The organism is Acidobacteriota bacterium, assembly GCA_039030395.1.
GTDB lineage: Bacteria > Acidobacteriota > Thermoanaerobaculia > Multivoradales > JBCCEF01 > JBCCEF01.
In genome coordinates this window covers 1-115,343 of the sequence record JBCCEF010000014.1, presented here as the reverse complement: position 1 = coordinate 115,343, position 115,343 = coordinate 1, and the positions used below count along the sequence as shown (strand labels likewise).

At 65.4% G+C, this 115,343-nt stretch carries 88 protein-coding genes and 1 pseudogene (1 of these 89 running past the window's edge); 34 read left to right on the top strand and 55 right to left on the bottom strand.

The genetic code is table 11. From position 1 onward, the window contains the following. The 16 genes from AAF481_13945 to AAF481_13870 form a co-directional block, all read right to left on the bottom strand. On the bottom strand, positions 1-929 hold the 5' portion of the coding sequence (locus tag AAF481_13945; GenBank protein MEM7482274.1) for a glycosyltransferase. It extends 277 nt beyond the left edge of the window; the window shows 929 of its 1,206 coding nt (coding positions 1-929); its start codon is at positions 927-929; its stop codon lies off the left edge, out of view. Beyond that, entirely contained in the window at positions 916-2,370 is a 1,455-nt protein-coding gene (locus AAF481_13940; GenBank protein ID MEM7482273.1) for a hypothetical protein, read from the bottom strand. Before AAF481_13940 ends, AAF481_13945 begins: the two co-directional genes overlap by 14 nt. Continuing rightward, entirely contained in the window at positions 2,363-3,586 is a 1,224-nt protein-coding gene (locus AAF481_13935) for a hypothetical protein (protein MEM7482272.1), read from the bottom strand. The genes AAF481_13940 and AAF481_13935 overlap by 8 nt, the downstream gene beginning before the upstream one ends. Continuing rightward, positions 3,573-4,640: a Gfo/Idh/MocA family oxidoreductase gene (locus AAF481_13930; GenBank protein ID MEM7482271.1), complete on the bottom strand. Its 1,068-nt coding sequence runs from the start codon at positions 4,638-4,640 to the stop codon at positions 3,573-3,575. The genes AAF481_13935 and AAF481_13930 overlap by 14 nt, the downstream gene beginning before the upstream one ends. A gap of 36 nt (positions 4,641-4,676) precedes the next feature. Next, complete coding sequence (locus AAF481_13925) at positions 4,677-5,768, bottom strand: glycosyltransferase (GenBank protein MEM7482270.1); 1,092 nt, start codon at positions 5,766-5,768, stop codon at positions 4,677-4,679. Between the two features lie 63 nt (positions 5,769-5,831). Then, positions 5,832-6,503, bottom strand: coding sequence for an HAD family hydrolase (locus AAF481_13920; GenBank protein ID MEM7482269.1), 672 nt, complete (start codon positions 6,501-6,503; stop codon positions 5,832-5,834). Beyond that, positions 6,500-7,216, bottom strand: coding sequence for an NTP transferase domain-containing protein (locus AAF481_13915; protein ID MEM7482268.1), 717 nt, complete (start codon positions 7,214-7,216; stop codon positions 6,500-6,502). Before AAF481_13915 ends, AAF481_13920 begins: the two co-directional genes overlap by 4 nt. Then, complete coding sequence (locus AAF481_13910) at positions 7,213-8,121, bottom strand: NAD(P)-dependent oxidoreductase (GenBank protein ID MEM7482267.1); 909 nt, start codon at positions 8,119-8,121, stop codon at positions 7,213-7,215. Before AAF481_13910 ends, AAF481_13915 begins: the two co-directional genes overlap by 4 nt. After that, complete coding sequence (locus tag AAF481_13905; GenBank protein ID MEM7482266.1) at positions 8,118-9,041, bottom strand: phosphoglycerate dehydrogenase; 924 nt, start codon at positions 9,039-9,041, stop codon at positions 8,118-8,120. Before AAF481_13905 ends, AAF481_13910 begins: the two co-directional genes overlap by 4 nt. 4 nt (positions 9,042-9,045) lie before the next feature. Then, complete coding sequence (locus AAF481_13900) at positions 9,046-10,389, bottom strand: nucleotide sugar dehydrogenase (GenBank protein MEM7482265.1); 1,344 nt, start codon at positions 10,387-10,389, stop codon at positions 9,046-9,048. 169 nt (positions 10,390-10,558) lie between these two features. Beyond that, entirely contained in the window at positions 10,559-11,449 is an 891-nt protein-coding gene (locus AAF481_13895) for a hypothetical protein (protein ID MEM7482264.1), read from the bottom strand. 187 nt (positions 11,450-11,636) lie between these two features. Continuing rightward, positions 11,637-13,007, bottom strand: coding sequence for a hypothetical protein (locus tag AAF481_13890; GenBank protein ID MEM7482263.1), 1,371 nt, complete (start codon positions 13,005-13,007; stop codon positions 11,637-11,639). Further along, positions 13,004-13,747: a CpsB/CapC family capsule biosynthesis tyrosine phosphatase gene (locus tag AAF481_13885; GenBank protein ID MEM7482262.1), complete on the bottom strand. Its 744-nt coding sequence runs from the start codon at positions 13,745-13,747 to the stop codon at positions 13,004-13,006. Before AAF481_13885 ends, AAF481_13890 begins: the two co-directional genes overlap by 4 nt. Next, complete coding sequence (locus tag AAF481_13880) at positions 13,744-16,140, bottom strand: polysaccharide biosynthesis tyrosine autokinase (GenBank protein ID MEM7482261.1); 2,397 nt, start codon at positions 16,138-16,140, stop codon at positions 13,744-13,746. Before AAF481_13880 ends, AAF481_13885 begins: the two co-directional genes overlap by 4 nt. Further along, the gene (locus AAF481_13875) at positions 16,137-16,973 is read right to left on the bottom strand and encodes a polysaccharide biosynthesis/export family protein (GenBank protein ID MEM7482260.1); all 837 of its coding nucleotides are present in this window, start codon (positions 16,971-16,973) and stop codon (positions 16,137-16,139) included. Before AAF481_13875 ends, AAF481_13880 begins: the two co-directional genes overlap by 4 nt. Positions 16,974-17,086: 113 nt before the next feature. Next, the gene (locus AAF481_13870; GenBank protein MEM7482259.1) at positions 17,087-18,415 is read right to left on the bottom strand and encodes a hypothetical protein; all 1,329 of its coding nucleotides are present in this window, start codon (positions 18,413-18,415) and stop codon (positions 17,087-17,089) included. A gap of 59 nt (positions 18,416-18,474) precedes the next feature. Between AAF481_13870 and AAF481_13865 the strand changes: the two genes are divergently transcribed. Both AAF481_13865 and AAF481_13860 read left to right on the top strand, forming a co-directional pair. After that, on the top strand, positions 18,475-19,980 hold the full coding sequence (locus AAF481_13865; GenBank protein ID MEM7482258.1) for an O-antigen ligase family protein: 1,506 nt from the start codon (positions 18,475-18,477) through the stop codon (positions 19,978-19,980). 28 nt (positions 19,981-20,008) lie between these two features. Next, positions 20,009-21,823 carry an ABC transporter ATP-binding protein gene (locus tag AAF481_13860; GenBank protein MEM7482257.1) on the top strand — a complete coding sequence of 605 codons (1,815 nt, stop codon included), beginning with the start codon at positions 20,009-20,011 and terminating at the stop codon, positions 21,821-21,823. 3 nt (positions 21,824-21,826) lie between these two features. Here AAF481_13860 and AAF481_13855 read toward each other — a convergent pair whose 3' ends face one another. From AAF481_13855 to AAF481_13845, 3 genes are read right to left on the bottom strand one after another with little or no spacing between them, the layout of a single operon-like run. Next, positions 21,827-22,519, bottom strand: a complete 693-nt coding sequence (locus AAF481_13855; GenBank protein ID MEM7482256.1) for an FkbM family methyltransferase — start codon at positions 22,517-22,519, stop codon at positions 21,827-21,829. A 17-nt stretch (positions 22,520-22,536) separates the two neighbouring features. Then, positions 22,537-24,471 (bottom strand): asparagine synthase (glutamine-hydrolyzing), encoded by a 1,935-nt coding sequence (gene asnB / locus AAF481_13850; protein MEM7482255.1) that lies wholly within the window; start codon positions 24,469-24,471, stop codon positions 22,537-22,539. Next, positions 24,472-25,800, bottom strand: a complete 1,329-nt coding sequence (locus tag AAF481_13845) for a glycosyltransferase (GenBank protein ID MEM7482254.1) — start codon at positions 25,798-25,800, stop codon at positions 24,472-24,474. A 184-nt stretch (positions 25,801-25,984) separates the two neighbouring features. Here AAF481_13845 and AAF481_13840 point away from each other — a divergent pair, with 184 nt between their 5' ends. The 3 genes from AAF481_13840 to AAF481_13830 are packed head-to-tail and all read left to right on the top strand — an operon-like array spanning position 25,985 to position 29,157. Further along, complete coding sequence (locus AAF481_13840; GenBank protein MEM7482253.1) at positions 25,985-27,148, top strand: SGNH/GDSL hydrolase family protein; 1,164 nt, start codon at positions 25,985-25,987, stop codon at positions 27,146-27,148. After that, entirely contained in the window at positions 27,135-27,506 is a 372-nt protein-coding gene (locus AAF481_13835; protein MEM7482252.1) for a metallopeptidase family protein, read from the top strand. The genes AAF481_13840 and AAF481_13835 overlap by 14 nt, the downstream gene beginning before the upstream one ends. 31 nt (positions 27,507-27,537) lie before the next feature. Continuing rightward, positions 27,538-29,157, top strand: coding sequence for an NAD-binding protein (locus AAF481_13830; GenBank protein ID MEM7482251.1), 1,620 nt, complete (start codon positions 27,538-27,540; stop codon positions 29,155-29,157). Here AAF481_13830 and AAF481_13825 read toward each other — a convergent pair. Further along, positions 29,154-29,489, bottom strand: coding sequence for a hypothetical protein (locus AAF481_13825; protein ID MEM7482250.1), 336 nt, complete (start codon positions 29,487-29,489; stop codon positions 29,154-29,156). The genes AAF481_13830 and AAF481_13825 overlap by 4 nt on opposite strands. A gap of 183 nt (positions 29,490-29,672) precedes the next feature. Between AAF481_13825 and AAF481_13820 the strand changes: the two genes are divergently transcribed. Genes AAF481_13820 through AAF481_13805 form a run of 4 tightly spaced genes read left to right on the top strand, consistent with a single transcriptional unit; the run spans position 29,673 to position 34,335 of the window. Continuing rightward, a complete protein-coding gene (locus AAF481_13820; GenBank protein ID MEM7482249.1) occupies positions 29,673-30,623 on the top strand; it encodes an ATP-binding cassette domain-containing protein in 951 nt (316 codons plus the stop codon). Beyond that, positions 30,620-31,360, top strand: a complete 741-nt coding sequence (locus AAF481_13815) for an ABC transporter permease (protein MEM7482248.1) — start codon at positions 30,620-30,622, stop codon at positions 31,358-31,360. Before AAF481_13820 ends, AAF481_13815 begins: the two co-directional genes overlap by 4 nt. A 4-nt stretch (positions 31,361-31,364) precedes the next feature. Then, complete coding sequence (locus tag AAF481_13810) at positions 31,365-32,864, top strand: GldG family protein (protein ID MEM7482247.1); 1,500 nt, start codon at positions 31,365-31,367, stop codon at positions 32,862-32,864. 4 nt (positions 32,865-32,868) lie between these two features. Continuing rightward, positions 32,869-34,335, top strand: a complete 1,467-nt coding sequence (locus tag AAF481_13805; GenBank protein ID MEM7482246.1) for a DUF4340 domain-containing protein — start codon at positions 32,869-32,871, stop codon at positions 34,333-34,335. A gap of 19 nt (positions 34,336-34,354) precedes the next feature. Here the strand turns inward: AAF481_13805 and AAF481_13800 are convergent, their stop codons facing one another. After that, a complete protein-coding gene (locus tag AAF481_13800; GenBank protein MEM7482245.1) occupies positions 34,355-35,995 on the bottom strand; it encodes a SpoIIE family protein phosphatase in 1,641 nt (546 codons plus the stop codon). 432 nt (positions 35,996-36,427) lie between these two features. Between AAF481_13800 and AAF481_13795 the strand changes: the two genes are divergently transcribed. From AAF481_13795 to AAF481_13775, 5 genes are all read left to right on the top strand, one after another. Beyond that, positions 36,428-37,435: an NAD-dependent epimerase/dehydratase family protein gene (locus AAF481_13795; protein ID MEM7482244.1), complete on the top strand. Its 1,008-nt coding sequence runs from the start codon at positions 36,428-36,430 to the stop codon at positions 37,433-37,435. Positions 37,436-37,496: 61 nt separating this feature from the next. Continuing rightward, positions 37,497-38,642, top strand: coding sequence for a glycosyltransferase family 4 protein (locus AAF481_13790; GenBank protein ID MEM7482243.1), 1,146 nt, complete (start codon positions 37,497-37,499; stop codon positions 38,640-38,642). Then, on the top strand, positions 38,632-39,810 hold the full coding sequence (wecB, locus tag AAF481_13785) for a UDP-N-acetylglucosamine 2-epimerase (non-hydrolyzing) (GenBank protein ID MEM7482242.1): 1,179 nt from the start codon (positions 38,632-38,634) through the stop codon (positions 39,808-39,810). The genes AAF481_13790 and wecB overlap by 11 nt, the downstream gene beginning before the upstream one ends. Next, a complete protein-coding gene (locus AAF481_13780) occupies positions 39,807-40,913 on the top strand; it encodes a glycosyltransferase family 4 protein (GenBank protein MEM7482241.1) in 1,107 nt (368 codons plus the stop codon). The genes wecB and AAF481_13780 overlap by 4 nt, the downstream gene beginning before the upstream one ends. Beyond that, positions 40,903-41,556 carry an SUMF1/EgtB/PvdO family nonheme iron enzyme gene (locus AAF481_13775; protein ID MEM7482240.1) on the top strand — a complete coding sequence of 218 codons (654 nt, stop codon included), beginning with the start codon at positions 40,903-40,905 and terminating at the stop codon, positions 41,554-41,556. Before AAF481_13780 ends, AAF481_13775 begins: the two co-directional genes overlap by 11 nt. A gap of 13 nt (positions 41,557-41,569) precedes the next feature. Here AAF481_13775 and AAF481_13770 read toward each other — a convergent pair whose 3' ends face one another. Together AAF481_13770 and AAF481_13765 are read right to left on the bottom strand one after the other, a co-directional pair. Next, complete coding sequence (locus AAF481_13770; protein ID MEM7482239.1) at positions 41,570-41,785, bottom strand: hypothetical protein; 216 nt, start codon at positions 41,783-41,785, stop codon at positions 41,570-41,572. After that, positions 41,782-43,005 carry an adenosine deaminase family protein gene (locus AAF481_13765; protein MEM7482238.1) on the bottom strand — a complete coding sequence of 408 codons (1,224 nt, stop codon included), beginning with the start codon at positions 43,003-43,005 and terminating at the stop codon, positions 41,782-41,784. Before AAF481_13765 ends, AAF481_13770 begins: the two co-directional genes overlap by 4 nt. Before the next feature lie 226 nt (positions 43,006-43,231). Here AAF481_13765 and AAF481_13760 point away from each other — a divergent pair, with 226 nt between their 5' ends. After that, positions 43,232-43,870 carry an outer membrane beta-barrel protein gene (locus AAF481_13760; GenBank protein MEM7482237.1) on the top strand — a complete coding sequence of 213 codons (639 nt, stop codon included), beginning with the start codon at positions 43,232-43,234 and terminating at the stop codon, positions 43,868-43,870. Positions 43,871-43,908: 38 nt separating this feature from the next. Here AAF481_13760 and AAF481_13755 read toward each other — a convergent pair whose 3' ends face one another. Then, positions 43,909-44,514, bottom strand: a complete 606-nt coding sequence (locus tag AAF481_13755) for a BON domain-containing protein (GenBank protein ID MEM7482236.1) — start codon at positions 44,512-44,514, stop codon at positions 43,909-43,911. A gap of 226 nt (positions 44,515-44,740) precedes the next feature. Between AAF481_13755 and AAF481_13750 the strand changes: the two genes are divergently transcribed. Then, positions 44,741-46,039 carry a carboxypeptidase regulatory-like domain-containing protein gene (locus AAF481_13750; protein MEM7482235.1) on the top strand — a complete coding sequence of 433 codons (1,299 nt, stop codon included), beginning with the start codon at positions 44,741-44,743 and terminating at the stop codon, positions 46,037-46,039. A gap of 82 nt (positions 46,040-46,121) precedes the next feature. On the opposite strand, the gene AAF481_13745 is transcribed toward AAF481_13750, so the two are convergent. The 13 genes from AAF481_13745 to hemG form a co-directional block, all read right to left on the bottom strand. Next, positions 46,122-47,321, bottom strand: a complete 1,200-nt coding sequence (locus tag AAF481_13745; protein ID MEM7482234.1) for a hypothetical protein — start codon at positions 47,319-47,321, stop codon at positions 46,122-46,124. Continuing rightward, on the bottom strand, positions 47,318-47,989 hold the full coding sequence (locus tag AAF481_13740) for a hypothetical protein (GenBank protein MEM7482233.1): 672 nt from the start codon (positions 47,987-47,989) through the stop codon (positions 47,318-47,320). The genes AAF481_13745 and AAF481_13740 overlap by 4 nt, the downstream gene beginning before the upstream one ends. Before the next feature lie 280 nt (positions 47,990-48,269). Continuing rightward, on the bottom strand, positions 48,270-49,082 hold the full coding sequence (locus AAF481_13735) for a hypothetical protein (GenBank protein MEM7482232.1): 813 nt from the start codon (positions 49,080-49,082) through the stop codon (positions 48,270-48,272). A gap of 15 nt (positions 49,083-49,097) precedes the next feature. Then, positions 49,098-49,370 carry a hypothetical protein gene (locus AAF481_13730; protein MEM7482231.1) on the bottom strand — a complete coding sequence of 91 codons (273 nt, stop codon included), beginning with the start codon at positions 49,368-49,370 and terminating at the stop codon, positions 49,098-49,100. Further along, positions 49,367-49,573 (bottom strand): hypothetical protein, encoded by a 207-nt coding sequence (locus AAF481_13725; GenBank protein MEM7482230.1) that lies wholly within the window; start codon positions 49,571-49,573, stop codon positions 49,367-49,369. The genes AAF481_13730 and AAF481_13725 overlap by 4 nt, the downstream gene beginning before the upstream one ends. Positions 49,574-49,594: 21 nt before the next feature. Then, positions 49,595-49,891 carry a cytochrome C oxidase subunit IV family protein gene (locus tag AAF481_13720; GenBank protein ID MEM7482229.1) on the bottom strand — a complete coding sequence of 99 codons (297 nt, stop codon included), beginning with the start codon at positions 49,889-49,891 and terminating at the stop codon, positions 49,595-49,597. A gap of 11 nt (positions 49,892-49,902) precedes the next feature. After that, on the bottom strand, positions 49,903-50,499 hold the full coding sequence (locus AAF481_13715; protein MEM7482228.1) for a cytochrome c oxidase subunit 3: 597 nt from the start codon (positions 50,497-50,499) through the stop codon (positions 49,903-49,905). Positions 50,500-50,508: 9 nt separating this feature from the next. Further along, positions 50,509-52,290: a cbb3-type cytochrome c oxidase subunit I gene (locus tag AAF481_13710; protein ID MEM7482227.1), complete on the bottom strand. Its 1,782-nt coding sequence runs from the start codon at positions 52,288-52,290 to the stop codon at positions 50,509-50,511. 75 nt (positions 52,291-52,365) lie between these two features. Then, a complete protein-coding gene (locus AAF481_13705; protein MEM7482226.1) occupies positions 52,366-53,070 on the bottom strand; it encodes a carboxypeptidase regulatory-like domain-containing protein in 705 nt (234 codons plus the stop codon). Between the two features lie 98 nt (positions 53,071-53,168). Then, a complete protein-coding gene (locus AAF481_13700) occupies positions 53,169-54,380 on the bottom strand; it encodes a hypothetical protein (GenBank protein MEM7482225.1) in 1,212 nt (403 codons plus the stop codon). Between the two features lie 49 nt (positions 54,381-54,429). Next, positions 54,430-55,020 carry a DUF3341 domain-containing protein gene (locus AAF481_13695; GenBank protein ID MEM7482224.1) on the bottom strand — a complete coding sequence of 197 codons (591 nt, stop codon included), beginning with the start codon at positions 55,018-55,020 and terminating at the stop codon, positions 54,430-54,432. Between the two features lie 5 nt (positions 55,021-55,025). Next, entirely contained in the window at positions 55,026-56,411 is a 1,386-nt protein-coding gene (gene nrfD / locus AAF481_13690; GenBank protein MEM7482223.1) for an NrfD/PsrC family molybdoenzyme membrane anchor subunit, read from the bottom strand. 135 nt (positions 56,412-56,546) lie between these two features. Beyond that, complete coding sequence (gene hemG / locus AAF481_13685) at positions 56,547-57,974, bottom strand: protoporphyrinogen oxidase (protein ID MEM7482222.1); 1,428 nt, start codon at positions 57,972-57,974, stop codon at positions 56,547-56,549. A 218-nt stretch (positions 57,975-58,192) separates the two neighbouring features. Here hemG and AAF481_13680 point away from each other — a divergent pair, with 218 nt between their 5' ends. Beyond that, positions 58,193-59,581, top strand: a complete 1,389-nt coding sequence (locus AAF481_13680; GenBank protein MEM7482221.1) for a hypothetical protein — start codon at positions 58,193-58,195, stop codon at positions 59,579-59,581. Between the two features lie 344 nt (positions 59,582-59,925). On the opposite strand, the gene AAF481_13675 is transcribed toward AAF481_13680, so the two are convergent. Beyond that, positions 59,926-60,177, bottom strand: coding sequence for a hypothetical protein (locus AAF481_13675; protein ID MEM7482220.1), 252 nt, complete (start codon positions 60,175-60,177; stop codon positions 59,926-59,928). Positions 60,178-60,437: 260 nt separating this feature from the next. Between AAF481_13675 and AAF481_13670 the strand changes: the two genes are divergently transcribed. Continuing rightward, positions 60,438-61,025, top strand: a complete 588-nt coding sequence (locus tag AAF481_13670; protein ID MEM7482219.1) for a hypothetical protein — start codon at positions 60,438-60,440, stop codon at positions 61,023-61,025. Positions 61,026-61,072: 47 nt separating this feature from the next. Here the strand turns inward: AAF481_13670 and AAF481_13665 are convergent, their stop codons facing one another. Then, positions 61,073-62,140 carry an HD domain-containing protein gene (locus AAF481_13665; GenBank protein MEM7482218.1) on the bottom strand — a complete coding sequence of 356 codons (1,068 nt, stop codon included), beginning with the start codon at positions 62,138-62,140 and terminating at the stop codon, positions 61,073-61,075. Positions 62,141-62,385: 245 nt separating this feature from the next. Here AAF481_13665 and AAF481_13660 point away from each other — a divergent pair, with 245 nt between their 5' ends. The 3 genes from AAF481_13660 to AAF481_13650 are packed head-to-tail and all read left to right on the top strand — an operon-like array spanning position 62,386 to position 66,232. Further along, positions 62,386-64,953: a VWA domain-containing protein gene (locus AAF481_13660; GenBank protein MEM7482217.1), complete on the top strand. Its 2,568-nt coding sequence runs from the start codon at positions 62,386-62,388 to the stop codon at positions 64,951-64,953. Then, the gene (locus tag AAF481_13655; protein MEM7482216.1) at positions 64,950-65,624 is read left to right on the top strand and encodes a hypothetical protein; all 675 of its coding nucleotides are present in this window, start codon (positions 64,950-64,952) and stop codon (positions 65,622-65,624) included. Before AAF481_13660 ends, AAF481_13655 begins: the two co-directional genes overlap by 4 nt. Continuing rightward, positions 65,624-66,232 (top strand): rhomboid family intramembrane serine protease, encoded by a 609-nt coding sequence (locus tag AAF481_13650; protein ID MEM7482215.1) that lies wholly within the window; start codon positions 65,624-65,626, stop codon positions 66,230-66,232. Before AAF481_13655 ends, AAF481_13650 begins: the two co-directional genes overlap by 1 nt. 1,362 nt (positions 66,233-67,594) lie before the next feature. Here AAF481_13650 and AAF481_13645 read toward each other — a convergent pair. The 3 genes from AAF481_13645 to AAF481_13635 are packed head-to-tail and all read right to left on the bottom strand — an operon-like array spanning position 67,595 to position 72,163. Then, positions 67,595-69,424 carry an EAL domain-containing protein gene (locus AAF481_13645; GenBank protein ID MEM7482214.1) on the bottom strand — a complete coding sequence of 610 codons (1,830 nt, stop codon included), beginning with the start codon at positions 69,422-69,424 and terminating at the stop codon, positions 67,595-67,597. Then, a complete protein-coding gene (locus tag AAF481_13640) occupies positions 69,421-70,521 on the bottom strand; it encodes an FIST N-terminal domain-containing protein (GenBank protein ID MEM7482213.1) in 1,101 nt (366 codons plus the stop codon). The genes AAF481_13645 and AAF481_13640 overlap by 4 nt, the downstream gene beginning before the upstream one ends. Positions 70,522-70,561: 40 nt before the next feature. Then, positions 70,562-72,163 carry a methylmalonyl-CoA mutase family protein gene (locus AAF481_13635; GenBank protein MEM7482212.1) on the bottom strand — a complete coding sequence of 534 codons (1,602 nt, stop codon included), beginning with the start codon at positions 72,161-72,163 and terminating at the stop codon, positions 70,562-70,564. A gap of 467 nt (positions 72,164-72,630) precedes the next feature. Here AAF481_13635 and AAF481_13630 point away from each other — a divergent pair, with 467 nt between their 5' ends. Both AAF481_13630 and AAF481_13625 read left to right on the top strand, forming a co-directional pair. After that, positions 72,631-75,423, top strand: coding sequence for a vitamin B12-dependent ribonucleotide reductase (locus AAF481_13630; protein MEM7482211.1), 2,793 nt, complete (start codon positions 72,631-72,633; stop codon positions 75,421-75,423). Positions 75,424-76,016: 593 nt separating this feature from the next. After that, the gene (locus tag AAF481_13625; GenBank protein ID MEM7482210.1) at positions 76,017-76,547 is read left to right on the top strand and encodes a TlpA disulfide reductase family protein; all 531 of its coding nucleotides are present in this window, start codon (positions 76,017-76,019) and stop codon (positions 76,545-76,547) included. Positions 76,548-76,634: 87 nt separating this feature from the next. On the opposite strand, the gene AAF481_13620 is transcribed toward AAF481_13625, so the two are convergent. Both AAF481_13620 and AAF481_13615 read right to left on the bottom strand, forming a co-directional pair. After that, complete coding sequence (locus tag AAF481_13620) at positions 76,635-77,264, bottom strand: OmpA family protein (protein ID MEM7482209.1); 630 nt, start codon at positions 77,262-77,264, stop codon at positions 76,635-76,637. Positions 77,265-77,357: 93 nt separating this feature from the next. Next, positions 77,358-78,320 (bottom strand): VWA domain-containing protein, encoded by a 963-nt coding sequence (locus tag AAF481_13615; protein MEM7482208.1) that lies wholly within the window; start codon positions 78,318-78,320, stop codon positions 77,358-77,360. Between the two features lie 80 nt (positions 78,321-78,400). Between AAF481_13615 and AAF481_13610 the strand changes: the two genes are divergently transcribed. From AAF481_13610 to AAF481_13570, 9 genes are all read left to right on the top strand, one after another. Continuing rightward, complete coding sequence (locus tag AAF481_13610) at positions 78,401-80,248, top strand: hypothetical protein (GenBank protein ID MEM7482207.1); 1,848 nt, start codon at positions 78,401-78,403, stop codon at positions 80,246-80,248. Positions 80,249-80,330: 82 nt separating this feature from the next. Next, positions 80,331-80,750 carry a hypothetical protein gene (locus AAF481_13605; GenBank protein MEM7482206.1) on the top strand — a complete coding sequence of 140 codons (420 nt, stop codon included), beginning with the start codon at positions 80,331-80,333 and terminating at the stop codon, positions 80,748-80,750. A gap of 96 nt (positions 80,751-80,846) precedes the next feature. Continuing rightward, a complete protein-coding gene (locus AAF481_13600) occupies positions 80,847-81,911 on the top strand; it encodes a hypothetical protein (protein MEM7482205.1) in 1,065 nt (354 codons plus the stop codon). A 225-nt stretch (positions 81,912-82,136) separates the two neighbouring features. Next, a complete protein-coding gene (locus AAF481_13595; protein MEM7482204.1) occupies positions 82,137-82,973 on the top strand; it encodes an MBL fold metallo-hydrolase in 837 nt (278 codons plus the stop codon). Continuing rightward, a complete protein-coding gene (locus tag AAF481_13590; protein MEM7482203.1) occupies positions 82,970-84,322 on the top strand; it encodes a TRAM domain-containing protein in 1,353 nt (450 codons plus the stop codon). The genes AAF481_13595 and AAF481_13590 overlap by 4 nt, the downstream gene beginning before the upstream one ends. 164 nt (positions 84,323-84,486) lie before the next feature. Then, entirely contained in the window at positions 84,487-85,029 is a 543-nt protein-coding gene (locus tag AAF481_13585) for a sigma-70 family RNA polymerase sigma factor (protein MEM7482202.1), read from the top strand. Then, complete coding sequence (locus tag AAF481_13580) at positions 85,026-87,371, top strand: von Willebrand factor type A domain-containing protein (GenBank protein MEM7482201.1); 2,346 nt, start codon at positions 85,026-85,028, stop codon at positions 87,369-87,371. The genes AAF481_13585 and AAF481_13580 overlap by 4 nt, the downstream gene beginning before the upstream one ends. A 78-nt stretch (positions 87,372-87,449) precedes the next feature. Further along, positions 87,450-89,714 (top strand): carboxypeptidase-like regulatory domain-containing protein, encoded by a 2,265-nt coding sequence (locus tag AAF481_13575; protein MEM7482200.1) that lies wholly within the window; start codon positions 87,450-87,452, stop codon positions 89,712-89,714. A 205-nt stretch (positions 89,715-89,919) separates the two neighbouring features. Next, complete coding sequence (locus tag AAF481_13570; GenBank protein MEM7482199.1) at positions 89,920-92,124, top strand: carboxypeptidase-like regulatory domain-containing protein; 2,205 nt, start codon at positions 89,920-89,922, stop codon at positions 92,122-92,124. A gap of 240 nt (positions 92,125-92,364) precedes the next feature. Here the strand turns inward: AAF481_13570 and AAF481_13565 are convergent, their stop codons facing one another. Continuing rightward, entirely contained in the window at positions 92,365-93,048 is a 684-nt protein-coding gene (locus tag AAF481_13565; GenBank protein ID MEM7482198.1) for a YafY family protein, read from the bottom strand. A gap of 29 nt (positions 93,049-93,077) precedes the next feature. Further along, complete coding sequence (locus tag AAF481_13560) at positions 93,078-93,434, bottom strand: VOC family protein (GenBank protein MEM7482197.1); 357 nt, start codon at positions 93,432-93,434, stop codon at positions 93,078-93,080. 215 nt (positions 93,435-93,649) lie between these two features. Between AAF481_13560 and AAF481_13555 the strand changes: the two genes are divergently transcribed. After that, positions 93,650-94,492 carry a hypothetical protein gene (locus AAF481_13555; protein ID MEM7482196.1) on the top strand — a complete coding sequence of 281 codons (843 nt, stop codon included), beginning with the start codon at positions 93,650-93,652 and terminating at the stop codon, positions 94,490-94,492. Between the two features lie 37 nt (positions 94,493-94,529). On the opposite strand, the gene AAF481_13550 is transcribed toward AAF481_13555, so the two are convergent. From AAF481_13550 to AAF481_13515, 8 genes are all read right to left on the bottom strand, one after another. Next, the gene (locus tag AAF481_13550) at positions 94,530-95,609 is read right to left on the bottom strand and encodes a hypothetical protein (protein MEM7482195.1); all 1,080 of its coding nucleotides are present in this window, start codon (positions 95,607-95,609) and stop codon (positions 94,530-94,532) included. After that, positions 95,606-99,283, bottom strand: coding sequence for a DEAD/DEAH box helicase family protein (locus AAF481_13545; protein MEM7482194.1), 3,678 nt, complete (start codon positions 99,281-99,283; stop codon positions 95,606-95,608). The genes AAF481_13550 and AAF481_13545 overlap by 4 nt, the downstream gene beginning before the upstream one ends. Positions 99,284-99,287: 4 nt before the next feature. Continuing rightward, complete coding sequence (locus AAF481_13540; GenBank protein ID MEM7482193.1) at positions 99,288-103,286, bottom strand: hypothetical protein; 3,999 nt, start codon at positions 103,284-103,286, stop codon at positions 99,288-99,290. Further along, positions 103,283-107,056, bottom strand: coding sequence for a tubulin-like doman-containing protein (locus AAF481_13535; GenBank protein MEM7482192.1), 3,774 nt, complete (start codon positions 107,054-107,056; stop codon positions 103,283-103,285). Before AAF481_13535 ends, AAF481_13540 begins: the two co-directional genes overlap by 4 nt. A gap of 53 nt (positions 107,057-107,109) precedes the next feature. After that, a complete protein-coding gene (locus AAF481_13530) occupies positions 107,110-109,872 on the bottom strand; it encodes a VWA domain-containing protein (GenBank protein MEM7482191.1) in 2,763 nt (920 codons plus the stop codon). 343 nt (positions 109,873-110,215) lie between these two features. Beyond that, on the bottom strand, positions 110,216-111,694 hold the full coding sequence (locus tag AAF481_13525) for an aminopeptidase P family protein (GenBank protein MEM7482190.1): 1,479 nt from the start codon (positions 111,692-111,694) through the stop codon (positions 110,216-110,218). 92 nt (positions 111,695-111,786) lie between these two features. Then, on the bottom strand, positions 111,787-112,035 hold the full coding sequence (locus AAF481_13520; GenBank protein MEM7482189.1) for a SelT/SelW/SelH family (seleno)protein: 249 nt from the start codon (positions 112,033-112,035) through the stop codon (positions 111,787-111,789). A gap of 25 nt (positions 112,036-112,060) precedes the next feature. Next, on the bottom strand, positions 112,061-112,309 hold the full coding sequence (locus AAF481_13515; GenBank protein MEM7482188.1) for a GlsB/YeaQ/YmgE family stress response membrane protein: 249 nt from the start codon (positions 112,307-112,309) through the stop codon (positions 112,061-112,063). Positions 112,310-112,456: 147 nt separating this feature from the next. On the opposite strand from AAF481_13515, the gene polA reads away from it, so the two are divergent. Further along, positions 112,457-115,126, top strand: a complete 2,670-nt coding sequence (polA, locus tag AAF481_13510) for a DNA polymerase I (GenBank protein MEM7482187.1) — start codon at positions 112,457-112,459, stop codon at positions 115,124-115,126. Positions 115,127-115,196: 70 nt separating this feature from the next. On the opposite strand, the pseudogene AAF481_13505 reads toward polA, so the two are convergent. Then, positions 115,197-115,343 (bottom strand): annotated as a pseudogene (locus AAF481_13505) (IS3 family transposase).

Genomic DNA, 115,343 nt, shown 5'->3' with positions numbered 1-115,343 from the left:
ACGTTCGGAAAGCCCTCCCGGTAGGAAGGGAAGGCGAGGGCGGTCATCAGCCGGTAGTAGGGAGCCGCGTCGCCGACGAAGCCCGGCCGCAGCACCCGCGGGTCGGACTCGATGCGGCGCCGCGCCCGCTCGCTCACCGGGTCCCCCGGCTCGAAATCGCCCACCAGCAGGAGGCGGGCTTCGCCCGCCGCCGGCAGCACGACTTCGAAAAACGCCGCCAACAGATCCTCGATGCCCTTGTCCTCGACGAAGCGGCCGACGAAACCGATGACCGGTGTGCCGGGCGGTACCCCCAACCGATCTCGCACCTTGGCCGTTGCCTCATCGGCTTCCTCTGTCGAGCCGCTGAAGCGGTCGAGATCGACCCCTCGCGACGAGCCTTCGCCGAGCACCACCGCCTTGTGCGGCGAGACCAGCCCCAGCTCAACGGCCTTGCGGCGCAGGCTGTGGCTGACGCAGATCACCCGCTGGGCCGAGTGCGCGGCGAGGCGCTCGCCGGCGGCCAGAATCCGGCCTTTGAGGCCGGAGGTGGTCTCCAGCCGCAGGCCGCGCAGGGTGTAGAGGCGATGCGGCACCGCCAGGCTGCGGGCGGCCAACATGCCGAGGAGGCCGGCCTTCGGGGTTCCGGCGTTGACCACCCGCGGAGCGACGGCTTTGAGCTCCCGGCGGAGAGCCGCCAGCGCCCGGAGGTCCGCCAGTGGGCGGATCTCGCGCTGGAGGGGCATCGTGGAGACCGGAATGCCGGCTTCCCGAACAACCTCCAGATCGGCCCCGGGGGCGGTCATCACCCGCACGTCGAAGCCTTCCCGCTGGAGGTAGAGGAGCTGATCCAGCAGCAGAAAACGCGCCGTCATGGGATGGGTGACGATGAAAACGATGGGCCCGGCGCCAAGGCTTTCGCCTTCCCGGATCCGCTCAGAGGTGTCCATCGGGTGGTCGGTACCGCGATCTCGGGAGCGTCTGCCGCATCGCCGGCTGGCTCCAGCCGGGCCGGCCCGGAGACCAGGACGGGCGGGCCGGAGCTGCTGCCGCTGCCGCTGCCGATGACCGGCGGGATGGCCGCTCCGCCGTCCGCTGGCGCGCCAGATCCCGCAGATGGGATCGGGCGAAGGTCTCGAACACCAAGAAGATCAGCAGCAGCAGCCAGAAGGTGCGCTCCGTGACGTGCCGGTTGTAGATGTAGCTGATCGAAAGGCTCCACAGGCCCATCATCAGCACCAGATAGACGCCGCCGTAGGCGGTGCGCCGCATCTGGAAAAACAGCTTGAGGGAGTGGATCAATAGGTAGGCCATCAGGGCGATGTAGAGCGAGAGTCCGACCAGCCCCATCTCGGCCAAAAAGCGCAGCGGGGTGCTGTGCACCTCGTGGCCGGTGGGGGAGTAGCGCGATTTGGCGAAACCGCCCCAGCCGATGCCGAAAACCGGTCGCTCGCGATAGGCCATCATCACACCCTGCCGTTGGAGGACGAAGAAACTGTCGTCTTCGGCCAGTTGCTCCTCCTTGGCGAAAGCCTGCTCCAGGCGCTGACCGATCATCCCCACCCGTTCCTGAAAGAAGGCCGCCTGCGGTACGTAGATGGCGCCGACGGTGTAGAAGGCGGCGAGGAATCCCAGGGCCACGGCGCCGGAGCGGATGAGGGTCAGGCGCTTGCCCCGGTGGGTGAGAAGGAAACCGACCGCCAGTCCGAACAGGCCGACGATGAGCGAAAGGTAAACGGAGCGCCGACCGGAGACGGCGACGCCGTAGAGGGCCAGGCACAGGGCGCCGTTCGACAGCAGGCGGTTGAGCTTTCCGATGTTGGGCTGAATGGTGTAGAGCAGGACCAGCCAGAAGCCGGAGAGCATGTAGCTGCCCATGTGGGCGCGGTTGCGGAACGGGCCGGCGGCCTGGAAATCCCCCCCCGCCTGCACGCCGGACCAGATCACCCACGGTCCGACGATCAGGAGCGACAGGGCGATCAGCCGCAGAACGTAGGCCGGGTGGACCTGATACTGCAGGATCAGGTTGTAGACCGCGACGAGAAACAGCAGCAAGAACACCAGGATGCCCGTCTGGACCAGCCCCATGCGGGCGTGACTCGGCGGCAGCCAGGTCTGGGAGACGGCGGCCAACAGAACCAGGGCGGCGACGATTTTGGTGATGGTGTGGAGGCGCAACGGAATCTCCGGCCGGCGGTAGACCGCCAGGAAGGAGACGATGATCAGGCCGCCGAGGATCTCGAAGGGTCCGATGTTGTTGCGCACTCCGGGAATGAACTTCACCTGGGTCAGGAAGGCCGAGAAAATGAACACTGGCAACAGCAGCGCCATCGCTTTCGGGAGCCGCGAAATGCGGTCGTCCGGCAGGGAATGGACCGCCGATTCAGCCACTCTGGGCTACCTTTCGGTCCTCGGCGCCGGTCGCCGACAGCAGTCCGGCGATGCACCGAACCACCTGCTCGGCGGCCGTGCCGCGGTGGGACAGCGCGCGGTCCAGGTAGGCGCGCACCTTGGCCTCGTCCGGATCGCCGGGAGCGATCAGCCGTTCGATCTGCTCGGTCAGCGGGGCGCTCGCCGTCGACGAACTCCAGGTCAACCCTCGGGCGGCACCGCTCGAAACATAGTCGAAGACGAAGCCGCGGCCGGGAATCTCCAGCACGCCGAGAGGGCAGCCGAGGAGCAGCGCTTCCAGTCCGACTGTGGAGGCGAGCACCACCGCCGCCCGGGCGCGGCCCAGAAGATCGTGGAGCGGTTCTTCCGAATGGACCTCGACCGACCGCAGTCGGCTCAGCCGGCGGCGCACCGCGGCGGCGTCTTCGCGCGGGTGCAGGCGGACGATCAGGGACAGGTCCCCTTCCGCCAACACCGGCTCCGCGGCTCGGGCGAAGCCTTCGAGCAGGTCGAGCTTTTCGTCGTGGTCGCAGAACCCCTGGTCGTCGATCGGATTGGACAGCAACACCAGCGGACCGCCGCCGCGCTCTGCCGCCGCCGGACGGTTCGCCAGGTTGTCAAAGCGTGGACTGCCGGTGAGGTGGATGCTCTCCGGCGGCGCGCCCCGCTCGGCGAAGTACTCGCCGCTCGATGGACCCCAGGCGGCGATGGCGTTCGCTCCGCCGCGGCCGTAAGCATCGACGTCGCGGGTGCCCGGCAGCGGGAAGCGGATCCCCTCCTGCAGCAGCAAGAAGGGCAGGCCCCGGCGCCGGAGCAGGGCGGCGATGAGGTCGTAGGGGTAGGCGGCGTCGTTGGGCAGTACCACCAGGTCTGGGCGCTCTCGCAGGGCGGCGCGCAGCGGGCCGGCGAGGAGTAGCCGCCAGGCCGCTTGCCGCAGCCGGCCGGAACTCCGCCCGGCTGGAGAGGACAGCCCACCTTCGCCGGCGGACCGGGCTCGTCGCGCCCCCGGTAGGGCGAGAGACGGGGAGCGGAAGCGAAAGGGGATCAGCCGGCGCAGGGTGACATCTTGGAGGCCTTGCGGCGAGCGCAGTCCTCGAAATTCGCACAGCGACAGGACCCGGCAGCGGTGCCCCTGTCGGGTCAACCGCTCGATCACCGGCCGGCTCATCGCCAGGTGGTGACCGGGGTTCGAGATCAGGAAATCAACGCGCCCCACCGAGCGCCTCCAACCGCTGGTCGATGGCCCGGCCCACCCGCTCACTGTTGCGCACCACGTACTCGATCTCGTCGAGAGGGGTGGGGGAGTCCTTCTCGCCGTGCAGCCAGCCGGCGTAATGCTGGATCAATTTGAAGTGCGGGGAAGCGCCGCGCAGGCGCTCCGTGAAGTAGGCCATGCGGTCCGGCACTGACTGGAGGAGGTCCGAGCCGGCGTCGAGCAGAGAATTGCCGGCGGCCCGCCGCCAGGAAGCATCGCCGTGGGCGTGGATCGAAGCCGAGTCGCCCAGAATGTCGAGGTAGATGATGCCCTCCTCGCCGTGCAGCGAAAGGGAACGGTGGTTGATGCGGCAGTTGGCCGAGTAGTGGACCGTCGCCATGGCGCCGTCGCCGGCGAAGGTGAGCTGGACTTCATCCGCCGGTGCCCCCGCCGGCGCTCCGTTCGAGGAGAGGGCTTCGACGTGGGTGAGATCCAGGGCGCCGATGAAACTGTGGATCAGGTACAGCTCGTGGGGCAGCGTTTCGAACCAGCGGCCGCCGGGCAGCCGGTGGGACCAGTGCCGGTCCCCCACCAGCATCCGGTCGCCCTGGGGGCTGGTGAGAAAGCGCCGGGTGAGGCGCAGGACGCGTCCGATGCGCCCTTTCGCCACCCACTTCTTGGCGAGCTGCACGCTTCGGGCGAACTGTAGGTTGTGGAGCACTCCGAGCTTGCCCGGCGAAGCCTCGAACAGGGGTTTCAGCTCATCCCATTCGGCGGCCCAGATCACCACCGGTTTCTCCACCAGGATGTGCAACCGGCGCTCGGCGGCCTGGCGGAGCAGACCCGCGTGGGTCGCCGGCGGGGTGCAGATGTCGACCACCTGCACGGCGTCGAGCATCGCGTCGAGGTCGTCGTAGACCCGATCGATGCCGAAGCGCTCGGCACGCCGCTGGGCGGACTCCCGGTCGAGATCGAAAATGCCGGTCACCCGGCAACCGCGGGCCCGTTGCCACGCTTTGAGATGGGTCTCGGAAATGTGGCCGGCGCCGATCAGGCCGACATCGAACTCAGACATGGTGGGTCATGGCGATTCGGTGGTCCCTGGCGGCACTCATCGGCCCGCCGCTTTCTCGATGGTTTGGGAGTAGCGCCGGAGCGCCGATTCCAGACTGAATTGTCGCACGTCCTCGCGCCCCTGAGCGGCCAGACGGCTGCGGAGGTCCGGATCGGCCAACAGTCGGCCCATGCGGTCCGCCAGGGCGTCGACGTCGCCCACCGTTACCAGGAAGCCACTTTCACCGTCGGTGATCACCTCCGAAGGACCGGTGGGGCAGTCGGTGGAGACCGCCGCGGCACCGCAGGCCATCGCCTGGATCAGTACTCCCGGCAACCCTTCGAAGCGCGAGCTGAGGACGAAGACCTGCGCCCGGGCCATCCAACGAAAGGGGTTCGAATCGAAGCCCGGCAGGGCCACCCGGCCGCTGAGATCGAGGCGATCGATCTCCCGCTCGAGGTCACCGCGCTCCGGGCCCTCGCCGAGGATCACCAGCCGCGCATCGGTGCCCTCGGATAGGCGCGCGAAGGCGCGGATCAGGGTGAGTTGATCCTTCGTCGGCACCAGGCGGCCGGCACTCAGGATCAAGGGCCGACGATCTTCGGCTTCGGGGCCGTCGAGGGGTACGGCGGCTTGCGCCGCGATCTCCGGCGTGATCACCGGGTTGTAGACCACGTCGACGCGCCCTCCCTCGACTCCGAGGAGGTGGACGAGATCCTCCGCTACCCCGCCGGAGACCGCCGCCAGGCGATCGGCCCGCCGGTAGAGGCGGCGTTTGAGGGCGACCAGACTGCGGTTCTTCCAACCGGGACGGTCATCGCGTCGCAGGGTGGAGCGCTCGGACAGCAGCAGCCGGCAGGGGCGGCGGCGCAGAGCGTGAGCCAGGGCGGCCACCAGATTGGTTCCGCTAGAGGTCGAGAAGAGAATTTCGGGAGGCCGTCTCAGCAGGCGGACGAGAGGTCCGACGGCGTTCACCAGCCGCTGGACGCCGAGGCTGTGGACCGGCACGTCATCCGGCAAGTCGTCGAGGAAGGGTCCTTCGGCCTTCATCAATACCAGCGTGGGCCGAAAGCGTTTGCGGTCGAGGTGCTGGAGGAGTGTTCGGGTCACCCGGTCGGCGCCGCCGTGACCCATGGTGGGACGCAGCACCCAGACCTCGATCGGCCGCTCCCGTGAGGTCGCTTCAGAGGCCATCGAGTAGGTAGGAGTCGCTCATCGCGCCGTCCGTTCCGGTTCGGCGGCGATCACGAAGGGCCGCAGGCCGGTCAGGTCGGACACCGTGGGGATGTCGCGGTCCTCGAAGACCGTCCCGATCTCGCGGCCGACGAAGGGAACTCCCGCCGCTTCGGCGGCGTCGAGGTCGCTCATTCCGTCGCCCACCATCAGCGTTTCCGCGGCAGCCCAGCCGTGGCGACCGAGCACGTCCAGGAGAATCTCGGTCTTGCCGCGGGGCGCGCCGTGGACTTCGCGGAAGAAGCGGCGGAGGCCGCGACGGTCGACGATCTGCTGCAGTTCCTCATCGGGCGTTCCGGAGGCGACGAAGAGCGGCGTGGTGGGCACCAGGTCCTCCAGCAGATCCTGGGCTCCGGGAACCAGTGGGCAGGCCAGCACCTGCTCGAAGACCATCGCCGAGTAGCGTTCTCCGAGGTGCCGGGAGGTGGCCTCGTCGAGGGGCTCCCGGAACAGCTTCCGGTAGATCCAGTCGAACTTTCGGTAGCGGGAGAAGCCGACGTTTTCCTGATGGTGGCGGAGGATCGCTTCCCGGTGCTCCGGCCGGTCGGCGAAGAGCGCCGCGAAGGCGCGGGTCTTGATCTCCGTCGATTCGAGGATCACCCCGTCGAAATCGAAGATCACCGCCCGCGGCCTGGCGCTCCCCTCGGTCACAGTTCGCGGATACCCGGCAGGTGAGTAAGCCACCACTCGGCGACGGACAGATCGAGGTGGGTGTGGACGTCGCGCCCGGTCACCCAGTTGCGCACGATCGGCTTCGAGCGCTCACCCATCCACCACCACGGGTTGGGGCCATCGCGGCGCTCGACGCACTCCTTGCGGAAGGCCCACACCCCCTGGTCGTAGTAGAAGGCGCGGGGATAGCTCTGGCGCTCGGTGGAGACTTCGCGCTCGCCGCCGTAGGGCTTCAACAGACCGTCCTCGATTTCCATCGCCCGCAGCGGATGGTCGTCCGCCGCCTCCCACACGGTCATCACCGAGTCGAGGGACGGATCGTCGTCGAGTTCCTCGAGGCAGCGGTCGATCAGCGCCCCGTCTACCATCACCGTGTTGCCCAGCAGTAGAACGACGTTTTCGAGCTCCGGGTGGCGCTCATCCACCCAGCGGACGGCGTGCTGGATGACATCGCCGTGGTTGACCGTATCGCCGCCCAGTTCGTCCGGGCGCCAGATCACCTCGCAGCCGAGGTCTTCGGTCGCCTTGGCGATGCTCTCGCCGTCCGTCGAGTTGAACACCCGATCGATGCGCTCGGCGTCGAGGGCCGCCTGGAGCGGAAAGGCCACCAGCGGCCTGCCGGCCAGCGGATGGACGTTCTTGTCGCGGATCGACTTGCTGCCGGCGCGGGCGGTGATGATGGCGGCGTTCACGGTGTCTCATCTCCTTCGTGGTCCGTTGTTTCGCGATCGAGGGACTCGAGGAGCTGCAGGATCCCCTGGCCCATGTCGACGGTGAGATTCGAGGTCAGTTTGCGACCCGGACGGGGGCCGTAGGCGTAAGGGGTCACCCGGTAGTGACCGTCGCCCTCGCCGCCTTGGTACTCGATGTCGAGGGGACGGCCGAGAATCTCCGAAAACATCGTGAAGAGATCCTCTAGCCGAGTCGAGGCGTTGCCGGTGAGCACCAGGTGTTGATTCTCGTGGGCGGCGTCGAGGGCGTCAACGGACAGCCGCGCGGCGTCTGCGACATGGATGTACTCGCGGCGATCGTCCGGCCGGCCGGCGTGCTGGATCTTGCTTTCGCGAGCCGCCTGCCGCAACAGCCGATAAAAGCCGTTGGTCTGATCCGCCCGCGGGCCGTAGAGGCTGCCGTAGCGCAGGATGGTGTAGGGCAGGCCGTGTTGCCGTTCGAACTCCTCGATGAACGATTCACAGGCCTGTTTCGAGCAGCGGTAGAAGCCGCCGGCGCGGCTGTAGACGTACACCGTGCTGGCGAAGACGAAACGCCGCGCTCCGACGGCGCGAGCCGCCTCCAGGGCGTGCAGGGTGCCCAAGACGTTGAGGCGCGCCGCATCGAGGGGACGCGACCGGGCGTCGTTCAGGTCCGCCATGGCCGCCAAATGGAAGACCGCGTCGGCACCGGCGAAGGCCGGCACCATGGCCTCGAGGTCGAGCAGATCGCCGACCACCATCCTCTGGTCCTCGCGCAGGTAGGGCGACTCGTGCCGGTCGAAGATCTTGACCCTGCAGCCGCGCTCGCTCAGGGTGTCGGCGATGTGGCTACCGAGGAAACCGGAGCCGCCGGTGACGACGACGTTCTCGAAGCGTTCGTTCATGCGCCATCCTCCCGGGCGAAATGGCGGATCACCGTTGCCGTGGCTTGCGCTTCCATCCGCACCCGGCTCTCGGCCGCATAGGAGCCGATGTGGGGGGTGAGGACGACGGAATCGAATTCCACCAGGGGACCTTCGTAGGGCTCGTTTTCGAACACGTCCAGATAGGCACCCCCCAGGCGGCCGGCGCGCAGCGCATCGGCCAGGGCTGCCTCGTCCACCACTCCACCGCGAGCGACGTTCACCAGCACCGCTCCTTCCTTCATTCGCGCGATGCGATCGCCGCCGAGCAGCGGTCCGCCGTCGTTCGAGGAAACGTGCAGGCTGACCACGTCTGACCGCGCCAGGAGGGAATCGAGATCCAGCCAGGAGACGTCGGTAAGGGACGGATCCGGACGGAGGTCGTAGGCCAGCACCGAAGCGCCGAAGGGCCGCAGCAGTTCGCGCAAGGCTCGGCCGACGCGGCCCATGCCCACGATGCCGACGGTCTTGCCGGCGAGCAGCCGTCCCATCGGTTTGTCCCAGCGGCCGTCGCGCACCTGGCGATCCGCCCAGGAGAGGCGCCGCAGGACGTCGAGCAGGCCGGCGAGGGTGAGTTCCGCCACCGCCGGCACGTGGGCGTCGGGAGTATTGTGAACGGCAATGCCACGGCGGCGGGCGGCGTCCAGGTCGACGTTGTCGAGGCCGGTGCCGACGCGCGAGATGACCCGCAGCTTGGGGGCGGCTTCGAGCACGCCGTCGTCGAGCCATTCGGTGCCGGCGATCAGCGCGTCGGCGTCGGCGAGGAAGGTGCGCGACTCGTCCGGCGTCAGCTTGCGGCCGTGGGGATTGCCCTTCACAGCAAAGCCCGCCGCCTTCAGGGCCGCCAGGGGCTCCGCGGAAATTTGGCCGAAGGACGAGGTGGAGATGGCGACGGTGGGCATCGGGTCAGGCCTTGACGACCTTGTCGTCCGGCGTCCGGTAGATGCCGCGGGTGTCGACGATCAGCGGCGCGTGGCGGTGCACCCGTTGCCAGTCGATGGCGTCGTGGTCCGTCACCACCAGCACCGCGTCCTGGGCCGCCAGGTTCTCGGCGGTGAGCGGCACAGAGTGCATCGGGGGCAATTCCGACCAGGTGCGCATCGCCGGCGCCTCGGCGATCAGCGGGTCGTGGTAGGACACCTCGGCACCGAGATCGAGCAGCCGGTCGATCAGCTCGAAGGCCGGGCTCTCGCGCGGGTCGGCGACGTTCTTCTTGTAGGCGATGCCCAGGACCAGGATCTTGCTGCCGCGCACCGCCCGGCTGCGGCCGTTCAGGGCTCGCTGGAGCTTCTCGATGACGTAGCCGGTCATGGTGACGTTGACCTCGCCGGCCAGCTCGATGAAGCGCGGCGGCGCGCCGGATTCCCGCGCTTTCCAGGACAGGTAGAACGGGTCGAGCGGGATGCAGTGGCCGCCCCAGCCGGGTCCCGGGTTGAAGCGCATGAAGCCGAAGGGCTTGGTCGAAGCGGCGTCGAGCACCTCCCAGATGTCGATGCCCATGCGGTCGTAGACGATCTTCAGTTCGTTGACCAGGGCGATGTTGACCGCCCGGAAGATGTTCTCCGTCAGCTTGGTCGCCTCCGCCGCGCGGGCGGAGGACACCCGCACCGTGCTCGGTACGATCTGGTCGTAGAGCGCCTGGGTGAGGTCCGCGGATCGCTCGTCCACGCCGCCGACCACCTTGGGGATGGTGGTGGTGGAGTGGGTGGTGTTGCCCGGATCCTCGCGCTCCGGTGAATAGCCGAGGAAGAAGTCCTCGCCGCAGGCGAGGCCACCGCCTTCGAGCATCGAACGCAGTAGCTCTTCGGTGGTGCCCGGATAGGTGGTCGATTCGAGCACCACCAGTTGCCCCGGCCTTAAGCGTTCGACAATGCGCTGGGCGGTGGCGACGATGTAGCTCATATCCGGCTCGCGCTGGGCGGTGAGCGGGGTGGGCACGCAGATCAGCAGCACGTCCGGTTCGCCGAGGCGCCCGAAATCCGCCGTCGCCGCCAGGGCGCCGCCCTCGACCAGCGGCCGGATGCGCGATGCCGGACACTGCTGGATGTAGGTCTCGCCGTTCTCCAGGGTCGTGACCTTGGACTGGTCGACATCGAACCCCAGGGTGCGAAAGCCGCGCTCGGCGAGGGAGAGGATGAGCGGCAACCCGACATAGCCGAGGCCGATCACCCCGACCAAGGCCTGCCGGTCGGTGATCTCCTGACGCAGATGGGCGACGCGATCCGCCGCCGAACTCGAGGTATTCGACATAGTTTTTCCCGAGGAACTGGAGTTGTTTCGCCGGGCGGATCGCCGACAAGAAAACGCCCGCGGGCCGGCCTTCCGGCGCGCGGGCGATCTTACCGCGCCGAGCGGCCGGATGGGGCCGCTGGCGGTCCTAACCAATCACCGTCGGTTCAACGTTACCGTCTGTTCAACTTTACAGTCCGTTCGGCAGCGTCGGCGAAGGATCCGGGTCGTCTTGAATGACGATGGTGGTGATGCCGCCGATGCCCGCCAGGGTCGCCGGCACCAAGAAGTCCTCCTTCAAGAGGAAAGCCACCACACAAGAACGGCAAACCTCGTCGGCGCGCGGAATCCACTGATCGTTGACCCGCGTGACGATACCGTCACAGAGCCAGTGGAAAACCTTCTTGCCCTCTTGCCAGGGGGCGGTCTCGCCGACCGTCAGGTTCAACGCCTCGCCGGCCTGGCGCGCCGTCAGGGTGACTTCGCAGTCTTCCTTGACCTCCGTCGAACGCATCGCCGACTGGGCGATCTCGTTGTTCTCGGCGTCGAAGACGGCGACGAAATACTCGACCGGCTCGTTCTCCAACCCTTCGAGCCAGGTCTGAAGCGTTTCGTTGTCCAGGTCATTCATCCAGGCGCGATCTTCCGGCTCACCGCCGACAGAGGCGCGCTCGCGAATGATCTCGTCGTCCAGATCGTCGTTGGGGTCGCGGTCTTGGGAGGCTTCCTTGGCCTTCCACCAGGCGGCCCAGAGCTCGTCGTCCTCGACGTCGTCCGGCGGATTTTCCAGCTCTTTGCGCTCCGGGTTGCGGTCTTCCGGCCGTGGCAGCACCGCCCAGTAGCCGTCCGGCCCCGGATGCATCTGCACCCAGTAGAAGTCCTCGACTTCTTGGTGCATGCGCCGGAAGTACAGCCGCACCGTCGTGCCGGGCTGGTCGCCGTCAACGGTGGCCTGAACCGGGGTGTTGCGTGCCACCGGTACACACTCCAGCTGCTCGACGCTGGCGGTCTGCGCCGCTGCTCCCAACGAGAGGGACACCAGCAAAATCCCGGTCAGAACCGAGAGTTGGATTTTTCTCATTATCGTAGTCTCCTGGCGTTCACCTCCGGTTATACCGGTCTCTAGCGGGCTCGTCAACATTATCGGGACTTTGGTATTCCTTCTGGTTCGAAGGGTGTAGGCACATATCTATTCCGTTTTCAGGCCTTCTTTCGGCGCTTCGAAGGATCTTTCGACTCGGCTGGGTTCTCTTTCCCCTCGTGCCCCATCAAGGAGCGTTGGCTCCTAGGATCCTCTCGATGTAGGACTCGACAAAGGGAGAGCGTTTCAACAGCGGGAGCGCCAGCCGCAGGGATTCCTCGGCCGCCTGATCGTCCCCGGTTTCGTGATACGCGACGGCCGCATAGAAGGCGATGCCGGGCCGATTCGCCGGAATGTCACCGCCACGCCGGAAGTAGCGCGCCGATTCCGACCAACGGGACGCTCGGTAGTAGATCTCCGCCGCCTGCAGCTGTAGGTCCCGGTGGTCCGGGTAGCGGTCCGCCAGGTCGGCCGCCAGGGCCGCCGGTCGGTCGAGGTCGCCGGAGGTACGGGCGCCGCTGAGCAGCGTCTGGATCCGTGCCTGAACGGATTCGTCTTCGGGGCTCAGTCGCGGCGGTGTTGGCTGCGGAGTCTCTTCCGCAATGGCCGGCGGTGGGGTGTCCTCCTGGACTGGGTTTTCCGCCGCCGCTTGATCCACGGCTGCGCCGGGCGCCGGTGCCGTTTCTTTCAGGTTGCGGTCGATGCGCCGCCGCAGCCGGCTGAAGGAGCGGTCGCCGCTCAACGAGGTGGGCAAGGCGCCCAGGGCGGCCGACGCCTCCTGCCAGCGTTCGAGGGAGGCCAGGCAATCCACCTGCGCAAAGGCGATCGGCAGATCGACCCGCGCCCGCTCGCAGCGCGCCAAGTCGGTCACCGCCGCCGGGCAGTTCTGGAGTCGCGAGTAGGCGATCCCCCGGGCGCACAGGGCTCCCTGGTCGGCGGGTTCTCGTTCGAGGATCGTGCCGGTCAGTTCAACCGTTCGCTGTGGACGCTTCTGTTCCAGTTCGAGGCGCGCCAACAACAGCGGCCAGCGGTTCGACTCGGGCTCCTCGGAGATCAATTGTTCGAGGCGTTCGCGGCGCGGGCGGGGCGGCAGGGAATCGAGGTCCGCCGCCAGCCGTTCGCGCACCAGGTCGGCGAAGCTCGGAAAGCGGCGCAGGGTGTCGATCGGTACCCGGTTCGCCACCAGGTCCTCGAAGGCCTGGCGGAGGTCTGGATCGTGCTCAGCCTGGCTGTACCAGCTCAGGCGCTGCTCGACGTCCGTGAGGCGCTCGAAGGTTGCGTCGAAGGCCGCGCTGTCGCCGAGGTCCGCCTGAGCCTGGGCGAGGCGCATCAGGCTCTCGACCAGCAGGTCCCGATCGGTCAGAAACCCGAAGGCTGCGAGGCGCAGGTGCCGCGCGGCTTCTTCCGGCTGGCCGCGCTCCAGGGCGCGGGTACCCTCGCGCAGCCGCTGTTCATAGAACGGGTCGGCGCCGAAGGCCGGCGAGACCAGTCCAATACCCAGAGAAAGACTCAGCAGTGCAGATGCGAGGAGGCCTGCCGAGAGGCGCCGAAGGTTCATTGGGAAAACCTCGCGGAAACCGGCAGCGGGCGATTCTCCACCACCGCCAGAGGATTGATCTCGGTCAAGTCCCGGGCGAGCGACTCGCCCCAGGTGCTGGCGATCGCCCGCCGCGCGCCGGAAAGCCCCGGCGGCCGCCACTCGATGCCGTGAGCGTCGCTCGCCACGAACTGCACCAAGCCCTGATCGATCATCCGCGTGCAGCGTTCGCGAGCCGAGCGACCGACTTGCCCGGTCAAGCACATGGCGGTGATCTGGAAGGAGGCACCCATTGCCTGTAGCCGGTGCATCAAGGGAAGATCGTCGCGTAAAGCGGGGATGAACTCCGGATGGGCAAAAATCGGCCGCCAGCCTTCCAGCACCAGCTCGTGGGTCAGCCCCTCGGCATCCTGCCGCGGGTCGTGGCGGTCGAGTTCCAGCAGCAGGTACCGGGAGCCGGCCAGGGGCAGCAGGTCGACGGCCCCGGGATCGGCCAACTCGTCGAGCAACTCATCGTTCACCCGGATTTCTCCGCCGGGCAGCAAGCGCGGGGTTCGGCCCACCTCTTCCTGCAGCTTCGCTCGCCGGCGATGGAGCCACTCCGCATCGTCGTTCGCCCAGTGCGGTGACCGCTGGTGCGGGGTGGTGACCATCACCTCAACGCCGTCGGCGGCCGCCAGGCGGCACATCTCGAGCGCTTCTCGGAGATCTTCGGCACCGTCGTCGACGCCGGGCAGTACGTGCGAATGGATGTCGATCATGCCGCGGAGGTGGCGTCTTCTTCACCGTAGGGTGCCACGTATCCTTCGTAGCGCCGGCCGTAGCGGGCGCCGCCGGCCCGGTGGCAGTTGAGCACCGCCCCGAGAATGCGAACTTCCGCCCGCAACAGGCGGTCGCGGCAGGCCCGGACCTCCTCGCGCGGCACCTTGCCGGCGCGGAAGCAGAGCACAGCGCCGTCGGCCAGCGAGGCGGCGACGGTGGCGTCCGTCACGGCGAGGGCCGGAGGGGTATCGATCAGGATGAAGTCGAACTGTTCACGGGCTTGCTGGATCAAGGTGCGCATCCTGTCCGAAGCCAGCAGTTCCGAGGGGTTGGGTGGCGTCGGACCGGCCGGTGCGACGAACAGGTTGGGTACCACCGTGCGGAAGACGATCTCCTCGATGGTGGAGCTGCCGGTCAGGTAACTGACCAGCCCTTCGCGGTTCGATAGGCCGAAGACCTGGTGCTGGCGCGGCTTGCGCAGGTCGCCGTCGAGCAGCAGCACCCGCCGCCCGAGCTGAGCGAGGACGATGGCGAGGTTGCCGATGGTGACGGTCTTGCCCTCGCCGGCCTCGGCGGAGGTGATGGCGAGCACCTGTAGCTTTTCGGCCGACGACAGGAGCACCGACGTCCGGAAAGAGCGATAGGCCTCGGAGATGAGCTGCTTGGGCTGCTGGTGCGGAGCGAGTTCCACCTGAATGGGCTGCGGCCGCTTCTTGCGGTCGGCCCAGCGAGCCCCCTGCTTGCCATCCTTGCCCCTGCTGTCTCGAGACGTGCCGTAGCCGTAGCCGTAGCCGTAGCCGTAGCTTCTGGCCGACTCCGAAACATCCGGAATGACCGCCAGCACCGGTAGCCCGAACACCGCTTCGAGTTCCCCCACGGTGTTGATGGAGCGGTCGAGATACTCGAGCAGGAAGGCGAAACCGATGCCGAGGAGAAAGCCGCCGAAGATACCCATGGCGAGGCTGCGCGACAGGCTGGGGCGGAATTTCCCGCTCGGTACCAATGCCTGTTCGATCAGATGGACATTGGTGCTGCCCTGCGGCACCTCGCCGTCGTCGAACACCGAGGCCGAGGGATCGGAGGTGATCGCCATGGCCGTTTCGGACTGCTTGCGGAGCAGATCGTCCAAGAGCTGACGGCGAGTTTCGATCTCGGTGCGTAGGTTGTTGGCGCCGACCGCCGCCAGGTTCTGGGCCTGAGCGGTACCGCGCGCCCGATTGATTTCGCTGGAAAGCTTGCTCTCCTGCCGGCGCAGGGTCTGCAACTCCGAGAGGGCCGCCTGGATCGCCGCGTCGGCTTCGCGCCGGATCACCCCGTCGAGGTACTGTCGGTCTTTCTCGATCTCGTCCCGGAGTTCCACTAGCGGTGGCCAGTCGGGCTTGAACTTCTGCCGCTGGGTATCGTACTCGCGTTCTTTGGCGGCAAGATCCTTGCGCAGGCTGCTGACCAGGCCGCTCGATTGTGTGTCCGCCACCGTCTCTTTGGGGGAGGAATTGAGCTCTTCGTAGCGAGACTGCTGTTCGATGCGGTCGCGCACCACCCCCATGTACTCCTCGTTGAGGGCGGTCAACCGCTGCTGCGTCACGCCGGATTGCGAGTCGCTGGCGATGATGCCCTGCTCCTCGTTGACCGTCTGCAGTTCCTTCTCCCGCTCGTTGATCTCTGCTTTCAGAGACTCGATTTGCTGATCCAGGAAACTCGTCGCCCGGGAGACGTTGCGCGATGCGTTCTGCAGGCTGCGGTCAATGAAGGTGAGGGCGAAGCCGTTGACCACCCGAGCTGCGAACACCGGGTCGTTTGCCACGTAGCTCATTTCGACGAGCTGGGTTCCCCGCTGGGGGGAGACCGTCAAGCCGCCGAGCAGGCGGTTGGCGTAGCGGCCGATCACCTCCCGGTCATGGTACGCGCTGGGGCGACCGGTAGCGGAATCCTCGACGGTAGTCGACACCTCGCCGACGAAGGCCGGGTCGTCCAGCAGGTCCAGCTTGTCGATCACCTCTTCCGCCAACCCGCGGCTCTGCAGCAGGGCGTACTGGGTCGGGTAGTACTCCATGTTCCACCAGTTCTCGAGCCAAGGAGTCTGACTGCTGGCGAAGGGGGTGAGGCTGCGGCGCTCGATCTGAATCACCGCTTCGGCACGGTAGGCCGGCGGCGTCAGCTTGTACTTGACGACGGCGACGGCGGTCACCGCCAGCAAGATGCCGAGAATCAGCTTCCAGCGCTGGAGCAACCGACGTAGGAGATCTTGCAGGTCGAAGCCGCCGACGGCCGCTCCGGCGATGGCGGGACCCTCTGCGCCGGGCGGGCCGCTGATGGCGGCCGGCTCGGCGGCCGGTGAAGCCGCGGGACCCTGGCCGGACGAGTCGAGATCGTAGATCTCGGGTGAACTCAAAAGAACGACTCCTTGACGTAGATGATGTCGCCGGGCAGCAGCTCGGGATCGGGCTCCTGGCCGCCGAGCACCCGCTTGTAATGTACTTCGATCTCCTGTTGTCCGCCACCGGCGGTACGCCGCCGGATCTGAATACGCGGCGACGCCCGGTCCGTCAGGCCGCCGACCTGGGCGATGGCCGACAACAGCGTCGGCCGCGCGGTACTCGGGATGTCCAGGGCGCCGGGATTGGCGACCTCGCCGAGAAAGTAGATCTGCGCCTCGACCTCGCGGTCAACGTTGATCAGGTCGCCGGCGTAGAGCGGCAAATTGACCGTCGGATCGGCTCGCCCCAGCAGGTCTCGCACCCGGATGGTGATCTGGTCCGTCAATCCGTTCTCGGCGCGTCGCAGAACGTTGATCGAATCGCCGTGCCCCTCCGCCAGGCCGCCCGCCGCGGCCACCGCTTCGAGCAGGGTCCACTGGCCAGAGAACTCCAGGTCCCCAGGCCGGCTGACGGCGCCGAGAATCGAGATCGGCCGGGATCGCGCTTCCAGCAGGTCCACGGTGACCGTCGCCTGCTCGACATAGTCTTTTTCGAGCAGCCGCTGGAGCTCGTCGATGAGCTGCCTCTGGGTGTAGCCGGCCACCGGCACCTCGCCGATGATCGGCAGGCTGACGGTGCCGTCCTCGGAGACCCGCTGCTCGGTGTCCAGGTCCGGCACCTGGAGAACCTTGATCTGCAATAGGTCCCGCGGTCCGATGCGGTAATCGGACGCCTGCTGTGCTTCCACTCCCAGGGAAGTGAGAAAGACAGTTGCGAATAGGGTTGAAAGGGCTACAAATCGCCGCATTTTCAGGATTTTAGCCTAATTCGTCGAGGGCTACCAAGAGTCGCCTTCCCGCCTTGTCTTTCGGCGTCGGCAGCGGTGTCGTACCAACACTCTGATTTGAGACCGCTTAGCCGCTACCTCCAGAGCAGGCGATTGGTGGATAGGGAGACATTGGTGCGCACCGCAAAGACGTCGCGGTCGGCGCCGGGGAGGGAGGATTCATAGGTGCTGTCCTCCACCCGCACGGTCATCGAGAGCGACTCGGTCAGGTCGAATTGGAGCTGAGCGCCGAGGGATTCGAAGTCATCGGTGCGTTCCGGTGTCGTCGGGAGGACGCGGTTGTAGCGGTTGTCGCCGCGGTCGGCAAAGACCTCGAAGAAGGTCCGCCGCCCCCACTCGCTGCCCAGACCCATGCCGTACCGCCGCTGTTCGAAGAACGAGTACTCGTCGAGGAGCGAGAGGATCGGCGTGGTAGTGGCGTAGGCGCGGAGTTCGAGGCGCCAGCCGATCTTCATCTGCCCGTGGAGGTGGCCGGCTACTTCGTCATAGGTGCCGAAGCGGGAGGATCCGGTGCCGGAAAGATCGCGCAGCACGACCTCGGCACCGAACCGGCTACGGCCGCCCTCGAAGTCGAGCTCCAGGAAGGGCGAGGTGCCGGCATTCGAGAGATCGCGGGCGCTGGCGGTGGAATCCACCGTCAGGTCTTCGACGCCGATGGCGATGGTGCTGCGCTCCGTCGGCCGATACCTCAAGCCGCCGCGCAGCATCTCTTCGTCGCGGTCGAGGGCGTCGAAGTTTGGCGTGCGGTCATCGGCGAACTCGTCGCTCTGGTCGCGCGTGCGCCGGCCCTCGCCCTCGGCGAAGGCTTCGATCTTCTGGCTCAGGCGCAGGCCGAGATGGGCCCGAACGTGATCCTCTTCGAGCACCGTCGGCTGCGGAAACTCCGGGCTGAAGGTCCGTTGGGTTTCTTCCCGCCCGGCGGTCGCTTCCAGCCGCAGGCGATTGAAATAGCCGAAGAACCCCGCCCCGAAACGGCCGGCGAACTGGCGCCGCTCGGTCAAGTCCTGCCACCAGATGTAGCGTGGGGTGACGTCGAAGACCCAGGTGACCTTCGGTCCGGTCGGCAAGTAGCCGGTGAGGCCGGCTCCGACCACGGCGGTGAAGTCCGAGACGGATTCGTCCTCGCTGGTGGAGCCGGCGAAGACGTCGTCGACGTAGCCGAGCTGCGAAAGCCCGAACCAGGGCACCAGCCGCAGGGGACCGAGGCGCCAGCGCGCTTCGGCCATCTGTTCCTCGAGAATGGCCTGCGGGTCGACCACCCGAAAATCCGGCCCACCGGGGGGCGTATACTGTTGCATCTGGGCCGCGGCGGGAGGGGCCGACATCGAACCGACGGCGCCGGCCAGCAGGAGGCAGAACACGAAGGACCGTGCGCCTGGAAACTTCTTTCTGTTCAATCCCATGGAGGCCCTCCGAGGAAACGGCTGGATCTTGCCCGCGGCTCGCTCTTCATTCTGCACCCATGTCCGTCGTCACTGAGTCCGTCGTCCAGGGGCGTTTTTTCGCCTTTGGGCTTGCTCGATCGGGAGAGCGGTCCGGTCGATCGGGAACTTCCCGCTCCGGCCGCCCGACGGCGGCCCTCGCCGCAATGGGCGCTATCTTACGGCATTCTCAGAAAGGTCCCAGCGCCGCGGCCGCCGCCCTGCTGACCCTGCTCGTTTTCTGGGCTCCCCTGCCCTTCGGCAGCGCCGGTCCGGTGACCGGCTGGGCGCTGCGCTTGGGGGTCTGCCTGGTGGTTGTGCTCTCCGCCATCGGAGTCCGCTCGCTGCGCGGCCTCCATCACCTTCGACTGGCTCTGTGGGGATCGATCGGCCTAGCGGCGTTGGCCTTTCTCCAGTCCGTACCGCTACCTTTCGCAGTCGTTGAGATGCTCTCTCCGGTCCATGGTCGCCTTTTCGCCCAGGCCGGGGAGCTGTTGGGTGAGCCGGTGCGGGCGGCCCTTTCGCTGGCGCCGTCGGCGTCCCGCGGGGCGGCTATCGGTTGGGCCTTCGTCGCCCTCTACGCGATGGCCGGTGCCCTGGTCGGCCGTCGGCGCGGCCCGCGGCGGTGGCTGGGAGGGGCGCTGCTCTTTGCCGCCCTCTTCCAAGTGTTCTACGGCGCCAGCGGCTGGCTGTCCGGCGAGACGACCATCTGGGGTGTCCAGGCGCCGGCGACGGACCAGCGTCTCCGCGGCACCTTTGTCAACTCCGATCACCTGGCGACCTATCTGCAACTGGCCCAGGCGGTGACTTTCGCCTGGGGCTGGTGGGGACTGCGGCGGAGCCGGTGGGAGGTTTCCGCCGAGCGCCGCCTGGCTCTGGTGGCGCCGCCGATCCTGGCCGGTCTGACCCTTTTCGGAGGGTTGGTCGCCACCGGGTCCCGGGCAGGTTTGGTCGGGGCCGTGCTCGGCCTTGCCGCCCAGGGTGTGCTCCTGGCCGTTGCCGGCCGGCGTTTGCGCTGGGCGCCGGTGGGCCTCGGCGTCGGTGCCCTGGCCCTCGGCGCCGTCATCCTGCTCGGCGTCGGCCAAGGCCTCGGTCGGTTCCAGGCGACGACGGCGTACGAGCTTCTGACCGGCGCCCGGGCGCAGGCCTACCAGGCGTGCTGGGAACTCTGGTTGCGGTTCCCGATCTTCGGCTCCGGTGCGGGTACCTTCCGCGAGGCCTTCACCCTGGCGCAACCTTCGACTCTGCCGGGCACCTGGCTGCACGCCCACAGCGATCCCCTGGAGCTGTTGGTCACCCAAGGATTGATCGGCGCCCTGCTGCTCGGCCTGGTGCTCTTCGGCCTCGTCCGGCGTTTGCTGCGGGTGCTCAACCTAGGAGAACGCTCCGAGGATCGCGCTGCCGCCCTCGCCGCCCTGGGGGCATTGGTATCGTCAGCCGTCCACGAACTGTTCGATTTCGGTTTGACGGTTTCCGCCAACACCCTCACCATCGCTCTGCTGCTGGCCGTCGCGGCCGCCGCCCGCACCCGTCCGGCCGACTCCTGACTCTCGCCGTCCTTCGAAAGATCTCCCGATGTCTCTGCCGCGCCGCGCCTTCGGCCTCCTCAAGACCCTCTGGCACTTCGTCCGACCCTTTTGGAAGCTGGCGTTGGCAGCGGTGATTTTCAGTATGGTCGCCGCCCTGGTGGAGGGACTGGCGATGGTGGTGTTCGCCCTCGTCGCGCAGCTCTTGACGGGCAAGACCGTGGAGCAGGCGGCCGGCGATTTCGGGCGCCTGGGGGAGTGGGCGACGGAGCTTCTCGGCCATCTGCCGACGCAGCGCCTGGCGGTCACCCTGCTGCTGACGCTGGTCGGCCTGCAGCTCCTGCGCTCCGGCCTGCAGCTAGCCGGCAAATTCGCCTCGATCCGCATGCAGACCTGCATCGACGGCGGCACCCGCAAGGCGATCTTCAATCAGTTCATGCGCTTGAGCTTTTCTCAGCTTCGCGGCTATCGCACCGGCGAGATGACCAGCCTGATCGAGCACGTGATGTACCTCGGCATGGTGTTCTCCCGCACCAGCACCATCTTCAGCCAACTGGTGCTGAGCGCCGTCTATCTCGGGGTGCTGGCCTGGTTGTCCCTCAAGATGACCCTATGGGTGTTCCTGGCCGGCCTGGTGATCACCGGCTCGCTGCTCCACCTGGTGCGCCTGATCCGCCGCCAAGGGGCGCGATTCACCCGCGCCAGCGTCGCTCTGAGCGAAGACATCGTCGAGTTCCTGCACGGTCTGCGGGTGGTCCTCACCTACGCGCGGGAAGAGTTCGCCAGAAAGCGGGTGCACCAGATCGTCGACCGCGGCGTGGCGGCCCACCGCACGGGCCTCCATCTGCAGGCGGTGATCTCGCCGATCATGGACTCGCTCACCATCCTGGGAATCGCCGGCATTCTGATGCTGGGGATCTACCAGATGGACGGCATCGAGGGCTCGGGACTGGCCCGCCTACTGACCTTCCTGTTCGTGCTCTATCGGCTGATGCCGCGCATCCGCATCCTGAACGACAACTTCGGGCATGTGCTGGGATACCTGCCCTTCGTCGAGCGCATTTCGGCGATCCTCGACGACCAGGACAAGGACTTCAAGCGCTTGGGCGGCAGCCGGCCGGCGATCTTCGAGCGCACCATCGAGTTCCGCGACGTGACTTTTCAATATCCCGCGGCCGACCGGCCGGCGGTCGAGAACTTCAACCTCACCCTGCCCTCCGGCTCGATGGTCGCCCTCGTCGGACCGTCCGGGGGCGGCAAGTCGACGGTGGCGGACCTGTTGATCGGTCTCGTCCACCCCACTTCCGGTCAGATCCTGGTGGACGGGGTGGAGCTGCCGGAGGTCGATTGGCACCGCTGGCGGGAGGTTCTCGGAGTGGTCAGTCAGGACACCTTCGTGTTCTCTGCCTCGGTGGCCGAGAACGTCGCCTTCGGCGCCCTCGACGCCACCCGCGAACAGATCGAGCAGGCGAGCCGCGAGGCCGGAGTCCACGGCTTCACCATGGAGATGCCGGAGGGCTACGAAACGCTGGTCGGCAACCAGGGGGCGAGGCTCTCCGGCGGTCAGCGGCAGCGGTTGGGTATCGCCCGGGCGCTGGTGCGGCAACCGCGGCTCCTCATCCTGGACGAAGCCACCAGCAACCTGGACAGCCAGGCCGAGCACGAGATCCAGGAGGCGCTCCGCTCGGTCAGCCGCCAGCGCACTACCGTCGCCATCGCCCACCGCCTGTCCACGGTCTCCCACGCCGACCACATCCTGGTGATGGAAGGGGGCCGCATCGGCGAGCAGGGCACCCACGACGAGCTGATGGCCTTGGGTGGCCGCTACGCGGAGCTGTGGAAGCTACAGGTGCAGTCGGGGTAGGAGTCAGCCCAACCCCAGCTTCTTCTGCGCCGCCCGCAGGTATTGCTTCACCCGCACCCGCAGCCGCTCCACCCGGAAGCGCGCGGGGCTTATGGCGCCGGCGCGTAGGTTGAGGAACACCACGTCCTTATTCGGTGTCTTGAAGAGGATTTCGCCAAAGCCGAGGTCCTTGAGGCGGGTTTTCGCCCTCACCACATCTTCTTTCTGATCTAGTTCCGGCAGGAAGTCATGGAACTGGATGGTGATCTGGCGGATGGCCTGCAGGGTCGCGTCGGAGGTCGCTTCCAGCATCGGGATCTCGGCGCCCTCGATGTTGACCTTGAGAAGGTCCACCCGGCCGCCGCAGTGCCGGGCGATGACCTGCTCCAGGGTGAGAGCAGGTACCTCCACCTGCTCGCCGTCGGAGTTGGGGTGGCTGGCGAAGACGCTGTTGCCCAGCGGATTGTCCCCCAAGTGGAGGCGGATAGTGCCTTCCTGGTCCGCCACGGCGAGATGCAGTTTCGTCACCCGCTCGGAGCTGTACAGTTGCTCGAACATTTGTGGATTGGCCTCGACCGCGATCACCCGGGCGCCGGTGCGCTCACTGAGCTCCCGGGCGAAGCCCCCCTCGTAGGCGCCGAGGTCCAGGACCGAGGCCTCCGGATCCACCAGATCCAGAAAGACGTGGTGGGCGCAGATGTTGGCGGCTTGGGCCATCGGGATCTCCGGGTGGGTCAGGGGGCGTTGAGGGTCGGAGGGGAATCGATCCACAGGCGGTGCCAGTGCTCCAGCATCAGCAGGCTGAAAAGCGGCGCCTGGCGGTTGACGATGCCGGCGGAGTGCTGCTCGATCAAGTGCTCGATGCCGCCGGGATCGAACAGTCCGCGTTCGATCGCCCGCTGAGAAAGGAGTGTCTCACGCAGGGAGTCACCGGAGGTGCCTTGGAACCAGCGCTTCAGTGGAATTCCGAAGCCCTTTTTGCGGCGATCGATGATCTCCGCCGGCAAGCGATGGCGAAGGGCGTCTTTGAGGATTGCCTTGCGCCGGTCTCCGTCCAGCTTGAAGCGGAAGGGTAGGCGCGCCACGTGCTCCGCCAGGACGTGATCAAGGAGCGGTGCGCGGCACTCCAGGCCGTGGGCCATACTGGCGACATCGACCTTGACCAGGATGTCGTCCGGTAGGTAGGTCGTGACGTCGGCGTGGGCGCAGCGCTCGGTCAGGGTCGAGCCGTCGGAAGCGGCGATGGTTCGGCGGAGAAGATCCCGGGCGTCCCAATGGCGGGTCCGCTGCCAATGCTCGGGGGTGTAGAGAACGGCCTTCAACTCCGGGCGGGCCAGCTCGACGCGGCTGGTGTAGAGGTCCGCGTCGGACAGGGCGGCGTAGCGGCGGTTGTGTTGGAACTCGTTGGCCAGGGCCTTGCGGCGACCGCGCCGCAGCAACTCGATGACGAAACGGTTGCGGGCGAGGGAGCGCCACAGGGCCGGGCCGCTGCGCAGGCCTTCCTCGCGCTGCGTCGCCAGGTAGCGCCGATAGCCGACGAACTGTTCGTCGCCGCCGTCGCCGGTCAACGCCACGGTGACGTGCTGCCGCGCCAGCTTCGAAAGGGCGAAGGTGGGCAGGCAGGAGGAATCCGCGTAGGGTTCTCCGTAGTGCCAGGCGATGCGTTCGAGGCCCGCCAGCGAATCTTCCGTCAGTTCCAGAGTGCGGTGGTCGGTGGCGAGGTGCCGGGCCACTCGCTCGGCGAACGGGCTCTCGTCGAACCCTTTCTCGTCGAAGCCGATGCAGAAGGTCCGCGGCGGTCCGTCGCCGCCCGCCCGGTGGATGCACATCGAGGCCACCACGGCGCTCGAATCGACGCCGCCGGAGAGGAACGCTCCCAGCGGCACGTCGGAGATCATGCGCAGGGCGGTGGCCTCGTCGAGTAGCTCCAGCACCCGGTCGGCCGCCCGGGCTCGCTCCGCCGCCGTCGGTTCGACGTCCTTCGGCGCCATCTCCAGGCGCCAGTAGCGGCGCAGGTTGTGGCGTCCATCGGCCTCCACCGTCATCAGGTGACCCGGCGGCAGCTTACGAATGCCGGCGAAGGCGGTGGTGGGCGCCGGCGTGTAGCCGTAGGTCAAGTAGGAGTGGAGGGCCTCCGGGTCCGGTTCGCGGGGAACCTCGGGATCCTGCAGGATGCCTTTGATCTCCGAAGCGAAGTAGAGGCTCCGATCGTCCAGCCGATAGTAGAGGGGTTTCTGGCCGAAGCGATCACGGGCCATGATCAGGCGCCGCTTTCGCGCGTCCCAGACGGCGAAGGCGAACATTCCCCGCAGGCGATCGACCATCGCCGAGCCCATCTCTTCGTACAGGTGGACCAAGACCTCCGTGTCGGTGTGGGAGCGGAAGGTGTGCCCCTTGCCGATCAGTTCCACCCGAAGATCGCGGAAGTTGTAGATTTCGCCGTTGAAGGTCACCCACACGGACCGGTCCTCGTTGGCGAGAGGCTGGGTGCCGTCCGGCGACAGGTCGATGATCGACAGCCGGCGATGACCCAGGCCGATGGTTCCGTCCAGGAACACCCCGCGGCCGTCCGGCCCGCGGTGGGCGAGGACGTCCGTCATGCGATCGAGAAGTTCCGGTGCGATACCGCGACCCGGTTCGAACCGGAGGATGCCCGCGATGCCGCACATCTAGCGAGCGGCTTCCTGACGGGAGGAGTTGCCCGCGCGGTGATCCGACAAAATGTCTGCGTAGATGTTGCGCAACTTCGACGCAATCGCGGCCGGGTCATGCCGGACGAGAGCGGTGCGGCGTGCCTGCCTGCCGAGTTCTTGGCGTAGCCTTCGGTCTTCGGCCAACCGCCCGATGGCTCCGGCCATCGCCCAGGGATCCCCTGCGGGGATAAGAAGCCCTTCACGCCCGTCGGCCAGCATCGAAGGGGTGCCGCCGGAAGCGGTCGCGACGATGGGGAGACCGGTGATCATCGCTTCGGCCAGGCCGTTGGCACTGTTCTCAATGCGCGAAGGGAGGACGTAGAGGTCGCTCTGGGCCAGATGCTCGGCCACCGCTTCGGCGTCCTGCCGGCCGGTCAGCCGGATGCCGAGACGGTCGAAGGACAGCTTCCATTTTCGCTCCACCATCCGGTGGATTTCCTCACCAGAGCGTATCCCCACCAGGGTCCAAACGAAGCCCTGGGGTATGAGTTCCTGCAGCAATTCGGCACAGCGGGCGAGTACCTCGACTCCCTTGTAGGCGTTGCCGCGCAGGGTGCTCACCAAACGGAGAACGCCCTCCTCCGAGGGAGCCGCGGCGGATTTCGATTTGGCGGGATCGCGGTAGAAGGGTGGGCGCAACACCCGGTCGCAGTGGTGGTAGCGCGCCGCCGGAGCGAGAGCCCTGGTGACATGGCGGTCCCACAAGGTTCGTCCATTGACGTGGCGGGCCGTACGGAGGATCTCCCGTTCCCGCCGGGCGGACCGGCGATAGCGGTAGAAATTCTGCAGCAGGCTGCGGCCTTGGAGAAGGCGCCTGGCGCTTCCGTAGCGCAGCATTTCCCACCGGCTGAAGGCGGAACAATAGATCTCGGTGTAGGGAGTTCGGATGCCCTGGATTTCGATCAGAATCGGCCGGTCCGTGTGCTGGGCGACACGGCCGAACTGAAACTCCGTGCCCCACACGTGGATCAAGTCCGGCCGACTGCGCTCGACGATCTCGGTGAGGTGGCGAACTTCGCCTTCCGGCACTAGACGGCACGAAAGATCGAAAGCCATGCGCCGCAGGCGGCTCCCCTGGGGGTAACGTGGATAGGCGTAGTAGTTGTGGTCTCCGTCTGGAATTCTCTGGACCTTCGGGACCTCCCAGGGAAAGGCGAGATCGAGGTGAATGGGGCGGGCTTCGGCGTTGCCGGCCTCCTTGATGACCCTCTCCAGAGAGGCGATCCAGCCTCCCCCGACACCGAACGAAGCACCCAGGTGCCGTACTCCCAGGCCGGGCGTGGTGGTCAGCCAGAGAACCCGCATCGGTGATTCAGTGCCGCCGGGCGAGGTGATGGGTTCGACGAAACATTTCAGGGGGATCCAACGGCCGGTACGCTAACATACAGGCAGCCTGAAAATCCGACGCTCAGACGATGTTTCTCAAGGGTTCTTCGATGCTCTCAAAGCAGGATCTCCGCGCCCTTTGGCGCTATGCGGAGTGGTGACGATGGCGGGCCGACCACCTCGCCGCCGCTGGGTCTCGGCCTACCAGAGCCTGGCCCTGATGTTGTTGAACGTGTCGCTGCTCCTCCTTCTGATCAACGCCTGCGCGGCCGGGGTGCTGGCCGTCAGCGGCGATGACTCGGAGGGCGCCTTGGCCTATGGCCTCGACGCTCTGCGCCCGGTCTACCCCGACCGCGACGATGCGGAGATTGAACGACTGCTCAGGGAAACCTGGTCTCGGCAGTACACCTACGAGCCCTACACCCAGTTCAAGGAGGGGCCCTTCAAGGGCGAATTCGTCAACATCTCCGAGCGTGGATTCCGCTCCACCGGTGTCGACCTGCCGTGGCCGCCGGCCGTGGGCGAAGGGGTCTTCGTTTTTGGCGGTTCGACCACTTTCGGCTACGGCCTGAGCGATGACGAGACCATTCCCGCGCAGCTCGGCGCGGTGCTGGCGGAGCGCTGTGGCGCATCGGTCCCGCCGGTGTACAACCTCGGCCGCTCCAACTACTTCAGCTCGCAGGAAAACATCCTCTTCCAGCGCCTGGTGGCGGAAGGCATCCGGCCGCGGGCGGCGGTGTTTGTCGACGGGCTCAACGAGTTCGGCCATGCGGACGATGCCCCCAAGTTCACCGGGCGGCTGGCCTATGCGATGCGGGAGACCACCGGCCAGCAGGTGCGACGTCTGGCCGTCAACATGCCTATGGCGCGCCTCGCCAAACGGTGGCTGCAGCGCCCGGAGCAGGTCCAGGAGCGGGTGGTCGAAACCGGGGACGCCCAGGCGGTGCTCGATCGCTGGCTGCGCAACCGCCGCCAGATCCAGGCGGTGGCGGCAGCCGAGGGCGTCGAGACCCTTTTCGTCTGGCAGCCGGTGCCGGGTTTCGGCTACGACCTGGAGCACCATTCCTTCGCCGGCGCCGGCGGTCCCGAACGCGCTACGCGGGCGCTCGGGTACGAGGCGATGGACCGTCTGCGCGAGGCTCCCGACGGGCCCTTGGCCGAGGATTTCCTCTGGCTGGGTGACCTGCAGCGAAATCGCGGCGAGGCCCTCTATGTGGACCAGGTCCACTACACGGCGGCTTTCTCGCAGAATATCGCCGAGCGCCTTGCCGAGTCCCTGGTGCCGCGGCTGTGCGCGGAGGAGTCGAGCGATGCTGCGGATCTCTGAAGACCAGTTCGAGGCGATGGTGGGCGAGGCTCTCGACAGCCTGCCGGACGAGTTCGCCGCGCTCCTCGACAACGTGGCGGTGGTGGTCGAAGAAGAGCCCGATCCGGAGATTCTGGCGGAGTTCGAGATGGATCCCGACCATCCTGAAGACGGCGAGCTCTTCGGCCTCTACCAGGGGATCTCGCTGGCCGAGCGGGACAGCTTTTATTCTGCCCTACCGGACCGCATCGCGATCTACCGTGGCCCCATTCTGCGCTTTTGCCGCAGCCGCCGGGAGGTGCTCAAAGAGGTGCGCGACACGGTGATCCACGAACTCGGCCACCACTTCGGTCTCGACGAAGACGACATGCCCTACTGATGGACGAAGCACCGCCTCCTCGATCAGAATCGTGCTCAAAACCACCCGCTCCCGCATCGTCGCCCTGTTGCTGGCTCTGCCGGTGCTGCTGTTGATCGCTTCAACGCTGTACTGGCTGGGAATGGATCGTCTGGAGGGAGATCCGAGGACCTACCGGGACAGCCTGCAGTGGGCGGTTGAAACCTTCACCACTACCGGCTATGGCGGAGACCACCACTGGCAACACCCGGCGATGATCGCGCTGGTCACGGTCATCCAGTTCCTCGGGGTGTTCTTCGTCTTTCTGCTGATTCCCATTTACCTGATTCCCATTTTGGAGAAGCGGTTCGAGGTGCGCCTGCCCACGGCCGCGCCGGACCTCGCGGATCACGTCATCGTCTATCGCTACGGCCCGGCCGTTTCCGGGCTCCTGCGCCGTCTCGGCGAGCGCAAGGTCCCGTCGCTGGTGATCGAAGAAGACGAAGCCACCGCTCGGCGGCTGGTCGATGACGGCCAGCGGGTGGTGCTGTCGGGCATCGAGGACGAAGACTTGAAGGGCGCCGGTCTATTGCGCTCCCGGGCGCTCATCGCCAACGCCGACGACCACCAGGACGCGGCGCTGCTGCTGGCGGCGCGCCAGCTCGGATTCGAGGGCGACATTCTGGTGCTGGTCGAAGATCCCTTCCACCGGCGGCCCTTGGCCCTGGCCGGGGCTACCGGCATCTTTACCCCGCGGCACCTGCTCGGTGCGGCCCTCGCCGGCCGTGCGAGCGCCCGCATCAATCCTCGAGTGACGGGAATTCAGCGCTTGGGCGACGCCCTCGAAGTGGAGGAGATGCGGGTGGCTCCGGACTGTGAGCTGGTCGGCCGCACCTTGCGGCAGGCCGACCTCGGCGCCCGCACCGGCGGCACGGTGATCGGCCAGTGGGTGAGGGGCGGTCTCGAAATGTCACCGCAGGCGGATACTCGCCTGGAAGCGGGCGGCATTCTGGTGGTGATTGGTGAGTCGGACAACCTCCGCCGGATGCGCGCCCTGGTCGGCGGCTCGGCGGTACCCCGCCGCGGCCGCTTCGTAGTGGCGGGCTACGGTGAAGTGGGCAAGAAGGTGGTCGAACTCCTGCACGATGCCGGCGAGGAAACGACGGTGATCGATCTCAAGGCAAGTCCTGGGGTGGATCTGGTGGGCGACGTCCTCGACCAGGACATCTTGCTGCGAGCCGAACTGGCCGAGGCACAATGCCTGATCCTCGCTCCGGAGTCCGACAGCACGGCGCTCTTCGGTACCGTCATCTCCAGGGAAATGGCGCCGAAGGTGCCGGTGATCGCGCGGGTCAATGAGTCAGGGAATGTCGAACGCCTCTACCACGCCGGCGCCGATTTTGCCCTCTCGATGAGTCAGATCGCCGGCCAGATGCTGGAGCAGCGGTTGCTCGGCGAAGAGGCCGTGTGGATCGAACCGCAGCTCGAAATTCGCCGCCTATCGGCTGTTCACCTAGCCGGCAAGAATCCGGTGGAGTTTCGCCTGCGGGAGAAGACCGGCTGCACCGTGGTGGCCGTCGAGCGGGCGAGCGAAGTGATCGTGAACCTGAGCCCGCCCTTCGCCTTCGAGGCCGACGACTTCCTCTACATCTTCGGCGACTGGCAGGCGGTGGAGAAGTTTTCGGCGGGTTAGCCCGACCGCACCTTTTCCAAATCCCGATCCCGCGCCGACTCGATGGAGCGACGCTCCAGGCGGTAGTCCTCTTCTTCTTGCTGGCGGGCGGCCGGGTCGGGGATTTTGCGCAGGCGGTCGCGGTGGAGGATTTCGAGTTCCGCCAGGCGGGCTTCGGCCTTGCTGCGGATCTCCGCCATGCGGTCTCGCGCCTGTTCCGATAGGGCGCCTTCCCGGGGCCGCTCGATACCCTGATTCTCCATACGCTCCAGGGCCAGCTCGTAGGCGGACTTCATACCCTGGGCCGTCGAGCTTTTCTGGCGGCTCTTGGCGCTCCTTTCGTCGCTGCTCATGGGGTGATGCTACCGCGGAATGGTGCGCGGTCAGGGCGTCATTTTGGCGCTCGCGATGAAACGCCTATGCTCCATCGCGTGTTCTGCCGGGCTGAGTCGTCTCGGCATCGGAATTGCTGTTTGCGACGCACGATATGAAGACTGAACGCATGAATGCCCGCTGGACCGAGGAGGGAAATGGCGATGATTGAAGCCACCGATCTCAGTCGACGCTACGGCGACTTCACCGCCGTGGAGGGGGTCTCCTTCGCCATGGACGAGGGGGAGATCGTCGGAATTCTGGGTCCCAACGGGGCGGGCAAGACGACCACCCTGCGCATGGTCACCGGCTTCTTGCCGCCGTCCGCGGGGCGGGTACGGGTGGCCGGGAAGGATCTTTTCGGCGAGCCGCGGGCGGCGCGGCGGGAATTGGGCTACCTGCCGGAGAACGTTGCCCTCTACCCGGAGATGAGGGTCGAGGAGTACCTCAACTATCGGGCGCGGCTGGAAGGGATGGAGCGCGGCGCGGCCCGCAGCGGTATCGGCGAGGCGCTGGAGCGCTGCCTGTTGACCGGCGTGCGCGGTCAGATCATCGGCACCCTCTCCAAGGGCTATCGCCAGCGCGTCGGCCTGGCGGCGGCGATTCTCCACGGCCCCAAGGTGCTGGTGCTCGACGAACCCACCGTCGGCCTCGATCCGGGGCAGATCATCGCGATCCGCGAACTGATCCGCGAACTGGGCAAGAGCCGCACGCTCCTGCTCTCCACCCACATTCTGCCGGAGGTGGAGTTGCTGTGCGACCGGGTGCTGATCATCGATCGTGGCCGCCTGGTGGCCCAGGGCACGCCGGAGGAGTTGCGCCGGGTCGGTGGCGGCCAGCGGACACTGCGGGTCGAGATCGCCGGCTTCCCGGCCGATGCCGGAGAAATTCTCGCGGCTTTGGACGGGGTCGCCGCGGTACGCCGGGACGGCGAGGCCCTGCTGCTCGAGGCCACCGACGACCTGCGGGCGGAGGTCTTCCACACCGCCGTTGAGGCCGGATGGGTCCTGCTCGGCCTGGCGGAGCACAAGGCCTCCTTCGAAGACATCTTCGTGCGCTTGACCACCCACGAGGAAGTGGATTCCGAAGAAGCGGCCGAGGAGGTGCCCTCGTGAACGCTCTGCTGGCGACCTTCTCCCGCGAACTGCGGGCCTTCTTCTTTTCGCCGTTGGCCTACGTGGTGCTGTTCTTCTTTCTGGCGGTCAACGGCGCGGTATTCGCGCTGATCGTCAGCTACCTGAACAACCCGCTGGCGGAGGCCGGGCGACCCTTCGACATTTTCTTTGGCGGCAGTTTCCTTTTCTGGATCGTGTTGATCTTCGCGACTCCGGTTCTGACCATGCGGCTGTTGGCCGAGGAACGCAAGTCCGGTTCCATCGAGGTGTTGATGACGGCGCCGGTCACCGAGGGTCAGGTGGTCGCCGGCAAATACCTGGCGTCCTTCGTGTTCTATCTCTTCCTGTGGCTGCCGACGGTCTCCTACGCGGTGATCGTTGACCGGGCCAGCGATCTCGACTGGGGCACCATCGCCAGCGGCTATCTGGGCATCGCCTTGATCGGCGGTCTGTTCCTCGCCCTGGGCGTCTTCGGCTCCTCGCTGAGCCGCAATCAGATCGTGGCGGCGATCATCAGCTTCGCGGTGTCGGTCCTGGTCTTGATGGTGGCTTTTTTACCGGGTTTGGTGAACAGCCAAAACCTCAAAGAGATCCTGTCCTACGTCAGCGTGGTCGAGCACATGGATGAGTTCGCCCGCGGCATCGTCGACACCCGGCGTCTGGTGTTCTACGGGAGCGTCACCGCCTTCCTGCTGTGGGTCGCCAGCCGCACCCTCGAAGACAACAAGTGGAGGTGATCCGATGACGACCTCCAAGCAAGAGATCAAGGGCCGGGCCTTGGCGATCGGCTCGAAGAGCCTGGCGCTGGTGTTGCTGGCGGTGCTCCTCGCCATCGTCAACTACTTCGGTTGGAAGTACCACCAGCGCTCGGACTGGACGAGCACTCAGCTCTACAGCCTGTCCGAGCGCACGGAAAATCTGCTCGGCGGCCTCGACCAGGACGTCGAGGCGGTGGTGTTTCTCGATCCGCTGGACCCGCTGTACAGCCCGGTGACGGAGATCCTGGCGCGCTACGAGGCGGCGAGTTCGCGCTTTTCGGTGCGCAGTATCGATGCGGCGAGGAATCCGCTCGAGGCCCAGGCCCTCGCCGAGCGCTACGACCTGGCGAGCGACGCGGTGGTGTTGGTGGGGCAGGACGATCGCCAGGTGATCCTGCGCGACGACCTGGCGGACTTCGACTACTCCGGCATCCAACAGGGCCGGCCGCCGGAGGTTTCGGCCTTCAGAGGCGAAGGGCGCTTCACCGGCGCGCTGATCGACCTGGTCGAGAAGCGCCGGCCGAAGGTGCGCTTCACCACCGGTCACGGCGAGATCGTTGGAGGCTCGGCTGCCGGCAGTTCCCTGACCGTCCTGCGCCGGTTGCTGACGGATGACAACTTCGAGATCGAAGAGTGGGCGAGCCTCGGTCAAGGGTCGGTGCCCGAGGATACGGACCTGCTGGTGATCGCCGGTCCCGGCTCGGGATTTGCGCCCCCGGAGCTCGACGTCTTCGACCGGTATCTCAGCGACGGCGGCCGCATGCTGGTGCTGCTCGATCCGGTGCTCGCCCCCACCGGCGACGGCTCGCTGCTGGACGTAGGTCTCGAAGGGTGGCTGGAGGGGTGGGGCATCGAAGTGGGGAAAAACGTGGTGGTCGATCCGGCCGGGGTTCTGCCGTTCTTCGGTCCTGAGACCCTGTTCATCTCCAACTTCGACCGCCATCCGATCACCCGCTCCGTTGACGATGGCGGCCTGGCGGTGCTGGTGAGCCTGGCGCGTTCGGTGGCCGCCGGTACCGCGCCGGAAGGCTTCCGAGCCACTGAACTGCTGCGCACTTCGAGCGAAGGTTGGGGCGAATCGGATATCGCCAGCGTTGAGCGCGGCGAAGGGGATCTCTTCGGCCCGGTGCCTCTGGGGGTGGTGGTCGAGGAGTCGAAGGTTCCCGAGGCGGAAGAGATCGACGGTGAAGGCGGAGACCCTTCGTCCTCGGGGCCGACGCGCCTGGTCGTTTTCGGCGACTCGGACTTCGCCGCCGATCAGCTCCTGCAGGCGCGCGACGCCAACGTGGTGCTGCTGATCGATGCTCTCAACTGGCTGGTCGAGCGGGAGTCACTGCTGGGCATTCCGCCCAAGGAGCCGGAGCGGGTGCGCTTGTCGATGACCGGTACGGAACTGGCCTGGACCATCGCTTTCGCCCTGCTGGTGCTGCCCGGGTTGGGGATCATCCTCGGTGTGGTGATGTACCGCCGGCGGCGGAGGTAAGGCGTTGAAGCCGCGCGCGCTGCTGATTCTGTTTCTGCTGGTCGCCGGGCTCGGGGCCTTCATCTACTTCGTCGAGCGCGATCTGCCCGGCAGTGAGGAGCGGGCCCAGCGCGGCAAGCGGGTGCTGCCGGAGTTCGAGCGCGCGGAGCTCGCCGCCCTGGTGCTCGACGGGGGAGATCGCCGGGCGCGGCTGGAGCGCCGCGAAAGGCCCCCTTCCGGTGCCGGGGACGAGAGCGAAGATGCAACGGACGAGGCGGAGCCTGCCGCCGATTGGGTGTTGACGGAACCTGAAGCCTTGACGGCGGCAGACGGCACGCCGCCGCGGGTGGACTCCTTCGCGGTGAGTCGTTTTCTCGATTCCCTGGCCGACCTTTCCTGGAGCCGCCGCCTGGACGATGCGGACCGCGCCGCCGTCGGCCTCGACGAACCCCGCGCTCGGGTGACCCTGGTGTTCGAGGACGGCACCCGCCGCAGCCTGGAATTTGGCGCCGAGATTCCGGCGTCTACCACCACCTTGGCCTCCCTCGCCGGCTCCGGCGAGGTGCTGGTGGTGGAGGGCGCGATCGTGGCGGACATCACCCGCGATCCCGGGAGCTGGCGCGACCGGCAGCTCCTGCGCCTGGCCCGTTCGGACATCGACCGCCTCGCCCTGCGGCCGTCCGCTGGGGGGGAGATCGTGCTTGCCCGCCACGACGAAAACTCCTGGCGACTTGCAGCCCCGGTGGCGGACCGGGCCGACGAGGATCGAGTGGACGAACTTCTCGCCGACCTCACCTTGCTGTCCGTCGAGTCCTTCGTCGACGACGGCTCGCGGGACGCCGCCTTCGCGGCAGCGGCTGGAGATCTTGAAGTGGACGCGGGCGAGGACGGAATGCGCCTCCTGGTGATCGGAAGTGACGGTGTGGATGGCGATGCCGAGGACGGCGGCGGCGAGGACGGCGAGGTGCGCCACGCCGTGCGCTTCGGCGGCCAGACGGGGATCCTCCGCAGCAAGCTGCCGGCGGTGCTGCTTCGAACGGTCGACGCATGGCGGTCTCCTATGCTCAGCCGCTTACGGCCGCACCAGGTAGACCGTCTCGTCGTCACTGAAAGGGTAGGGGCGATCGAGCTGGAACGCGATGGCTCCGACTGGCGGCGGGGCGACGATGCCATTTCCTACGAACCGGTGAGCGATCTGCTGGCGGCGCTGACGGAGGCGCGGAGCGCGGGCTTCTCGGCGCCGGACGGGGTCGGCGGTGAGCCGGAGTTGACAGTCCTGCTGGCCGGGGACGCCGGTGAGGAAACCCTGTCCTTCGGCCCGCCGGCCGGCGACGCCGTCACCGCTTCCGTTGCCGGGCGCGATGTCGCCCTCCGGCTGCAGCCCTCCGTGCTCGAAGAAGTGCGCTCGGCGATCGCAGGCGTTCGCGCGGCGAAGCCGCTACCGCCGGCCAGCGACGATGCGGGGGATGGCGAACCCGCCGTCGACCCGTAGACGCCGGGTCGGCGCCTTCTCAGGCGGTGGTACGCCGCAGGATCATCAGCGTCCGATCGTCTTCGAAGACCCTCGCGCCGGCGAAATGCGCGAGGTCCTTTTCGATCGCCGCCGCCAGCTCAGGAGGCGCCAGATCGGCGTGGCGTCGGAGCACCTCGACCAGGCGATCGATGCCGTAGTCCACGCCCTCTGCGTTCTCGGCTTCGGTGATGCCGTCGGTGTAGAGCAGCAGGGTGTCGCCGGGTCCGAGCAGGGTCCTTTCCAGGCGATAGGCGGCGTCCGGGACCAGGCCGAGGGGCATGCCGGTGCAGCTCAGCGGTTCCGACTCGCCGTTGGCCCGCAGCAGGATCGCCGGCGTGTGGCCGGCGCTCGACCAGCGGAAGGTGCCGCTCTTCGGTTCGAGGGCGCCGAGGAAGGCGGTGGCGAATCGCTCCGGTGGGGTCCGTCGGTACAGCCGGCGGCTCAGCTTGGTGCAGATCACCTCCGGCGAGTCGCCCTCTTCGATCGGGCCGGCGGAAAGGGCTTCGAGGGAGGCGGTCAATAGCGACGCGGACATTCCCTTGCCGGAGACGTCCACCACCATCAGCACGCACTCTCCCGTGGCGCGTTCCACGGCCAGGTAGATGTCGCCGGAGACGCCGCGCGACGGAGCGTTGGCGCAGTGCAGCACAAAGCCCGCGAGGGACGGTAGCCGGCGCGGCAGCAGGGCGAGCTGGATGCGCCGGGCCAGGTTGAGTTCATCGCCCAGGCGCCGCCGCTCGGCGGCCTCTTCGGCCAGAGTGAGGGTGCGCAGGCGCAGCGCCGCGGTGCCCGCCAGGGAGGCGAGGAGCTGCATATCCTCCTCCTGGAACTCCCGGCGATGGCGTCGCGAGCTGAGGACGATCATCCCCAGGTTGCCCTCCGAGGCGAGGAGCGGCGCCGCCACCAGGCTGCGCAAGCCGGCGGATCGAATGCTCTCGGAACGGGCGAAGCGCTCGTCCGTCTGCAGGTCGAGGACTAGCGCCGCCAGGCCCTTTTCGACCACTTCCTTCATCAGGCTGCGCGAGTAGGCCTGCTGCGATTCCGTTTGCGGCAGTGCCTGCTGGGTCGCCAGCTCGAAGTTGCCCTCGGCGTTGCGTAGAAAGACCGCCCCCTCCTCCGGCGAGAGTTCTTCGAAGGCCCGTTCCAGCAGCAGCGTGAGAAGTCCTTCGACATCCATCGGCCGGGCCAAGTCCTCGTGCAGGGCATTGAGCAGCCTCAGCCGGTGGCGGTAGGTGCGGGGATTCGACGGTCCCGCCTCGATCAGGTCCGTCGCCTTCTTGAACACTGCCTTCACCCCGCCGGCGGCTTCATCGATGGGCTGGGCGCCGGTTGCCGCCTCGCCGCTCTCCTCCGACAGACGCAGGGTGCAGCCGCCGAGGCGGACGACGTCGCCGGGTCCGACCGGCGTCGGTTCGGTGATCTGCCTACCGTTCAGATGGGTTCCGTTGCGCGAGCCAAGATCCTCGACCAGAATCTCTTCGTCCTGCCGCCGGAGGCGCGTATGGCGCCGCGACAGATACGGATCGCGCAGCACCACGTCGCAGCTCGCAGAGCGTCCGAGGGTCAGCTCGTCGCCTTCGAGCCGTCCCTCGACGATGCCCTGATCCGTCTCGATGCGCAGCGCGAGGCAGGCCGTCAAGCTCGCCCTCCCTGGGTTCGTTGGGGGAAGTGGAACGAGCCGCATTATGGCACCGGAACCCGCCATCGAGCCGCGGCGCTGAGGGGGATAGCCCGACCTTCTCCTCAGCCTTCTGCTGCGAGGGCGGATGCACCTGCCTCTGCAGCGTCCGTTGCTCTCTCCGCTCCTCGACGTACTTCGAGTACGCCTACGTCGCTTCGAGAACCAACTCCTTGCAGCTCCAGGCGCCTGCGTCCTCTCGCGACGAAGTTTGTGAGAAGGTCGGGCTAGCGCTGGCCGAGGAACCGTGAGATCGTAGACAGGTCGCGCCGGCACCGGGAGAGACCTTCACATCGAGCTGTCGACGGGGATCGCCGCGCGCTCCATACCGTTTTGATCTGAGGAATGAGGCTTCGACTCGCTAGCGTGTCGAGGTAGGGGGAGCAAAGCAGCATGAGCAAGATCCTGGTCACCGGCGGACTCGGGGTGGTAGGCAGCCACCTCGTCCGCATCCTGCGCGAGCGCGGCCACGACACGTGGATCCTCGATCTGCCACACCACCACGATTCTCGCTACATCCGCTGCGACGTCGGCTCCTACCGGCAGGTCGAGAGTGCCTTCGAGCGCGAGAGCTTCGATGTCGTCTACCACCTGGCCGCCGAGTTCGGCCGCTGGAACGGCGAGGACTACTACGACACCCTGTGGCAGTCGAACGTCATCGGAACCAAGAACGTCCTGCGCATGCAGGAGAAGATCGGATTCCGGCTGGTCTTCAGCTCGAGCTCCGAGGTCTACGGCGACTACGACGGCGTGATGGCCGAGAGCGTGATGGACGAGGTCGAGGTCAAGCAGCTCAACGACTACGCCATCACCAAGTGGGTCAATGAGATGCAGATCGTCAACTCGGCCGAGATGTTCGGCACCGAAACGGTACGGGTGCGGCTGTTCAACACCTATGGGCCGGGCGAGCCCTACAGTCCCTACCGGTCGGTCAATTGCCTGTTCACCTACCGCGCTCTCCACGGTCTCCCCTATACGGTCTACCTCGACCATCACCGCACGTCGTCGTTCATCACCGACACCGCCGAGACGCTGGCCAACATCGCCGAGCGCTTCCACCCCGGCGAGGTGTACAACATCGCCGGCACCGAGTACCACGACATCAAGCAGCTCTCGGACCTGATCCTCGAGGCGGTGGGCACCGACGACTCGCGGGTCACCTACAAGGAGGCCGAGCCGTTCACCACCAAAGACAAGAAGGTCGACGTCACCAAGGCGGTGCGCGATCTCGGTCACGAGTGCAAGGTGAGTCTGCGCGATGGGGTGGGTCGGACGGTCGAGTGGATGCGTCGCACCTACGGCGTCGATGGCCCGCCGGCCGCCGGCGCGGCCGGCGAGACGTTCGACGTCGCTCGCACCGGGGCTCGGGCCGCGGCCGAGCCGGCCGCCGTCGACTCCTGAGCCGGCCTCCCTCTCGGCTGACGGATTCGGCCCTCTTCCATCGCCGAACCGAGGTTCTTCCTTGCGAGTTCTGACCCTCTTCGGAGCCCACTTGCTCGCTCCGCGGGGCACCCCTTCGCGAGCGCGCAACCTGACCCGCGCCTTGGCTCGACGACCGGGCGTCGAGGTCTGCGCGGTGAGCCGCGATGCCCGCGCCGAAGTCGAGGCCGCACTGGGCATCGAGCACCGCTCGCTGGGGCCGGCTGCCGATCCGAGCGCGAGTTTCCGCCAGGCCATCGCCGAACTCCAGCCCGACGTAGTCCACGGCCACACGCACAAGGCACTGCCTTGGCTGGCCGCCGTGGCGGTCGACGATGGCCCGCTGACCGTCGCCGACCTCCACGGTCACCTGCCGCGCGAGCGGTGGGAGCGGCGCACACGGTCACTCCCGCGCCGCGTAGCGGACGCGGCTCGTGCCTGGGCGGACGAGCGCCGCTGGGCGCCGCGGCTCGGCGCCTTCACCGTGGTCTGCGAGGCGTTGGCCGTACGAGCCCGGCGATGGCAACGACCGGTGCGCGTGCTGTGGGGCGGGGTCGACACCGAGCTCTTCCGGCCCGCTGCCGGCCCTCCGCCCCCAGGGTCCTCCGTGGGATCGCCGCCTGGCGGCCGGTTGCGCATCGGGTACGCCGGCAACTTCCGGCCCTACCAGGGAGTGGACGTCCTGGTGGCGGCGGTCGAGCGCAGGCTGGCGGCGGGAGCGGATCTCGAGCTCCTGCTGGTCGGCGACCTCGACGCGGCTCCCGCCCTGGCTCGGCGCGCTCGCTCCCTCGGCGAGCGCCTGGTCGCCCCGGGACCGGCGACCTACGAGGACGTGCCGGCACTTCTCGCCACCGCCGACATTCTGGCGGTGCCGCGCCCGGCTCACCACACCGCGCTCTACGGCTTCCCGTCAAAGCTCCCCGAGTACATGGCGCTCGGCCGGCCGGTCGTCGCGACGCGGGTCGGTGAGCAGAGTAAGATCGTCCAGCACGGCGGCGATGGGCTGCTCGTCGCCCCCGGCTCCGCCGCCGATCTCGCCGCCGCCCTCGCCGATCTCGAGGACGAGGCCTTGCGCCGCCGGCTCGGCCAGGCGGCCCGCCGCCGCGCGGAGGCCACCTTGACCTGGGATGCCGCCGCCGCGACCTCGACCACCTTCTTCGAACAGCTCCTCGCCGATCATGCCCGCTGAACCGACGCCTCGATCCGACCGCCGACCGATCGAGGTGGTGGCCGTCGTCGGTGCCCGGCCGAACTTCGTCAAGGCAGCGCCGGTTGTGTCGGCGCTCGGGCGGCGCGGCGGCTTCTCTACGTTCCTGGTGCACACCGGTCAGCACTACGACGCGGCGCTGTCGGACGTCTTCTTCCGCGACCTCGGCCTGCCGCGGCCGGACCTCCACCTGGGCGTCGGCTCGGGATCTCACGCCGAGCAGACGGCGGCGGTAATGCGGGGGATCGAGCCGGTCCTCGAGGAGCGCCGGCCGGATTTGCTGCTGGTTTTCGGCGACGTCAACTCGACCGTGGCGGCGGCTCTGACCGCCGCCAAGCTTTGGATCCCGGTCGCCCACGTCGAGGCCGGGCTACGCTCCTTCGACGAAACCATGCCCGAGGAGATCAACCGGCGGGTCACCGACTGCCTGTCGACGCTGCTCTTCACGACCGAGGAGAGTGGCGACCGCAACCTGGGGCGCGAGGGCGTGCCGGCCGAGCGCATCTTCCGAGTGGGCAACACCATGGTCGACAGCCTGTTCGCCGCCCTCGACCGGGCGCGCGAGGGGCGCGGCGGCCTGCTCGAGCGGCTCGGGCTGGTGGTGGGCGGCTACGCGGTCCTGACCCTGCACCGGCCGGGAAACGTGGACTCCCCTGAATCGCTGTCGGCCCTGCTCGGCGCCGTCGGTGAGATCGGCCGGCGGCTGCCGGTGGTGTTCCCGGTCCATCCGCGCACCCGGGCGCGGCTGGCCGAGAACGCCGAGATCGCCCGGCTCTTGACGGACGGATCGGTGGACGGGCCGGGAGGCGGCCTGCGCGCGGTCGAGCCGCTCGGCTACCTCGACTTCATCGGCCTGCTCGACGGCGCCCGACTGGTCCTCACCGATTCCGGCGGAATCCAGGAGGAGACGACGGCCCTCGGCATCCCCTGCCTGACGCTACGCGACAACACCGAGCGGCCGGTGACCCTGGAGCTGGGCACCAACCGGCTGGTCGGCCGCGATCCGGCCGCGATCGTGCGCGCCGGAAGCGAGGCGCTGGCCAGCAATGCCGATGCCCGCCAGCCTCCACCGCTGTGGGACGGGCACGCCGCCGAGCGCATCGTCGATGTCCTCGAGCGCACGAGCTGGAAGGCTCCGAGCGCGCGGTGAGACTGCTCTACCTGTCCCTCTCCTACGTCCCGTCGCGGCGCGCGTCGAGCGTTCATGTGATGAAGATGTGCGCCGCTTTGTCCCGAGCCGGCCACCAGGTGGAGCTGGTCACCAAGCGGAGCGCGGCCCGCCAGGAGCCGGGGGTCGACGATCCCTTCGCCTTCTACGGCGTCGCCACCGGCTTCCGCCTCACTTCGCTGCCGCGACCGGCCTGGCGCGGCGGCGGCCTGCTGTGGGCGGCCGCCCAGGAGGCGCTGCTGCGCCGGCGGCGAGGCACCGTCGACCTGGTTTATGCCCGTGATCCCGGCGGCGCCCGGATCGCGGCCCGGCTGGGCATGCCGCTGATCTTCGAGGCCCACAACGTCCCGAGCGGCCGGGCCCTCGACCGTCTTCGCCGCCTCGTCGCGGCGCCCTCCCTGCGCCGTCTGGTCGTCATCTCCGCGGCCCTCCGCGGGCTGCTCGCCGAGGTCGATGCCCTGCCGGTCGGTGAGCGTACCCTGGTGGCTCACGACGCCGCCGATCCGCCTCCCGAGCCGCACGAGAAGAGCGAGGGCGGCCGGCTCCAGGTCGGCTACGTCGGGCACCTGTACCCAGGGCGCGGGATCGAGATCGTTGCGGAGCTGGCGACGCGGCTGCCACAGGCCGACTTCCACGTCGTCGGCGGGCGCCCGCAGGACGTCGCCGCCTGGCAGAGCCGGGCGGAGAGACCGAACCTGACCTTCCACGGTTTCGTTCCGCCCGGCCGGCTGGCCGCGCACTATCGCCGCTTCGACCTCCTGCTGATGCCCTATCAACACCGGGTGGCGGTGGCGAGCGGCGGCAGTGACACCGCCGCGTACATGTCGCCGATGAAGATGTTCGAGTACATGGCGACCGGCACAGCCATTGTGTCGTCGGACCTGCCGGTGCTGCGCGAGGTCCTGACCGATGGCGACGACGCCGTCCTCGTGCCGGCCGACGAGCCGAATGCCTGGGAGGCCGCCGTCCGGCGGTTGGCCGACGACGCCGAAGAGCGCCGACGGCTCGGCCGACGAGCCCGCGAGCATCTGCTCTCCCACCACACCTGGGACGCCCGCGCCCGCCAGGTTCTCGATGGCCTCTGAACGCCTGCACGAAGCGATGAGAGATCACTACACCCGCTACCCGCGCACCGTCCTGTGGCTGGTTCCTGGAGGAGACCTGGAGCGGCCCGTCGGCGAGCCACGCTCCATCGAGCCCTTCTACCTGAGCAAGGTGCCGATCACCAACGAGCAGTTCGAGGCCTTCGACCCAGGGTTCGAGCGCTCCCCTTGGGCGCCGGACGACCGCGATCCGGCCCTCGGCGTGAGCTGGCAAGATGCCGCCGAATACTGCACCTGGTACGCCGAGATCGCGCGCAAACCGATGCGCCTAGCGAGCGAGGCGGAGTGGGAGTACGCCTGCCGCGGCGGCCTGGTGGGTCAGCGCTTCCAGACCGGCGACGACTCGGAAGAGGCCGGGCGCCACCAGTGGGACGCGGACAACAGCGAGGGTCGACTACACCCCCTGGACGATCGCAAGGCCAACGGCTTCGGCCTCTTCGGCATGCTCGGCGGAGCCTGGGAGTGGGTGGCGGCGGAGGCTGAGGACGATCCGGTGAGAGTTCTGCGCGGAGGCTCCTTCCGCACCCCGAGGGCGGGGATCTCGTGCGCGTTGCGGCGCAAAGAGGGCGCCGAGGTGGCCGTGCCGGACGCTGGCTTTCGGGTGGCCAAGAGCCTGCGGCGCTAGAGACCCACGACCTCTAGAGAACCGTCACCCACTGACGGGCCAGCGCGATCAACTCCGCCGGACCTGCTGCCAGCGCCCGGTGGGTGTACTGACGTGCCGCGTCGCCGTGACCCGCTTCCTGGAGCGCCTTGCGCACGATGGCGATCATCGCCGTCGGGTGACCGTGTGGGTCGTGGAGATCGACTTCGATCTCTGGAAAACGCGGCGCCGGGTTCTCCGCATCGCTCACAGGGAGCCTTCCTTGGTCGGCACGCCGTGCTCGGCGGCGATCTCGTCGTAGCGATCGATCACCTGGCGCACGTACTTGCGCTTTTCGCGGTAGGTACCGGGGTAGAAGCTGCGCTTGAAGCCGTGGATCACCACGTCGCGTAGTTCCTCGGGGGTCATGGCGAAGGCGCGGCAGGCCTGATCGATCTCGTCCGTCACGGTGGTGCGTGACACCAGGCGGTTGTCCGTGCACAGCGCGACGGAGAGCTTCTCTTTGAGCATGCGACCGAAGGGATGGTCTTCCACCCGGCGCAGCTCCGGCATGGTCTGCAGGTTGGAGGTGATGCACACCTCCAGGGTAATCCGCCGGTCGGCGATGTACTCGGCGAGGCGGTGCACGTAGCGCTCCGGATCGTCCGCTTCCACCTGGTGGGTGGAGTAGAGGTGGGTGCCGTGGCCGATGCGGTCGGCATTGAGCTGGGTGATCGCCTGGTAGATGCTCTCCGGCCCGTAGGCCTCGCCGGCGTGGACGGTCTTCTTCAGGAAGTGGCGGCTGGCGAACTCGTAGGCCCGTACGTGGTCCGAGGCCGGATTCCCCGCCTCGGCGCCGGCCAGGTCGAAGGCCACCACCGGCACGCCCAGGCGGTCCCGCGCTTCGGCCACCGAGCGCGCCAGGGACAGCGATGCGACCCCGTGAACCTCTTCCATCGGCCATTGGTCCAGGGCTTCCAGCAGGTTGCGGAAGTAGGGGGCGAAGCCGCCGGTGAACATCCGCATGGCCGAGGCGATGATGCCGAAATTGAATGGAATCTGCCCCGGCTCCCGGGATTCATCGTCTCGCCGCCGCGCCCGTTCCAGCCCTTTGAAGACGGCTTCGAGCACCTGCCCGACATCGAAGCCCGGTCGCACATGGAGCTGCGGAGCGAAGCGCACTTCGATGTAGCGCACGCCTTCGGCCATGCAGTCTTCGGCCAGCTCGAAAGCGATGCGCTCCATTGCCTCCGGATCGGTCATCACCGCACAGGTGTAGGCGAAGCCGTGTAAATAGTCCGGCAGGTCGCGGTAGTTCTCCTTGAACACCAGCTCGAGCAGGCCCTCCGGGGTATCCGAGGGCAGGGTGACGTTGCGCTCCCGGGCCAGCTCGATGAGGGTCGGCAGGCGCAGGGAACCGTCGAGATGCAGGTGCAGATCGGACTTTGGAAGCGCTTCCAGGAAAGCGCGAGAAAACTCGAGTTCGGCCATGAAGGGTCTCCGGTGTCGGCCCGCTAGTGAATCCTCTCGGGGCCACGATTGGGCAGGGAGCTTACCAGGCACTTCGGGAATTCGGTGATCGCGGGCAAACTCCCGTTTGCGTGAAATCAAATAGCCTTAAGATCCGTAGAAGGAAGGGGGGTGCTCTCACGGGAGCATTCCCGGGCGAAGCACCAGCGTTCTTTGCCCATCTGACCAATGACATCGGAGAGTACTGATGAACCGTTCAGCACAGTGGAGCCTGGGGCTTTCCTTGCTTCTCGCCGTTCTTGCGGCGCCGACCGCGCTGGCGCAGTCCTTTGAAATCACTCCTTTCGCCGGCTATCGCTTTGGTGGTGAGTTCGACCGCTTCGACAACGATTTCTTCGGCATCGGCCGCGACGTCGAAGTGGACGAAGGAGCGAGCTACGGCGTGATGGTGGACTTTGCCGTCAACCCGGCCGTTGCCGTCGAACTCCTCGCCAGCCGGCAGCAAACCGAACTGCGCCTCGAAGGCGGTATCTTCGAGCCTGACGCGCGACTGTTCGATCTCGATGTGGACTACTACCACGTCGGTGGCCGTTATCAGTGGACGCCGGGCCAGGTGCAACCCTTCGTGGTGGTGAGCGCCGGTGTCACCCAGCTCAGTCCGGACAACGGTGGCAGCGACGAGACCTATTTCTCGGCCAGCTTCGGCGGCGGCGCCAAGATCGCTTTCAGTGACCATGTGGGACTGCGCTTCGAAGGGCGCCTGTTCACCACCGTGGTGGACGAAGAGGATGAGGTGTTCTGTGATCGCCGCTTCTGCTACGAGTACGACGACGGCGAGTACCTCTACCAGGGCGAGGGCATCGTCGGTCTGGTTTTCACCTTCTAGCTGGGGCCAAACGGGGGCCTTCTCGGCCCCCGCGTTTCTTACTCCAGACCCACCCGCAGCAGGTCGATCACCTTGTCGACCCCCGGCGTGGCGCGGGCCGCCTCCATGGCGTAGCCCTTGCGTTCCGCATCCGGCAGCCAGCCGCGCAGGCTGGCGACGCCGTCCGCCACCTCCACTTCGATCTCCAAGCCGAAACGGCCGATCTCGCCGAGGATCCGGCTCTTCAAGCGCGCTTCGACCACCGCGTCGCGCACCTCGTCCTCGGCGGTGCTGACCGCTTCGCTCATCACGCCGGCGCCATCGTCCTGAATCCGCAGGCGGTTGCGCACCTTGCGAATGCCGCGCACCGCGGTGGCCACCTCTTCCGCCAGCTCCTGGCTCGAACGCTCCACCACGGTGCCGTCGAGCACCACCCGGTTGCCGGTCACTGAGGGCTCGATGGTCATCGCGTCGCTGCCGAGCTTGTCCAGCAGAGCGGCGCGTACCTCGGCTTCGAGACGAGCGTTCTCGACCGCTTGATCGGCCGGGGTCGAAGGAGCCGGCGCCGGCCGGAGGCAGGCGCTGAGGAAGAAGGCCGCGAGGGCCGTCACCAGCAGGGCGAAGCGGGTCGCGCATCGCCGTGAGGTTTCTGAGAATCGTTTCATGCTGGACTCCTAGGTCGGTTGGCCGGAGAGGTCACCGGGTAGGAAAAAGTCTACACCCGGCGTTTATCGAGATCGCGGGCCGATCGCGCTTTTTGAAGGTACGGTGCCGCCGCGCGTGAGGCGGCCCGAACCTCGAGTTCCGTCACCGGCCGATCCGGCTCTCGCGGGCGACCGGTGAGTGACCTTTGTGCTCCGCGCGGTGATCGGAGCGCGTCAAGGAGAAACCATGAAACGAATCCCTTACCCTTCCTCAGTTCCCCTCGTCGTCCTTGTCGTCTTTCTCACCCTGATCGCCGGCCCGGCCCTCGCTCTACCGGAGGTCGCCTCGCCGGTCGAGGAGCTACCGGAACCGGAGTCGCCCGGAACCATTACCGGCTTCGCCTACGGCGGCGCCAACTCTTCCGAACTGCCCTGGGGCGCGCCGGTCGCGGCGCTGCTGGTTGAAGTACAGGACGGCGAAGGCGATGTGGTGGCCAAGGCCGTAACCGACGGTGACGGAGCCTATTCGGTCTCCGGCCTCAAGGAAGGGAGTTACCTGGTGTCCGCGACGGAGAGCGAAAGCGGGGCGTCCGGAGCCTACGGCGTGGATGTCGCCGGGGGGACTGCCACCGTTCTCAACTTCGTCTTCGACGAGCGGCGCGACAGCCCTGTGATAGGCGTTCCCGCCGCCCGGCTGCTGCGCCGGGGGGAAGCCAATCCGGACCCGATGGAGAACGGGGTGGTGGACCTCGAAGACCTTGTCTTCGTGCGCAGCGAGATGGGGGCAAAGGCCGATGCCGGCCGCCGCGACGCGGATCTGGACGACAACGGCCGGGTCGATCATGCGGACCTGGCCCTGGTGCATTCTTCCTTCGGACAAGTGCTCCTCAACGCCGAGACGACCTTCGCGGCGGACGTCGCGCCGGGCGGGAGTACCTGTCAGGTGGCGGGCGGCATCGCCATCCAGTCGCAGTCCGGCCACACCACCGGCACCCTGAAGGCGATGGAAGGCGGTGTGGTTCGCTTCGAGGTCATCGACGACAGCGGGACGGCAACCTCCCCACAGATTGGGGGTCTGGTGTTCGATGACGATCCCGACGCCCCGAGCTACGTCGACATCTCCCTGGCGGACGGCCGTATCCTCGGCGGTGAAGTCGGTCTGGCGGTGACCTTCGACGCCGATCCGGACTCGACCTACATCGGGCGCGGCTCTGTTTCCGAAGGCTATGTCGCTTTCCGGCCCGGTGGGTTCGGCGGCTATCGCTTGGCGAGCGTGAGCGGCGAGCTCCAGGTCGGCAGCGTCCGGGTCGCCTACGCTTGCGACGAAGACAACGATCCGAAGGAGGACAAGGCGTGCGAGACCAAGCAGGTGCCGCGCGGGTCCGCTCAGTGCAGTCTCGGCGGTACGGCCTGCAAGACCAACGGCGCCGCCTGCGCCAAGAACGGCGGCTGCAAGACCTGCCACGACAGCACCGTGACCTACTACCACCCGAACAACCCGAACAGGCCCATCGGCACCAAGTGCACGGGGTGCTCCTGCTTCTAGGGAAGCAGGAACTCCACGGCCTCGGCGCGAGCTGGAAAGGCGCGCCGGGGCCGAGAGGTTGCTCCTGCAGCCTACGATCTACTCAGTCTTCCAAGATGAAGAACACGTCCGTTGTCCAGAAGGACTTTCTATCGCTTCCCGGACTCTCCCAGGCCCGACCCCAATAGCGAAACTCATTGCCGTGCTCGTCCGTTCTTCGACTTGTCACAAACTGGAATCCGAGTCGCGCAATGGCTAGGTCGCGCAGGGTGAAGAGCTCTCCGGGCTGGCTGATGGCGTCGTGATTGTGGTCGATCCAAACGCCGAGATTCTTGAAGAAGGCGTCGCCGGAATCGATCCATCCATTCTCGTTGCCGCCGAGGTCGGCGAGATCGAACTCGGCTAGGGCTTCGTATCCGTGAGCCGTTCTTGCCCCCGTGAGGAGAGTGCGGCTGGCATCACCGAAGAGTTCGATGCCGTTTTCAAAGCCTCGAGTTCTCGTCCGGTTCCGGAATAGGAACCCATCGCCGGAGCCTCGCTCGGTCCAGCCTATAGACTCCAAGGCCTGGTCCCCGTCGATGTCGAAGGCCACGGGGTCCGCCAGTCCGGTGAGACGAAATCCACGGCCATCGAGGTCGAGGATGATCGGTGAGCCTCCACCTTGGTTGCCGCAACCCTGGTCGCCGCCGCAGTCTTCCTCGAACTCTTCTTGGTCATTGGTATTGATGGCATCGGCTTTCGCCTTCTCGGCGGAGGTGATTTCGTGGTCGGTCAGGAGGTTGCCGCTGGGGCTAACGCGGATACCGCCCATGATCGCGGTGTCGCAGCCATCGTTGTGTCCTAGCCCTAGATAGTGACCCAACTCGTGAGCGATCGTGTCGTTGATCGCATCGGCACTATGGGTGCAATTTACGGTGACGCCACCAGAGGTGTAGGAATCCCATATGGAGATCTCGTAGGTACTACCATTGAATGCTCCGCAGGCAGGCCTTTTCCCCTCTAGATACTTGATAGTGATCCGATCTTCAGATCCGCCAGGACCCTCGCTGAAGTAGGGCCAGTCGTTTGCTATGAATCCGTTGTCATGACCGTTGCAGTCGTTCCAGGCCGCCAGTCCAGCTCGGATCCCGTTTTTGATCTTTGCGGGATAGGAATTGCTGAACCCGATGGATGCAGTTCGAGCCGTACTGTAGCTGCCGTTGACGGGTGCTGTGTTGCATTGGGCTTGGCTTCCAACCGGCACCGAGATCGCGAGGGAAGCCCCGAGAAGAACCAGAGATCGAAGACGCGAATGTCGAGTCAAGGACGGTCCTCGGTGAGATTTCGAAGCCAGCCAAGGAAGCTCTCACTGTCGCGGCCTTCCCATTCGGGGTGAGCGATCTGGAATTTCTTCGGAAGGTGAACTCCCTCCGAAGAGTCGAGTAGGACAACCTGACCCTCTTCCAGTCGTCCCAGCGGCTCTCGCGGGGTCACGATGTCGTCGGGATTCACTTTCAGGAAATTCTGGATAAGGAGGAGTCGATCACTGAGCGCAAATGGTCCTTCCAGCGCTGAGGTCTCACGACAGACTCGGTCACCCTTGAACCTGAAGTCTGCTTGTCGCGAGCGAACAAAATGTACTCTGCCGACGGAAAGAGGGCCCCGCAGCACTTCCTCTGTTTCGAGGCGATAGAGGGTCATGGGATTTCCAAAGGAGAATCCCGGACTAGAGCCGGTGACCGTGCCGATGAAGACGTAGTCCGACTTCTGTATGGAAGTCGGGAGATCGAGGTAACTCGTGCTCCCTCGTCCGATTTCAACGGCGGGGTGACACTCTCCGGACTTTGCAGACTCTAGGGTGGATGTGAGCATCTCGCGATCACCCGACCGAAGAAGTGAGTTCTCTAGAGCGTGATCCGCCGCGGACTCCAGGTGAGCCGCCGAAACCCAGCCTGGATACTCGCCAGAGCCGGGATTGTAGATATCCGGCATCGGATCCGCCGCTGGCTGCTGGCTCGCCAACGGGCTGGTACTGAGCCATAGGAACACGAGAGCGGCAGCGATCTTGGAAGTGCGATGCAAGAGTTCTCCTTGTGAGCGGCTTGAGGCCCGTATCCAGCTCAACTTTATTTTGAAATATCATCAAAACTGATATACGCAAGTTGGATGCTTCGTCGAGGGGCTTTAGAGCCAAACGCACTTCGGCCCGAGGGATCGCCGGCGACTTGCCGGTTCGTCCTCGGGCCGAAAAGGGCTTCGCTGGGCTAACCGATCAGTTCCAGAAGTCGTCGCCGCCTTCGGCTTCCTCGGCCTTGAGGGCGACCTGCTCGTCCATCCAGGTGTCGTATTCGTCCTGCGGCAGGATGGTGAGGAAGCCGCGCATGCGGTAGTGGCCGAGGCCGCAGAGCTGGGCGCAGGCGATCTCGAAGTTGACGTCGTCTTTGCCCTCGCGCTGGCGGAATTCGGCGGTGGTCATGGTGGGCTCGAACCACAGCGGAATGGCGATGCCCGGTACGGCGTCCTGCTTCACCCGCATCTCGTTGAGCATGAAGCTGTGGATCACATCCTTCGACGACAAGGTGATGATCGCCGGTTTGTCCACCGGCAGGTAGAGCTGGTTGATGGTGGTCACGTCGTCGGCGCTATTGGGGTCGTCCGAATCGAGGCCGATGGGATTGGTGGCCGTGTCGACCAGTTCGACGTCGGTGCGTCCGTAGACGCCGTCCGGACCTGGATAGTGGACGTTCCAGGCGAACTGCTCGCCGATCACCCGCGCCACGATCGCCTCGTCCTCGGCCGGGAAGTCGTCCACCCGGTCGGACCACAGGGGAATGGAAAAGCCCACCAGCAACAACGCTTCGATCACCGCCACGGTGATCTCCAGCCACTTGCCGCTCTTGGTCTGGATGCCGGTGTAGCTCGCCTTGGGGTTCTTGCCGCGGCGGAAGCGCACCAGCAAGTACACGAAGAAGATGCCCCAGCCGACGAACAGCGCGGCCATCAGCCAGTGGACGATGAGGGTGACCTGGTCGAGGGCGGCTCCGTGGGCGGATGCCACCTCCGGCAGACCGAGTAGAGTTTCCATCGTTCGAACTCCTCCTTACCTCGACTCGACCAGTCGAAGGCCTCGCTGGGGTTCCTGAAGACGCTGAGCCCGGCGGCGCAGCAGCAGGAACAGGGTCAGCCCGCCGCCGATCATGGCGTAGAGCAAACCTCCGAGGAAAATGATCGACCAGCGCGCTCCGTCGATGACGGGCTCTTCCGCCTCGCCGTAGCACACCGGACAGGCCAGCAGGTCCCCGGGCCACAGGAAAAGGGCGGCTATCACCAACACCGTCGTCGTCGCGGCACGCGCCTTCCTATTTGTGCTCATAGATAGTCCACGTCCTTGGTCTTCTTGAGAAACCACGCGCCGTAGGCGCCCAAAGCCACCACCGTCAGCAGGCTGCCGAGGGCGAGCACCAGGTAGATGGTGCCGGAGCCGGCCCGGTAGGCGCCCACGCTCCACAGTCCGATCACCGCCGACAAGGCGGTGGCGAGAATGACGAAGACGACGTGGAAGGCTTTGAGGTTCAAGGATTCGTTTCCAGCAGTGTCTTACAGAGTGATGCGATCCATGTCCGTGAAGTAGGGCACGATCAGAACGAAGATGAAGAACAACACCGTCAAGGCCATGACGGCGTAGATCAGCTTGCGTTCGGAGATTAGGTGCATGAAGAAGCAGGCCACCAGCGAGCCCTTGGTCAGAGCGACCACCAGCGCCAGGGCGATCGCCGGACCGGTGGGCAGATCCAGGTAAGAGATGCCCACCGTGATCACCGTCAGGACCATCAGGCTGACAAACACCAGGATGTAGGTGCGAACCTGCTTGTCGATATCGTGTTCGGTCGCCATTGCGTCGCCTCCTACAGCAGGTAGAGAACCGGGAACAGGAAGATCCACACGAGGTCCACGAAGTGCCAGAACAGGCCCGACGCCTCGACCCGGTTGATGAACTGCTGCGGGGCGGTCTTCCACATCTTGGCGCCAGGGCCCCACAGGTAGGCGTTCATCGCCGCGCCGCCCACTACGTGCAGGCCGTGCAGGCCGGTGAGCGTGAAGTAGATGGCCAGGAAGGTGTTCGTTTCGGGGAGGTAACCGTGGTGGATCTTCGACGAGTACTCGATGTACTTGATCACCAGGAAGCCCAGGGCGCAGAGGATCGTCAGCCCCATGTACAGGCGGTATTTGCCGAAGTCCTTGCGGATCAGCGAGGCCCAGGCCATCACCATGGTGACGCTGGAAGAAATCAGCACCACGGTGTTCAAGGTGGCCAGCGGTACGTTGAGGATCTCGGAACCCACGGGCCATTCATCGGCCCCCACCCGCAGCAGAATGTAGGCGGCGAACAGGGCACCGAAGAGCATCACCTCGGAGGCCAGAAACAGCCAGATGCCGATCTTGACGTTGTTCAAGCCGGTGTCCGGCCGGGCGTCGACGGTATAGGGAATCGCTTCGGACATCGTGGGCTCCTATCCGCCCGCCGGCTGGGCTTCGGCTTCGCCCGGCGGAGGTGTGGTCTGAGTGGGCTCGAACTGCGGCGAGTAGTCCTTGTCGGCTCCCGGCACGCTGTATTCATAGGGGTTGCCGTAGACCACCGGCTCGGTGGCGAAGTTGCCGTGCGGCGGTGGTGAAGGTGCCGCCCACTCCAGAGTGGTGGCGTGCCACGGATTCTCCGACACCGCCTTTCCCTTCTTGAGGCTCAGGAAGAAGTTGATGATGAAGGGAATCTGGAAGATCGCCATCAGCCAGGCGGAGACCCCGATCATCAGGTGGAGATCGAGTGTTTCCTGGGCGTGGGCGTAGATCGAGCCGCCGTCATAGAGGCGCCGCTGCATACCGGCCATGCCCTGAACGAACATCGGCAGGAAGATGCCGTTCATGCAGATCAGGCTGCCCCAGAAGTGAATCTTGCCCAGGGTCTCGTTCATCATTCGGCCGGTGGCTTTGGGATACCAGTAGTAGATGCCCGCGAACAGGCCGAAGATGGTGCCCGGCGCCACCACGTAGTGGAAGTGGGCGATCACGTAGTAGGTGTCGTGCAGGTGGATGTCCGAGGCCGATAGCCCGAGGGGAAGCCCGGTCAGTCCTCCGATACCGAACATCGGTAGGAAGGCGACAGCGAAGAGCATCGGTGTGTTGAACCGAATCGAGCCGCCCCACAGGGAAAAGATCAACGCCGTCAAGATGATCACCGATGGAATCGAGATGATCATCGTGGTGGTCTGGAAGAAGGCGTTCATGAAGCTGCCCATGCCGGTGATGAACATGTGGTGCGCCCACACGATGAAGGACATGAAGCCCAAGAAGATCACCGAGTAGACCAGCGACTTGTAGCCCCACAGGGGCTTCCGGGTGTTGTTGGCGATCACTTCGGCGACGATGCCCAGGGCCGGCAGGATCAGCACGTAGACTTCCGGGTGGGCGAGGAACCAGAACAGGTGCTGCCACAGAAGCGGGCTGCCGCCGCCGGAGTTCTGGAGCACTTCGCCGGACACCACCAAACCGGAGGGCATGAAGAAGCTGGTGTCCATCAGGCGGTCCATCAACTGCATGAAGCCGGCCGCCTCGAGCGGCGGGAAGGCCAACAGCAGGAGGAAGGCCGTCACGAACTGCGCCCACACGAAGAAGGGCAGCTTGAAGAAGGTCAGGCCATCGGCGCGGAGCTGGATGATGGTGGTGATGAAGTTGACCGCGCCGAAGAGCGACGAGGTGATCAGGAGCACCATGCCCAAAAGCCAGAATGTCTGACCGGACGAGGCGATGTTCGCCAGCGGCGGGTATGAGGTCCAGCCGGACTGGGCGGCGCCGCCGGGGACGAAGAAGCTGGCGACCATTACCAGGCCGCCCATCAGGTACACCCAGTAGCTCATCATGTTGAGGCGCGGGAAGGCCATGTCCGGCGCGCCGATTTGGAGCGGTACCACGTAGTTGCCAAAGCCGCCGACGGCCAGCGGCACGACCCCCAAGAACACCATGATGGTGCCGTGCATGGCGCCCAATTGGTTGTAGAACTCCGGCAGCATGATGCCGCCGGGCATCTTGTCCTCTCCGAAGAGTGAGCCGAGGATGGGGAGCGCTTCGCCCGGATAGGCGAGCTGCCAGCGCATCAGCATCATCAGGCAGAAGCCCATGAGCAGGAACAGCAGGCCGGTGATGGCGTACTGGATTCCGATGACCTTGTGGTCGACGGAGAATACGTATTTACGCCAAAAACCGAGCTCCGGGTGGTGCTCGTGTGAGTGGTCAGCCATGGGTACCGCCCCCTTCCATCTGCAATCAACCGAAAGCCGGCCGCCGGGTGCTCAGCCGGGGCCGGCCACGGAGCACTATTTCTTCGGAACTTTGAAGGTGAAGTCGGCGGAGGCGGCGCCGTCCCCGACGGTGACCTTCGAACTCTGGGTACCGAGCCTCTCGTGCCAGGCCGAAATCTCATAGGTGCCGGCCGGCAGATCCTCGATGGTGAACTTGCCGTCCTTGCCGGATACGGCGAAGAAAGGGTGGCTCATCACCGCCGCGTAGGACTGCATCCACGGGTGGACGTCGCACTTCACCGGGAACACCGGCTCCGGCTTGTTGAGTACCTGGTCCTTCGAGGTCACGCTCGCCGGCATGCCGATGTTGAACTCGCGGTTTTCCTTCGGCAGGCCGTGGACGTTGTGGAGAATGCCATCGGAGTTCTTGAACTGCAGGGTCTGGCCGGCCATCACGCCCACCACGTGGGGCTCGTAGAGGCAGCCGACCTGGTCGATCACCACCGGCGTGGATGGCGGTTTGTAGTCTCCGGGCGGTGGATTCTTGACCTGCACGAAAACGTTGGCCAAGGCATTGTTGTCGCCCAACACCAGGATCTCCGGATACACCGGGCTGTCGTGCTTGGCGGCGCAGGCCGGGTCCGCATCCATCCTCAGGGGCTTCAGGTTCGGTACTCGGTCGTCATAGACGATGGTGCCCGTCACCGAACCGGCGAAAGCGGCCGGGGCGACGGCGAGTAGGCTCAAGACGATGGTGGCGATGAAAAGTCGTTGCAGCATAGGTCCTCCTAGGGATCGCGTAAGTTCGCTCATGGCCTGGGATTTCCAAGCACCGGTGAGAGGGTGCAAGGTCCGGGCCCCGATGTCATGAGTGCCGACTACATGTTTTCGAAGGCTAGCGATTCGGCCAGTCGAGGATCACGCACCGGCACCAGAGCCCGCCGCCGCAAGAGCAGGCCGAGGGTGCCCAGGAACAGGCCTCCCACCGCCAGCCACGCCGCAATGTCCAGGAGGCCGAGCCCCGTGGCATGTGGATGAGCTACGGGCATCACCAGCCAGTATAGGTCAACGAAGTGCATCACCAGCAGCCACAGGGCGCCGATCAGAAGGGGCGAGCGGCGGCGCTTGGTGTGTCGCGAAACGAGGTACAGGAACGGGATCACGAAGTGGCCGACGACCAGCAGTACCGTCCAAGGCCGCCAGCCATGCTCCAGCCGATGGGCGAACCAGAGGGTCTCCTCCGGGATGTTGCCGTACCAGATGAGCATGTACTGGGAAAAGCCGATATAGGCCCAAAACACCACGAACCCGAAGAGCAGCTTGCCGATGTCGTGGAAATGCTCGGTGGTGACCACTTCGGTGAGGGCGCCGGAGCGCTGCAGGCCCATGGTGAGCACCACCAACACCGCGAGAATCGCCACCACGCAGCCGGCGAAGAAGTAGACCGGGAAGATGGTGGAGTACCAGTGCGGATCCAGCGACATCAGCCAGTCGAAGGCGGCAAAAGACTGGGTCAAGGCGTAGGCCACCAGGGCCGGCGCGCTCAGGGTCTGCAGGCGGCGAGTGATGGATACGTCGCCGCTCGAGTCCTGGGCGATCGACCGGCGGCGGAAATAGATTGCGAGCGCCGTCCAGGTCGCCAGATAGATCACCGCCCGCACGGTGAAAAACCCCTCGTTCAGGTAGCCGGTCTTGCCCTGGAGGATGGGGTCCGCCGCCACCACGTCGGCGTGGGTCCAGTGGTAGAGATCGTGGGCGCCCAAGAAGATCGGGATGAACAGCAAGGCGAAGAGCGGCAGCGTGCCCATCAGGTCTTCCGCCAAACGCCGCACCACGGTGCTCCAGCCGGCGCGGGTCGCGTGCTGCACCAGGACGAAAAAGAGCCCACCCAGGGCGATGCTCAGGAAGTAAAGGTAGGCCACCAGATACGAGAAGTAGAAGTCGTGGCCGTGGCCGTGGGCGAGTACCGCCGTCAGCACGCCGCCGATGATCGCCAGGGCGAAGCCGACCACCGGCAAGCGCTTGACCCAAGATTCCGGAAGGTCGACTTCAGCTGGGTTCAGGGAGTCGCTCGTCATGGCTTCAGACATGGCGTCTCCTCAGGAGTCGTCGACCGAGCGGGCATCATCGCCGGAGCCATCATCGGCCGTCCCCGTCGATCCACTCGACGTGCTGGGCACCGAGATCCCGCAGCATCTGGATCGTTTCGTCGCCCTGGAATTTCGCGTCGTCGGCCTCGATGGAGATGAAGAAGCGGTCGTCCCCCACCCGTTCGAAGCGCTCCGAAGTGAACAGTGGGTGGTGGTGGCGCGGCAGTTTCGACATCGAAAGGAAGCCCAAAATGGCGCCGGCGGCGCCCCCGAGCACCCCGCACTCGAACATGATCGGCACGAAGGCGGGCCAGGAAAAGAGCGGTTTGCCGCTGATCACCAGCGGGTAGAGGGAGGTCGAAACCAGCCACTGCATGTGCATTCCCACGGCGGCTCCGCCGAGGCCCATGATCAGCACGAACCAGCCCACCGGCGAGGCCTTCAAGCCCATCGCCTTTTCGAGGCCGTGCACCGGGAAGGGGGTGTGGGCGTCCCAGGCGGAAAAGCCGGCGTCCCGCACGCCCTCGCAGGCGTGGTAGAGGGTCCCCGGGTCGTCGAACTCGGCCAGCACACCGTAGGCACCGCCGAAAGCAACCGGGGTGTCGTCGGCGACGGTCTGGGCGGTGAGGGGAGCGGTCATGGGATTCAGTGTGGCTTCGCTTCCGGCAGAACGCCCTTGACTTCCGAGATGGCGACCATCGGCAGGAAGCGGACGAACAGGGTGAACATGGTGAAGAACAGGCCAAAGCTGCCGAGGAAGGTGAGGGTGTCCCACAGGGTCGGAACGTAGTACCCCCAGCTCGACGGCAGGAAGTCGCGGTGTAGCGAAGTCACCACGATCACAAAGCGCTCGAACCACATGCCGATGTTGATGAAGATCGACACGATCAAGAGCAGCACGATGTTGGTGCGTGCCTTGCGGAACCAGAAGAGCTGCGGCGAGATCACGTTGCAACTCACCATGATCCAGTAGGCCCAGGCATAGGGACCGAAGGCGCGGTTGATGAAGGCGAACTGTTCGTAGGGATTGCCGCTGTACCAGGCGATGAAGAACTCGATGCCGTAGGCGAAACCGACGATGCTGCCGGTCAGCAGCATCAACTTCGCCATGCGGTCGAAGTGAAGTAGCGTCACCAATCCCTTGAGCTTGAAGACGACGCGGCAGAACACCATCAGCGTCACCACCATGGCGACGCCGGAGAAGATCGCGCCGGCCACGAAGTAGGGCGGGAAGATGGTGGTGTGCCAGCCCGGGAGCTGCGAGGTGGCGAAGTCGAAGGACACCACCGAGTGCACCGACAGCACCAGCGGCGTTGCCAGGCCGGCAAGGAGCAGATAGGCCCGCTCGTAGTGCAGCCACTGGCGGTGCGAGCCGCGCCAGCCGAGGGCGAAGAAGCCGTAGAGCAGGCGGCGGATTCTGGTCTTGGCGCGATCGCGCACCGTCGCCAGATCGGGCACCAGGCCGAGGTACCAGAACAGCACCGACACGGTGCCGTAAATCGACACCGCGAACACATCCCACATCAGCGGGCTGCGGAATTGCGGCCACATCGCCATCTGGTTGGGGATCGGCAGCATCCAGTAGGCGAGCCACGGGCGGCCGATGTGGATGCCCGGGAAGATCAGGGCGCACATCACCGCAAAGATGGTCATCGCCTCTGCGGTGCGGTTGATCGAGGTCCGCCAACGCTGGCGGAAGAGGAACAGGACCGCTGAGATCAGGGTGCCGGCGTGACCGATGCCGACCCAGAAGACGAAGTTGACGATCGGGAAGCCCCAGCCCACCGGCACGTTATTGCCCCAGATGCCAATGCCCTCCCAGAACAGCCAGGCGATGCTGACCCCGAGAAGCGAAAGGAGGGAGAGGGAGATGGCGAGAACGACGTACCAGCCGACCGGTGGCTTCCACTCGATCGGCCGGCTGACCGTTTCGGTGATGCCGCGAAACGTCGCGTCGCCAAGAACCAAAGGAGGCCGCTGCTCGATCGGATCAATACGAGCAGTGATCGGTTCGATGTCGGCGACGGCCATTCCGATTCTTATCCGAGATCTAGTCTCGGATGTCTTTACCATTGTAAATTTTCGATAGGACAGTTTTACATCGGCATCCCGCGGCGTCAAGGCGCAGTCCGTCGAGGCAGCGCCGCGACGAGCGCCGCCGAACCCTCAGCGGGGGCTGTGGCGTATCGCTTTGGCGGTTGCCGCGGCGCTCGCGACGCAGTCCGAAAGGCCCACTCCGTGGAAGGCGCTGCCGGCGAGATAGAGGCCCGGCTCGGCGCGCCGGGTGAGTTCCGTCACCCGCTGTCGGTGGCCGACTTCGTACTGCGGGTAACCCTGCGGCCAGCGATGGATTCGCGCCATCACCGGCTCGGCGGTGAGGCCGAGGAGATCCCCTAGTTCGGCTCTCGCGAGAGCCAGCAGGTCGCCCTCTGGCAGCTCGGCCCACTGCTCGCCACGGAGTCCGCCAACGAACATCCGCAGCAAGACATGGCCGGCCGGCGCCCGATGATCGAACTTTGTGGAGGTCCAGGTCGAAGCGACGATCCGCCGGCCTTCCTGGGCCGGCACGAAGAAGCCGAATCCATCGAGCGGGCGCGGCAGGTCCAGCTCGCGATAGCCGAGGGAAACCACCGCCGCGGACACCGCGCGCAGCTCTCCGAGGCCCTCAGCTAGGGCCGGGTTCCCGGAGGCCGCCAGACGAGCGGCGACGGCGGCCGGAACCGCCAGCACCACCGCGTCGGCGTCGAGGGAAGGCGCTCCGTCACGATGCACCCGCCAGCCGGCGCGGAGGCGCTCGATTGCGGTCACCGGCTGACCCGTCGAGAGGGTCACTCCCGCCTGCTGCAGCCTGCGTTCGAGTGCCTCGGTGAGACTGCCGACGCCCTCGCGCAGAGACCAAAACATCGGCTCCGGCGGCGGTGAGCCTGGTGTGGAGAGGTGGATGCCTGCAAGCCTCGGTGGTGCCCCCGGGCGGCGCCGGAGGCCGCGGACCAAGCTGCCGTGGCTGCGTTCGAGCTGCGCAAAACTCGGGAAGGTGGCCTCCAGGCTCAGGCGCTCCGAGTCGCCGAGGTAGATCGCCGCCAACTGCGGCTCCGCCAAAGTAGCGAGGGCTTCACGGCCGAAGCGCCGGCGGACAAAGCTCGCCAGGCTCTCATCGGTCGTTGCCCGGCGGGCCGGAATCCACGGTTCCAGGGCGACCCGCAGGCGTCCGGCAACGGACAACAAGGGCGACTGGAAAAACGGTTTCCAGCGGGTCGGCACCATCATCTGGAGTCCTTCCGGCAGCGGCACCAGCCGGCCCTGGCGAACTAGGAACACGCGCCTCTTGTGGTCGTTGCTCGGCACAAGTTGGTCCGCCAGGCCAAGCTCATCTACCAGTTCGAGGGCATCGGACTTCTGGCGCAAGAACGAGTCCGGGCCGCCTTCGACAAGGAACCCGTCAAAGCGTTCCGAAAGCACCTTGCCGCCAAAGCGCGGCGACCCTTCGACGAGGCAAACGCTTGGAAGGCGAGAGTCCTGAACGGAAAGGCTGCGGGAGAGGAAGTGAGCGGTCGCGAGGCCGCAGATTCCGCCTCCGACAATAACGACATCCATGGCGGGTGAGGACGAAGAGTTGCCCGGAATAGAACCGGATCAGGCCCGAAGGTTCAAGGGTTTGAATGGCCGGCAGCATAGCAGAGGGGAAGGTAGCGTCCTTGCTCCCGGCAGAAGGTATCGATACCATGTGAGCACTTCTTGATAGAACTTCGACTTTCCTTTGTCGTATGAATGACTGTGTGAAGGTTCGGTCATATAGTTCGGGAGATGTGTGCATGAATTCAATGCGGGAGCATCCCATCGTGGAGCTGGATCGGTTGATCCGGGGCAGTGCTTCCAAGGCGGAGCGGTCCCGCGCCATTCGTCACCTGTTGGCGGGTTGCCCGAGCTGTGCCGAACGGATCGCTCGCGAAGTCGGCTGGGAAACCGCTCGGGGCACGGCTCTACCGGCGGATCTGGTGGATGAGTCTGCCTGGCACAGAGCTCGTTCCCGCAAGGCTGAGCGAGCCGACGCGGAACGTATCGAAGCGGTGCTCGAACGGCTCTCCGTCGATGTGGCGTCGTGGGTCGAGGATGTACGGCAGGAGGCCAGGGGCACCGCCGCTCTCGCCGAGGCGCTGGCCGAGGGCAAACTCTCCAATCCGCTTGAGCACCTGGATGCGAAGTCCGTGCGGCAGCGGCGCAGCCTCTGCGAGCAACTGATCGAGCGGAGTATCGCGGCTCGTCAAGAGGATCCCAAAGTCACCCTGCGGTGTGCCGAGATGGCGATGGCCATTGCCGATGATGCCCTTGCCGACGGCGAGGCGGCACAGTTCGCCGAACTGCGGGTTCGAGTGTGGTCCGAACTGGGTAACGCACGGCGCATCAGCAACGACCTCGCCGGTTCCGACGCGGCCTTTGCCAAGGCCGGCCGCTACCTAGACGAACTGCCTCAGTGCGATCCGCTCCTCAAGGCGGAGTACCTTTCCCTGTTGGCCTCGCTTCGGGACTACCAGCGTCGCATGAAAGAAGCCCTGACCCTGCTGCGTCAAGCGGCGGTGATCTACCAGCGCCACGGTAGCGACGATGCGATGGCGAAGGTGCTCATCAAGGAAGCATCCATCCTCGCCAAGGCCGGCGAAGTCGAACAAGGACTCCAGGCCGTTTGGAGCGGTTTGCAGCGCATCGGGCCGGATGCCGATCTGTCCCTCGTGATGAGCGGTATCCAGAACCTGCTCCATCTGATGATCGACCGTGGGGCCTATGGCGAAGCCGCTCATTTGGTAGACGCAGTGGAACCTCTCTATCGCCGTTTCGCCGGCCGCATGCTCGGCCTACGACTCGATTGGCTCAAGGCGCGGATCGACCTCGAAACGAAGGGTCCGGAGGCGGGAGTGCGGTCTTTGGAAGCCGTTCGGCAGCGCTTTCTGGATCACGACCTACCGTTCGAAACGGCGGTGGTCTCCCTCGATCTGGCTCAGGTCTTTGCCAGCACAGGCGACACGGTACGGCTACATGAGACCGCTCGGCAGATGATTCCCATCTTTCAGCAACTCGATGTCACCCGCGACTTGATTGGCATCCTCGCCACGCTGCGCGCGGTCAGTCTTCGGCAAGAGGCGGCGCTCACCTTGATCGAGCGCTTGCGGCAGGGTCTCGGTGTAGCAGCGTTTCAGCCGCTCTAGCCTCTCGCTTGGGGTCGCCGTTTAGGGATGCCGGCTAGCGCGGACGTCTGCGTCAACTACCCAAACTCTCCGCGGTGCCAGACGATCTCCTCTGAAAAAGAAAGAACGGCCGGTCGCCTTCTCGCTGCGACCGGCCCTTGGGCCTGCTCGAGGGGCGCTGGTTTCCTGGCCTGCCTTTCTCACCGACAACCTACTGCGAGGCCGTAGGTCACTGAGTCTGCTGTGTTATCCGCAGAACCTCTCCTCGATGTACTGACAGTACGCCTTCGTCGCAGAACCCGAGGTTGCGTTGCATTTTCAGTGACCTACGGCCTCTCGCTACGGTCGTCGGCGAGAAATCCAGGCTAACCGTCAGGATCCATGGTCGCGCCGGTGTCGTCCTCGGCGGGCGGTGCCGGCGGATCGGCCTTCGACGCGCCGTCCATCTGCTCCACCGCCCAATCGAGAATGCGGCTGAACCAGCCGTGCCCTTCCGGTCCGGCCTGGTCAAACGCAGCGCCGGCTCCCCGCTCCGCGGGGGCCGCCGTCAACGGTGCGGCAACGAGCAACGCTGCCGCGATCAAGCACACCCATATCCACATACTTCGGCGATTCATAGCAAATCTCCAATGTTGTTCAACGTTATGCGTAAAAGATTCGCGGAATATAACGTAAGTACATACAAGTGTCTACGGGTGGGTCTGCATGGCTCGAGGGGCATCGCCGTGATCCACCGGTCCCGATGGGAGTGCAGGGGGGTAGGCGGCCGGCCGATTCGCTCTGCGGTAGCCTTGGACTTCGCTGCTGCTGACGACCGCTCACCGACATGCCCTCCGAGACTCCCCGTCGCCCCGCTCTTCGCCTCGGCGGTTGTCTGTTGGCGTCGGCCGTTGTGATCGTCGTCGGCCTACTGATCCTGAGTTGGCTGGTCGAGACCCCGACGCCGGGAGTGGACCTTGCGCCGGATCTCGACGCCTATGCGTGGGAGAAGTTGGAGGCGGACGGGAGACTAGAGAAAGGCGAAGAGGTTCTCGCCTTCTACGACCTCACTCGATCCTTGGACGGAAGCCATGCGGTGGTGGTGACCGAGCGGCGGCTGTTGCTCTTTCGAGGAGATCGCGAGCAGTTCTTGCGCTGGGGGCCGGACAGCACCGTCCGCCGCCTCCCCAGCAGCGAAGGTGCCACCCGAATTCAGGCCGGCGGCGAAGGTGCCACCCGAACTCCCGGCGAAGGCGCCACTCGAATCGAAGGTGCCACCCGAATTCAGGCCGTCCAGCCCGGCGAAGGTGCCACCCGAATCGAAGGTGCCACCCGAATTCAGGCCGTCCAGCCCAGCGAAGGTGCCACCCGAATTCAGGTGATCGGCAGCGGCGGCGTGATCACCTTCGAGGTCGCCGACGGCCACGGGGTGGGCCGTCTGGAACAAGCGATGCGCCGAGCGATGGCTACAGCGTCGCCGCGCTGAATTCGGGTGGCTCCCTCCGGGAGGCTCCCTGGGTAAGGGATTGGCGATCAGTCGAAAAGGGTCGAGGTGGCCTCTGCCGTCGGCGAGGGCTCGGCAGCGTCTTCGGCGCTGGCGTCTTCGGTTGCGGCCTCTTGCGCTGGGTCGGGTGGGTTGGGAGAGACCACAACATGGCGTCCGAGGCCGCGGTGCCACACCATGCCGCTTTCGTCGGTGCGATGGCGGAGGAAGAAATTGAGCTTTGAGTCCAGATCGTCGATGAAGTGGAGAACGATGGCCTCAGGCGTTGATGGTTCCACCGGCGAGGAGTACTCCTTGCGCCCCTGGTGGGAGAGCACCAGATGTTCGAGCTGCAATTGGAGGTCGGCGGGGACATCGGGAATCGCCCGGCAGGCTTCACGCACCATGTCGCGGCCCATTACCACGTGGCCGATCAAGCGGCCTTTCATGGTGTAGTCGTTGGCGGGCATGGCGCCGAGCTCATCGAGCTTGCCGAGGTCGTGGAACAGCACCCCGGCGAGCAGCAGGTCTCGGTTGAGGCTGCCGGGGTTCAGTGTTCCGTAGTGCGCCGCCACGGCGTCGGCTAGTTCGGCCATCGAAACGACGTGTTCGAGCAGACCGCCGCGATAGGCGTGGTGCATGGCCTTGGCGGCTGGATGCACCCGTAGGCGTTCGCCCCATCGGTCTAGCGACCAGGCGGCGAGCGCCTTGAGAGCAGAGTCGTCCAGGCTCGACATGAGTGCCTGCAACCGACCATACATCTCGTCGATGTCGTGGCGGGTCGAAGGGATGAGCCGTCCTTCGTCGAAGCCGAAGCGCCGGTCTTCCTCGGTGGCCTTCCGGCACTCGTCAACGGTCAGTTGGAGCTGATCCCGATACTCCTTGACCAGACCTCGAAAGGCGACGAAGTCGTGGGCCTCGAATTCGGCGGTCAGGGCGGCGCTGTCGCTCCAGATCTTGCCGGCCATGGATGCCGTTTCGTCAGCGATCTCGAGGTCGATGAAGGTCTTGCCGTTGCGGTCCTCGCGCACTTCTTTGCGAGTGACCAGGGCAAACCCCTGGACTCCGTCCCCGGATTGCCAATCGATGATCGGTTCGTTTTTGCGAAATTGACCCATGGTCTTCCTCCGGGGTGAGTGTATCCGAGCGACGACTGGTATCTTTGGCAACCGGGGCGCGGTGGCCGCCGTACCTGATTAGACGGCGTTGCCGTGCCCGCGGATCGGTAACCTCCGACGTTCCTTCGATGCTTCGCGTAGTTCCGCGTGTACTCCCACGAGGTGCCTCTATGACTTCATTCCGTTCACCCCTTGAAGCGCTACTTCTTTCGAATGGTTGGCGCGCCCCCTGGCGGCCCACCGTGATGACGATCTTGCGGGTCGGTTTGCTGGGACTGCTGTCGGTTCCACCGGCGTTAGGCCAGGTGGCCTTGCCGGAGGCGGACTTCGCCCTGTGGAGCGACAACCAGCGAGAATTCTTCACCGAGGGTCCCGCCCTGCTGTTGACGGCGGAGGAGCGCGAGCGCATCGCCGGCCTCGACGATGCCCGACGGCAGAACGAGATTCTCTCCTTCGTGTCCACGGATCCGCTTCCGTCGACTCCGCTGAACGAACTCGCCGAGGGCATCGAACGCCGCCGACAGTTGGCGCGCGGGGAGTTTCTTTCCCCGCGGGATGTGCGGGCGCAGCTCCTGTTTCTCAACGGGCGTCCCGTTTTGCGGGATGTGATCGAGTGCGGCATCGTCCTCAAACCGCTCGAGATCTGGACCTTCGGTGGCACTCCCGAGCAGCCGGCGGATCTCAAAGGCGGCACCTCGGTGGTGGTTTACCAGCCGCAGCCCGATGCCCCCTGGCGGCTGTGGGTGCCGCTCGATTCCAAGCGGGTGCTCTACACACCGGAGATGGAGAGTTTTCTCGAGCAGCTACATCAGTTCCAGGGCGCCAACCCACGCTTTCGGCTGGACATCCGCACTTGCCGAGCGGTGAAGCGGCTGGACAAGGTGACCGGCGTCAAAGCGCTTCTCGGGTACGACAAGAACCGCCCCCTGGCGGAGTCCTATTCGCGTTTCTTGGATCCGCCCAGAGATCTGGCCGCTTGGGCGCGAGAGGCGGCCGCCACGGCGCTGCCGGAATTGCCCGGCCGCCTTGCCGTCGAGGATCTCGTGGTGACCTTCCCGGAGCGCCAGTCTCAGCGCACGGTGGCCCGCGCTCGCATCACTCTGCCCCCGGAATCGGGCATCGAGCTGGCGACGGCGAGCGAGGAGGAGGGCGGCCGACCGGAGCTGCGGCTGTTGATGGAAGGCGTGGTGGAACTCGACGGTGAGCCCTTCGACTCCTTCCGCGTGCGCTTCCGCCAAACCGATCCGTCCCTCGACACCCCGATCCTGCTGGTCCTCGACCGCGCTCTGCGGGCCGATCGCGAATACGTGATGCGCCTGCGCCTGCGGGACGAGGTCAGCCTGCGGGAGGTGGATCTTTCCGCTGGTTTTCGGGTGCCGCGGGAGGCCGACGGCTCGGCCGAAGAAGCGAAACCGGAGGGTGTGGTCGAGCTACTGGCGGACGGGCGCGGAGCTGTGGGCCCGGATGCGCTGCTGCTCACGCCGCCGGAGGAAGACGTCACCGTCGGCTTGTGGCGCACCGAAGCGCTGATCAGCGGAGACCGCATTCGGAAGGTCACCTTCTTCGTTGACGGCGAGCCGCAGCTCACCCGTAGCCGTCCGCCCTTCGGGGTGGAGCTGCGTTTGGCTCAGGTTCCTCGGGAGCAGACCGTGCGGGCTGAGGGCTACGACGACAACGGCGAGATGGTCGCCTTCGATGAACTGGTCGTCAACCAGGTGCGAGGAGCCTTCGCGGTGCGCCTGGTCTCTCCCGTTCAAGGATTCGAAGGCAGCGGCATGGTGGAGGTGCGGGCGGAAGTGGTGGTACCCGAGGCGCGGCGGGTGGAAACCGTCGAAATACGCTTCGGCGATCAGGCCGTCGCCACCCTGACCGCTCCCCCCTGGACCGCCCAGGTCGAAGTGCCACCGCCAACGGAGGGTGACCTACAGTACGTCTCCGCCGTCGCCATCCTCGACGACTCGCGCAGCGCCGAAGCGGTGCGGTTTCTGAACGCGCCGGATTTCGTGGAAGAGGTCGACGTTAACCTGGTCGAGCTCTATGCGGCGGTTCTCGATCGCACCGGCCGGCCGGTGCAGGGCCTCCAGGAGTCCGATTTCGAAGTGTTTGAAGACGGCCGGCGGCAGGAGATCCGCAAGTTCGAGCAGGTCATTAGTCTACCCCTGTCGGTGGGCGTGGTGGTGGATATGTCCGGCTCCATGGCGGACTCCATCGGCCAGGCCCAACAGGCCGGGAAGGACTTTATCGAAGAAGTCTTGAAGCCCGGTGACCGCTGCTTCGTGATGGGCTTCGCCGACCGGCCGGATCTGCTGATGGCGCCGTCCGACGACGCCGAGGCGTGCCTCTATGGCCTCGACGGCCTGACCGCCATCGGTGCCACGGCCCTGCACGACGCGGTGGTCAGCAGCCTGTACTACTTCCGCGGCGCGCGCGGCCAGAAGGCGTTGGTGCTGTTGTCCGACGGCGACGATTCGGCGAGCAACATCTCCTTCGACATCGCCGCGGAGTATGCTCGGCGCAGCGGAGTAGCGATCTACGCCATCGGCTTCCGGGTGGGGCCGCTGGCCGTCAACGTCCGGCAGAAACTGGGACGCCTGGCCGAAGATACCGGTGGACGCACGTTCTACGTCAGCACCGCGGAGGAACTGAAGGAAGTGTACGACCAGATTGAAGACGAACTGCGCAGCCGGTACCTGGTGGCCTTCTCCTCCGACCGGCAAAGCTCCGCCGGCGAAGAGAACGAATTCCGGGAGGTGGAACTGAAGGTCAAGAAGCGGGGCCTCAAAGTGCGCACCATGCGCGGTTACTCGCCGTGAAGCGATGGGTTCGAAGGGCGGCCCTCGCCATCACCGCCGCCGTCGCTATGGCTGGCACCCTGGCGGCGGCCGGCGGAGCGCCGACGGAGCTGGAGCTGGATGGGGTGAACGGGCGCTACAGCAACCCCGGGGTGACCGTCGAGCCGGAGAGTCAGGGGCCGGTCCGCTTGAAGCTGACCTCGCCGAGCAACTCCCTGTGGCTGGACTCGAATCTGGTGACCCTCGAACCGTTGGGTGACGGCGAGCATCGAGCGCGCCTGGAGGTGACCTTTCACGGCGAAGGTTGGCTGGTAGCGGAACTAGATACCGGCGCCGGCGCGAGTCCCTTCGAGGACCGGGTGGTCGTGCCCTCCCAGAGCCTAGAGATTGCCGGCCGGTTGCGCCTCACCCGCCGCGGCGACGGCTACGACATCGTTCCCCTGGAAATCCCTGAGACGGTACCCGTGCGCTTCGAGAGCGGAGTAGCGCAGAGCCTGCTATCGATCTGCCGCGGCCTCGCCGCCCTGCCGATCATGCCGATCGACTGCCGCATGATCGAACGTGCACTGACCCGCGCGGATTTGCCGCTGCCGGAGGCCGGTGAGGTCTTTCGCCTGCCCGACGCCCAGCTCACCGAAGATGACCGCCGCCGCCTGGATGCCTACCTGGCCAGCGCCGAGGGCGGGAGTTGATGCTGCAGCGCGCTCCTCTGACGGCGTTCTTCATCGCCTCGATCGTTCTGGCGTTCCTGCTCGACGCCGGCTTGCGCCTGGTCGGGTGGGGCGATGTCCTTTTCCAGCTCGGCGCCAACTTCGGGCCGCTGGTGGCGGAAGGCCAACTGTGGCGGCTGTTCACCAGCATGTTCCTCCACGGAGGGATTCTTCATCTGGCGGTCAATGCCTGGGCGCTCTACCAGTTGGGAGCCCTGGTCGAGATCTGGATGGGCAAGGGGAGGTTGGCCCTGGTGTACCTAGCGACGGGTTTGGCGGGCTCCTTGGCGAGTGTCTTGTGGAATCTTTTCGGTCAGGCCGAGCCGCGGCCGAGCGTGGGAGCGTCCGGCGCCATCTTCGGTCTGTTGGGCACGTTGATCGCCTTTCTGGTGCGCCGCCGCGATCGCCTGCGGCCGGAGGCCAAGAGTCTGCTCTTGAACCTCAGCTTCTGGGCCGCCATCAACATTTTCTTCGGTCTGAACGTCGACGTGATCGACAACGCGGCCCACATGGGCGGCATGATCACCGGCTTCGCCATCGGCTGGTTCCTCCAGCCCCGCCGGCTCCTCCGCGAGCCCCCACCCTCCTAACCACCCAGGTACCACCCGAATTCAAGGACAATCTTCTAGGCACCACCCGAATTCAAGACCCTCGCTCGACGCGCGCCGAATCATCTTGGATTCGGAGGAGACTCAGCCCGCGAACGGAGTATCTCTCAGTGGAGCGAGCGATGTTCGTCCCGTTCGGCGTCTCCTTGGACATGATGCCTAGATCATTACTCTACGTACCCCAAAAAGGTGGCCTGTTCATGGTCACCTCACGCACAGTTCACGGTCGATTTCTCCTACGTCCCAGCGTTCGGCTCAACGACCTGATCGTGGGAGTCCTCGGCAAGGCACAGCGTAAGTACGAGGTGGCGATTCATGCTGCTGTCGTTCTCTCCAACCACTATCATCTGTTGATTTCGGTGCGTGATGCAGAGCAACTTGCTTCGTTCATGTGCTTCTTCAACAGCAACGTAGCTCGCGAGGCGGGTCGGCACCATCGCTGGAAGGAGAAATTCTGGGGGCGACGGTACCGAGCAACGTTGGTGAGCGATGAACCCGAGGCTCAGTTAGATCGACTACGCTACGTCTTGGCTCAAGGAACCAAAGAAGGGCTAGTGGGGAATCCCTTGCAGTGGCCAGGAGTGACCTGTGTACCCAGTCTGGTAGCAGGAGTTCCGTTGAAGGGAGTCTGGGTCGATCGCAGTGCGATGTGTCGTGCTCCGAGAGGACTAGGGAGGCCGAAGGAAGGTGATTTCGAGCAACCTGAGGCAGTCGTGTTCTCTCCCATTCCCACTCTTTCCCACCTGAAGTTAGAAGCCTATCGGGAGGAGGTAAATTTTCTTTTGAGAGGTATCGTCGAGGAGGCCGCTCAGTTGCACAGGAGCCGTGGAACTCGGCCCGTCGGAAGAAAAGCTATTTGCCGGCAGGCTCCGCACTCCCAGCCGAAGAAGTTCGAGCCTTCGGCGGCGCCTCACTTTCACTTCGTATCACGCGCCGTTGGACAGGCGTTTCAGCAAGCCTACGACGAGTTCGTTGGCGCCTATCGGCGGGCTGCCGATCGTCTCCGAAGAGGTCGAACGGATTTCCGATTTCCCGAAGGCTGCTTCCCACCTCGGCTCCCCTTTGTCGTTCCTGAAATAAGACCTGGATAGTTGAGCCGGTCGATCCTAGGAGGCTGACAGGAGTTCATTTGGCGGTACGGGTCGAGAGCTGCTTTTCGACGCTACAGGAGAGGTGTAGCCGTGAAGGACTTTTTCTGCTGGGTGGTCCAGAACCTTGAGCCATTTGCAAGCCTTCGTACCAAAATCCAGGGCATCAAATGCTCCGAATTGCTCGGCATGGGAAGCTCCTGGAGCGAACTCGACTCCGTGAGCCAACATTCCCCTGGCACCTACTGCGTGGGTTCTACATTCCCCTGGCGCCTGCGGGGTTGGCGCCTGCGGGGTTGGCGCCTGCGGGGTTGGTGGCGCGGACGAGTTGGCCCAGGGGCTTGGGCGGGTCGATCCAATTGCCCTGGATGTAGTCGACGCCGATTTCTTTGAGGAGGTTTTCGGTCGCCTGGCTGCCGACGGATTCGGCCACCGTGCGCATGCCGAGGAGGTGTCCCAGCCGGTGGACGGAGTCGACCATGGCACGGTCGAGGCGGTCGGTGACCATGTCCTGGATGAAGTGTCCGTCGATCTTCAGGTAGTCGACGGACAGGTCCTTCAAATAGCCGTAGGAGGACATGCCGCTTCCGAAGTCGTCCAGCGCGAAGCGGCAGCCGCGGCGGGACAGTTCGCGCATCAGCGTCTTGGCCTGGGCGAGGTTGGCGATGGCCGCCGTTTCGGTGATTTCCAGGCAGATCTTGGTCACTGGGATGCCCGTACGCTCGAGTTCTCGCAGGATGAATGGCAGGAAGGTCTCGTCGCCTAGGGAGACCGCCGACAGGTTGATCCAGCACAGTCCGACACCGGCGAGTTCTTCGGGCGTCAACTCGGCCAGGGTGTTCAGAGTGGCGCCGATCACCCAGCGGTCGATACTCCGCATCAGGCCGTAGCGTTCGGCGGCGCGGATGAACTCGCTCGGATTGTGCACTTGACCGGGTTCTTCTTCCATCCGCAGCAGCACCTCGAAGGAGCGCAAGCCGTCGTCCGGCACGGCGAGCGGTTGCACCGTTTGACCGTAGAGAATGAAGCGGTCTTCCTCCAGGGTGCGCTGGATGCGGACCACCCAGTCCATTTCTCCGTAGCGTCGGACGAATTCCGCCTCCGCCGGTAGGTAGACCTGAATTCGGTTGCGTCCTTTGTCTTTGGCGACGTAGCAGGCGTGGTCGGCGGCGGACAATAGGTGGGCGACGCTTTCGAATTCCGGCTCCACCGGCACCAGTCCGATACTCGCCCGGCAGGTGAAGGTCTTGTCCTGCCAGCGAAACCGTAGCTGCTCGAGCGAACGGTGGATGGCGGTCACCCGCTGATGCGCATCCTCGATGGTTTCTGTCGGCAGCAAGAGAGCAAATTCATCGCCTCCCAGGCGCGCGACGATGCCGTCTTCGCTCACCTCTTCCTGCAGCAGTCGTGTCACCCGTACCAGGAGTTCGTCGCCAGCGAAGTGGCCGCAGGTGTCGTTGACCAGCTTGAACTGATCGAGATCCAGGTAGGCCAGTGCGTGAAGCTGCGCGGACCCGCGGGCTTCCGCCAGGGCGCCGTGAAGGCGTGCATCGAAGGCCTGCCGATTGAGCAGGCCGGTGAGGGCGTCGTGGGTTGCTTGGTGGGCGAGCTGCAGGGCGAGTAGACGCTTTTCGGAGACATCCTGAAAGACGATCACCGTACCGAGGAGCCGATCTTCGCTGTCGCGGATGGGGGACAGCGAACTCTCTACGGCGAAGCGGGCACCGTCGCGCCGCAGTAGGGTGGTGCGGTCCATCAGCCGGACGGTGCCGTGCTTGGCGAGGCTCCAGCCGGGGGGCGGTTCGATCGGTTCGCCGGTGGTTTCCGTGACCAGCCGGAAGATCTCATTCAAGGGCCGGTCGCGGGCTTCGTCGATGCTCCAGCCGGTGAGGTTCTCGGCCACCGGATTCAGGTACTCGATGCGCTCTTCCGGATCGGTGGTGATCACGCCGTCGGCGATCGAGGCGAGGGTCACGAGGGCCAGCTCCTTTTCCGCCGACAGAGCTCGCACTTGGTCCTCGTAGGCCCGGGTGGTGTGACCCAGGAGATTGCGGAGGATGGCGTTTTCGAGCTTGGCGTCGCTCATCGGTTCTTCTCTCGCAGCCGCATCAGCACCGCCGTCTGATTGTGCAGGTTGACGTAGCCGGTCCGGCTCGGTCCGACCTCGCCGAGGGTGGTCAAACCCACCAGCGGGGCGCCGCCCAGAGCGCGATGCATTTCGATGGCTTCCTCCTCGAAGCGGTCCGCCAGCAGAAGTTCGCGCCCGACGCAGGACATCAACACGGCGAAGTCGACCGGTTCCCGGGTCTCCGGCGCCGGGCGCCGACCGCCGTGGAGCAGCGAGTGGTCGGCGGGAATGCCGAAGCGCACCCGATCTCCAGTGCGCAAATCTCCCCAAAAGGTGACTTCGCCGGAGGCATCGTCGAAGGATCGCAGGGCTCGGAAGAGGCCTCGACGGTCGTCGTCTTCACCCTCGAGGATGAGTGGGAAGCGGAGCGCCGCGTCGGGCATCGGGGCGAGCTGGCCATCGACCTCGAAGAACCGCCGAAACCACTCCGTGGCGGAGGTACCGTCGATTTCGTGGAGGGTGCTGTCGTGGGCCTCGGTGACGCGGTAGAAGGGTCCCGCCGGCTGCCACTCAGCGAACACTTCGAGGCTGACGTCGACCCCCGAAAGCCACAGCACGACCCCTTGATCCTCCACGATCTGGCGGTCCAAGAAGACCCGCGCGACGCTCTCGAAGTCCGCCGAGGCCAGGCCGCCGGCAATCACCGGCTGGGCGGTGTCTCCGCGTAGCTGGCGGCGCAGCCGGGTCAGGGTTTCGGTCGCCAGCGAACACCGTCCGGCGAACAGCAAGAGGGAGGCGTCCGCGTCGCGGCAGCCCGCCGCCAGGTTCGTCTCGGACGCATCGAGGGTCTGCGCGCGCAGATCGGCCGATCCGCCGACGCTCAGCAGCATCAAGGCGCCGTGACTGTGGTGGTGCTGGTCGACGAACTGGCTGAGCGCTTCGCAGCCACAGCGCAAGCTGTCCGGCCAGCGTTCGGCGAGCTGGTCGACGGCTTGGCGGAAGTTGGGGCCGGGCGGCAGGAAGGCGAGCACCAGATCGGGCCTGTCCGCCTCGATGGCGGCGAGCTGGGCCGCCAGATCCGGCGTCGGTGCGAGAGCGTGGGTGGTGCAGTCCATGAAGGAATCCGAGGACGGTGCCTCGGGGTCGGGTTCCCGGTCAGTCGAATCCGGCGTCTCGGTGCTCGCCATACACCCGGCGCAGGGTGTGCGACACCTCGCCGAGGGATGCGTTGGCGCGTACCGCGGCGAGAATCTCGGGCATCAGGTTGCGGTCCTCCCGGGCGGCCCCTTCGAGGGCTTCGAGGGCCCCGCTCGTCGCCGCGCCGTCGCGGCTCGCCTTGAAGGCCCGCAGGCGTTCGACTTGCTGTTTTTCCTGTCGTGGGTCGATTTCGAGCACCTCCGGCGCGATCTCGTCTTCCGAGGGGTAGGCGTTGACCCCCACCACCGTGACGTCTCGTTCCTCCAGGGCCCGCTGGTAGGCGTAGGCCGCATCGGCGATCTCGTTTTGTTGGAATCCCTGCTCAATGGCTGCCCGGGCGCCTCCCATCTGATCGATCTTCTCGATGTACTCGAGGGCTCGGCGTTCGATCTCGTCGGTCCAGGCCTCGATCGCCCAGGAGCCGCCGAAGGGGTCGGCCACGTCGGCGATGCCGCTCTCGTGGGCGATCACCTGCTGGGTGCGAAGCGCCAGCCGGGCCGCCGGCTGGGTGGGCAGCCCCAAGGCTTCGTCGAGCGCGTTGGTGTGGAGCGATTGGGTGCCGCCGCAGACCGCCGCCAGGGCCTGGACGGCCACCCGCACCACGTTGTTCTGCGGCTGCTGGGCGGTGAGGGTGGAGCCCGCCGTCTGGGTGTGGAAGCGCAGCCACAGGGAACGCTCGTCAGTGGGTGCGAAGCGTTCCTTGACCAGCTTCGCCCACAGCCGCCGAGCGGCGCGAAATTTCGCTACCTCTTCGAGGAAATTGTTGTGGGCGTTGAAGAAAAACGAGACCCGGGGCGCGAAGGCGTCGATGTCCAGGCCGCGCTCGAGGGCGGCTTCGAGGTAGCAAAGGCCGTTGGCCAAGGTGAAGGCCACTTCCTGCACCGCCGTCGAGCCGGCCTCGCGGATGTGGTAGCCGGAAACCGAGATGGTGTTCCAGCGCGGCACCCGGTCGGCGCAGAAGGCGATGATGTCCGTCACCAGCTTGAGGGAGGGCCCCGGCGGGTAGATGTAGGTGCCGCGGGCGGCATACTCCTTCAAGATGTCGTTCTGGACGGTGCCACCCACTTTCTCCCACGGTACCCCCTGATCTTCGGCCACCACCAGATACAGCGCCAGCAGGGTGGCCGCCGTCGAGTTGATGGTCATCGAAGTAGTCACCCGGTCGAGGGGGATCCGGTCAAACAGCCGCCGCATGTCGTCGATCGAGTCGATCGCCACTCCCACCCGGCCGACCTCGCCGAGGGCTACCGGTTCGTCCGAGTCGTAGCCGATCTGGGTGGGTAGGTCGAAGGCGACGGACAGACCCGTCGTGCCCTGATCGAGCAGATAGCGATAGCGCCGGTTCGATTCGTCGGCGGTGGAGTAGCCGGCGTACTGCCGCATGGTCCAAAGGCGCTTGCGGTACATCTCGCGATAGAGCCCGCGGCTGAAGGGGTACTCTCCGGGCCGCTCGGCGTGGCGGTCGCCGCCGTTTGGCCGGTCGCCGGGGCCGTAGCTCCCCTGGATGGGAATCCCGGAACTGGTTCGGCGGCTGTCGTCGTCTCGTGAATCGTTGGCCATGACCGAATTATACGCACCCTCGGGAGGGCTAACTCGCGGCATTCGAAGGGTTTGGCCGGATACGGCCAAATCTCCGCTCCTACGCAACATATGCGCCCATTCTCCTCTTGACACCACAAGATGTAGTGCTTATCCTACAGGTCGACTTTCGAAGTCGAGCCAGGGAAGCCGAAATCGGGGCACTTGAGCACCCCTCCGCCGAGTCGGCGGGCGGGCGAGACGGCGTGTGATGAACGACCGTGCCGCCGCGGTCCGAGGCGTCCGGCGAGCGAGCTTTCAATGAGAGTCGATTGGTGGGATTTCCAGCAGCAAACGAAAGCGGTGTGAAAACCCGCTGCGAGGGCGCCAAAGTTCTTCGGCGCCGTTTTCTTTGCGGTCCTTTCTTTGTAGTCCTGCAGTCCTCGAGCTAGCGTGAGCGAAACGACAACGAGTTTGTACGAATCTGATTAGGTCACTGAGGAGAGACGATGGCGACGGAGCCGACCATCCAGTCACACAACCCGAATAACCAGACGAGCCAACCCATGGCCGAGCGCACCTCCGCCGGCCTGGTCTTCGAGCGCCGCTTCACCGAGCCCGGAGTCGATCCCTTCGACGCCATCGAATGGCACGTCCGCGATGCCGTGATCGGCAACGAGAAGGGCGAGACGGTGTTTGAACAGAAGGACGTCGAGGTTCCGAAGTTTTGGTCTCAAACGGCCACCAACGTGGTGGTGAGCAAGTATTTCCGCGGCCAACTCGACACCCCCCAGCGCGAGTCGAGCGTCAAGCAGATGATCGGCCGGGTGGTCGACACCATGACCCACTGGGGCCGCGAGGGCGGCTACTTCGCCAGCGAGGCGGACGCCGACACCTTCCACGCCGAACTCAAGCACATCCTGGTCAACCAGTACGCCTGCTTCAACTCGCCGGTGTGGTTCAACGTCGGCATCGAAGAGCAGCCGCAGTGCTCGGCCTGCTTCATCAACTCCGTGGCCGACACGATGGACTCGATCCTCACCCTCGCCCGCACCGAGGGCATGCTGTTCAAGTTTGGCTCCGGTACCGGCTCCAATCTGTCGAGTCTGCGTTCCTCGAAGGAGCATCTGGCCGGCGGCGGTACGGCGTCCGGACCGGTGTCCTTCATGAAGGGCTTTGACGCCTTCGCCGGCGTCATCAAGAGCGGCGGCAAGACCCGCCGCGCCGCCAAGATGGTGATCCTCGACATCGACCACCCGGACATCATCGAGTTCATCCAGTGCAAGGAGATCGAGGAGAAGAAGGCCTGGGCCTTGATCGAGTCCGGCTATGACGGCTCCTTCAACGTGCCCGGTGGCGCCTACGACTCGATCTCCTACCAGAACGCCAACCACTCGGTGCGGGTGACCGACGAGTTTATGCAGGCGGTGGAGGACGATGGTGAGTGGACCACCCGCGCCGTCACCGGCGAGCGCCAGCCGATGGACTCCTACTCCGCTCGCGAACTGATGAAGATGATCTCCGAGGCGGCCTGGGTGTGCGGCGATCCGGGGATGCAGTACGACACCCAGATCAACGACTGGCACACCTGCGCCAACACCGACCGCATCTACTCGAGCAACCCGTGCAGCGAGTACATGTTCCTGAACGACACGGCGTGCAACCTGGCGTCTTTGAACCTGATGAAGTTCTACGACGAGGACACCGGCTTCGACGCCGAGACCTTCAGCCACACCTGCGAGGTGATCATTTCGGCGATGGAGATCATCGTCGACAACGCCAGCTACCCGACGCCGCAGATCGCCGAGAACTCGCACCTCTATCGGCCCCTGGGCATCGGCTACGCCAACCTGGGCGCTCTGCTGATGGCCCGCGGCCTGCCCTACGACTCCGCTGCCGGGCGCGACTACGCAGCGGCGATCACCGCCCTGATGTCCGGCTCGGCCTACGCCCAATCCGGTCGGGTGGCGGCGGTGCAGGGGCCCTTTGCCGGCTTCGAGCTGAACCGCGAGCCGATGATGCGGGTGATGCGCAAGCACCGCGACGCGGTGTCGGACATCGACACCGCCCACGTGCCGATCACGCTGGTGCAGGCGGCCAAGCAGGCGTGGGATCAGACCATCGAGCTGGGCGACGGCGCCGGCCTGCGCAACAGCCAGATCTCGGTGTTGGCGCCGACCGGCACCATCGCCTTCATGATGGATTGCGACACCACCGGCGTCGAGCCGGACATCGCTCTGGTCAAGTACCGCAAGCTGGTCGGTGGCGGCATGATCAAGATCGTCAACAACACCGTGCCGAAGGCTTTGAAGCGTCTGGGCTACGACAAGGAAGACATTCGCTCGATCGTCGAGTACATCGACGAGAACGACACCATCGAAGGCGCCGACATGCTCGAGGACGAGCACTTGTCGATCTTCGACTGCGCTTTCAAGGCGGCCAACGGCCAGCGCTCGATTCACTACATGGGGCACATCAAGATGCTGGCGGCGGTGCAGCCGTTCATCTCCGGCGCCATCAGCAAGACCGTCAACCTGCCGGAGGAGTCCACACCGGAGGACCTGCAGGAGGCCTACATGGAGGGCTGGCGACTGGGCTTGAAGGCCGTCGCCATTTATCGCGACAACTCCAAGCGCAGCCAGCCGCTGTCGACCAAGCAGGACGAGGCCGACACCAAGGTCGTCGCCAAGGCGGTGCGGCGCAAGCTGCCGAGTGAGCGCGAGGCGATCACCCACAAGTTCCAGGTGGGCGACCACAAGGGCTACATCACCGTCGGCCTGTACGAAAACGGCATGCCGGGGGAGATCTTCCTGACCATGGCGAAGGAAGGCTCGACCATTTCCGGCCTGATGGACGCCTTCGCGACGGCCATCTCCATTGCTCTGCAGTACGGCGTGCCGCTCCAGACGCTGGTCGACAAGTTCAGCCACACGCGCTTCGAGCCGTCGGGCTTCACCCGCAACCCGGAGATTCCGATCGCCAAGTCCGTCACCGACTACATCTTCCGCTGGTTGGCCTCGAAGTTCCTTGGCCACGAGCAGAAGGTGGCGGCCGGGGTGGTGCTGCGGGAAGAGGCTCCGGTGTTGACTAGCGACGCCCAGGCGGCGCTGGACGCGGTGGAAGAGGCCGAGACGGCGGTGCAGGTCGCGACCGCCGAGACGGACACTTCCGGCAGCGTCACCAAGGTGGCGTTCTTGTACCAGCAGGACGCCCCGCCGTGCACCGAGTGCGGTTCGATCATGGTGCGCAACGGGAGCTGCTACAAGTGCAACAACTGCGGGTCGACGAGCGGCTGCAGCTAGCGCCTTGGCGCTAGCTGCTTACCGCTCGTCTTGCGTTCTTAGGGGGGCTGTTCCAGCCCCCCGCGGAGCAAAAAAGTGCGATTTTTTGCTCCTCACCCCCGAGACGGCGGCCTGCGCCGCCGCCTCGCCCTTCGGGCTCGGGACGTGGAATCGGCCGGAAACGGTTGGTCCCTAGAGTTCCCAGTTTTCCGAAGGTACCCGTCTTCGGCGGCCTTCGGCGCCGCCTCGCCCTTCGGGCTCGGGATCAGGCCGGCTGCTGAGTTCTTCAGCAGCCGCCTGATCGCCGCTACCCACCACCTTTCAACCTGATCCCCTCGGTTCAAGAAAGGGCCTCCGCGAAACCGTCGGTCAGAGGTCGGTTGGGGGAGGGGCCGCCCGGGAGCTCGAAGCGAGCGCACGGTACAGCTTGGGGAGTTCACGGTCAGTTTGCGCTCGCTGAGCGCAGCGCGGGGCCTATCTCATAAAGGAGTGAGTGCCCCGCGCGGTCCTGGGCGGCCCCTCCCCCAACCGACCGGCCCAGAGCGCCGCGCGGCTCTGGGCGGCCCCGACCCTCAACGGACCGGCCCCCCACCGAAAGCGATATCCTCCTCCCCATGAAAACTCGCCTCTCTCTCCCGACCATCGCCGTCGTTCTCCTCACCCTCACCTTCGCCCTGGTCCAAGGTTGCGGCGGTCCGTCCTACTCCCCGCCCGCACCTCAGTCCGATCTCGTCGGCGGCCCCGCGCCGGACTTCTTGCTGCCGAGCCTCGACGGTCCGACCATCGGACCGGCGTCCTATGCCGGCCAGGTGGTGATCCTCGAATTCTGGGCCACCTGGTGCGTGCCTTGCCACAAGCAGGCGGAGATCCTCCGCGAGATCTACGACGACCTTAAATCCGACGATGTCGCGGTGATCGCGGTGGGGTTGGGGGAGGACGAATCGACGGTGCGGGAATTCGTCGTCCAGAGCCCCTTTCCCTACGCGGTGGTCTACGACGAGCCCGACGACCTGACCTACGAACTCGGCATCATGGCCCTGCCGATGATGATGGTGATCGGGCCCGACGGCACCGTCACCCACTTCGAGCCGGGAGTGCACGAGGCGGACGAGATCCGCGAGCTGGTGGCCGAGGCGAAGGCCTAGAAGGAGAATCCCGGAAATGAAAACGGGCGCCGATTCCTCGGCGCCCGTTTTGCGTGGCGGCAGAGCCGCTGGAAGGTGCGATGGCGACTACTGCAGCACCACCAGCGAAACGCGGCGGTTCTGGGCGCGGCCGTCGCGGCTGCTGTTGTCGGCCACCGGCGACGCCTCTCCGTAGGAGATGACATTCATCCGGTGCAGCGCCACGCCGTGCTCGCGGGAGAGGTAGTTGCGCACCGCTTCGGCGCGCTCCAGGCCGAGGCGCTCGTTGTAGCTCTCGCTGCCGGTCGAGTCCGTGTGACCCTGGATCTCGATGTAGACGTTCTGATTCTGCTCCTTGAGGGCGCCGACGAACTCGTCGATGGCGGCCTTCGCCTCGTCGCTCAGCTTGGAACTCTCGAAACCGAAGCGCACCTTGTCGTCGGAAAGAACCGTCTCGAAGAGGAATTTGCCTTCGGCGAGCTTGCCGGCCTCTTCGGCGCGCGTCAGCGCGTCCTGGGCGGTCTTCGACACGCCATCGACCTCGGTGCCCAAAGCCTCGTTCTTGCGGTCGAGTTCGCCGATGCGGGTCTGGTTCTCTTCCACCTGACCTTCGACATCGTCGACCCGACTCGAAATCGGCTGGGTGTTCGAGGACACTTCGTCGCGAACGAACTTCTTGGTGGCGCAACCGGTCGCCGTCACGGCGAGCAGCAGCGCAAGGATCATCATATTTCGCATATCAAAATCTCCTTAGCTGACGCGTAACTCCTTCGCAGAGCACGCTTACAACAATCTGTCTATACCTTACCAGGGCGCGGAGGGAGCGCCCCGTCAGCGGCGCGCCGGAGGGCCTCCGCGATATCCCTTGCGGTGTTCGACGGAGCGGGCGCCGCCCTTGACCCTTACGCGGATTGCGCGGAAGGCCGGCGCCTCGCTGCTTTGCGCCCGGAATCCGAGGACGAACTGGCTGCGCAGCTCGTTGACCACCGTCGAGGCGGCGCGGGCGACATCCGTCGGCGCGGCAGCCGCAAAGTAGCGTCCGCCGGTGGTGCGGGCGAGGCGCTGGAGAAGTTGTGCATAGGAGCCCTCGACCGCCGCCGAGTCCTCCCCCAGGCCGATGACGTACACCGGCAGGCGGGCTTTCTGAACCATCTGCCGGGCGAGGGCCGGCTCGATGGTCGAGGCGTTGTCGATGCCGTCCGTCACCAGCACCACGGCGCGCTTCGGATGGCGCCCCTCGTCGCTGATTTCCGGAATCCAGGCGACGGCATCGTGCAGCGCCGTGGTGCCGTAGGGCTGCCACAGTTGGAGGGCTTCGCGGAGCACCGCGTGGTCCTGGGTGAACGGGATGTCGATGCCCAGCCGGCCGTCGGTGAAGCTGGCCAGAGCCATCTCGTCCCTTGCCTTGGCCCGAGCGAGAAAGTACTCGAGGGTGTGCCGTGAAACCTCGAGCTTGCCGCCGTTGCCCATGCTGCCGGAGAGGTCCTGGAGAAAGACCAGGCTCACCGGGATCTCGCCGCCTTCGTCGAAGGTTTCGATGGGGATCTCTTGCCCCGCCACCTCCAGGCGAAAGTCCTTCCGATCCAGGTGGGTGACCAGGCCCCCGTCGCGCTCCCGCACCACCACCGGCACCAGCACCAGGCTGACCGAAATGGACTCCGAAAACCCCTCTTGCGCCGCCGCCGAGCCGCCGGGTGTCGACCGGAGCATCAGCATCAGGGCGAGGACAACGTACGTACCGACCGGGCGGACCGCCGCCAGGCGCGAGGGAGACAATGGGCGTCGCGGGAGCATGAGCGAGGACGCTATCGCACCCCTCGAACCGGGAAAAGAGGTGCGGGGGTGCCCTTTGCCCTTAAAGTAGGCGGCGAAATATGCCACCAGCTCGCCGCACTCGTTCCCGCTCGGCTCCTCCTGATGTCGCGCCGGGGGTACGCCTGTTCCTCGAACGGTATGGGCGGCTTCTGCTCGTGGTGCTGTCGCTGACGGTGGTGTGGGTCGCCTGGGCGCTGTGGACGGCGCGCTATCGCAGCCTGCTCGTCGGCTATGACAAGGCCTACGAGCCGGCCTTCGCGGAGCGTGAGTTCCCCGCTCTCGAGCCCGCGGAGGTCTTGCGGCTGGGCAGCGCCCATTCCCTGGATCTCCGGCCGGCGAGTTCGTACACTCACTTCCCGCCGGAAAAACCGGTCGGGACGATTCGCATCGGTGTCTTCGGTGGCTCCTTCGTCGCCGGAGCGGAGACCCCGCCGGGGGGAGATTTCCCCAGCCATCTCGAAGAGCGCCTGGCCGAGTCCTCGGCGATGCCCGTCGAGGTGCTCAACTTCGGCGTCGGCGGCTTTGGCATCCATCAGGCGGTGCTGATGTGGCGTACCCTCGGGCAGCGCTACGGCATCGACATCGCCGTCTTCGATGTGTTCGATTTCCACCAGCGGCGGGACCAGGGGTTCGTCCACCAGGGGTACGGCCCGGTGCATTCCCGGTTCATTCTGGGCGACGATGGCGAACCGCGGCGGATCGACCCCGCGGGCCGCGATCGCCTGGACGCCATCGAGCGCTACTTCGCTTTTCTGCCGCGCTGGCGGTATCTGCGCTACGACGTGCGCGGCCCCGCCGCTCTCCGAGCTTTCTTGCCGGCGGGCCGAGAGATCGCGCGCAGTCCCTTCTACTACTGGGACGGCTCGCTGGAAGAGGAGAGCACTCGCCTCGCCACGGCCCTTCTCGCTTCCGTCGCCGAGGAGACCGCGGCGCCCATCGTCATCTGCAACGACGAGTGGAGCTGCGGCCTGCGGCAGGATCTCGAGGGTGCTGGAGTGTACGTGATGGAGAGCAGGGCGACGGAGTTGTCGTGGAAGCAACCATCCTTCTACCGCGCCCCGCGGGGTCACCTCAGCAGCCTTGGAAACCGGGTGGTGGCGGAGGAGCTTTGGACGGTGCTGATGGGGCGTCGGCAGGTAGCCGCGCCGGTGCTGGGGTGGAAGCGGTTTCCGCCACCTCAGGACCGCTCGCCGGCTTCGCAACCCAGGGCGCATCGTCCGAACCTCCAAGGAGCTGATCGCATCGCCGTCTTGGCCGATCGCGCACACCTCGGAGAATTCGTCGTCGGTCCAAGCCGGAAGCGAGCCGTGCGCCGGCCAAACTTCGGGGCCACGGCGTCCTTGCTGGATCTTTCGACGTCGCGGGAGATTCGCCTGCTGCCGCTCTCCCACCCGCTGCCTCGCCGATCCCCGGCCAATCTGCACTTTGTCTGTACCGGCGAGGAGGTCACCGCGCGGCTCGGTTTCGTCGATGCGCCCACCGCTCTTCTGGGTCGTTTCGTCCCCGCCCGGGGCAGGCACCGGAAGGTGGTGGTGGATCACCTGTCGGCGCGTTTCTTGCTGCCCTGCGACGACCCACAGGAGGTTCGAGTCTCCGTGGCGGGGCGGCGTGTCCTGCGTGGCGAGGGAGTCTATGCACCGTCGTCGGAGGTTCCCCAGCGCTTCCGCCTGGTCCCGATCGAGCGGCAGTCCCTCGTTCTGCGCAGCCACCGCCGCCAGATCCTCGACCCTGGGGACCTGCCCGAGCGAGGCATCCTGCGGCTGACCGCCCGCCGGGAAGGACGGGTGTCGCTGTTTGCGCCGCTGGCTCGCTGGAGCGTCGAGGCCTACCCGCTGGTGTACCCGGAGGCCTATCCGCGCGCCCTGGCGGAGCGTCCCCCGGCGGAGGAAGGCAAGACTCCTCCTTGATGTTCCCCGACAGGTGCCAGGGGAATGTCGGGTCGGCAGGGGTTTGGTAGCCTCTCGCTCTTCTCAGGGAGGCTCCCATAGCGTGTTCGATGTAGCCGACATGAAGTTCCACTGCCTGGAGTGCGAAGGTGACCAAGTGTTTGCCTCGAAACTCGAGATGCGCGAGGAGTGGCATCACTACCGCTTCGACTGCGCCGATTCCGAGTGCGGCAACAACACCTGGGTGGAGGTGCCGGAATTTCTGGACGCCCGCCCGGGAAGCCAGCCCCCCGGCAACATCCATCTGCGCAATCTCTCGGTGCGCTGCGGGCGGTGCGATCAACACCCGGTGCTCGCCGCCTACGAACCGGGAGAGGGCTTCAACCAGTATGTTTACGAGTGCGAGAACGGCTCCTGTAGCGCCCGTCGACGGGTGCGCCTGACAAAGGAACAGGACGAGTTCGCCCGTCGGGATCCGGCCTGGCGCGGCGGCGCCAAGCACGCCGGCGCCGGCGACCACTGAACCGCTCCGGGTCGCACCCAAACCCCTGTGCTAGCCTTTGCCGAGGCCCGTTTCTCTCGGGCCACCATCGGCAAATTCAAGACGAGGGAATTGGGGATGAAAAAGGTCGTCCATATCGTGGGCACGGGGACGATCGGCGAGCCGCTGATCGGTCTCTTCACGGACTTCAAGCACTACTTCGGGATCGACGAGGTCACCTTCCACAAGCGCACTCCGCTGGAGGCGGATCGCGCCAAGATCGGGCATCTGATGACCCGCGGCGCGAAGCTGGCGGTGGATCCGGAGGTCAAGAAGGACTTCGAGAACCTCGGCCACGAGGTGAGCTACGAGGCCCAGGAAGCTCTCGAACGGGCGACGGTGGTGATCGACTGCACCCCCGCCGGCAACCGCAACAAGGAGGAGTTCTACCGGCACCTCAAGGGTCCCAAGGGTTTCCTCGCCCAGGGCAGTGAGTTCGGTTTTGGCAAACCCTATGCTCGCGGCGTCAACGACGACGTGCTGGTGCCCGGCGAGGACCGTTTCCTGATGGTGGTGTCCTGCAACACCCACAACATCACCACCCTGATCAAGACCCTGGCGATGGACGCCGACGGCTCCAACCACCTGGATCGCGGCACCTTCGTCTGCATGCGCCGGGCGAATGACATCACCCAGGTATCGAGCTTCGTGCCGGCGCCGACGGTCGGAAAGCATGGGGATCCGGTGTTCGGCACCCACCACGCCAAAGACGCCAACCACCTGTTCAAGACCCAGGGCCATGACCTGGATCTGTTTTCTAGCGCCGTCAAGCTCAACACCCAGTACATGCACTCCATCTGGTTCAACCTGCAGTTGAGCCGCGCGACGAGCATCGACGAGGTGCAGGAGCGTCTGCGTGCCAACCATCGGGTGGCGATGACCGACAAGATGCACGCCAACCTGATCTTCAGCTTCGGCCGCGATCACGGATACTACGGCCGCATTCTGTCCCAGACGGTGGTGGTGGAACCCACCCTGCTGGTGCGCCGGGAGCGCGAGATCGCCGGATTCTGCTTCACTCCGCAGGACGGCAACTCGCTGCTGTCGTCGGTGGCGGCGGCGCTCTGGCTGATCGATCCAGACGAAGAATCGCTACAAAAGCGCATCGACCCTATTCGTAGGTGGTTGTACCGGGAAATCTAACGGCGGGAAGGCGGATCTCCATCCATCTACGGCGTTCTCCGCACTCCTCCGCTCCTCGACGCACTGCAAGTGCGCCTGCGGTGTTCGGGGAGCGGATGCCTTGTATCTGGACGAAGCTACGCCTTCCCGGACCGCTGCGGCGTTGATCCACCACCTGCTGCAAGCCGACAACGTGGTGCTCGGCAGTCCTTTGTCAACTAGAGGGTACGCCCGGATTTCAACGAGATGCCTACCACTACCTTGAATCTCGGTGAGCTTTCGATCGAGGGGTGGTCGCGGGCCGGGGAGGCGACGTGGTTGAAGGTGTCGCCGCCGGGCCTGGCGCTTGATGTGGGGCGTGGGGCAGTAGAGCTTTCCGGTACGCGGGATTTGTTCTTGACCCACGGGCATCTGGATCATGCGCTCGGCCTGCCCTTCGTATTGTCGCGGCGGGCGCGCGAGGAGGAGCCGCCATCGCGGGTGTTCTGCCCGCGGCCGATGGTGGGCGATCTGGTGCGCTTCGTCGAGGCGGCGGCGCGGCTGGAGAGGGCGGAGTATCGCTACGAGGTGCTGGCCCTCGATCCCGGGGACCGCGTACCGGTAGGACGGGATCTCACCATCGAGGCCTTCGCCACCCACCACGTCGTGCCGAGTTTGGGCTTTCACCTGGTCCGCGCTCGGCGGCGTTTGAAGGATGCATTCCGTGGGCGCTCCGGGGAAGAGCTGGGGCGGCTGCGGCGTGAGGGCGTGGACTTCGAAGAGGCCACGGAAGAGGATTGGTTGAGCTACTGCGGCGATACCGGTCCGAAGGTGTTCGACAGCGAGCCTCGCATCTTCTCGAGCCGCGTACTGGTCTTGGAATGCACCTTTCTCGATCCCGAAAAGCGCGCCTCCGGGGTGCTCTACCAGCACCTGCACATGGACGATCTGGCCGCCCGCGCCGAGCGTTTCGAGAACCAGGAACTGGTGCTCTGCCATTTGAGCCGCCGCCACCGGCTCCGTGACGGGCGCCAGCGGGCGGCGGAGATCTTCACCGGCCCGCGGCCGCGCGTGCACTGGATACCGGCGGAGGAAGAACCTTGACCGATCCACCCGCCGCCCGCATGACCGCCGGAGCCCGCCTGGCCGAGCTGGATGTGCTGGAACTCACCATCGACAAGTTGATCGCCGGCGGCGAGGGCATCGGCCGCTTCGAGGGCATTCCCATCTTCGTGCCGCGATCCGCCCCCCAAGACCGTCTGCGGGTGCGCCTGGTCGAGCGCCGCACCGGCTACGGCCGGGCGGAGATCTTGGAGGTCCTGCAGCCGAGCCCCGCCCGCCGCCAAGCGCCGTGCCCGCACTTCGAGCCCTGCGGCGGCTGCGACCTGCAGCACATCGACGACGCCCAACAGGTGCGCTACAAAGCCGAAGCGGTGCTCGACACCCTGGGCCACCTTTCCGGCCTCGATTTGCCGCCTCCCAGGATCTATGCGGACCAGCCCTGGGGGTATCGCCTGCGCACCCAAATCCACACCCGCGTCGAGGGCGACCGCCGGCCGCGGGTGGGGTACTACGCCCGCGGCACCCAGAAGCTGGTGCCGGTGGACGCCTGCCCGGTGCTGCTGCCGGTGCTCGAGAACCAACTCCAGGAACTGCCGGCGGCGCTTTCGGGGGATGCACCGAGACGGATCGATTGGGTGGCCGGTGACGACGGCCAGGTATCGAGCGCGCCGGTGGTCGCCGGCCTGCCGCAGGGGCCGGTGGGTCTCGCCGTCGAGACGGCCGTCGGCAAGCTCCGGTACGTCTTCGATGCGCGGTGCTTCTTCCAGGGCCACCGCGGTCTGCTCGGTGAATTGATCGATGTGGTGATCGGCGAGTGGCAGGGCGATCAGGCCTTCGATTTGTACGCCGGGGTCGGGCTGTTCTCGGTTCCCTTGGCCCGACGCTATCGGCGGGTGACCGCCGTCGAGGGGGATCGCGTCGCCGTCCGCTATGCCCGCCGCAATCTGCGCCAGAATCAGATCGTTGAAAAGAAAGATGGCGAGGCCCGGCAGGGCAAGGTGGTGGCCTATGCCCTCGATAGCTGGGTGAAGAAGCTCCCCGCGGCAGCCGACCGGGTGATCGTCGATCCCCCTCGCCAAGGCCTACAGAAGTCGGTGCGGTGGGCTCTGCGGCGGGTCCTGCCGGCACGCCTGACCTATGTTTCCTGCCACCCGGCGACCTTGGCGCGCGATCTCCAGGAGTTCGATGCCAGCTACCGGGTGGAGAGTCTGGCGCTGTTTGATCTCTTCCCGCAGACCGGCCACATGGAAGCGGTGGTCCAGCTCGCTCGGCGGTCGGGGGCCGAGCCGGTGGTGGATCGCCCCTTTCCTGCGCGGCCTCGTCGTTCGCCGGGTCGTCCCCGGGGCGGGCGGCCGGGCGGGCGGCCAAGGAGAGGCAGTGTCCGGGGATAGAGCGCGCCACCGGGCAAGCCTCGGGGCCGGAACTCCAGCTAGCGGCCGACGGGCTTTTCCATCTCTGCCAGGTCGGTGGTTTCCTTTTCGCACCCTGCGGTGTCGAAGTGGATACCATGCAACTGATCCAAGCTATCGACTCGAATCCGCGGAGGGACCCACCCATGGTGCAAGTCGACGAAGCACGGCTCGCCCGAGCCTTTGCCCGGGGCGACCGGTCGGCGGCGGACACGTTGGTGGAAGCGACCTATCGGCGCATCTTCGCCTACCTCTCTCGCCTGTGCGGCGGCGACGCTGATCAGGCGGCGGACCTCACCCAGGAAACCTACCGCAAAGCCTGGTCCGCCCTCGGTACTTTCAACGGCCGCTCCAAGCTCTCCACCTGGCTCTTCCGCATTGCCTACACCACCTTCCTGAATCACCTTCGCCGGCCCCGGCGGCTGGTGGCGGTGGACCAATTGGAGGCGGAATCTCCGCTGCCTCAGGTGGACGAAGACCTCGGCCGCAGCGAAGAGGAGGAGGCCCTGCGGCGGGCCGTGCTCGACCTTCCCGAGGCTCTGCGCTACACCGTAACCGCCCGCTTCTGGGGCGATCTGCCGGTGCGCGAGATCGCCCGCCAGGAAGAGGTGACGGTGGTCGCCATCCGCAAACGACTCCACAAAGCCTACGCCCTCATCGCCCGCGCCCTGCCGCAGGAGGCGTCATGAATACCGATCCCAAGAACCTCGCCCGCCGTCTGTCCGAGCCGGAGGAAACGCCCGAGCCGCCGAAGGATCTGGCGGATCGCATCCGCGCCGACATCCCCGACGTACTGCCCCGGCCGGCGCTGCCCAACGCCGGCGAAGACTCCGGTGCTCCGCGCTGGCGCATCGCGGCGGTGCTCGTCGCCGCGGTGCTCGCCGGCAGCTTGACCTGGTGGGTTTCCCAGGAGGTGCCGATGGCGCCGGAGAGCGTTTCCGAACAAGAGGCTGCCGCGGCCGGTACCCGAGCCAAGACCGAGGCCGCGACGGAGATGGTAGACGAGCCTTCGCAGATCGCGCCGGAAGCGGTCCAGCCCATCCAGGAAGGGGAAGTCCAGCGGGGCCGCGAAGAGGCGGCGCTTCCGGCGGATTCCGAAGCTGCGAGGCAACCGGCGCCGGATCCGACGCCAGATCCAGTGCCCACCCCGGGGGCACCCCCGGAGGTGTCGGCCGAGGTGGGCGAGCAGCGGGCGGAGCGGATGGGCCGTTTGGAAGAGTTGAAGCGCAGGGCGCGTCAGCCCTCCCAGCGAGACGCGGAGGGTGCCGCCTCCGAGCCAGGTTCGGCACCGCGAGATCAACCGGCCCGGGGCGATAGCCAGGACCTTCCTGAGGCGGATTTCAGCTTCGCCGATGCTCCGACCCCGCCGCCCGTTCACCGGGAGCCGAGGCGCGAAGTGCCGCCGCCCCCATCGTCTCCCGCATCGGTCGCTCCTCCAGGTCGCGCGCAACCGGCACCGCAGGAAAATGCCTCGATCGCGCTCGAAGACCGGGCCTACCGATCTTTGGAGAAGGAGCGGCGCCAGCTCGAAACCGAACTCCGCGCCCTGGAAGAGGGTCGGAGTGACCGCAAACGCCGGCTCGCCGAGCCGGAGCTGGCGAGGGCTCAGCCGGTGGAGCCGAGGGTGGCTCCTGCGCCTTCGACGGGCGGCACCGCCGAGCCCAACGGTCATCCGCACGGCGACATGTTCTTCCAGCACAGCGGAGTCAACCCGTTCCTCGATCCGGCGGAGGACGCTCGGTCGACCTTCTCGCTGGATGTGGATCGCGCTTCCTTCACTCTGCTGCGCTCTTATCTGGATCAGGGGTACCGGCCGCCGCGGGACGCGGTGCGGGTGGAGGAGATCGTCAACGCCCTGGACGCCGCCGGCGATCCGCCGACGGATCGCGCCCTCCACTGGTCCGTCGAGGCGGCGCCGACACCCTTCACGCAGGGTCCCGACTATCGGCTGGTGCGCTTCCACATGGCCTCCCGCCCGGTGGTCGATCGGCCCGCCGCCGCCCTCACCTTGCTGGTGGACGTCTCCGGGTCGATGGCGCAAGGCGGGCGGATCGAGCTGGTGCGCCGGTCCTTCCGGCTGCTCCTCGACCGCCTCCAGCCGGGCGACCGGGTGGCCCTGGTGACCTTCGGCAGGCGCGCCCAGGTGGTGCTCGAACCGACGGCCGACCTGGATCGTGTGCGCGCTGCCCTCGCCCGCCTGAGCCCCAGCGGTTCCACCCACGCCGCGGCGGGTCTCGAAGCGGCCTACGACCTGGCTCTCAGGCACCTGCGCCCCGGCGCCATCAATCGCGTGATTCTGGCGAGCGACGGCGTCGCCAACACCGGCGAGACGGACGGTGAAGCTCTTCTGGAGCGCCTCGCCGCCGGTGTCGAGGCGGGCATCGAGCTGACCGCCCTGGGCTTCGGCATGGGCAACTACAACGACATCTTGCTGGAGAAGTTGGCCGACGACGGGGACGGCAACTACGCCTACATCGATACCCTGGACGAGGCGGAAGAAGTGCTCGGCACCCAGCTCGGTGCCACCCTGCTGACGGTCGCCGAGGACGCCCGGGTGCAGGTGGAATTCGAGCCTGCTTTGGTCGATCGCTACCGCCTGTTGGGGTATGAGAACCGCGACCTGCCGGACCGGGATTTCCGCAATACCGCCTCCGACGGCGGCGAGATCGGTGCCGGCCACCGGGTGACCGCGCTGTACGAGATCAAGCTGCGGCCGGAGGCCTTCGAGTCCACGGACGCCTTCGCCGCCCTGCGCTTCCGCTATCGGGATCCGAGTTCTCGCGAGTGGATCGAGCAAGAGCTGCCGCTGACCGCTCGAGACCTCGCTCCGAGCTGGCGCGCCGCCTCGCCGGAGTTTCGCCAGGCGGCCCTCGCCGCCGAGTTGGCGGAAATCCTCCGCGGCTCCTATTGGGCCCGCGAGAGCAGCCTTGCCGAGGTCGCCCGCCGCGCCCACGCCCTGGCAACGGAGCGGCCCGGCAATGCCCAGGCGGCGGAGCTGGCCCGCCTGACGGCGCGTGCGGCGGGGTTGTAGGCCGAAGGCCGGGGTTGTGGGGGTTGTGGGCCGAAGGCCATTGGTTTGACAGGAACCTAGAATTCCCATAGAAGACGGATGGGTCGCGATTTGAGTACCGGAATAGGGGGTTCTATGTTCAAGTTGTCCTGCATTAGTTTAACTCTTCTCTCACTTGGACTCTGTCCACTTTCTTTCGCTTCGAACAGATCGGAAATCGTTCCAATCGGTGCTCCTCTGCAAGGCACTTCGATCGAGGGGCGAGTGATTGATGAGGTGACGGGTGAGCCCCTGGAAGGGGTGGTCGTCACTGCATGGTTGGGCTACCTCGTTCGCTATGCCGGGGCTCTTACGGACTCCGATGGTCGGTATCGGATAGAAGGACTTGTTTCGGCCACCGTGTATCTCACGACCTTGAATGAGTTGGGATACGCCGATGAAGCCTACGGTGGCGAGGCCTGCCTTGGCGGTGGTGAACCCTCTCAGGGCAGAGTCGGCTGTAATCCGGAAAAGGTTGCCATACCTCTCGATCTTCCGGAGAACGGGTCGCTTCGGCAGATCGATTTCGCTCTCAAACTCAGTGGGAAAATCGCAGGCCGATTGACGGATGAGGTGTCTGGACTCCCTGTCCTTGGCGAAGCAAGTTTGCAGAATTCGGCCGGCCGGTTCATTGCCAGGGTGGACGTTGACTCGGAGGGACGATACGAGTTTGTGGACCTCGCGGAAGGTGCCTATTTTGTCCGAGGATTTACTTTCGACAACCGTTATTGGGGGGAGTCTTACGGCGGAGGCTTTTGCCCCGGCCCCGGTCAAGTCTTCTGTGACGCACGGCTCGAAGGCGAAGGTGTTAGTGTGGTGAGCGGAGGGACGACCAGGAACATTGATATCCCGCTGGTGCGATCCGGGGAAGTCCACGGAAGCATCGTTGCCGGTGGTGAAGATCGATCTTGGGGTCTGGAGATTTGGGACTCCGGGGGCTTGCTGAATAGGCGTCTGATTGCCGGTACCGATCGTCAGTTCCGGTCAGGCTATCTTCGGCCTGGGCGGTACCATCTACGATTTGACCCCATAAACTCACTATCGCCTTTTGTGGCGGAGGTATTTCCGAATACCCACTGTCACTACTCGCTTTGCGATCCTTACGCAGCGGATGGCCTGGAGGTCAGATCGGGAGCTACCGAAGCTGTCGAGATTGAGCTGGAACGAGCCGCGGAGATTTCGGGTCGACTGATTGCGAGTTCGACCGGCTCGCCTGTCGGGGACGTTCGTTCTGTCCTTCTGGATAGCGAGGGGCGCCGCCTGGGAATCGAGGCCGAGCGATCCGTCGGTACATTCTCATTTAAGGATCTTCCGCCCGGAGACTACAAGGTTTTGGCGGAACCGGAGGCGAATTCGCAGTTTGCGGGACAGCTCTATCGAAACGTGCCCTGCACTCCTGGGATTTGCGATGTTGCGGCAGCCGATGTGGTGTCGGTGGACTTCGGACAAGAAGCATCGGGAATTGACTTCTTCCTCACCGACCGAGTGGCGGAGGAGTGTGTTGACGACCTGACGACTCACTGCTTGGCAGACGGGCGCTTTCGGGTCCGGGCGATTTGGTCTGATCCAAGAAGAGAGACGACCGAGTCCGCCTTCGCTCGGCCGTTTACCGACGATACGGGGGCATTTTGGTTTTTCGAGCAAAACAACTTGGAACTCGTTCTTAAGATCGTAGACGCCTGTGCTGAGCAGGAGCCACGATTCTGGATCTTCGCCGCGGGTTTGACCAATCTCGAGGTGCGGCTAGAAGTAGTCGACCTGTGGACGGGTGTCGTCTGGCTAGAGGGCAATGACTTCGGCACCTCCTTCGTGCCCGTTCAGGACACGGCAGCCTTTGACACCTGCGAAGCTCAGCGACCTGAAGGATGGCGTTCTGTAGATGGCGAAGAATCCCATCGAGCGCATCCCACACCGCACCCAATAGGGGCTATCAGAAGTCTTGCCGGAGCCGCGGAAGGTGTCGGCAACTGTGCGCCGGGTCCCAATCGGCTCTGCCTCCAGGGAGGACGTTTCGCCGTGGAGGCGGCCTGGGCGATTCCGAGCGGTGCTTCCGGATCGGCGATGTCCGGAGCATTGACGGAAGATACCGGATATTTCTGGTTCTTCGACGAGAAGAACGTCGAACTTCTCGTCAAGGTGCTGGATGCCTGCGACCTGGAGGCGTACCGTACATTTTGGGTGTTCGCCACGGGATTGACGAACGTAGAGACCACCATTCGAGTCACGGATACGGCAACCAACGAGATGAGAGAGTACGACAACGCTCAGGGAACGGCGTTTCAGCCGAGGTTCGATACCGAAGCGTTTGGCGCTTGCTCGTTCTGAGTCCGAGTCCGAGTGGATGACCGGAGGCGCAGGCTCCTCCGAGGTGTTCTGTTTGCCGCTCCGTTGACTTTTCCCGAGAGCCCTCTAGAATCTATTTGCCTTATGACGTATTGCCATTTTGGCATGGGTCGGGAAGGGTCGATCGGACCGGCGGCTCCTCGTGAACTCGTTGCGTTCGAGTTCATTCTTCGAAAGGGAACACCTCATGAAATCCACTCTGCGAATTCGGCCGCTCTTCGGTCTTGTCTTCGCTTACTTTCTGTGCTCCGCCACCGGTGCCTTTGGCCAGGGAACCGGCGCCATCGGCGGCACGGTGACCGACGCCCTGTCCGGCGACCACCTCGCCAGCATCACCGTGCGTCTGTGGAACGAGGACGCCTCGACGTTTGTCACGGACCAGACCGATGAGAACGGCGTCTACCGCTTCGCAGGGCTGACCGCCGGTACCTTCTTTCCGGTGACCTTCGATGCGGTGTACGCCGACGAGGACCTCGCCGGCGCCTTCTGTTGGAACGGCGGCGGCGATCCGTCGGACAGCCCGCGGGCCTGCGATCCGAGCGACGGAGAGGCCGTCGCTCTGTTGGACGGTGAGGTGGTGACGGATGCCGATTTCACGTTGCGCGAGGCGGGCAAGATTTCCGGCCAGGTGATCGCGGCGGCGACCACCGATCCGGTCTCCGGGCCGAGCGTCCAGATCTTCGACGATCAGGGAAACTTGCTCGCCGAGCGAGATCTCGCCGCCGACGGCACCTACGAATTCGATCGCCTCTTCGAGGCCTCTTACTTCATGCGGGCGACGGTCGGTGACTTCCTGGCGGAACTCTACGATGCACTGTGGTGCCCCAATCCGGCGGTGGGGCTGTGCGATCCCGTTCTGGGCACTCCCATCGCGGTGATCTTTGGTCAGACCACGCCGGGCATCGACTTCGCCCTCGACATGCCCGGCTCGTTGACCGGCATGGTGATCGGCGAGGACTCCGGTGAACCCTTGCGCGCCGCCCAAGTGGAAGTGTTCGACAACCTCGGCCGCCGGCTCGACACGGCGACGACCACCTCCGAGGGAACCTTCGAAACCGGCCCTCTGGTACCCGGCAACTACTACCTTCTGACCTCGGCGGTGACTTACCTGTCGGAAGTCTATTCCGACTTGAGCTGTGCCCTCGAAACCTGCGACCCGCTGAGCGGTGCGGCCATTCTGGTGAATCCCGAAACGCCCACTGCGGTGCCGACCATCGCCCTCGAGACCGCCGGGTCGGTGACCGGCCAGGTGGTGGACTCGATCTCCGGCGCGGGCATTCCCGGTGCCCGGGTCGAGCTGCTCTTCGGCGACACGCTGATCTCTGAGGCGACCACCCTGGGCGACGGAACCTACACCCTGAACGGCGTGCCCACGGGCACCTACGTGGTGACCGCCGATGCGCCGAACTACGGCAAGCAGATCTTCGATGGAGTGGACTGCGACGGCGATTTCTGCGACAACAATCAGGCGATGCCGGTCTCTGTCACCGAGGGAACCGACGTGCCGGATATCGATTTCGCGCTCACCTCCTTCCTGGTCTTCAACTGCGAACCGTCGGCCATCGCTCTGTGCCTGAACCATGGTCGCTTCCAGGTGACGGCCAACTGGGAAAACCCGCGCGACAACGCTCTCGGCCTGGCCTTCGCCGATTCCTTGACGGACGACACCGGCACCTTCTACTTCTTCGCCGAGGACAACGTCGAGCTGGTGATCAAGGTACTCGACGCCTGCGCCGAAGCGACGCCCGCCTATTGGGTGTTCGCCGCCGGCCTGACCAACGTGGAGGTCGAGATCCAGGTAGTCGACACTTGGACCGGGACGACCTGGCTGGGCGGCAACTCCTTCGGTATTCCCTTCGTGCCGATCCAGGACACCGGCGCTTTTCTCACCTGCGACGCCGCACCGCCGACGAATGCCCGGCCGGCGCCGGAGCGGGCGACGGCCGAGGCGCCGATCTCGCTCGTCGCCGGCGGTGCCCTCCAGTCCTTCGACCGCCCGGGCGGTCTGGGCGGCAATTGCACCCCGAGCCCCAATCGGTTGTGTTTGCAGGGCGGTCGCTTCGCGGTCGAGGCGGATTGGGAGACCCTGAGTGGAGATTCCGGCCTCGCCGGCGCCGTCGAGCTGACCCCGGAGTCGGGCTACTTCTGGTTCTTCGACCAGGAGAATGTCGAGCTGCTGGTCAAGGTGCTCGATGCCTGCAATCTCGATCCCTTCTACAGCTACTGGGTGTTCTCCACCGGCCTGACCAACGTCGAGGTGTTGATTCGCGTAACGGACACCGCCACCGGCGAGATGATGGAGTACGAGAACCCGCAGGGTACGGCCTTCCAGCCCCGCTTTGACACCGGCGCTTTCTCACCGCCGGGCGAGTGTGTGCCGCCGAACGTCTAGTAGGTTGCTGAATAAGGCCTTCGGCCTATTCTTTCAGCGCCCTGCTAGATTTTTCTTCAGGGGGCTGGGCGCCCGCCCGCGGTCCGCCCCTCACCCGAAAACACCCGTGCTTTCGGGCTCATCCCGTCCACGGCGCCTCCGGCACTGCCAAGCCCTGTGGGCTCGGTAGCAGATTGCTGAAGAGTTTTTCAGCAACCTGCTGGCGGCGATGGAGAGAGGGGGCTCGCCGGTCGGTGGGTCCTAGCTCCCGCGGTAGTGGCGAAAGAGGTCGTCGAGGGACTTGCCCTCCTCCAACTCGAAGGGCGTCCCTGCATCGAGCTGGTCGATGCGGTCCACCCGAAAACTGCGAAAGTCCCGCCGTAGCTCGCACCAGGCGCCGAGGGTCCACACCCGTCCCCAATGGAAAAGGGCGAGCGGTCGCACCGTCCGCTCGGTCGCCTGCTCTTCGGCGTCGCGGTAGTCGAGAACTGCCCGCGAACGATCCCGAATCAGCACCCGCAGGCGGCCCAGGAGCTCGTCCGCCGGATCGTCGCGGCCGAAGTTGAGGGCAAAGAGCGGTGAACTCTGTAGGCGTTCGCGCAGCGCCTTCGGCAGAACGTCATCGATCTTCGCCAGGGCGCTCTCGGCGGCAAAGGCCAGCGCCGGATCGCCCCAGCTACGCACCATACGGGCACCCAGGGCGAGAGCCTCGATCTCGTCCTCATCGAACATCAGTGGCGGCAGGTCGTAGGTGCGGTCGAGCACATAGCCCACCCCGGCCTCGCCGCGGATCGGCACACCGGACTCGGCCAGGTCTCGGATATCGCGATAGATGGTGCGTTCCGAGACCTCCAACCGCTCGGCGAGGTCGGCAGCGGTGGCGATCCGCCGCCGGCGTCGCCGCAGGGTCTGGATGATCCGAAACAGTCGGTCGGCGCGGCGCATCGTTCGATGCTACCGGTTCATCGCCAGGACTATTCCCTAGACTGCCAGAGGGCGAAGACCGCGCCCTGCGGATCTTCGAGAATGGCGTACCAGCCCATTTCAGGCACCTCCTGCTTGTCCTGCAGGATCGAGGCGCCGAGCTTCCGGGCGTGGGCGACGGAGGATTCCACGTCGTCCGTGTTGACGTAGATCAACCAGTGCGGCTCGCCGCCCTCGGGGCGGCTGAAGATGCCGCCGATCGGCCCATCGCCGTTCGAGATTTCCGTGTACGGTCCGACCGGCGTTTCGCTGACCTTGGGTTGCCAACCGAACAGCTCGGTGTAAAACGTCGTCGCCGCCGCGGTGTCGGGGGTGTGGAGTTCGGTGTACTGGATCGAGTGGTTCATGGACGCATCTCCCAAGATATTTCGCTTTTGATGATAGAGGCGACTCCGAGTCGCCATGTAGACACCATGACAGAGGTCTCCTGACATCGTTGTGTCAGGAGTCCTCTGATCGGTGATTCGATCGGTCGCCGTCGGAGGAAGATGCGATATCCGATTTCGGTCGGTCCTATGAAGGGTTGCAGTGCGTTCTGTCCAGGCTGTAGGTGGGAGGGGGTATGTGGGGAAATCTCTTACTGAGTATTCTGAACGGTTTTGTGAGTGGTGTGGTGAGTGTGGTGGTCGCTTTGTTCGTCAGCTTGCTGACCCAGCATCAGCTGGTCAGGAAGGCTGAAGACGCTCTGGCCCGGCGACCTCCTTCGAACGAAAGGGAAGCCACTCCTTCGGTTGCACTACCTCCTGATCCGGAGCCAGGTCTGGTTTCCGACAGGACTCCCCCCATCGTGCCGGAACCTCCCGCGCCGGCATCGCAATGGGCAAGTGTGGAAGAGGGTGAGGGTCACAAGGTAATTGAGTTTGCAACTCATACTGAGGATGGCTCGCCTTTGATTCTGGAAGCCTTGATCCTGACCCAAGAGCATCGTTGGCGATATGGACACGCCGATAGCGTGGTCGATCCAGTCGACAACGTCGTGAATTTTCTGGAGTATTTGGAGACCCGAGGACTGCGAGCCCGGATCGAGAAGTCCAGGGACATCGTGACCTTCGGGATGGCCTCCTGCGAGGGTTCCCTCGATTCACAGGAAGACCTGGCCGGTGCCCGAGCCGAGATGCTGGCGAAGTGGCTGCGGACAGTTCCTTCGAATGGGGCGTCGCGCAACTACTACCAGGTCAATCTCGGACAGTACCGGGCGGAGGACTGCCGCAACCGCCGACTGAGTCGAAAGCAGACCAGTCCTCAGCGGCGAGTGGTGATCGTCTATACGTCGCGCAGTAGCCGGCCTCAAAATCTACAGAGAGCGGAGCTGGAGGAAAGAATCGAGCATTCCCTGCGGGTCGGCAAGAATCTATTGTTCGATCCTGAGGAATACTCCCGAAAGTTTCAGCTCTCCGGTGGTTAGCTTCAGCGAGCCGGTGGCTGATGGCCGCCGTGACGTACTAGCCTTCTAGAGGATTCGCCGCGGTGAAATCGAGGCCGACCTCCTGCGCAAGATCTTCGAGGTATCGAGAACTCGGATCCAGGGTGAGCCCTTCATCCGCTGAGCGGAATCGGATGGAACCGAGGAGCCGGGCGAGTTGAGGTCCCTGTGCGCAGGTGGGATTCTGCGCGCAGACGACTGCCAGGTGAAGGCCAAAGTCCGGGTGGTCGGGCGTATTGGCCACGGCCACGATCATCATCGCCGGTAGGGGTTCGTCCACCGGGCGGGGCTGCCAGGTTCCCTGCAGGGTGCCGAGGCGAAAGAGCGGCAGCTGGGTTTGTGGCGGCGGCGGAGGCTCGTCCATAGGCTCACCGCGGTCGGTGGGGCCTGGTTGGCACTGTCCAACCCACCGCCAACCGCTAAAGGATCCTCGCTCCGAGGCAAAGCCTCGAGGCGCATGGCTTGTGCCCCCGATGCTCTTTGGTTCTTCCTCGGAGGATTGCGGTGGGTCCTGCGGCGGAGTCTTCTGGACTGTGGCGTCAGGGCTTTCGGCGTCGACAGTTGCCGTCTCAGGATTCTCGGCCACCGACGCCTCAGTTTTCTGGGACAGGGTCTCGTCGTCCGCCAGGGTAGTAGCGAGGCCTGGCTTCGTTGGGTCGAGGGAAAATCTTCGAAGGCGAGTATCGAGCCGCTTGCGGAAGGCTTGCATCTCGAATCCTGGGGCTGCGGCCCGAATCCTCTCCGCGTAGACAAAGGAGGTGGGGCGGAGCGAACCTTCCTGCCAGCCCACCAGCAGCGTTCCTTGCTGAACTTCGGCGCGGTCCCAGCTTCCCTCGCGGGGCATGGCAGCAGAGAAGTGCGGCCCTAGGGCGAGCCGATCGTCCAGCGAGTCCTCCTCGCGACAGGGGTCCATGGCCCAGCGGCCGGCAGAGGGCGCTGAGCGTCTTTCCTCGGTGGCGGCGACGAAGTCCGGAAACGCGCTCCGCGGGTCTAGGGTCTGTTCACGGTTGTGCCCGAGATTCTGACCGTAGCGGCAGGAGATCGTCATCGTCGCAAGCCCCGCCAGGGCGAAGCCGATGACGCGGTAGAAAATCGTCATGCGGCTTCCCCCTCGTCCTGAGCAGGCTCTGGGTCTTCTTCACGTCGCACCGGCTCAGAATGAAGGCGGCTCTCGAGCCAAGTGAGGAGCCCCTCGCGCACCTGATCCCAAGGGACTCCTCCCGCGGCTGGTTCCGGTTCCGAGGACTCGTTGGGGGAAGTGGGGGTGTCGTGGGAGGTGTTCTCTTGGCTGTCGGCCAGGATTTCGTCTCGATCGCCCCAGTGGTCAAAGATCCGCACAAGGCGCTGAACGTCGGTGATCTGGTCGAGGAAATGCCGGCAGAAGCGCAAGGGGAGGTCCAGTCCCTCGCGGTAGATGGCGCGCGCTGTTCCGTTGCCTGCCCGGTGCAGATCCATCAGGTAGATACCGTCTTTCGGCTTCAGGGGTTCGTTCCAGGGTTCTTCCGATTCGGATGAGCGCTCAACGTGCAGGGCAACCTCCAGATGTTCCCGAACATCGCGATAGATGAGGGGCATGATGAAACGCAGCAAGGCGGCGAGGAGCCGCCCTTCGCCTTGCCTGAGCGATGGCGCAGCCGGCGAGGGATTGGGATGCAGCACCAGCGCGACCGTCGAGAGCCTCGTGGCGAAGCGCTTCCGAACCGCAGTGCTGTGAAGTTCGCGCGAGCGTATCTTGCCCGTGACCCGGTGCAGGCGGTAGGTCGCCACCGGTGTAATCGACGCCTCGATCTCGCTGAGACCGATCTCGATCGGATGCTGTCCAAGGAGGAGAGGTTCGGGAGGGAAAAGCGGATAGGTAAAGGAGCGTGGGATCTGCGCCTGGACTTCGCTGGATTCGACGATATGGCAGTGACGGCGAGGGCTTGATACTTCGTCGAAGAGAGCCGGTTCGACCTCGATTCCACCGGGTCGCTCCGGAGTACCGGATCGACCGATTACGACGAAACGACCCTTGGAGTTCTGAAAGACCCGGCCAGGGTAGTAGAGGAGTCCGACGCTATCGGCTTCGACCCGCTGGAGTAGCGTGTGGTCCGCTCGATTCCGAACGGCCACCGCCACGGAAGAGATCAGGTCTGTTCTCCGCACTTTGTCGAAGGGAGGAAGCTCTTCCCCTTCTTGCTCTCGGGAATCTTCATCGCTCGTGGCGATCGAGCCGACCAGGGCGCGAACGTAGACCTTCGATTCGTATTCTTTGGAGGCGGACTGAACGTCGCTCCTCTCTTCGGTGCGCAGCATTCCTTGCTCACTCAACAATCTCAGCGGGCCGGAGACGCGACTCTCGAAGGTATCGAGCAGATCTTCGACTTCGATCCAGTGCTGGAGAAGGTCGGCGATCAGGTGCGAGCGCACGACGGGGCTGGAAGGGGGGCGGACGACGGGCAGGGGAAGGGTGTTCAGCTCTTCACCTAGGGAGGTCATCCCCTCCGGCTCGCCGGCAGGCTCGAAAGCGAAGTTTGGTATGAGGGTGTGACAAGCGGTGGCTTCATCCGGGTCGATGGCAACCAATAGGGCGATCTCCCTTCGACCCGACCTGCAGCCGGCCTGGGGAAGACGACGGAGCTCTCGATGAACTTCGCTCCAGCGGCCGTCGAGAAGAAGGACGCAGGCGTCGGCCGGGGAGGAACAGTCGAACTCCGGCTCCTTCTCCAGCAGCAAGGCACTGACTCCCCGGGAACGGCGGCCGTCGCCGCACGGACGATAGTGCCAGGGGACTTGGTGATGCTCGCAGGCGGCGATCAGCTCGGCTTTGGCGAGCGGCCGGCCGCTGGAAGTGGTGCAGTCCTGCAGGGAGTAGAGGTGCTGTTCGTTGGCGACGGCGACTTCCCGCGGGGTGTCGGTCTCGTCGTCGGAATCCAACAGCGTCGACGGTGAGGGAAAGGTTCGCAGGGCTGCTTGGATGCCGCAAAGGCTCTTGGCCCAAGCGGCGGTCTCTTTCATCGAGTCCACGCCGAGACACAGCCACAAGGGGCTGTTCTCTTCGCCGAGTTGCTCGACGCCGGAAAGCTGCCGGAAAAGACGATGGAGGCGCCGGAATGCCAGTTGGGCGTGAATTTCCTCGCTGCCGGTGAATGACTCCACGTCGTCCACCACAATCAATCCGACGTTTCCCAGAAATGGCGAAAAGGCATCGCTGTTGTCGAGCAAGCGGGTCACCAATTCGCGGAAGTTGCAGACCAGGACGTCCGGGATGATGTCCCGGCTGAGATCCTTCGCGAAGTCCCGACCCACCCGCCGCCGCCGCAAATTCCACCGAACCGTTGAGGATTCGACCGATGCCACGAGACGCTGATAGGTCTCTTCGGCCTGTGCTTCCGAATGGGTGACAAGCAAGGTCGACCGGGAATGGACCAGGGTGTGGTTCGCCGCTGCGAGTATGGCCAGGGTGGTCTTGCCGCTTCCCTCCGGCGCCAGGACGATCTGGTGGCGTTCATCGAGGCCGGAGCGGTTCTCAGTTCGCTCGGGGCTGCCGGCTCGCAAGGTGAGTTCATCGCCCTGCGGCGGCGGATCGAGGTGCACGAAGCCGTTCAGGGCGAGGGTGTTGAGGACTTTCCACTGCATGGTGGTCAGGGCCGGCTGGGTCGGGGAGGGGTCCGACGGTGCCAGATTTGAAATGATCTCTCCCAACAGGGGCGAGAGATTCGCCGAGGTGTGGATCGGCTGATCTGTCGCCAGTGCCACCTGGGGACGGCGACCCAGTGGTTCCGGTGCCTCCATGCCGTGGCGACGGTCGAGTTCACGCACCACCGTGAGCCAGCCGGCCGGGGTGGGCTCGTCCTTCGATTCTGCCGTGCTCTCGGAGGCCGCTGGTTCCGTTGAGAAGCCCCGCAGTCGGAGGTGCAGTGCCCAAGAGAGCACCAGCACCGCAGCGACGGCCAGTGCACCCGGCTCGACCGCCGCCTTTTCTCGACCGAGGGAGAATGCGGCGAGCGCCAGAAGAAGAATGGCGAAGGTGACCACCCAAGCCGCCCAGGAGCGATAGCTGTTGCTCGGCTCCACGTGGCGCCGCACACCAAAACTTCGATACCACGAGGGAAGCGTCGCTTCGTCGGTGCCCGCCAAGTTTCGCTGCAAGCTAGAGCGAAGAACGACTCCGCGCAGCAGGTTGCCAAAGGTCCACCAGATCAGCAGCCAGCAGGGAAGGGCCAGCATCAGTGCCAGGTGCGGTCGTTGGGAGAGTGGCAGTAGCCATCCCAGCTCCACGATTTGCCCAAGGGTTAGGTACTCCCAGAGGGAGTGTCCCGGGCTGAGGCTGAAGGCCCGAGCCAGCACCGGCCTGGCGATCCAGGTCAGCCAATAGGTCAGGCCGCAGAGAAGGCCCGCCAGAAAAAAGGTCGGCCCGAGGGTGGCGACGCGGACCGAAGCCTCCGGCAGGCTCGCGGAAGGGCCGGGCTTCTCCTGGTCCGATCGCTTGGAGGTCTCGGTTGGCTGGCGACGGCCCCGGCGCAACCATCGGTACAGGCTGCTGGTGATGCCCTCGAGCAAGAAGTAGAGAAGTGCCAAAGGCGCGATGATGGAAAAGACAGCCTCCATTCGGCCGAGTGGAGCGTTCTGCGTAGGTCGCTTGCGGAGAATTCGAACCAGGCGTCGCTGCACGATGCAGGCGACTGCGTAGGAGACGGTCAGGCAGCCCGCGACGTAGGCGAGGATCCACCAGAGATTCCGCTCCGCTAGCCATGCGATACCTTGGGAAAGCGAGGGTCCAAGAACGGTCATGGATTCACTCCGTGGCCTTCCGACCGGGCGTTTCGGCCTCCGGGTTGGTTTGCTGCCGCCCAGGGGTGGAGGCACCGTTGACGTTGCGGTAGAGGCGATCCGCCCATGAGCGATAGCCGGTCAGATGGTGGACCGCCGGAGGGTGACGGTGCCCCGTGTCCGGTCGGTCGTGGAAGGACTCGAAGCGCCTGAGGTTGCGAATGCTGTGCGCTCGGACGCCCTGCACCATGGAGAACATGTAGGCGGCATTTGGGCGAATCGGGTAGCACAGCCGCATCAGGGTACGGGGCCGGACCTGAGGACGATCTTCACGTCGTGCTTGGTCCTCAGCCTGGTCCTCGGCGCGTTCGTAGGCGGTCAGAAGCGCCTGGTCGGCAACCAATGCCGCATCGGCGACGAGCCGCACGCCGTCCGGGTCCAGTCCCTCGTATCCCAAGAACTTTGCGCCGAAGCCGAGGTTCGAGTAGTGGCGGTTGACAAACTCCCGAAGTTGTTTGCCCACCGCATCGGCGAAGTAGTCCAGCTCGGTGATCGGAGTGTTGGCCACCGGAGCGAAGAAGCTCCGCCCGAAACGCATGACTTTCCGGGAGTCGGACAGACAGGCGGCTTTTCGCCACTCTCGAACTCCCCCGACCTGACTGAGAAAATCGATCAAGGGCTCTTCGCCCTGCCGCACGCGGCTACCGTAGTAGTCGACCAGATTGCCCGGATCGATGAGCTGCTCGATCTGACCCCCGGCCCGCACCACGAAAAGATTGCGCAGGTCGTCCCGCTCGTCCGTTCCCGGCGGGGCGGGTCGCACACCCAGGGCCTCCGCTCGGCGGACCATCGCGAGGTTCTGAACGTCGACACTTTCTCGTAGGCGTTGTCCCAGGCCCTCATCCGTCGCGGCTTGTTCGTAAACGTGCAGGGCGTAGCCACGGCGGGCCAGGGCGGTGGTCAAGCGCAGTCGGGTTTCGAGGAAGGAGCGGAGCGACGAGGGCTGGGCGGCGATCTCTCCGTCGTCGCCGGCCACGAGTCGGCGGACAGCGTTCGCCATTTCTCGGATCTTGCGCAAAAGTTCCCGATGGCGCCACCGGCGGTGGACCCACAGGCAGCCTCCTGCGGTGAGGATGAGGAGGCCCGCAGCCACCCACGGAGCAAGGCCGCCTAGGAAAGGTAGGAGGAGGCCGGAGAGTGGCTTTCCGATGGCCGGCATGAGGAGCAGCCACGCCATCAGTCCCAGACGTTGCGGCCCGCAGTCGGGTTTGCGTTCGGCCGCTGCCACGACTTCCTGACGGGCACGAGCCAAGTCGTGACGACGGGGGATGGTGTGGCGCTGACAGACGGATTCGCCGCGACGACGCTCTTCCTCCGTTGCACGCAGGAGTTGGAAGGCTTCACGACGCCGATCCTGAAGTCGCGCCAGCACTGCTGTCAGTCCCCGGGCACTGGTCTGCTGAATTTCGTCGTCCGCGTGCCGTCGAATCTCCGGCAGAGCATTCTTGAGCTGTTGGGTGGTTCGGTGCCGCAGTTTGTCGACCAAGTCGTCCATCCGCCCACGGCGCTGCGTGAGCCGCTGCCAGAGGTGAGAGATGTCCCGCCAGATGTCGGATTCGAAGCGGTCGTCGAAGATCCGCAAAACCTCGAGTTGGGAAACACAGTTGGAAAGTGGGCCAGATTTCGTCAGCGCCTTTGCGATCTTGTTCTCCAACGTTCGAGACTCCTCATCGACGAGAAGCCGCAACGCGATTCGGGCCTCGCGATTCAATTCGTCAGCGCTCTGCGGTGTGGGCAGTTCCGTCGCTTCAGAGCCTTTCCAGGCGGATTTCTTGCTCAGTTGGTAGAGGCATTCGCGGGCCAGCCGATTGGCGAGGTACTCGCGCGCTCGTTCCGCCGGGAACTCGATCTCGCAGCAGGCGAAGGAGGCGAAGAAGTCGTCGCCGCCAGGGCCGACGGCGGTGCGGCGCAGCCAATCGTCCCGCGATAGGTCGTTGCGGATCTGAAAAGCCAGGAAGTCGCGCGTCTGGCGGATGCTGTCCCTGAGGGTCAATACCGCCGTATCGGTGACCCGCCCGTTGATGAAGATCTGAGAAACCCGGCGCCTCGCGGAAGGGAGTACGGCCTCTACCCAGCGCCGCACGCGATGCACCGAGTCGATAATGGCCGCTTCCTCCAGGCGCGTTTCCTCGAGAGGCGCGCCGCCGAAGGGATCCGCCGGATGCGGCATCCACAGGATCGGCACGATGGACAGGGCGCGGTCGAAGCCCTCGCGGTGCAGCTCGAAGATCGAGCTGAAGGAGCGGAGTAGCTCCGAGTGGACGTCTCGTAGCACCTCCGTCATCTTGATGCGAGTGAAGGGCTCGCTCATATCACCCACGACATAAACCGTCAGCCGCGGCGGTGTACGGGTGGGCCGCTTGCGGTAGGTTGGCAGGAAGGAGAAATCGAGAAGATCGCGGGCTTCCTCGTTGAGGGCCTTGCGCAGGGCGAGGCTTCCGGCCGGGTCCGCTGCATCGTCCTCTCCTGCTGCCTCCAGTACAGGGCCGCCTCCGGAGAGGATCACCTCGCGCATGAGGGGCCGCCGGCGGGCTTGTTTCACTTCGTCGGCCTGGCCCAGTGCGGCTAGGCGGCGCTCGAGTGCGTTCTCCTCCCAGAGGTGGGAGTCGGCTTCGAGGCGAAGGGAGCGCAGAAAGCGCGTTGGCCGATCGGCGAGTTGGTGGGGAGAGCCTTCCAGGGCCGAAAGCCGCGGAGCGTCCGGTGCGGCCTCGCGGTCTTCCTTGAGCGGTCGAACGACCATCTCTTTCATGATCTGCAGGGACTGCTGGATCGCCTCGTCAGTCGATTCCGAACGTCGCTGGTGGGGCATGGGCGAGCGTTCTTCGACCTGTTCGCGATCGAGGTCGACCCAGAGACGGACCAGGCCGCGGTAGAGAAACCTGGCGAGATGCCGCAGGCGATCCTCCAGGCACCCTTGAAACTCTTCGTCCGCCTCGGATCGTTCGAGGGCGTGGTCGAACAGGCCGAGGCGAAAACGGCTGACGGCGAGAGGCTTGTAGGGCGCCTCCGATCGCTCCGTGAAATCTGTTGCCCAACCGGTGGTTTGCCAATCCTCGCCGAGGAGGCGCAAGGCGTCGATGGGTGTGTCCGGGTCGCCCGGTTGGGGTACGAACGGTGGGGGCAGGACAATGGAGTCCTCGCGATAGGGCCACGAACCCTTCGGTGCCTCGGCTTCCTCGAGGGGCGAGGGTGCGATCTCATCCAGCAAACGGTCATGGGCACCGTAGTCGGTTTCCGGATCCTCCAGAATCCTCCGGATCGAGTGTCCTGGAATGACCCCTCTTTGAGGTACTCCTCCGGCACTCGGTCCGGGCGACTGCGGCTCCACGAGGTCGCTCAGCCAACGCCATGGCGAGGGGTCGCGGCCCTCGGCGAGGCTACGGCAGCGCATGATCGTGGCGAGCAGTACCGTCGGGCTGTGTCCCTGGCGAATTCGGTTGATCAGAGGCGCGATGAAGAGCTGAAGAGTGCCTTGCCGCTCTGCTCGGCGGCGCAGGGTTTCGGCCGCGAGCAGCGGATCCGGATCGAGGTCCTGCCAGTCGAAATAGCGCCGCCGGACCAGCCGTTCGTCGTCTTTGCGTCGGGAACCCTCCGAGGCGAGCTGGAGGTCGCTGGCCCGCACCGGGCCGTGGTCCCGCGGTACCGCCACCTGGTACCGGCTGTGGCGGTAGCGGATCAGGCCGAGGGCGCGAAGGATGGCGAAGTCGAGCACGATGGAGGGCATGTCGTCGCCCCCCACGTAGTGCGCGATGCGAAGTTTCCCGAGTTCTCTTTCCCGCCAGTCATCCTTCCGCTCGTCTTGCGACCGAATCCAGAATAGGCGCAGGTTCTTGAGAGACAGGTCCGCTCCGGACAGCCGGAGCTGCTGCCAGTCCTCGCCCAGGCGCTCGAGCACCGCCAAACCGAAGCGACCCAACCCCACCACCAGTGACGGGGCCGGGTAGACGAGACCGTCGTCGGTCATGAAGCGGGCGTCTCGGTCTCGGCGCCCTTGGAATTGCGGCCCTTGCCCTTGGGAACCGTTCCCCCCTTTTGCGGGTCTTCGCCGTTGCGGTGGTTGTGGCGCAGCCCTTCGAGCATCGACTGGAGTCGCCCCGCCGTCAGTGGTTTGAACAGCGACTGGAAGGAGCTCGGCGTTTCCGGCACCGCGCCGGAGTCTTCGAGTTTGCTCCATCGCTCGCTGAAGAAAGCGAGTATCTGAATACTCTGGGCCAGGCTCTTCTGGGCTTCGGCGGTGGTCAGGTTCTGCGCATAGATCCTGAAGTCTTCGTTGCGGCTACGGCTCTCAAGCTGCCGATTGCGCAGCTCTTCGAGTAGCTTCTCGAGAGCCTCATGCAGGCGCTCATAGGAGTCCTGGAGATCATTGAGAATGAGCCTTTGTGCCGGTTTGCGGTCGTGGCCGTAGTGGTTGCTCAGGTCCTCATACTCCAGGCGCCATTCGAAGGGCAAGTGACTGATCGCGCCTAGGAGTTCCGGCGCCATACCGTTGCGGATACCGTGCAGGGAATCGCGATATTCGGAAAAATTGACCCTCTCCGCGTTGAGTACCTTCGGCAGTTTCTCGATGGCACGGGCGAGGGTATCGCCGAGTTCGTGGTACCCCGCCTGGTGATCTTCCGGCAATGACTCGAGATCCGGATCGAGGAGCAAGTAGCGGCCGCGACGCCGGATCAAGCAGTTGGCGCCCTCTTTCAATCGCGGATGTTCGGTGCACAGTAGGGCCGTGAAGTTGATGATCTGATCCCGCACCAGCACCTGGCGGTGTTGTTCCTTGAGTACGTTCGGATCCAGATCAGACAGGGCGGTGCCCTCCCAGTTCTTGTCGATATGAAGTGCCTTCGAGCGTCGCGCCTGACGGCGGAAGGTGTCGTAGTGGTGTTTCATCACATCGAGTCGGCCGAAGGCATAGAGGGGTACGTTCAGCACCGAGCGGTAGAACACGATTTCCTTGGCGTTGTGCCAATCGCTCGACACCCAGTCGAGATCGGCGATGTTGGCGTTGCGCAGCGCTCGCTCAATGTTGCTGTTCTTGAAGTTTTCGTCGATGGCGGCCAGAAAGACATGATCCGGCCGCACGCCGCCGTGCTGATCTTGGCCCTGGTCGTAGACGCACAGGATGGAGGCCTTTTCTTTCACCACCCGTTTGATCTTGTCGCGCAGGTATTCCTGGTGCTTTAGGTCACCGAAGTCGATCTGCTTCTCCTCCGGCAGAGCGCGATACTCCGCCAGAACCTGGCGGATCCTCCGTTCGCCTTCGCCTTTGATGGTCTCGCTGTGACTGCGATAGAGGGCGCGGTAGATGATTTCGAGTTCAAGGGCGTCCGACAGGGTGAGGCCGTCGCGCAGTTCGCGGTCGGGCGAGTGAGGGTCGCCGCCGATACGCTTCACCAAGACTTCGTGGGCGTAGTGCCGCAAGGCGGTGAAGAGCTGCTCCAGGCGAGTGGTACTGGTGCTCCGGCCGCGGCGCTGGGAGAGGTCGACTACCGTATCGCTGAGGATTTGTTGCACCCGGTCGTTGGTGAGCGAGAGTTCCGGAAGATCGGCGATCTTGTCTTCGAAGTAAAAATCCCAGAATCGCCGATTGTCCTCGCCTTGGAGCGCCTCGGCGTCGAGAACGTACTGGTTGGCGGAGTCTTCGCCCTGGGTCTGGAGGCGTTCCAGAAGGCGGCTGTACTCGCGCTCCAGGTTGATCGAGCCTCGTTCCATTTCCCTCATCTCGTCGGCGTAGCCCTGTAGGGCTTCACGCAGCTCGCCGAGTTGCGAGAGAAACTCGCGCCGCACGTCGTGAAAGGCGAGGTCCCGGGCCTGGGAAAGAACGTGCTCGATCAATTCGTCGTCGGGTTTGATCTTGGCGCTCGGCTTCTTCTCCTGGACGTCGAAGTTCGAGACCCGCTCGTCGTCCGGCGCCTGGTCGAAATTGACTCTTTCGAGGAGGGAGAGCACGGCATAGCGTTTGGCAATGAGGTCGACTTCCGCCGCGTCGCTGCGCAAGAACTCGAGGTTGACCAGGCGCTCCATGCCCGGCATTCGGACGGTGCCTTCGCTGAATCCGTCGCGCAGTCGCCGTAGGCCTTCTCGGCGCAGTTCGTCCCGCCAGGAGGTGGCGCGGCGCTTGAGTTCGACCACCTTGATGGGGGTGCGTACCGGGGCGGGGTTGTGCCCTTTGATGGCCTGATGCGCCCGGTCCAGAAGGGTCGGGTCGTCGCCCGGCATGCCGGCGAGTAGGGGGAGGACGATGCCTCCGATGGAGGCACTGAGGCGGCCCTCCACCAACTGCTGCTCCTGGCGCATGGCGTCGCCATGGATCTCCGGATCGAAGGAGACGGTGCCGTCGAGTTTGGGTTCCGATCCCAAGTAGTGCCCGTGGCGGAAGATGCCTTGGAATCGTCCGGCCTTGTTTTCCCGATATTCACAGGCGGCGAGCAGCCTGACGTGCTTGGAGAATAGGCGGTCATAGAGGCGGTTGCGGTCCGTCTTCTGGGGTTGGTCGGGAATCTCCGAGGCGCGGTAGATCTGAGCGTCTTCGTCGTCGTTCTTGGTGACCTCGTCGAAGCGGGCTCGATCCTGGCGCAGCGGTGAGTAGGTCGCATCCGGCGGGATCTCGCCCATGAAACTGGCACGGATCAGAGAGAGGGCCGCGGCTTGGCTGCAGTACTCGATCAGGCCCGGTACCGGCACCAGGAGCACGGCGCAGCCAAAGGAGCCGTAGAAGGTCGAGAAGCCGGCGATTCCTCGTTCCTCGAAATCGTCCGGCACCAGGAAGCGCTGGTACTGGGTGTAGTTGTCGTAGTCGGATAGCTGAGCCCCGTAGAGCGGCGAGAAAAACTGCAGATAGAGCCCGTCCGCCGCGGCATCCACCGGTTCCGGCACACTAAAGCTCTCGGGTTTGTCGATCAGGTAGAGAAAGTCGAAGGGCCGCTCGTAAACGCGCACTTTTGAGGGATTGGCCGGGTTGTAGTGGAACGCCTCTCCGTCCGCGGGGAAGAAGGGTGAGTCCGGAGCGCCGAGTTTCATCAGGTGCTCGGTTTCCTTGAGCGCGGCATAGCCGTTGGCGAAGGTGCCGTCCTTGTTGACTCCCACTTTGTCCTCGAACACTGCCGGCAGCACCGCGACGCCGATCATGGTGGCGCGGCCCAATTCCGACGCCTGCTCCCGCAACATGTAGCTCACCGGCAAATGACAGCCGGAGCCGGTGCCGCCGGCGATCGAGTAACACAGGACGATGCGGATCTCGTCTGAATCGAGTCGGCGGTGACCGTGTTCGTGGCTCTTGAGCTGTTCGAGCAGGTTGCGGAACCTCGGTGCGAAGTCTTTGTGCTTCATCTGGTAATAGACCCCGAGCCGAGCTTCGATCCGGATCTGCCCGGCTCCCGCCGTGTCGCCGGAGCGGAAGCGATAGTCCGAGGGCACCCACTGGGTGAAGTATTCGTCGGCTTCCAGGAACTTCTTGCCGGACGCGAGGTTGGCGTACTCCTCTTTCTCAAAGTCGCTGATCAAGAAGGTGGCGTCGGCGACATCCCGATAGGACTCCAGGTCGTTGACGTTGGTGTCGACCATGGCGAACTTCACGAGGTCGCTGAACCGCTCCCGAAAGTCCGGTCGGCGTCGGAGGTGATCGGCGACGCGCTTCACCATACGGCAGCCGGCGCCGCCCAGCCCCACGAAGAGCATGGGACTGACCCCGCTCGGGGTGGTCAACATTTCGTCGACAATCAGTTTTCGATCTCTGGTCATTGTGCTGATCCCTCCTGAGAAATTCCGTCGGGCGAGTCGAAGTCCGGGTTCGGCTACCCCAGCTCCCAACCGCCGATGTGTCCTTCCGTTCGTTCCGATGCGGCGATCCGGTGAATCAACCGCTCGTTTTTCGTCAGTTGTTCGATGGTGTAGTCGTCGGCTTTGCCGTACCAACCTTGCGGCGTGAGGTTTCCTACCTTTCCGCGAGGTCCGCGGACGGCAAAGAAGTGGATACCCGATCCGGCCCGGGCGAAAAGACGCCCTTCGTCGCCCGGATCGATCTCCGGGTTTCCTTGCAGCCTGCCGACGATGTCCCGTTCACCCTTGAAGTCGACGGACGAGAGTTCGAGCCTCGGAGCCAAATTCAGCTCCGCTGTCTCCCGATACGTTCTCCACGGCAGGCCGAAAACGAACGGATTCGCTCGCCACCAGGCCTGGATCCGCTGGCTCCACGGAATGCCCGCCTTGATGATCTCCAGCACCACTTCGCGGTCGTCGGCCCGCTGGGTGCCGGGTTGGGGATTGCCTCCGTAGGTCGGCCAGTAGAGCGGCACCAGGCGGGTGGCGAGTTGATCCCGTGAGAGCCACTGGACGCTGGTGAACATGCTGGCGATGTAAAACGTCAGCAAGCCGGCCAGCAGCCCGAGAAGGCCGCCGAGTACCCAGGGCCGGTAGCAGACCCACCAGTTGCTCGTCGCCACCACCTGCACCTTGGCGACCACCGGCGCTCCACCGTCGACCGGTACTAGCCGAAGCTCACCCCAGTAGGTTCCGGAGCTACAGCACCGCGGGACCTCCACTCGGAGGGTCAGGGGCTCGTTGGGCGCGATGGCGACTTGCCGTTGGCGTACCACCTCGCCATCGGAATCGAGCAGCATCCGCACGTCGCTCTGTTCGTCGAGGAATCCCAGGGGTAGATTGTCGGCGGGTTTGCCCTGCCGGCTGAGAGGCTCGATGGTGGCGTCGTAGTGGACCATTGCGCGGGCTGGTACCCCCGGTTCGGCCGGCGGCGGATTCACTACACCTTCGCCCGCGCTCCCGGCTTCTAGTTCGAACCGTAGGGTCTCGGCTTGGCGTACCGTGGAGTCCAGCCGAAACCCCAAAGGCACGGTGATCGTGCCGACCTCCGGTAGCTTCTCCATTGCCACCTGGAGGCGAGCTTCCTCCACGGGATAGACCCCGTCGGGCCCGCAGTCTTCGGCCACCACGAGTTGCAGGGGGTAGGACTTGCCGCTGCGCACCTTCACGGTTCCCCCCAGCGGGCGGTCAGCGAAGGTCAACGTGACGCAGGCCGGCAGGTCCGCGCCTTCCATCAGTCTCAGTTTTACCGGCGTTTTGGTGTAGTTGCCTTCCAGGGCCAGCATCTTGGTGTAGCTGTTGCCAGGGTAGACGTCGCCGAAGTGTGCCTTTGCAGGCTGAGGCTGAATGCTTCGATCAATGGCTTGGAGGGTTCGGCTGCCGGCGGAGATCAACGGTTGCGATGAGCCGTTCGGTGCGATCATGAGCACCTGCGCACGGATCGTGTGGATGCCCTCGGGGAGGGTCGGAAGATCGAGCCGGAAGGTCGCCTGATCGGCCGCAGCGGGTTCCTCTCGGATCTCCTTCGTCGCCACCGATTCGGTGGACATCACAACTTCTCCCTGGAGCTGTGCGGCGGTGATGTCCGGGCCGACGACCTCCCCTTGTTCGTTGACCAAGGTGATCACGGCGCAAAGATCGCTGTGCACGCCGACGACGTCCGTCGCCGGGGGGCCTTCGCCGCTGCAGGGACCCTGGAGAATCTCGAACTCGCTGGCGAGGCGGTACTCCGGCAGCGCCACCATCTCCCAGCTCTCGCCGGCTCCTTTCACGGTCACCGTCATCGGCTCGCCGGTGGGGCGATAGCGGGCGCTGGTGAAGCGATACTTCTTGCCGTCCGGTGCGAAATGGTGGCGTGCCTTGTCGAGTACCTCCACCGGAACCCGGCGACCGCCACCTCGGGGGGTGACAAGAATTTCCAGGTCCGGCGAGTCGCCCGGTGCGACCGCCAGCAAACTCACCGACCGCGCCCCATGGTGCGCTGGCAGAAAGCCGTCCGTCGGCCTGAGGATTTGTGATTCATAGCCCTGAGAGCGGGAGAGAGCGAGGGCGAAGGTATTCAAGATCTGGGTGGGGTCGCCGCCGCGCAGTGGGCGGGTCGCTCCTCCGGTCTCCTCGACCATGCGTCGGAGGTCCGGCGACGCTCCGCTTCGCTCGAACTCGAGCAAGTAGAACTGAAAGCGATTCTGTTGGTGAGACGGCAGGTCCTCGAGCAGGTCCAGGACCCGTTCTTCGCCTGGCGGAGTGCAGCTACCGTCGGTCAGGAAGATCACCACTTGGGAGACCGCCGGCTGGTCCTGGCTCTTGAGCTGGCTGAAGGCTTCCTGAAGGGCAGTGCGGCAAGGCGTGTTGGATCCGTCGTAGGCGGCCAGTTTGCCGCTGAGGTCGAGGGTGCGTTTCATCTCGTCGCGGTGACCGGGGGCGAGTGGGTCGAGGCCCGTTTGGGGCTCTCCCTCGGAGGGACCGTTCAGACGGATCACGCTGACCGAGTCGCGTTCATCGAGTACGCCGAGCAGAGCCCGCACCGCAAAGACCGCCAAGCGGTCCGGGTCGGGGCCTCTGCCCCGCGACTCGCTCATGCTTCCGGAGTCGTCGATGATGAAAACGAACTGCGCCTCTCGGGGTTCGATGGCCGATCGGGCGGCGGACGCGGGGCGTGGGAATAGCGGGACGAGCATCGCCAGTGCAATCCACGGCCCGGCGACCATCGAAGCTTGAGCGCTCCGCAACCACGACATCGACTTCCTCCCCACTCAACACGGCGCGCGACTTGAAAATGAGTGCGCGACGCCACCTGAATTCATCTCGACCGCTTCGCGAGCATGCGGGTTGACTCAACCTCTTCGGTTTGCGAGCAGTCTTTACAGCGCAAGGAGGGCGGGCGCCGGGTCAAGATCGCAGAGGCCTACGAGACATTCAGCTATCGGGATATGTGCGCCTCGCGATGTGGCGCTTCCCGTGCAATGCGCGGTGGGGCTTGGAGGGGGACCTGCAGAGGAAGACACCTGCCCATCTCGCGAGCGAATGCCGATCCGAGAGGGGATTCGTTCTCGGCCTTGTGCCTGGGTACTGCGGGAAGGACTACGAAGGACCGGCCAGCAGCGCCTCGATCTCATCCACCGTCCGGGCGAGCCCGTCGGACATCAGCTCGGGGCCGTCCTCGGTGATCCAGATGTCGTCCTCGATGCGCACGCCGATGCCGTCGTAGCGCTCCAAGGCCTGGCGGATCTTCGCCTGGTCGGTCTCGGGAAGCTCCCGGAAGGCGGCGCTGGCTTCGACGTCCGCGCGGCGCACGTAGAGGCCCGGTTCCAGGGTCCACACCATGTCCGCTTCGAAGGCGCGGGTGCGGTCGAAGGCGTCGTGCACCTGGAGGCCGATGGGGTGTCCCAGACCGTGGAGGTAGTACATCTCCACCTGTGCCGGGGTCGCTTCAGTGATCAGGCCGAGGGCGAGAAGTTCCCGGCCGAGGACCTCGATCGCGAGGTTGTGGACCTCCGCCATGCGGCCGCCCGGCCGCATCTTCGGCAGGCACTCGCTCCAGGCGGCCAGGACGGCTTCGTAGATCTCCCTCTGCGGCTCCGAGAAGGTGCCGTCCACCGGGAAGGTGCGGGTGATGTCCGCCGTGTAGCCATCGACCTCCGCTCCCACATCCATCAACAGCAGATCACCGCGGTCGATCGCCTCGTTGTTGGTGTTGTAGTGCAGGGTGGTGGCGTTGTAGCCGGCGGCGACAATCGACGGGTATCCCCAGCAGCAGGCGCCGCGGTCTCGGAAGGTGTGCTCGATGGTCGCCTCCACCTGGTACTCGTGTTCCGCCGTCCGGGCGCGGCGCCCGGCGGCCTCCACCGCCTCGACGGTGATGTCCACGGCGCGCTGGAGAACCTTGCGCTCGGCCGGGCTCTTGATCTCGCGCAGGGCTTTCACCTGCGGCGAGAGGTCACGCACCTGCACTTCCGGGAAGCGCTGGCGGACCGTGTGGGCTAGTTTCTGCTCAGGGGTCAGCTCGCCCGCCGCACCTCGGCTCTCCAGGTCCAGCCAAAGCGTGGCTCGACCCTGGCGCACCGCTTCGAGGAGCGACGGCAAGCCGGGCGGGCGGTAATAGCGGTAGAGGTCCGTCTCGCCCCAGGGGAGACCGCCGAAGGCGACATGCGCGAATCCCTCGAACCGGCTCGCCGAAACCACCTCGGAAATGCCGCTCAGGGCGGTTGCTTCGTCCTGCGAAAATAGGCGGCCGTCCCACACTTCCGCCAGCGGATCGCGGTCGAGCAGGAACAGGATCTCCCGGTGTGTCTCTTCCCCGGGAAGGAGCGCCAGGGCGGTACCGGGCTGGTCGATGCCCGTCAGATAGAGGATCGAATCGTCCTGGCGGAACGGCCAGTTCACGTCTCCGTTGCGATGCTTCGCCTCGTGCGGCAGGAGCAGGGCGACGCCATCCGGGCCGATGACCTCCGCCAGCCGAGCGCGGCGGGCGGAGTACTCCTCCGCGGGGATCTCCGCCAGGGCGAAAGACCCGATGAAAAGCAGGGCGAAACACAAAACTCCAGGCTGGAAGCGTCGCAAGGTGGGTGGCTCCTGGGTCTACGGTGGTGGGGAATAAAGAGAAGGGCGACCGCGCCGGCCGCCCCTCTCGAGCGAACGAGGTGGTGCAGCAGTCAGGCGCTCAGGCGCCCAGCGAGGCCCGCCTCCACCTCGCCGTCCTCCGGAAAGCGGTTGGTCTCATTCTTCGAGAACAGCAGCTCGCCGTCGAGCTTCACTTCGAAGGCTCCGCGGGAGCCCTTGATCAGCTCCGTCTCGAGGTCGTTTTCCCCCCCGAAACGCTTTTCAATCGATTCCGCCAGACCGGCGGCTCGTGGGTGGTAGTTTCAAACAACGCAGTATTCGATCGTCAGCTTGCGCGACATGTGAGGGTCTCCTTAGAGAACCGGCTCAGCGCCGGGTGATGCGGTAGATGAGGAGGAGGATGACGGTGCCGGCCACGGCCATCAGTAGGCTGGGAACATTGAATCCCGAGATGCCGCCGTAGCCCAAGAAATTCCCGATGAAGCCGCCGATCAGCGCTCCCACGATGCCGAGAATAGTAGTGACGACGCAGCCGCCGGGATCGTCGCCCGGCATGATGAACTTCGCCAACGCGCCCGCGACCAAGCCGAAGGCGATCCATACGAGAATTCCCATTCCATCTCCTCCGTAGTGGGTAGATCTGCCGCGCCGAGCGCGACGCCCGAGTCTACCAGCCGCGAAGCACCTCCGAATCGTGACCAGCAGACCTCCGCTGCCGTGACCCCATGAGTCGATCGGTCTCCCCATGAGTAGAATGCCGTCATGCCCGACAACCGCTCTCGCCTCTACCTGATCGACGGCTACTCGAACATCTTCCGCGCTTTCTACGCCATTCGGAATCTCTCCAGCTCCAAGGGGGAGCCAACCAACGCGGTATTTGGCTTCATCAACATGCTCAAGAAGCTCCTGCGGGAGCAGGAGCCGGAGTTCATCGGCGTCGCCCTGGACGTCGGCCGCAAGACCGTGCGGAGCGAGCAATATGCCGACTACAAGGCCAACCGCTCGCCCATGCCGGACGACCTCAAGGTGCAGATCCCGTACATCCGACGGCTGCTCGAGGCCTACCGCATCCCGATGCTCGAGGTCGAAAACTACGAGGCCGACGACGTCCTCGGCACCCTCGCCGATCGCGCCGCCGAAGCGGGCTACGAGGTGGTGCTGGTGAGTGCCGACAAGGATTTGATGCAGCTCGTCGGCGACCATGTCTTCCTGATGCATACCGGTCGGGAGAAGCTCTACGACGCGGCTCTCGTCACCGAAGATTTCGGCGTGCCGCCGAACCAGGTGATCGACGTGCTGGCCTTGATGGGCGACACCAGCGACAACGTCCCCGGCGTCCCCGGCATCGGCGCCAAGGGTGCGGTGACCCTGGTCAAAGAGCACGGCTCCGTCGAGACCCTGCTGGAGGTGGCGCCGGAACTCAAGCGCAAAAGCTACCGCGAGAACCTTCAGGAGCACGCCGCCGCCGCCCGCCTCTCCAAAGAGCTGGTCACCATCCATCGCGATCTACCCTTGCCCTTCGAGCCGGACAAGCTCCGCCGCGACCCGCCGGACGAAGAGGCCCTGCGCGAGCTGTTCACCGAGCTGGAGTTTTTTTCCCTGGCCGAAGAGCTGGACTCCGGCGACGGCGGCGAGGCGCCGCGACCGGCGATCGGCCTCGGAAGCGCCGACGATTGGGCGGAGAGGACGGCGGCCCTGGGAGACGAAATCCTGCTCGCCCTGGTCGGCTTCGGCGAACCCGTCGGCCTGGCCGTGTGGACCGGCGAAGAGACCGTCTACGCGGACTTCCGCAACGAAGAGCTGGCCGAGGCCGTCCGCGCCAGCTTGCGCGAGTGGATCGCCGACGGCGACCGTGAACTGGTCGGACACGACTTGAAAGAGGTCCTCCGCCAGGTGCCGGATGCCGTTGGCGCACGCGGCGTCCGCTGCGCGGCGGCCCTGTTCGACACCATGCTCGCCTCCTACCTGCTGCGTTCCGCCGCCCACAGCCACGGTTTCGAGGATCTCGTCCTCGACCGCCTCGGCCACCGGGCCCTTACCGCCAAAGACGTCGGCTTCGACCGCGGCCACCAGCCGCCGCCGGAGGACGAACGCCTCCTCGCCCTGGTCGGCGAGCGCGCCGCCCTCCTGCCGCGCTTGGTCGGCCCCATGCGCAAAGAGCTGGGCGAAGCGGAGGATCCAGCAGAGCGCGGTGCCCTGGCGAAGGTGTACCGCGAGATCGAAGAGCCGCTCATCCCCATCCTGCTGGCCATGGAAGAGGCCGGCGTCCTCCTCGACGTCGACTTTCTGGCGGAGATGTCCGAAGAAATCGGCGCCGAACTCGAGCAGATCGAAGAGCAGATCTACTCCGTCGCCGGCGAGACCTTCAACATCAACTCCCCGGCGCAGCTCGGCGTGCTGATGTTCGAAAAGCTCGGCTACCCGGTGATCCGCCGCACCCGCAAAACCAAAAGCTACGCCACCGGCGCCGACGTGCTCGAAGAACTGGCCGACCGCGGCTACCCGCTGCCGGACCTCATCCTCAAGTTCCGGGAACTGTCCAAGCTCAAGTCCACCTACGTGGATGCACTCCCCACCCTGGTGGGGGACGACGGCCGCATCCACACCCGCTTCAACCAGGCCGTCGCCGCCACCGGCCGGTTGTCTTCCGCCCACCCCAACCTCCAGAACATCCCCATCCGCACCGAACTGGGGCAGCGCATCCGCAAAGCCTTCATCGCCCCACCGGGCAAGCAGCTCCTCAAGGCCGACTACAGCCAGATCGAGCTGCGCATCCTGGCCCACATCGCCGAAGAAGAAGCTCTCATCGAAGCCTTCCAGCGCGGCGAAGACATCCACCAATCCACCGCCGCCACCGTTTTCGGCATCGACCCCGGCCTGGTCAGCCCCGACCAGCGTCGCGCCGCCAAAGTCATCAACTTCGGCATCCTCTACGGCATGAGCCCCTTCGGCCTCGCCAAGAACCTCAAGATCTCGAGCAAAGAAGCCGAAGAATTCATCGACGCGTACCTCTCCCGCTACCCGGGAGTCAAACGCTACATGGACGAAACCCTCGAAGACGCCAAGGCCACCGGCAAAGTCGAAACCCTCTACGGCCGCATCCGCTGGCTACCGGACATCACCAGCAAGAACCGCAACCTCCGAGAAAACGCCAAGCGCATGGCCATCAACGCGAGGATCCAGGGCACGGCAGCGGACGTGATGAAAATCGCCATGATCCGGGTGGCGGAGCGGTTGGCGGAGGCGGGGGTGGAGGCGCGGTTGCTGTTGACAGTGCATGATGAGGTAGTTCTCGAAGTGCCAGAGGAGGAACGGACGGACAGGGCGGTGGGGGAGCTGGTGAAGCGGGAGATGGCCGGGGTGGTGGAGTTGCGGGTGCCGCTGGTGGTGGATTTGGGGGTGGGTGGAAGTTGGTTTGGGAAAAAGGGGTGAGAGCAGCTGAATCGCCCCGGGTTTTCCGGAGTCTGAATGAGCTGAGTCCCGCGCTTGCGGGCTGTTCTCGTAGTTGTCGATGGTAGTGTTTTTCGTGTTCTGCTGGCGGCAGATGTCCGATAGATCCCAACAGTCTCTTATGGTTGAACCAGTGGACCCACTCGAGGGTGGCGAATTCGACGTCATCGAGGCTGCGCCAGGGGCCGCGCTTTCGGAT

Coding starts and splice junctions, on each gene's coding strand:
- AAF481_13720 (MEM7482229.1), bottom strand. CDS start 49,891: ATGGCGACCGAACACGATATCGACAAGCAGGTTCGCACCTACATCCTG.
- AAF481_13750 (MEM7482235.1), top strand. CDS start 44,741: ATGAAACGAATCCCTTACCCTTCCTCAGTTCCCCTCGTCGTCCTTGTC.
- AAF481_13795 (MEM7482244.1), top strand. CDS start 36,428: ATGAGCAAGATCCTGGTCACCGGCGGACTCGGGGTGGTAGGCAGCCAC.
- AAF481_13735 (MEM7482232.1), bottom strand. CDS start 49,082: ATGGAAACTCTACTCGGTCTGCCGGAGGTGGCATCCGCCCACGGAGCC.
- nrfD (MEM7482223.1), bottom strand. CDS start 56,411: ATGGCCGTCGCCGACATCGAACCGATCACTGCTCGTATTGATCCGATC.
- AAF481_13610 (MEM7482207.1), top strand. CDS start 78,401: ATGCCACCAGCTCGCCGCACTCGTTCCCGCTCGGCTCCTCCTGATGTC.
- AAF481_13540 (MEM7482193.1), bottom strand. CDS start 103,286: ATGACCGACGACGGTCTCGTCTACCCGGCCCCGTCACTGGTGGTGGGG.
- AAF481_13855 (MEM7482256.1), bottom strand. CDS start 22,519: ATGGCCCAAGCCGCCAACATCTGCGCCCACCACGTCTTTCTGGATCTG.
- AAF481_13875 (MEM7482260.1), bottom strand. CDS start 16,973: ATGCGGCGATTTGTAGCCCTTTCAACCCTATTCGCAACTGTCTTTCTC.
- AAF481_13865 (MEM7482258.1), top strand. CDS start 18,475: ATGTCCGTCGTCACTGAGTCCGTCGTCCAGGGGCGTTTTTTCGCCTTT.
- AAF481_13625 (MEM7482210.1), top strand. CDS start 76,017: ATGAAAACTCGCCTCTCTCTCCCGACCATCGCCGTCGTTCTCCTCACC.
- AAF481_13930 (MEM7482271.1), bottom strand. CDS start 4,640: ATGTCTGAGTTCGATGTCGGCCTGATCGGCGCCGGCCACATTTCCGAG.
- AAF481_13695 (MEM7482224.1), bottom strand. CDS start 55,020: ATGACCGCTCCCCTCACCGCCCAGACCGTCGCCGACGACACCCCGGTT.
- AAF481_13550 (MEM7482195.1), bottom strand. CDS start 95,609: ATGACGATTTTCTACCGCGTCATCGGCTTCGCCCTGGCGGGGCTTGCG.
- AAF481_13900 (MEM7482265.1), bottom strand. CDS start 10,389: ATGTCGAATACCTCGAGTTCGGCGGCGGATCGCGTCGCCCATCTGCGT.
- AAF481_13730 (MEM7482231.1), bottom strand. CDS start 49,370: ATGAGCACAAATAGGAAGGCGCGTGCCGCGACGACGACGGTGTTGGTG.
- AAF481_13575 (MEM7482200.1), top strand. CDS start 87,450: ATGGGTCGCGATTTGAGTACCGGAATAGGGGGTTCTATGTTCAAGTTG.
- AAF481_13870 (MEM7482259.1), bottom strand. CDS start 18,415: ATGGGATTGAACAGAAAGAAGTTTCCAGGCGCACGGTCCTTCGTGTTC.
- hemG (MEM7482222.1), bottom strand. CDS start 57,974: ATGGATGTCGTTATTGTCGGAGGCGGAATCTGCGGCCTCGCGACCGCT.
- AAF481_13860 (MEM7482257.1), top strand. CDS start 20,009: ATGTCTCTGCCGCGCCGCGCCTTCGGCCTCCTCAAGACCCTCTGGCAC.
- AAF481_13645 (MEM7482214.1), bottom strand. CDS start 69,424: ATGAGCGACGCCAAGCTCGAAAACGCCATCCTCCGCAATCTCCTGGGT.
- AAF481_13570 (MEM7482199.1), top strand. CDS start 89,920: ATGAAATCCACTCTGCGAATTCGGCCGCTCTTCGGTCTTGTCTTCGCT.
- AAF481_13845 (MEM7482254.1), bottom strand. CDS start 25,800: ATGCGGGTTCTCTGGCTGACCACCACGCCCGGCCTGGGAGTACGGCAC.
- AAF481_13890 (MEM7482263.1), bottom strand. CDS start 13,007: ATGAACCTTCGGCGCCTCTCGGCAGGCCTCCTCGCATCTGCACTGCTG.
- AAF481_13765 (MEM7482238.1), bottom strand. CDS start 43,005: ATGGCCGAACTCGAGTTTTCTCGCGCTTTCCTGGAAGCGCTTCCAAAG.
- AAF481_13580 (MEM7482201.1), top strand. CDS start 85,026: ATGAATACCGATCCCAAGAACCTCGCCCGCCGTCTGTCCGAGCCGGAG.
- AAF481_13680 (MEM7482221.1), top strand. CDS start 58,193: ATGAATTCAATGCGGGAGCATCCCATCGTGGAGCTGGATCGGTTGATC.
- AAF481_13560 (MEM7482197.1), bottom strand. CDS start 93,434: ATGAACCACTCGATCCAGTACACCGAACTCCACACCCCCGACACCGCG.
- AAF481_13675 (MEM7482220.1), bottom strand. CDS start 60,177: ATGAATCGCCGAAGTATGTGGATATGGGTGTGCTTGATCGCGGCAGCG.
- AAF481_13710 (MEM7482227.1), bottom strand. CDS start 52,290: ATGGCTGACCACTCACACGAGCACCACCCGGAGCTCGGTTTTTGGCGT.
- AAF481_13715 (MEM7482228.1), bottom strand. CDS start 50,499: ATGTCCGAAGCGATTCCCTATACCGTCGACGCCCGGCCGGACACCGGC.
- AAF481_13660 (MEM7482217.1), top strand. CDS start 62,386: ATGACGATCTTGCGGGTCGGTTTGCTGGGACTGCTGTCGGTTCCACCG.
- AAF481_13665 (MEM7482218.1), bottom strand. CDS start 62,140: ATGGGTCAATTTCGCAAAAACGAACCGATCATCGATTGGCAATCCGGG.
- AAF481_13530 (MEM7482191.1), bottom strand. CDS start 109,872: ATGTCGTGGTTGCGGAGCGCTCAAGCTTCGATGGTCGCCGGGCCGTGG.
- wecB (MEM7482242.1), top strand. CDS start 38,632: ATGCCCGCTGAACCGACGCCTCGATCCGACCGCCGACCGATCGAGGTG.
- AAF481_13820 (MEM7482249.1), top strand. CDS start 29,673: ATGATTGAAGCCACCGATCTCAGTCGACGCTACGGCGACTTCACCGCC.
- AAF481_13615 (MEM7482208.1), bottom strand. CDS start 78,320: ATGCTCCCGCGACGCCCATTGTCTCCCTCGCGCCTGGCGGCGGTCCGC.
- AAF481_13565 (MEM7482198.1), bottom strand. CDS start 93,048: ATGCGCCGCGCCGACCGACTGTTTCGGATCATCCAGACCCTGCGGCGA.
- AAF481_13555 (MEM7482196.1), top strand. CDS start 93,650: ATGTGGGGAAATCTCTTACTGAGTATTCTGAACGGTTTTGTGAGTGGT.
- AAF481_13700 (MEM7482225.1), bottom strand. CDS start 54,380: ATGTCTGAAGCCATGACGAGCGACTCCCTGAACCCAGCTGAAGTCGAC.
- AAF481_13885 (MEM7482262.1), bottom strand. CDS start 13,747: ATGATCGACATCCATTCGCACGTACTGCCCGGCGTCGACGACGGTGCC.
- AAF481_13515 (MEM7482188.1), bottom strand. CDS start 112,309: ATGGGAATTCTCGTATGGATCGCCTTCGGCTTGGTCGCGGGCGCGTTG.
- AAF481_13640 (MEM7482213.1), bottom strand. CDS start 70,521: ATGGACTGCACCACCCACGCTCTCGCACCGACGCCGGATCTGGCGGCC.
- AAF481_13740 (MEM7482233.1), bottom strand. CDS start 47,989: ATGCCGGATATCTACAATCCCGGCTCTGGCGAGTATCCAGGCTGGGTT.
- AAF481_13620 (MEM7482209.1), bottom strand. CDS start 77,264: ATGCGAAATATGATGATCCTTGCGCTGCTGCTCGCCGTGACGGCGACC.
- AAF481_13650 (MEM7482215.1), top strand. CDS start 65,624: ATGCTGCAGCGCGCTCCTCTGACGGCGTTCTTCATCGCCTCGATCGTT.
- polA (MEM7482187.1), top strand. CDS start 112,457: ATGCCCGACAACCGCTCTCGCCTCTACCTGATCGACGGCTACTCGAAC.
- AAF481_13910 (MEM7482267.1), bottom strand. CDS start 8,121: ATGAACGAACGCTTCGAGAACGTCGTCGTCACCGGCGGCTCCGGTTTC.
- AAF481_13705 (MEM7482226.1), bottom strand. CDS start 53,070: ATGCTGCAACGACTTTTCATCGCCACCATCGTCTTGAGCCTACTCGCC.
- AAF481_13775 (MEM7482240.1), top strand. CDS start 40,903: ATGGCCTCTGAACGCCTGCACGAAGCGATGAGAGATCACTACACCCGC.
- AAF481_13755 (MEM7482236.1), bottom strand. CDS start 44,514: ATGAAACGATTCTCAGAAACCTCACGGCGATGCGCGACCCGCTTCGCC.
- AAF481_13545 (MEM7482194.1), bottom strand. CDS start 99,283: ATGACCGTTCTTGGACCCTCGCTTTCCCAAGGTATCGCATGGCTAGCG.
- AAF481_13825 (MEM7482250.1), bottom strand. CDS start 29,489: ATGAGCAGCGACGAAAGGAGCGCCAAGAGCCGCCAGAAAAGCTCGACG.
- AAF481_13840 (MEM7482253.1), top strand. CDS start 25,985: ATGGCGGGCCGACCACCTCGCCGCCGCTGGGTCTCGGCCTACCAGAGC.
- AAF481_13905 (MEM7482266.1), bottom strand. CDS start 9,041: ATGCCCACCGTCGCCATCTCCACCTCGTCCTTCGGCCAAATTTCCGCG.
- asnB (MEM7482255.1), bottom strand. CDS start 24,471: ATGTGCGGCATCGCGGGCATCCTCCGGTTCGAACCGGGTCGCGGTATC.
- AAF481_13600 (MEM7482205.1), top strand. CDS start 80,847: ATGAAAAAGGTCGTCCATATCGTGGGCACGGGGACGATCGGCGAGCCG.
- AAF481_13810 (MEM7482247.1), top strand. CDS start 31,365: ATGACGACCTCCAAGCAAGAGATCAAGGGCCGGGCCTTGGCGATCGGC.
- AAF481_13630 (MEM7482211.1), top strand. CDS start 72,631: ATGGCGACGGAGCCGACCATCCAGTCACACAACCCGAATAACCAGACG.
- AAF481_13760 (MEM7482237.1), top strand. CDS start 43,232: ATGAACCGTTCAGCACAGTGGAGCCTGGGGCTTTCCTTGCTTCTCGCC.
- AAF481_13585 (MEM7482202.1), top strand. CDS start 84,487: ATGGTGCAAGTCGACGAAGCACGGCTCGCCCGAGCCTTTGCCCGGGGC.
- AAF481_13535 (MEM7482192.1), bottom strand. CDS start 107,056: ATGACCAGAGATCGAAAACTGATTGTCGACGAAATGTTGACCACCCCG.
- AAF481_13595 (MEM7482204.1), top strand. CDS start 82,137: ATGCCTACCACTACCTTGAATCTCGGTGAGCTTTCGATCGAGGGGTGG.
- AAF481_13635 (MEM7482212.1), bottom strand. CDS start 72,163: ATGGCCAACGATTCACGAGACGACGACAGCCGCCGAACCAGTTCCGGG.
- AAF481_13895 (MEM7482264.1), bottom strand. CDS start 11,449: ATGAGAAAAATCCAACTCTCGGTTCTGACCGGGATTTTGCTGGTGTCC.